The organism is Pandoraea sputorum, from assembly GCF_000814845.2.
In the GTDB taxonomy this organism is placed as follows: Bacteria; Pseudomonadota; Gammaproteobacteria; order Burkholderiales; family Burkholderiaceae; genus Pandoraea; species Pandoraea sputorum.
Window position 1 is genome coordinate 5576000 of record NZ_CP010431.2, and the last position, 115343, is coordinate 5691342.

The window sequence follows — 115343 nt, forward strand, 5'->3', positions numbered from 1 at the left end:
AGGCTTCGAACGCTACGCTCGCCATCGAAGTGAGCCCGACGGCCGCATCTCTGCTGAAGGTCTCGGGAAGCGCAACGTTGAACGGCGTGCTGGCAATCACTTACGATCCCGGCACGTATTCAGCCACGCGTTACACGGTGCTTAGCGCAGCGAACGGTCTGAGCGGGCGTTTCTCGTCGGTCACTGGCACGCTGGCGGCTGGCGCGAATCTCGGTAGCCTGCAATCGTCCGTGGCATACGGTGCGAACGATGTCACGCTCTCCCTGTCCGACCCGACCTCCGGCACGCCGGGCAACGTCGACCCGTCAGCGCCGTCCACGCCGGTGGTCATCGCACCGACGCACACGAGCATCTTTACGGCGTTGGGTACTGCCGCGCTGATGAATGCCCAGTCTGCCACGTCGGCGATTCTCGATCGCGCAACACGGCGCGAGCCCGGCACCGGCCTTGCCACGGGCGACTCCGGCAATTCGGCAGGCGCGCCACGCATCTCATCGGTGTGGGCGAGTGCCACGGGGCTGCATGGCCGGGTGTCCGGCAAGGACACACAACCCGGTTTCCAGGAAAATCAATATGGCTTTCTCGCCGGTGCGGAGAAACGCGTGGCGCAAAACACCTTCGGGCTGGCGGGCGGCTATTCTCATGCCGACCTCTCCGAAGCGGGCACGGCAAGCACCGGCACTCGCGACACATTGCGACTTGCCGCCTATGCGAGCCGTGAGACGGGGCCGGTCGATGTGGCCGCCACGATCGGCTACGGTCTGCATTTTCTGTCGCAGAAGCGGCCGTTCGTGAATGTCGGCACGGCCGAGGGCGATCACATCGGGCAGGAATTCACGGCTGCGGCTCAGGCGAGCATGCCGTTTTCTCTGGGTGGAATCGTCATGACGCCAAGGATTGGCCTGCGTTACGCCTACTTCCATGCCAACGGCTTCGACGAAAGCGGCGCTGGCGGCCAAAACCTTCGCGTGGGGACCGACAACACCCGAAGCCTGCAACCGTTTGTCGGCATGACCTTTGACAAGTCGTTCGGCGACGCACAGCGGCCGATGAGTGTTCAATTCCGTGTGGCGTATGCGCATGAACTGCTCGATGGCGCACGCGCGATCTCGGTGGCGTCGCAGGACGGCACCCTGTTCGTCGCGCCGGGCACGGATCTACCTCGCGGATTCCTCACGCTCGGCGCAAGTTTCAGCGTCACGCTCGCCAGACACCTTGACGTATCCCTCGCGTATGACGCGCTCGTCAACACGGCGCGCGCATCTTCGCAAGCCGGCAGCCTCAGGATGAGCTATCGATTCTGACGCGCGCGTCGATGCGTTTTGTCCGGCGGCGAGCAACGTGCAGGTGGCCGGACCGACGGGCGACGCGCATCGCTCAGAAAACGACGAGCCGATCGACGAGTTGCGCCATCCGTGCATTCGACGCCGACCACGATTCCACCGTCGACGACCGTCCGTCGAAATACACCGTATTGATGACTGAGCCGTCCTGACTCAGCGTCAGCGTCGCGTAGGCGAGGTACTCGCTCGGGGAACTGCCCCACAAGGAATTTCGCCACGCGCGGCGCACCGTGTAGTTCAGCACGACGCAGCCCGTCGGCCAGGTGCCCGGGCTGTAGATCGTGCTGATGATCCCGTAGGCCCGCAAACGCCCCTGAATCGCGGGCAGCAAATCGGAAATGCCGTCCGGCGCCAGTTCGATGCACATGTTGCGCGAGAGCAGCTCGGGGGCCGCCGGTTGCGTGGGCGGCGAGACGGACGGCAACTGATCCGAGAGCACCGCCCCCGTCGATACGACGCTCGCCGCGACCTGCGCCGCGAGAATCGGCGCAGGCGTGGTGAAAAGACAACCGTTAAGCGTCGCGCTGGCCGTCGCCGCCAGCGCCAGCACCATCGCGAGGCGCTTCATCAGAACGGTGAAACGCCAAGGAGAATCGTCTGCAGCCAGCCGCCGTTGCTGCCATCGGCGACCTGACCATCGTCAACGCGCGCCACCCTGGCCTGCCCGACCTTGCTCGACGCCACCACGTTGGCGGGCGAGATATCGAACTTGTTGACCACGCCGGTGAAGCGGAACGTTTCCATATTGCGTCCCTGCATGACCTGCTTTTCCCCGCCGACCACGTAAGCGCCATTGGGCAGCACTTCCACGATCGCCACGGCAATCGTCCCGGTCATCGCGGAACTCGACGTGTTCGTGCCGTTGCCCTTGAAACTGCTCGCCTGCTGGCCGATGTTGAACCAGCGCTCCAGCACCGAATCGGCCCCGTCCGCCTTGGCGCTCTTGGCCGTCATGCTCGCGTTGCGCGACGTATCGCTCTGCGATTTGCTGCTGCCCGTGGAGTTTTCCGAGACGGCAATCGTCAGCAAGTCCCCGATGCGGTGCGCCACCGGGGTTTCGAACCAGTTCGTCGCCGTGGTGGACTGGTAAATGGATCCGCCGGTCTGGACGTTGGCGACGCGCGGCATCGGCATGACCGCCATCGGCGTTGCCGTGACCTGCGGGCCGGAACAACCGCTGAGCGCGACACTTGCGCTCGCGATCACCGCCAGCCAGGTCAGCGTGCGGGTCAGAACGCGCGTTGCCGCGCTCGGTAGCATCGACAGTTTCGACATGGTGAGGCGCCCCCGCGCCGGTCCCGGATGCCGTATCCGGATGTCTTTCGAAAGGAGTGAACGGTTGGCAGACGGCACGGCCCCCGCCAGACGAAGACAGCACGGCGGCCAGCTTCGTGATGGATAGTAAGAACCGCGCGTGCAGCCACTGCGCACAAATAGAGGAAAATTTGTGGAGGCATGACGCGCGGTGCTCCGAAGCTGAGAGAATGGCGCGCCGACCAGGGCAGGGCCGAACTCGCTTTCCCGGTCGGCGACCCTTAGCCGTCTGGCAGTCGACTTCAGCCGCTAACTTCGTCAGAACACCCAAGCGCATGAATTCAGGCATCACCCGAAAGCTGTTCCTCGCGATTTTCGCGACGGGGCTGGTCACCATGGCGGCCACGACGGTCGTCGTGCGTGCAGCTATGGGCGGACACACCTGGTTGCGCGGCGACAACGTGATGTATCTGGCGATCCTCGGCATCGCCCTGCTCGGCGCCGTCGCGCTGCGGCTCGCCCAGCGTCTGCTCGTGCCCGTCACGCCGCTGCTCGAAGCCACGCACCGCATGGCGATGGGCGACTACAGCGTGCGCGCGCCGACCGCCGGGGCGGACGAACTCGCGCGGCTCGCCGTCGACCTGAACCGTCTGGCCGACACGCTGGCTCAGAACGACCGCCTGCGCCGCAATCTGCTCGCCGACATCTCCCACGAACTGCGCACGCCGCTGTCGATCTTGCGCGGCGAAATCGAAGCGATGGAAGACGGGGTGCGCCCGCTCACGCAGGACGCGCTCGCCTCGCTGCGTGTCGAGATCTCGCTGCTCTCCAAGCTGATCGACGACCTGTACGAACTGTCGCTCTCCGATGTGGGCGCGCTGACCTACGAGTTCGCGCCAGTCGACATGACCGAGCGCGTCGCGACATCGGTCGCCGCCTTTGGCGACTGGTTCGAGGCGAAGGGCATTGCGCTGAACGTGCACCTCCCGGACGACACGCTCACGGTCGACGGCGACCTGCACCGCCTGACGCAGCTCATCGGCAATCTGTTTGAGAATTCGTTGCGTTATACCGACGGCGGCGGCGCAGTCCGCGTCTATCTGTCGGCGACCGAGACACAATTGCGTCTGGAGATCGAAGACTCCGCGCCCGGCGTGCCGGACGACGCCCTGCCTCGCCTGTTCGAGCGTCTTTTCCGGGTGGAAGCGTCGCGCAGTCGGCGCAGCGGCGGTGCGGGCCTCGGACTCGCGCTTTGCAAACATATTGTCGAAGCGCACGGCGGTCAGATCGCCGCGCGACACTCGCCGCTGGGCGGCCTGGCGCTGGCGATCACCCTGCCGCGTCAGAACCCGGCCGCCCCCGGCGCTGGAGCATCGACATCGACGGCCTGCGCACTCAGCGCGGCCGCCAGCTGTTTTGGCACCCAAGCCCTGACGACCCTGAGTTGAGCCTGCCCTTTATGCACACGCACTCGTCGACACCCCTGCAAAGCGCTTCAAGCCTTTCCTCCCTCACGCCCACGCCGTCGGCGCATTCGGCCATCGTGTCGACGCCCGCCGCCATGGCGCTCTCCGACGCCGCGCCGATCCTGATCGTCGAAGACGAGCCGAAACTCGCCGCGCTACTCGCCGAGTATCTGCGCGTGGCGGGCATGCCGTGCCGCATCCTGACGGACGGACGCGACGTACTGCCCGCCGTACGCGTGACGCAGCCCCGTCTGGTGTTGCTCGACCTGATGCTGCCGGGCATGGATGGCCTCGAAGTCTGCCGCGCCGTGCGCGAGATTTCCGAAGTGCCTATCGTGATGCTGACCGCGCGTGCGGCGGAAACCGACCGCCTGCTCGGACTCGAACTCGGCGCCGACGACTACATCTGCAAGCCCTTCAGTCCGCGCGAAGTGGTCGCGCGCGTCAAGGCGATTCTGCGACGCGTGCGTGGCGGTGCGATGGCCAGCACCGGCGCCGCGATGCCGACACCCACCGCGCCGCCAACGCCGGCGCTCGTGATCGACGCAGTGCGCCATCACGCGAAGCTCGACGGGCACGAACTGCCGCTCACGCCGGTCGAGCTGCGACTGCTCGCCACGCTCGCCAGTCATCCCGACAAGACGTTCCCGCGCGCACATCTGCTCGACCGGATGTACGACGATCACCGCGTGGTCGCCGACCGTACGGTGGACAGCCATATCAAGAACCTGCGTCGCAAGTTGCAGGCGATCCGGCCAGACGAGGAAATCGTGCGCTCGATCTACGGCGTGGGTTACCGGCTGGAGTTACGCACGGACGTCCCGGCCGCGCCCACCATGCCGACAGTGCCGTCGGTGCGACCCGGCGTCGCGGCTATCGACAACCCGGCCGGGGCGGTGCCAGAATAGGCGCACCCGCTGCCCAAGCGGGATTCATTGAGGAGAATGTCGATGCCACGCTGCACCGCCACGCTGTCCCCGATGTTCCTGAGCGCCGCTTCCCCTGCCACACACCCTGCATCGACAATCGTTGGCACTGCCGAGTTTGGCGACGCACCGTCCTCCGTCCGATCGATCCACCCCCTGCTGAGGGTCGCTGCCGCGTCGCTGTTGCTCGGCGCGAGTGGCCTGGCCTTTGCGCAAACGCCGGTGTGCTTCGATAGCGTCGGCCGCGCGTTACCGCCGGAGCAGTGCTCGCAAGCCGCCCGCAATCAGGCCGCTGCACAGGAGGCATCTTCCGCCTCCGCCGCGCCGACCAAACGCGACTACTGCAAGTCGCTCGCCGACAAGATCGCCAATACGCCCGACAAGCCGGTGTACACCCGCGATCAACGCGTCGATTCGCCCGCAGGCAATCGCGTCGACATTCCTACACGCACAAACCCGCGCAAAGCGCTCAAAGAGCAATACATGCGCGAGTGCACGTAGGCGGACGCCTACAAGTTAGCGAAAGATAGCAACACGTTAGCGGAACTTATCGCGCGATTTTCTTGACAATACCGACAGAGACCGCATAATCGACGTCACGCCGATGCATTGATTTCCGCTCTCGCGACAGCGCGAAACGGACATCACGCTACGCTCTCTGGCCGATCAACCGTCACCATCGGCATCCGTCGGATGCCAAACGATCGTCCTCATCATCCGCTTCAATGCTGCGGGGATCCGTGCCGAAAGGCACGTCCCATCGGCCTGACGTTTAATCCGCATCCACGCCGCTACGCTTTGCGCACGGCACACGCTTTCCGGAGGGAGAAAAATGCAAAAACGCGAATTCCTGATGAAAACTTCCGTCGTCGTCGCCGCTGCCGCCTTTGCGCTTGCGGGCTGCACGACAACCACCCCGTCGCAATCCGACAAGAGCGATAGTTCGCCCGCCGCGAACGCCAGCAAGCGTCAGGAGATCGACGCCTCGGTGAACGGCGCGCTCGACAAGATGTACGCCTCGGTGAAGGGCTCGCGCGAACTGGTGAGCAAGGCGCGCGGCGTACTCGTCTTCCCGTCGGTGCTGCAAGCGGGCTTCGTGGTGGGCGGCGAGTACGGCGAAGGTGCGCTGCGCGTGGGCGGCAAGACGCAGGGTTACTACAACACGGTCACGGCGTCGTTCGGTCTTCAGATCGGCGCGCAATCGAAGGCCGTCATCTTCCTGTTCATGACGCAGGATGCCCTCGACAAATTCCAGCGCACGGACGGCTGGACGGCCGGCGCCGACGCCTCGGTCGCCGTCGTGAAGATCGGTGCGAACGGCGCAGTCGACCTCAACACCGCGACCTCGCCGGTGGAAGTCGTCGTGATGACCAACGCCGGTCTCATGGCCAACCTGAACATCGAAGGCACGAAGGTCACCAAGCTGAAGATCTGACGCCCGGCTGTCGTCAGCGTCTCCAAAGGAAAAGCGGCGTCACTTCTACAAGTGACGCCGCTTTGTTTTTTGCCCGACGCGAAGATTATTCGTTGGAGAACGCCGCCGGACGCCACTTCAGCAGCCGCTTCTCCAGCGACGTGAGCAACCAGTCTGCGCCCAGCGCGACCACGGCCAGCACGATCATCGCGGCGAACACACCGCTGGCGTTGAATGCGCCCTGTGCAGTCGAGATCAGCAGTCCGATGCCCTGCTTCGACCCGAGGAATTCGCCCACGACCGCCCCCACGAGGGCGAAGCCGAAGCTCACGTGCAAGCTCGCGAGAATCCAGGACAGCGCCGACGGAATCACCACCGACATCGTCACCTGACGGCGCGACGCACCGAGAATCTGCGCATTCGCGATCATGTAGCGATCGGCCTCACGCACGCCCTGGAAGGCGTTCGCGAACACGACGAAGAACACCATCACCACCGCGAGCGCCACCTTCGACGCCATCCCCAGGCCGAACGCGATCACGAAGATCGAGCCGAGCACCACTCGCGGAATCGAGTTGGCGATCTGGATGTAGAGACTGAAGACGTCCGAGAGCAGTTTGTTGCGACCGAGCACGATGCCGCAGATCACACCTGCCACACCACCGATCAGAAAGCCCAGCACGGTCTCTTCGAGCGTGACGAGGACCTGCGTCCACAGCGGCCCCTGCGACGTACCTTCCACGCACCAGTCGTAAATCTGCTGAACGATCAGCGTCGGCTGCGAGAAGAAGAACGGATCGATCCAGCCGATGCGCGCCGCCACTTCCCAGCCGCCCAGCCCGACCACCAGAATCGCCACGCGCAGAAACACCACCAGCGCGCGACGTTGTTTGATACGGCGTTGCGCGATGGCTTCTTCGCGCGCCAGATCGGCGTCGCCGAGTCCGGCGGGCATCGCCGCCTGCATAACTTGTTCACTCATGTTCATATTCTCCGTGCGCTCCGTGCCACTTATCCGATCTTCACTTCTTCACGCAGATCCGCCCAGATCTCGCGGGAGATGTCGATGAAGCGCTGTTCGTAGCGAATCTCGGACATCACGCGCGGACGCGGCAGATCGATCGTGTACGTGTTCTTCAACGTCGCCGGGCGCGCCGTGAGCACGAACACCCGGTCGGCCAGCGCAATCGCTTCTTCGAGATCGTGCGTAACGAACACCACCGAGCCTGACGTCGACGACCACAGTTGCAGCAACTCGTCCTGCATGAGCGTGCGCGTTTGCATGTCGAGCGCGGAGAACGGTTCGTCCATCAACAGAATTTCGGGGTTGTTGATGAACGTCTGCGCGAGCGCCACACGCTTGCGCATCCCGCCCGAGAGCTGGTGCGGATAGTGGCCACCGAACTTGTCGAGCCCGACGCGCTTGATCCATTCGTCGGCCTGCGCATAAGCGGCATCCTTCGACTGACCGCGAAACAGCGGCCCGGCGGCCACGTTCTCGCGCACGCTGCGCCATGGGAAAACCGCGTCGTTCTGGAAGACGAAGCCGATGCGCGGGTCGATGCCGTTGACGGGCTGGCCCATCACGCGCACGCTGCCGGCGGTCGGACGCAGCAGGCCGGTAATCATCGACAGCGTTGTCGACTTGCCGCAGCCGGTCGGGCCAACGATGGCGACGAATTCACCGCGCGCCACCGACATGCTGAAGTTGCGCAGCGCAATGGTGGCTTTGCCGTCCGGCGAGATAAAGCGGCACGACACATTGTCGAACTCGATGGCAGGCGTGTCGCGTGATACGGCGCTTGCCGCGCGCGCCGGTGCCGTGGGGGTAATGGTCTGGGTCATGCCCGGCTCCTGAATGACGTCGGAACGGTGTTAAGCACTGTTATTGCGTTTGCTAGGGCTGAGCCGGTCCGCACACCGGACATGAGTCGGGTGCGGGCGGCCTCGCATTTTTACGGGTAAGGGCTGCGCGTCGTGGGGACCGCGCGCCGGTACTACAGGGTCAACCGATGCAAGTCGGCGCAAACAGGCTTACTTAGCCTGATCGACGAACTCGTTGGTGTACGTCTTCGACAGATCGATGTGCTTGCCCTTGACGTTCGGGTTGAACGCGGAGAGCACCTTCAGCACGGTCTCCGGACCGTCCTTCGGCATGCGGCCGTCGGGCGAGTACATCGGCAGCGAATTCTGCAAGGCCTGCACGTACAACGCCTTGTTGTTGCCGTAGTAATCCTTCGGCATCTTCTCGGTGATCTCGGCCGCCGAGTGCGTGTTGATGAACTTGAGCGTCTTCACGAAGGCGCGGGCGAGCTTCTGAGCTTCCGGCTTGTGCTTGTCGAGCCACGCGCGCTGCACATACAGGCTCGATGCGGGGTAAGCGCCGCCCAGCGCAGCGACGGTGCCTTCCATCGTGCGCATGTCGACGAGCACGGCCGCGTCGCCGGTCTTGAGCAATTGCGAGGCGGTCGGCTCGGTGGTCATGCCAGCGTCGATACGGTTTTGCTTGATGGCTGCGATGAACGTGTTGTCCGCGCCCACCGGCAGCACCGAGTACTGCGCCGACGTCAGACCGTGCTTGGCGGCCAGATACTGCGTGAGGAAGTTCGTCGACGAGCCCAGACCGGTCACGCCGAGGGTCTTGCCCTTCACGTCGGCCATGCTCTTGATCGTGTCTTTGCTCTTGGCGTTGACCAGCTCCACTTCGCCCGGCACCTGACCGAACACGACGATGGCCTGGATTTCCTTGCCCTTGCTCTGCAAATCGATCGAGTGATCGTAGAAGCCGACGACGGCCTGCACGGCCCCGGCGAGCAATTCGTTTTCGGCGTCCACACCGGCCGGCTGCGACAGCAGTTCGACGTTCAGGCCTTCTTCCTTGAAGTAGCCGAGCTGCTCGGCAAGCTTGGCAGGCAGGTAGACCATCTTGGTGATGCCACCGACCATGATCGTGATCTTGCCGCTATCGGCAGCGAAACCCGGTGCGGCGGCCAGCGCCAGCGACACGCCGAAAACGGCGGCCAGAACGGGTTTCACGAAGGCTTTCGGCGCACGCACGCCAAGGCTTGCTCGCATTGTGGTGTCTCCATCGTTTTTAGGGATAATGGCCCGAACCGATTGCGGTGCCGGCCGGCCCGTCGTGATATCTCTGTCACCGGGCCCGGGCAGCGGTCCTCTGATACGTAGCCTCTGCCTTGGAGCAAATTGTAGAAAACCGAAGCTTTCATCAAGCTTTCGCCCCCTGCAGGTTTTCGCCCATTGCTCATGGGTGTTTACCCGCTGTTGGCGCGCCCACGTTCCGCGGGCACACTCGCCGTCGCATTGTGCATTCGCCGTTATGAAACTGCTGCTGATCGAAGACAACGAGACTCTGGCCCACTGGCTCGCCCGCATGCTGCGCGACGACAACTTCACTGTCGACGCCGCGCGCGATGGCGACGCCGCCGACCGTCTGCTGCAAACGGAAACATACGACGTGGTGCTGCTCGATCTGATGCTGCCCAAGCTCGGCGGCAAACATGTCTTGCGGCGGCTGCGGGAGCGGCGCAACAACGTGCCCGTCATCATCCTGACGGCCAGCGGCTCGGTCGACGAAAAGGTCGATTGTCTCGGGGCAGGGGCCGACGACTATCTCGTCAAGCCGTTCGAAGTGCGCGAACTGATCGCCCGCGTGAAGGCGCTGGCGCGTCGCCACGCGCCGGAGCAAAGTGCCGATCTCGTGTGCGCCGATCTGAGCTATCACGCAGGCACACGGCAATTCACGATTGCCGGCGCACCGCTTGCGTTGCCATCGCGCGAGCACGCCGTGCTTGAAATCCTCATGCGCAAGCAGGGCAAGACCGTGGCGAAGAGCGCGCTAGTCGATGGCGTGTTCGGACTGGACGACGAGCCCAGCGCCGACGCCATCGAGATCTACATCCACCGACTTCGCAAGAAACTCGAAACGAGCCGGGCGTCCATCATGACCCTGCGCGGTCTCGGCTATCTGCTTCGCGAGAAAGATGCTTAGTCTGCGCGTCCGGCTGCTGATGTGGCTGATGCTGCCGCTCTCGCTCTACATCGTGGCGACCGGCTGGCAGGCTTATCGCAGCGCACACGCCACCGCCGAACTCGTGCAGGACCGTGCGTTGCTCACCTCGGCGCAGGTCATTGCGGGCGAGCTGACCTGGGTGGACGGAGCACTGCGTGCAACGGTTCCGCCTTCGGCACTGGAGTTATTCGCGTCGCCTGCGCGCGACCGGGTGTTCTATCAGGTCATCACCGAAGACGGACAGCTGCTCGCCGGACCGCCCGACTTTCCGCATCCACCGCTGTTTCCGCAGACGGTGCCCACTTATTCGAACGTCTCAGTGAACGGCGAGCCGCTGCGTGCGATCAGCTTCGTGCGTACGATGTACGACTCCGGCCAGCCGCATCGCGTGGCGGTCGTTGTCGCCGAGACGATGCACGCCTATGACCAGATGCTGGCGCAGTTGTGGGAGCCGTCGCTCCACCGGCAGATCGCCATGGCCGCATTGGCTGCGGTGTTGGTTCTCATCGGATTGACGGTCGAGTTGCATCCGCTCATCCGGCTCAAGGACGAAGTGGCCGGACGCGCGCCGCAAGAACTGGTGCCGATTCGCGCCGGACAATTGCAAACGGAACTGCGCCCCATCGTCGATGCGATCAACCTGTGTATTCAGCGGCTCTCTGCACAGGCGCAACAGCAGCGGCGCTTCGTCGCCGACGCCGCCCACCAGTTGCGCACGCCGCTCACGCTGCTTGACACGCAGTTGCAGTTCGCCGCACAACTCGACGACCGCGCCGCGCTGGCCGATGTGCTGGCCGCCATGCAGACGAGCAGCCGCGGCCTGGCCGATCTGACGAACAAGTTGTTGCTGCTCTCGCAGGCCGAGGCGGCGGATACGCCGGCGTTCTCCCGCTCGCGAGTGGATCTGGTGACGGTGGTCGCCGGGGTGCTGGAAGAACTGGTCGGGCTGGCGCAGCGACGCAACATCGATCTCGGGCTGGAGACGGCCGAGGCGCATGTGTGGGTATCGGGTAATGGCGAGCTGTTTCATGCGATGGTCATGAATCTTGTCGACAATGCGATCCGCTATATCCACGAGGGTGGACGCGTGACCGTTGCGATCGACTGTCCGGACAGTACCGCCCGCCTGCGCGTCATCGACGATGGACCCGGCATTCAGGCCGAGGCACGTCAGCGCGTATTCGAACGTTTCTACCGTAACGCACCGCCGGGTCAGCCCGGTACGGGTCTGGGGCTGGCCATCGTGAAGGAAATCGTGGCGGCCAGCCATGGCACGGTGACGTTGTCGCCGGGCGCGGATGGCATCGGACTGATCGTCAGCGTGACGCTTCCCTTAGATTCGGAGACCGAAAGCAACGTCTCATAGGGAACGTCACACGAGGCGGTTCACCGATGGTGCGCGTGGTATACCCGCGCCCTCGTCTGAAAGAAAATAACAATCGTATGAAATAACGTCGTTAATTCAGGCGTTACGACCGTTTTGGACCGAGAATGTCGTTTGAAACATACGCTCGACTGGATACGCTAGGACAAACCCTGATATATTCGGGGTCTTCGCAGAAATCCCTTCAAGCAAGCGAAAACTTCTTGATCCAAATCAAATAGTTACGCATCGCTGTCAACCATGCGGGTGCCCGCCGCGTGTAATTGTGACGAAATGTAAAGTTTGTTAAATTGAATGTGGGTCTCGCCGCGTGGGTTGCGGCACGGGACTTTTTCTCTCAGGGATTTGCCTCCATGCCGTTTCTCGTCGATCCTGCCGCACAGGCTGCGAGACGTCGCGTGTCGATTGACGACGCGTTGCACACGCGCGCCTCGACGCCGCAGGCGGTGACGGATCAATCGGCACAACCCGCACAACCCACATGCGATAGCGCACCGCCGGTGGAGCCCGCCTCGCGTGCAGCGCGCGCCGCCTCGAAGGCATCGCCCCGCCCGCTCGCGCAATCCGTCGCACGCAAGATCGACGCAGCGCGCGAAGCCGAGCGCACACGACTCGCGCAGGAGATGCACGACGGGCTCGGCGCTCACCTCACGGCATTGCAGTTGGTCGTCGCACGTCTGGCGACGCGCGCGCCCGCAGACGCCGCCGAGTGGCAATCCTTCTGCACCCAGATTCAGAACGTAGCGAACGCTGCACAAGACGCGGCCGACGAACTCGTCGGACGCAACCGCCCGCCCGTGCTCGACGCGGGCCTCGTCACTTCGCTGCGCGCCTGGCTGCGCGGCGTCAGTGAGCAAAGCGGTCTCACGTGCATCTGGCGCTGCGACGACGTAACGCGCGAGCGCGTTGCGAACCTCACTCCCGACGCGGTGCTGGCGTTGTATCGCATCGCCCAGGAAGCGCTGACCAACGTTGCCCGTCATGCCCGCGCCACGCGCGTGGTCGTGGCGCTCGATGGCAGCCACCGTTCACTCAAACTCACGATTTCCGACGACGGTTGCGGGCTGGCCCGCGGCTCGCGTCGCAAGCAGGGACATTTCGGATTGGTTGGCATGCGCGAGCGCTGCACGGCGCTCGGCGGCACGCTACGTATCGGCAGTGTTCAAGGATCGGGGACGCTCGTCAGCGCACGGCTTCCCTGGCATCAGATCCTGCCTGCCCCGACCGGCCAGCACGGCCCGGAATCGCTTGCTCTTCACGGATACGCATCATGACGCTTAGAGTGCTCATCGTCGACGACCACGCCATCGTGCGCCAGGGCGTCCGGCAATTGCTCTCCGATAGCGGGAGCATCGCCGTCATTGGCGAAGCCGACTGCGGCGCAGAAGCGCTGGAGATGACCGACGCAGCCCAGTGGGACATCGTCCTACTAGATATCTCGCTGCCCGACACAAACGGTCTCGAGATTCTCAAGACCCTGCGACGCAAACACCCGCGTCTGCCGATCATGATCTTTAGCATGTACGGCGAAGGTCAGTTTGCGCTGCGCGCGCTCAAGGCGGGCGCCGCCGGTTACCTGAGCAAGCGCTCGAACGCCCAGCAACTGGTCTCGGCCGTGCGACAAGTGGCCGCGGGTCGCAAGTACGTGAGCCCGATGGTCGCCGAAACGCTCGCCGACTACCTCGGACCAGACGCCGACCAGCCCCCGCACGAACGCCTGTCGGACCGCGAATACCAGACGCTGTGCATGATCGGCTCGGGCAAACGCCTCACCGACATCGCCAACGCGTTGTCGCTCTCGGTCAAAACCGTGAGCGTGTACCGCACCCGTCTGCTAGAGAAGATGCGTCTGAATAACAACGCCGAGCTGACCTATTACGTCATGCAGCACGGTCTGGTCAGTGCCGAGATGGGTCCGGTCTGCGCCTGATCACGGCGAGGGACGCGACAGCGTCACCACATTTCCTGCCAGATTCCGCCGGGAATCCCAAGAACTAAGTACTCACTTCGTGGCCCGCGATTGCGGGCCACGTGCATTTCCGACGGCGCATTCGAGGGTCGCGTCACGCGCTTTAGAGGAATTTTCACGGCGACGAGAAAATTTTTTTCGTCCACCGGCCGGGGTTGCCGCCGGTTGAGAATGACCGACCACGCCATCGGGAATCGCCGACGGCCGTCAGCGTCGCATCACCTCTCCGAGCCTTACAGGGCATGAATAGGCGGCACATTGCCCCTTTCCTTGACGGATCAATCGTGGAGGAATTTTGTAGACTGGCTTACTAGCGTTTTTCCGACATCGACATGGCAAGTCGATGGGGGCGGGCAAAGCATTTTGCAAAACCACCCTAAATTTTCCCAATGGCCGTCCGATATCCCCTACAACGGCGGCTTTCGGCGATTGGCTGGTGAGCCAAAGTTACGGCGCTTAAGCCGGAGCCAAAAAATTTTGGGAAAGGAGTGGCTAAATGTCATCTGTCATCAATACCAACATCTTCTCGACGATCGCCCAGCGTAACCTGAGCACGTCGCAATCCAGCCTGCAAACGTCGATCACGCGTCTGTCGTCGGGTCTGCGCATCAACAGCGCCGCTGACGATGCCGCCGGTCTGGCCATTACCGACCGTATGACGTCGCAGATCAACGGTCTGACGCAAGCTCAGCGCAATGCCAACGACGGCATCTCGCTGGTGCAGACCGCTGCTGGCGGCCTGTCGTCGATCTCGGACAACCTGCAACGTATCCGTACGCTGGCAGTGCAAGCAACGAACGCCACGAACTCGGCTTCGGACCGCGCCGCTATCGACCAGGAAGTTCAGCAACGTCTGTCGGAAATCACCCGCACGGCACAACAAACGCAGTTCAACGGTCTGTCGGTGCTCAACGGCACGATGGGCACGGCGAACTTCCAGGTTGGCGCCAACGCCGGCCAGTCGATCTCGGTCTCGCTGAGCCAGAACATGGGCGCTGGCTCGATCGGTGGCGTTGCTCTGGCAACGGCAACGACGGCTGCCAAGTTCGGTTCGATCACGCTCGACGCTGCCAACACGATCTCGGTCGGTGGCACGGCAGTGGCAAGCGGCACGTACAACACGGCAGCCGACCTGGCCGCCGCGATCAACACCGCTGCTGGTACGAACATCGCCGCCGCCAACGCGACGACCGGTGAAATCGACTTCACGAACACGACCGCCGCCGCCATCAACATGACGACGACGGGCCTGACCGGCATCACCGTGCCGGCTACCCTGGCTGCAACGACGGGTACGGGCGCGTCGACGGGTGTGAAGACGGCTCTGTCGCCGCTGACCCTGACGGGCACGGACCTGACGCTGCAAGCTGCTGGCTCCGCCACGGCAACGTCGATCACCGGCACGTTCAAGACTGTGGGCGAACTGGCTGACGCCATCAGCGCCAGCGGCAGCGGCGTGACGGCATTCGTCGACTCGACCGGCAAGCTGAACCTGGTCTCGAGCCAGAACTTCACGGTCGGTGGCACCGCCGCCAAGCTGACGCAAATCGGCGTGGCAGCAGGCAGCTCGGCAGTCAGCGGCAGCCTCTCGACGGCTAACGCACTGACGGTTGACTCGGCAACGAAGCTGGTTGCTCAGATCGACGCCGCCATCGGCACGGCTGACTCGTTCAACGCAACGCTGGGCGCAATTCAAAACCGCTTCCAGTCGGCTGTGAGCAACCTGTCGGCAACGACGCAAAACCTGACCTCGGCACGTTCGGGCGTTCAGGACACGGACTACGCAGCGGAAACGGCTAACATGACCCGCTCGCAGATCCTGCAACAAGCTGGTATCTCGATGCTGTCGCAAGCGAACCAGCTGCCGCAGCAAGTGCTCAAGCTCCTCCAGTAATACCGGAGTAGTGCTTGACACACCCGGTGAGCGCAAGCTCGCCGGGTCGACGGCGGCGTCACTGCGAAACGGTGCCGCCGCCGCGTGTTTTACGGACCATCGCGTTTTCGGGCGGTCCGGGTAGCAACGATCAATTCAACGGAGTGAGAGCACATCATGGCAACTTCTAACGGACCGGGCACAATTTCCTCCCCAGGGATCGGGTCAGGCCTGGACGTCAATGCACTCGTCAAGAGTCTGATGACACCTGCCACGAACAAGCTCACTCTGCTGCAAAACCAGGAAGCGGCGTACAACACGAAGCTTTCCGCCATCGGCCAGCTGCAATCGGCGTTGTCTGCGTTCCAGACCTCGCTCAGCACACTCTCCAGTGCTTCGCAGTTTCTGCAAGTCGCAGCGGCTGTCGGCGACAACACAATCCTGTCGGCCACCGCCGACTCGACGGCCAACGTTAGCCAGTGGGCCGTCAACGTCTCGCAGCTCGCTCAGGCGCAAAGTCTGACCACATCGGGCTTTTCGAGCCAGACGAGCACGATCGGCACGGGCACGTCGACCAAGGTGACGATCACCCTGGGCACGATCACGGGCGGCACACTGACGGACGGCAAATATTCGGGCGCGAGCTTCGCCGCCAACGCCAGTTCCTCGCCGATCAATCTCACGATCAACAGCTCCAACAACTCGCTGACCGGTATTCGCGATGCGATCAACGCCCAGAACGGCGACGCCGTGGCGACGATCGTCAACGACGGCAGCGGCACGCCTTATCGTCTCGTACTCACGTCGAAGACGACCGGCCAGAACATGAGCATGAAGGTCGACGTGGCCGCTGGCGGCGACCCCACGGTCACCAACCTGCTCGCCAACGATCCGACCGGCACGCAGAACCTGACGCAAACGAGCGCCGCGCAGAACGCCAACCTGACCATCAACGGTCTGGCGGTCACCAGCGCCACGAATACCGTGACCAAATCGGTCACCGGCGTCACGCTCAATCTGACGAAGGTCGGCTCGACCACGGTGACGACCAGCCGCAACTCCGCGGCTGTGACGCAAGCCGTGCAGTCGTTTGCCTCGGCCTACAACACCTTGCAGTCGACGATCGGCAAACTCACCGCGTTCGACTCGGCGGGCAACGGCGCGAACAACGGTCCGCTGATCGGCGACTCGACGGTCCAACTCGTGCAGAACCGCCTGACCCAGATTCTTAACGGCAAGCTGCCGGGCGTCGGTTCGACGGGTCTCGCATCGCTCGCTCAGGTCGGCGTCGGTTTCAATAAGGACGGCACGCTGTCCGTCGACACCACCGCCCTGAACAAGGCGATGAACTCGACGAACGGCTTCAACGCGCTGGCCTCGTTGTTCGCCACCAACGGTCAGACGACCGACAGCCTGGTGAGCTTCACCAGTTCGACGAACGCGACGCAGCCAGGCCAGTACGGCATCAACATTTCGCAGGCAGCCACGCAAGGCACCACCACCGGCGCCATCACGCTGGGTGCGACGACCACGATTACCGCTGGCAGCAACGAACTTCAGATCTCGCTCGACGGCAACATCGCCAGCGTGCTGATTCCGCCGGGTACCTACACGCAGGACAAGCTGGCATCGGCCATTCAGGCCGCAATCAACGGCAACAACAAGTTCACCACCGCGCAATCGGGCGTGTCGGTGGCGTCGAACAACGGCATTCTGACGATTACGTCGAACCGTTACGGCTCGGCGTCGAAAGTGATCGTCACGGGCGGCTCGGCGTACAACCAGTTGTTCAACGGCAACAACACAACGACCGGGCTGGACGTCGTCGGTACCATCGGCGGTTTCACCGCAGTGGGCAGCGGCCAGACACTCACCGGCGCTGCGGGCACCCCGATCGACGGCCTCAAGATCACGGTGTCGGGCACGGCCACGGGCAATCGCGGCAACATCGGCTTCTCGCAGGGCTTCGCATCGCTGCTGAATACGCAGGTCGGCGACTTCCTGAGCGCGAAGGGCGCGGTGACGAGCGCGACGAACAACCTGAATACGTCGATCAAGCAGATCAAGCAGCAGGAAACCGACTGGCAAGGGCAGATGACGCAGATGCAGAACCGTTATCTGGCCCAGTTCACGGCGCTCGACGCGACGATGGCCAAGCTCCAGAACACCAGCGACTACCTCAAGCAGGTGCTCGGCGGTTCTTCTTCTTCGTCTTCGAAGTAAGCGGGGCAAAGGGTCATGTACGGTCAGAACGCCGCCAATGCGTATCGTAAAGTCGGGCTCGAAACCGGCGTCGTCGCCGCGAGCCCGCACCAGCTCATCGTGATGCTGTTCGACGGTGCCAAGGCTGCGCTCACCAAAGCACGCATTCACTTCGAAGCCGGCCATATTGTCGAGCGCGGGCAAGCCATCTCGAAAGCCATCGAGATCATCGGCGGGCTGCGCGATGGTTTGAATATGGAAGTCGGCGGGGAACTGTCGCGCAATTTGCGTGATCTCTACGACTACATGGGGCGACGTCTTCTCGAAGCCAACCTCGAGAACGACGTGGCCAAGATTCAAGAAGTCGACACCCTGCTCGAGACGATTGCATCGGCCTGGCGAGCGATCGCCCCGGCTGCCGGCACGGGTGCCCCCGCCGCTCAGGCGGGCACCGGAGTGCGCTATGAATGAAGCCACGACTTTGCTGAACTGCTACGAAAGTATTGCCGGTCTCACGGAGCGCATGCTCGGTGTGGCGCGCGATGGCGACTGGGATGCCCTCATCGATCTCGAGACGCAGTATCGTGCACAGGTCGACTCGATCAAGCAGCTCGACGCCAATCTGCCGTTGTCCGAAGACGAGCGCACGCGCAAGCACGCCATCATCCGCCGCATTCTGGCCGACGATGCCGCCATTCGCGATCTCGCGGTGCCCCATCTGGCGCACCTGGACGCTATGATCAACAGCACGCGCCGTCAACGTGCCCTGCACGAAGTCTACGGCCTGAACCTGGGCGCCTGACGCGCGCCGCGCGTCACATCGCCCACATTTCGGAGTAAGGCATGGCCGGTCTCGACTCGGTTCTGGCCACGACACTCGCACGGCGGCTCGACTCGTTGCTCGGCGTTGGGCAAGGGGCATCTTCGACGACCGCGCCCAACGCTATCGCCGGCTCACAGCCGACGGGCGACGCCACTTCTGCACTCGGCGACCTCGCAACCCGGACCTCACCCACGGCCGTTGCGCTGGGCAATGCGACATCGCAGACGGCAGCGCGTGTCCCCACGCCGGTTCAGCAGGCGACCCTGTCCGCCGCCGCGCGCACCATCGACACCATTCTGCGTCTTGCCCCCGACTCGCCCGGCCCCGTGCAGGCGAGCGCGCCTGTATGGCCTGCGGCGCCCGGCACGGGCGCTCCCGCGCTCGCACCGCTCGTTGCCGCCGCACTGAAGGAAGCCTTGTCGGCGAGTGGGCTTTTCTACGAATCGCATCTGTCGCAATGGGCCTCGGGTAGCCGCTCGTTCGAGCAGTTACAGGCCGAGCCGCAGTTGCGTTGGCCAGCGTCCGCCAATCTTGCCGCGCAGTTGCGCGCCGCCGGTGCGGACGCCACGCTGCCCGGACCCGGGCCGCTGACGCGCCTGCTCGGCCCGGCAGGCGGCGAGGCTGCGCTGGCGACCGGCTGGCCGACGTTGAGTCCGTCCGCCCTGACATCGACGCTACCGTCGGCCACGCCGAATTCCACGCCTGCGCAACCCGGCACCGGTACACCGCAGGCGCAGAGCGACGGTGCGGACGGCGGACTTCGCGCCAGTGCGAATCTTCCGAACACTGCGACCGCGCTCGCACATGCCGCGAGCGTGGCGCATACAACGAGCAGCGTGCTGCCGACGGGACATGATGGCGGCGATGCCGCGCTGGCGGCGGGCGGCACGTCGCCGAATGCACAACAGCACGGTGCGGCGGGCGCGATTGCGGCCGTCGCGAATACACCGGCCGAAAGCGTGACGCTGGTCCGTCAGCAGCTCGACATGCTGGTCAATCCGCAGTTTCAGTGGAACGGCATGGCATGGCCCGGCGCGCCGATGGAGTGGCGCGTCGAAGAGCGCCCGGGGCAGCAAGCGCCGGGCGAAGCCGCCGCGCCGTCGACGTGGCACACGCATTTGCGTCTGACGCTGCCGTCGCTCGGGACCATCGACGTCACGCTGGGCCTGTCAGGTCAGCAGTTGCAGGCACGCTTGCTCACCGACTCGACAGCCTCGACAGACGTGCTGTCGAACGAAGGCGAAGACCTGCGCCACCGGCTGGCGGCCGTCGGCCTGATCGCGAGTCAGTTGTCGTTCGGTGCGCTGGACGATGCCGCTGAGGTAACGGCGCAGGGGGACGCCACTGTGTCCGGTCTGTCCGGCGTACCGTCCACCGATGTCGAAGTCGCAGCGTTGCCCGTTCCCGTAACGGATACCGCGCCGAAAACCGGAGGTGAAGCATGACGTTGCCACCGGAACGCCGCACTGCGGTCGCCCTCGCCTACGGCGCGAAGGATTCGGCCCCGCGCGTCGTCGCAAAGGGTTACGGCCTGCTGGCCGAGACCATCGTGCGCACGGCACGCGAGCATGGCCTGTACGTGCACGAGTCGCCGGAGCTGGTGAGTCTGCTGATGCAGGTCGACCTCGACCAGCGAATTCCCGCACAGTTGTATCAGGCGGTCGCCGAACTGCTGGCATGGCTCTACAAGCTGGAAGCCGGACGCGGCGGCAAGCCGCCCCCGCTCCCGCCGGGCATCTTGCCCCCGGAAGTCCCGGCCGACGCATCCGCCGAAAACCCGCCACCATTCCCCGCGTCCCCCCCTTCCGCCTGACACCGCAAGCGCTAGGTCGCGCCATGCACGTTTGATGCGTGTGTGGCGTGAAGTGTCCGAATTGCACTTCATCCGAGCCCACGCTAATCGCTTGATTTTCTGAGGAATTTGGCGCTGCCGAAGCGTCGAGATTCGACACGTCCATCACGTCGTATGCACAGGTCAATAGCATGAGTCTTCGGACGTTCACGCGGAACGCCCGTCTCTATAGATCGCTTTTTTGACCGAAGACTATGCAAATCACCGCTTTTCCCGACGCACGTCGGTCCGGCGCAAAACCTTGCGCTTCACATTTCATGTTCCCGCCTATGCCGACGCTTACGCACGACGCATTTCTCGATTGGATAGCCGCAGGGAAGTCCGGCGTGTTTGCGGTGTCGGAGGCGGAATTCTGGCGAATCGAAGTCATCGCCGACGATGAGATTCGATTGCTGGCGGACACGACATCGACTGCTGCAAGAGCCTTTGCAACATTGAGCGACGTCTCCGATTTCCTACTCGCATTGGGTATCACCGAATTCTCCGTGATCCCGAATCCTTCGGCGTTACGCGCGGCGGACTATGACAACTGGGTCTTGCAGGCGATTCAGGAAGCCGTTCGCGAGGCGGATGCCCCCGACACGGAGTGGATTTCTAACGAAGAAGTCGAGGCGGCAACTGGCAAGCCGGTCGGGGGCGATGACGAGTGATTCCTATCGTCTGGACACGTCGTGCGGCAAACGAGCGCTATGACGCCTACCGGTATTTGCTGCCAAAAACTGCCGCGGCGCCCGGTCGACAGTCTCGCGAGATCTCCGCTCAAGTGCTTTGGCTTCAGCGTTATCCAAACCTAGGCCGTCGGGGCCGTGTCATGGGAACTCGTGAATTCCTCATACGACGCACGCCATATCTCGCGATCTATCGCCACCGAGCGGATCTGTCGCGCAACGAAATCATGCGATTTCTGCACGGCGCTCAACTTTGGCATTGACCGGAATTCACTACATCTCTCGTCTCAAAACAAAAAAGCCCCGTCAAAGACGGGGCTCTTTCAGCAGCCGTTCAGCCAGCCATCACACCTGCATATTCATCACGGTTGTGTAGGCCGAAACGAGCTTGTTGCGCACTTGAAGGCTCATCTGGAAGCCGATGTTGGCTTTTTGCAGGTCGACCATCACGTCGTTCAGTGCCACGCCCGGCTCGCCCATTTCGAAGGCCTTGGCCTGAGCTTCGGCACCGTTCTGCGATGCCGACACGCGCTTGAGCGATGCCTCGAGTTCGGACGCAAAACCCCCCGTCTTCGATGCGGCACCCGCACCGGCGTTGGACGTGCCCATGATCGAGCCCGCCGCCTGCGACGCTACGCCGCCCAGCTTCTGCAGTACCGATTCGATCCCCGGAATGGCCATTTCGCTTGTCCTTGCTTATGTCGATGCGTCGATACAACAACCCCGGCACCCCGCGAAACACGCGCAGATCACACCGGATTGCCTTTTATCAGTCACGTCGGAGCTTACCACCCCTTGGCAAGCCCTCAATAGCTTAATTAACGGGAAAAGACCCGCCTAATCCTCAGAACGATTCCACATTCGCCAACGAATAATCAGGACCATCGGCATCGTGCGCACCTGTACCAGGTTTCTTTCCAATCCTTAGCCACTTGAGGATGTGCGCCCGACGCCACGCGTACCCGGAGAATTCTGTCGCATGTTAGTGAGCACTTCCACCGCGATGACCGTCATCACAACGCCCCTGGCGTGGAGCCGCGCATGAACGCCGCCACCCAGACGGCCGACGTCGCCGCCAAGCCGCCCCTGCTCGCGCAGTTGCGCTCGCGTGAGCGCCTGCCGTTGCTCATCGGCGGCGCGGCCATCGTCGCATTGCTGATTGCCGTCTTCCTGTGGAGCCGCGCCCCCGATTACAAGGTGCTGTACAGCAACCTGAGCGATCGTGACGGCGGCGCCATCATCACGTCGCTCCAGCAGATGAACGTGCCGTACAAGTTCGCCGAGGGCGGCGGGGCCATTCTGGTGCCGTCCGAACAGGTGCACGACGTCCGTCTGCGTCTGGCCTCCCAAGGCCTGCCCAAGGGCGGTCTGGTCGGCTTCGAACTGATGGACAACCAGAAGTTCGGTATCAGCCAGTTCGCCGAACAGGTCAATTACCAGCGCGCCCTCGAAGGCGAACTCGCGCGCTCGGTCGAATCGCTCTCCGCCGTGTCGGCGGCTCGCGTGCACCTCGCAATCCCGAAACCGTCGGTGTTCGTCCGCGAACAGCAAAAGCCGAGCGCCTCGGTGCTGGTCACGCTCTATCCGGGCCGCGTGCTCGACGACGCGCAAGTAAGCGCCATCGTGCACATGGTGGCCTCGAGCGTGCCGGAACTGCCTGTCAAGAACGTGACGGTGCTCGACCAGAACGGCAATCTGCTCTCCGCGCAAAGCGGTAACGCGCTGGGTCTGGACGCCAGCCAGCTCAAATACGTCCGCGAACTCGAACAGTCCTACGCACGCCGCATCGAAGCGATCCTGAATCCGATCGTCGGGCCGGGCAACGTCCACGCACAAGTGACGGCAGACGTCGACTTCAATCAGGTCGAGCAGACGTCCGAGAACTACAAGCCGAACTCGGGCGAGCAAGCCGTTCGTAGCCAGCAAAGCAGCGAAGCCTCGCAGATCGGTGCGAACGCGGCCGGCGGCGTGCCGGGCGCACTCTCGAATCAGCCGCCGGGTCAGGCCACCGCGCCGATCACGCAGCAGCAGCAACAACAGCAGTTCGCCCAGCAAGGTGCGAACCCGGCAAGCGCCGCCAGCGCCCCGCAAGGCCCGCGCAGCGACCGCAAGGACGCCACGACCAATTACGAAGTCGACCGCACGATTCGTCACGTGCAGCAGGCGACCGGCGGCCTCAAGCGCCTGTCGGCGGCGATTGTCGTGAACTACCGTCCGGGCACCGACGCCAAGGGCAAGCCCGCGATGGTGGCGCTCACGCAAGCGCAGCTCGACCAGATTCAGAATCTGTCGAAGGAAGCCATCGGCTTCTCCGGCCAGCGCGGCGACACGATCAATATCGTCAACAGCGCGTTCACGGTCGAAGAAGATCCGGAAGCGAATCTGCCGTGGTGGCGCCAGCGTCAGAACATCGAACTGGCCAAGCAGGTCGGCAAGTGGGTGCTGATCGGTCTGATCGGTCTCTATCTGTGGTTCGGCGTGATTCGTCCGGCCATCCGTAAGCACCTGACCCCGCCGCCGCCGGCCGAGCCGACGATGGCAGGCGCAGCCGGTGCGGGCGGTGCAGCAGGCGCCGAGGGCGGTGAAGGCGAAGGCGCAGACGGCGAACCCGGCAAGCGCGGCGAACTCAGCGCATACGAACGTAACTTGCAGTACGCGCGTCAAGTGGCGCGACAGGATCCGAAGATCGTGGCAACGGTAGTCAAAGCATGGGTGGGTGGTGGCGATGAGCGCGGCTGAGGGACTCCAACGCAGCGCCATCCTCCTGATGTCGCTGGGCGAAGATGAAGCGGCGGAGGTCTTCAAGTACCTCGCGCCGCGTGAAGTGCAGAAGCTCGGCGCAGCGATGGCTCAGCTTCGACAAGTCACGCGCGATCAGATCGCCGACGTGCTGCAGGACTTCGTGCTCGAAGCGGAACAGCACTCGGCGCTGTCGCTCGATTCGTCCGAATACATTCGCTCGGTGCTCAACAAGGCGCTGGGTAACGACAAGGCCGCCGGCCTGATCGAACGCATTCTGCAGGGCGGCGACACGAGCGGCATCGAAGGGCTGAAGTGGATGGACTCGACGGCTGTGGCCGAACTGATCCGCCACGAGCACCCGCAGATCATTGCGACGATTCTGGTGCACCTCGACCGCGATCAGGCGTCGGAAGTCCTCGCGCTCTTCACGGAACGTCTGCGTAACGACGTGGTGCTGCGTATCGCCACCCTCGACGGCATTCAGCCCGCCGCACTGCGCGAACTGAACGACGTGCTGACCAAGCTGCTCTCGGGCAGCGAAAACATCAAGCGCAGCCCGATGGGCGGCGTGCGTACCGCTGCGGAAATCCTCAACTATCTGGGCGGCGTGCACGAAGAGTCGGTCATCGAAGCCGTGCGCAACTACGACTCGGACCTCGCGGCGAAGATCGTCGAAGAGATGTTCGTGTTCGAAAACCTGCTCGATGTGGAAGACCGCAGCATTCAGGTACTGCTCAAGGAAATCGAGTCCGAGTCGCTCATCATCGCGCTCAAGGGTGCACCGTCCGAGCTACGCGAGAAGTTCTTCAAGAACATGTCGGCCCGTGCGGCCGAACTGTTGCGCGAAGACCTGGAATCGCGCGGACCGGTCCGTGTCTCGGAAGTCGAAGCCGAACAGAAGAAGGTGCTGCAAGTCGTGCGGCGCCTGGCCGATCAGGGCGCCATCATGATCGGCGGCCGCGGCGACGACGCGTACGTGTAACGAAACGGGGCCCGCGCGAATGTCGACCATCATCCCGAAGGAACGCCTCTCTGCCTGGCAACGCTGGGAGATGGCGTCGTTCGACCCGCCGCCGCCCCCGGCCCCGCCACCGCCGCAACCGCCCAGCCCGCTGGACGATCCCGCGCTCGTCGAACAGATCGCCGCGTGGCGCGAAGAAGCGCGCGCCGCGGGACACGCCGAAGGCTATGCCGCAGGTCATGCGCAAGGCTATGCCGCAGGTCAGGCAGACGGAAAGCACGAAGTCGACACGCGCGCCGCACAACTCGCGGATATCGCGCATGGCTTCGGCAACGCCGTGAACGCCATCGACCGCGAAGTCGCCGAGCCGTTGCTTGGACTGGCGCTCGACATCGCGCGTCAGGCATTGCACCAGACGCTGGCCATTCGCCCGGAAACGCTGCTGCCGATTGTGCGCGATCTGCTGGCCAACGATCCGCTGACGGGCTCACCGCGTCTGCTGCTCAATCCGGAAGACGTCGAACTCGTCGAGTCGCATGTTGGTGCAGAACTCCGTGCCGCTGGCTGGACCGTGCGTCCCGACCCCGCCATCGAACGCGGTGGCTGCAAGGCCGAAGCCGCGAGCGGCGAAGTCGACGCCACCATTGCGACTCGCTGGCAGCGCGTCATGGCCGCACTGGGCAAGGATCTGCCGTGGTAAACGCCGAACTCACCCCACTCTCCGCGCATGCGCCGGTGCTGCCCAGCACCGAGAATCTGCATGACGAGGCGACGCCGTCCACGCCCGCCCCGGCGAACGACGGCACCACGCCGACCGTGCGGTTGTGGGATGAGATCGACACGCATACGGTGCAGGCCGGTGCGCTACAGCCCGACGATCACGATCATGATGGCGACGCAGACGCCGCCGACGCCGATGTTGAAGCTGCCGCGCAAACGAACGACGACGCTTCGACCGACGCCGACAAGTCGGCCGCCGCAACCCAACCGCCGCACAACGCCCTGAACGCCCGCGAACTCGCGCGCGACGCACACCTGCGCCGCTGGCAGAACACGTTGCGCGAGCGCATCGCGCACGTACACGCCGTCGAGCCGACGCGCCGCTGCGGCCGCCTCACGCGCGCCGCCGGTCTGGTGCTCGAAGCCGTCGGCCTGCGGTTGCCGGTCGGCGCGGGCTGCCTGATCGAATTGCCCGTGCACGACGCCTCGCGCGAACCGGCTACGGCCGAAGCCGAAGTCGTCGGGTTCGGTGGCGATCGCCTGTTCCTCATGCCGCAGACGGAAGTCGCCGGACTGTTGCCCGGTGCACGCGTGTTCCCGATGGAACCTGCCGCCGACGGCCCGCTCCCTTCGCAACGTCACAACGGCAAGCGCCTGCCCGTGGGCGAAGCCCTGCTCGGGCGCGTGGTCGACGCCGCCGGCCGTCCGCTGGACGACTTCGGCCCGCTCGGCATGACCGACAGCGCGTCGCTCGCGTCGGTGCCGATCAACCCGCTGGGTCGCGCGCCCATCGAGTCGGTGCTGGATGTCGGTGTACGCGCCATCAATTCGCTGCTCACCGTGGGACGCGGCCAGCGCATGGGTCTCTTCGCAGGTTCGGGCGTCGGCAAGAGCGTGCTGCTCGGCATGATGGCCCGCTTCACGCAAGCCGAAGTGATCGTCGTCGGCCTGATCGGCGAGCGCGGACGCGAAGTGAAGGACTTCATCGAGAACATTCTCGGGCCGGACGGTCTGGCGCGCTCGGTCGTCGTGGCCGCACCCGCCGATGTCTCACCGCTGTTGCGCCTGCAAGGCGCGGCCTATGCCACGACGCTGGCCGAGTATTTCCGCGATCAGGGCAAAGACGTGCTGCTGATCATGGATTCGCTGACCCGTTACGCGATGGCGCAGCGGGAGATCGCACTGGCCATCGGCGAGCCGCCTGCGACGAAGGGCTACCCGCCTTCGGTGTTCGCCAAGCTGCCCGCGTTGGTCGAGCGTGCCGGTAACGGCCCGGACGGCGGCGGGTCCATCACGGCGTTCTACACCGTGCTGACCGAAGGCGACGATCAGCAGGACCCCATCGCCGACTCGGCCCGCGCCATTCTCGACGGGCACATCGTGCTCTCGCGTCAGCTCGCGGAATCGGGTCACTACCCCGCTATCGACATCGAACAGTCGATCAGCCGGGCGATGGCCGCACTCATCGACGACGCGCAGTTCGATACGGTGCGTCGCTTCAAGCAGATGCTTTCTCGCTACCAGCGCAACCGCGACCTCATCAACGTGGGCGCGTACGCGCCGGGCAGCGACCCGATGCTCGATCAGGCGATCGAGCTGTATCCCCGTCTCGAAAGCTTCCTGCAACAGGGAATGCGCGAGCGGGCCAGTTATCCGGACGCCGTGCAGCAGTTGCGCGGACTGTTCCACTAATTGGAGGCGGCCATGAATTCCACCCTGCCCCTCAAGTTGCTCATCGAACTCGCCCAGAAGGACGTGGACGAAGCTGCGCGCCTGCTTGGCGAGCGTCAGACGCAACGCGCCGAAGTCGAGCGTCAACTCGAAGCGCTGCGTCAGTATCGTCACGAGTACCGCACGCGCATGCAGACGGCAACGATTCAGGGCATGGCCGGATGCGACTGGCGCAACTTCCAGCAATTCATCGATACGCTCGACACCGCCATCGGACAGCAGGCCATGCTGCTTCAGCAAGCGGAAGAGCGCCTCACCGTCGCGCGCCGGGAATGGCAGGCACAGCAACGCCGCCTGAACTCCTTCGGCACGCTCGCCTCGCGCGAGGAAGCCCGCACCGCTGTGCGCGTGGCGCGTCGCGAGCAGAAAGAAAACGACGAGTACGCCGCGCGCAGCCTGCGCCGTCGTGCCGAATCACCGATTTGAAGGAATTGAGGGGCCCACTATGTCGATTCTGAGCTTCCTGACCGATGCCGCCGGTGCTGCCCGGCAAGCCGTGAACCGCGCCGGTTCGTCGAACAACGACGACGCCGGCGTGCTGCCGTTCTCCACGGTGCTCTCGCAGCAAACGCGTCAGACCGTCCAGCCCTCGGCCAGCAGCACGAACAATAACGTCGCGCAGGCCGGGCAGACCAAGCAGACGAATGCGTCGTCCAACGATTCGTCGAACAGCACCCGGTCGACCGACAACGCGTCGTCCGGTCAAACCGGTCAGACGGCGCAGTCGGGCCAGACCGGGCAGACCGGACAAACGAACGCTTCGAACAAGCCTTCGAAATCGTCGAATGCCGATGATGGCAAGGACGAGGAAGACGACACGCAAACGGCCACCGCTGCCCCGGGCGATCCGGCCGCAGCACTGGCTGTCGCACTCGCCGCGATGAATAACGCGCCGCTGCAAACTGCAGCCCCCGCCCCGGCAACGCCGACGGGCGACGCGGTCGCCACGGCCACCGACGGCAAGTCGGGCACGGGTGCAGCCATCACCGCGGCTGTCGCCGGTGCGATGCAAGCCGCCGGTGCCGCACAACTGACCGGCCAGCCGCCCGCAGGCACCGATGCCGACGCCAAACCGGTGACAACGGCTGCCAACACCGGCGCACCGGTCAAGGGCACCGTCACCCCGGCGGCATCGACGACCAGCCCGACGGGCGGCATCTCGCTCGACACGCTGGCGAAGAACGCCACCACTGCACACGCGGCAACGACCGCCCAGCCTGCCGCGACGGACGCGAAGGCCGCGATGCCGGTCGCCGGTACCGATGCGCAGGCACAACAACGCGTGGCCGACGCACTGGCACAGGCTCAGGGCAACCGCGACACTGCATCGCAGGCCGCCACCGCCGCGACGCAAGCGGCCGTGCAAGCCGCACAAAGCGCCACCCCGGCCGTCGACGCCCAGCCGCAGTTGCAAGCGCAGGCCAACCTGCCCGCCGCCCTCGCGCTGAACGCACGTGTCGGCACGCAGGACTGGAACAACCAGCTCTCGCAGCAAGTCGTGTGGCTCTCGAGCGCTCATGCACAAACGGCCCAACTGAGCCTGAACCCGCCCGATCTCGGTCCGCTGCACGTGGTGCTGAACGTGGCGAACGACTCGGCGCAGGCCATGTTCGTCTCGCAACACGCCGCCGTGCGCGACGCCGTTCAGGCTGCGCTCCCGCAGTTGCGCGACAGCCTTGCCAACAATGGCATCGCCCTCGGCAATGCGACCGTGAGCAGCGACAGCTCGCAACAGCAGGCCTTCGCGCAGCAAGGTGCGAACGGCAATGGCGGCGGGAACGGTAGCGGCAATGGCAACGGACGCGGCACGCCGGGCTTCGGCCAGTCGGCGGACGACGCGCCGATCGCCACGACCGTGAACGTCCCGGTGCGCGCCAGCAACGGCTTCGTGGACACCTTCGCGTAAGTTTTCCTGAGACTGGCGCCGATCATGTAACCGGCGCAGAAGTCGGCGCAAATCGCCATGCCATGCGGGCTGCCAGCCGTCGCCACCGGTGCGACCGAGTGAAGCAGCGCCGCGGTGTGGCGGGAAAGCACCCTAAAGCAAGCGGGTTTTTCTGCCGTTAAGACAAAGACGCGAGTTAGACGCGATTGTCCCTTCTTTTCGGCCGATCACCCCTGGGCGGGTTGGCCGACAATCACTACCCAATAGCAGGCGAATACATGGCAAATCCCGCACCGACGCAAGCCGCGGCTCCCTCCGGAGGGGGCATGCGCAAATGGATTCTGTTGATCGTGGCGGTAGCGCTCATGGCAGCGGCCGGCGCGGCAACGGCCGTGTATTTGCTGACCGGACGTAGCGAAGCGGCCAAAGCACCGCCGCCCCCGCCGCCGCCCGTGTTTGTCGGCATGGATCCGTTCACGGTGAACCTCTCGGGCGAAGACGGCGAGCGTTACTTGCACATCGGCCTCTCGCTCAAGGTGGCAGATGCCGAAACGCAGGCCCGCATAACGCAACATATGCCCGAAGTACGTAGCCGAGTGTTGTTGTTGCTGTCGTCGAAGCAGCCGCAGGATCTCGCAACGATTGACGGCAAACGCCGTCTGGCAAGCGAGATCCGTGCGTTGGTCGCACAGCCGTTCGCAGCCAACATGCCGCAGCAAGCCGTGGGCGACGTCCTGTTCACCGCGTTTGTAATTCAGTGAGTGATTCATGGCGCATGAGGAGTTCCTGTCGCAGGAAGAAGTCGATGCCCTTCTGAAGGGTGTCACCGGCGAACAGGATGAACGGTCGGAGTCGGAAGATCATTCCGGCATTCGGCCATACAACATCGCGACGCAAGAGCGCATCGTGCGCGGGCGCATGCCCACGCTCGAAATCATCAACGACCGCTTCTCGCGACTGTTCCGCATTGCGCTGTTCAACTTCATGCGCCGTAGCGCCGAAATTTCGGTCAGCCCGGTGCGCGTGCAGAAGTACAGCGAGTTCATTCGCAACCTGCCTGTCCCGACCAACCTCAACCTGGTCCACATCAAGCCGCTGCGCGGCACGGCGCTGTTCGTGTTCGATCCGAACCTCGTGTTCCTCGTGGTGGACAACCTGTTCGGCGGCGACGGCCGGTTCCATACCCGCGTCGAAGGTCGCGATTTCACGCAGACCGAGCAACGCATCATCGCGCGCCTGCTCGACCTCGTGTTCGAGAACTACGGGGCATCATGGAAGCCGGTGTACCCGGTCGAGTTCGAATACGTGCGCGCCGAAATGCACACGCAGTTCGCCAACGTCGCCACGCCTAACGAAGTCGTCGTCACGACTACGTTCGACATCGAGTTCGGTTCGGTGGGCGGCGAATTCCACATCTGCATGCCGTACTCGATGATCGAGCCGATGCGCGACCAGCTCTCGAGCCCGCTGCAAGGCGAAACGCTCGAAGTCGACAAGCGCTGGGTGCGTCTGCTCTCGCAGCAGGTGCAGGCCGCCGATGTGGAAATTGTGACGAATCTCGCCCAGTTCGACATGACGCTCTCGCAGCTGCTCAACATGCGCGTGGGCGACGTGATCCCGCTCGACGTGCCTGAGGTGCTCGAAGCCAAGGTCGACGGCGTGCCCGTGATGCACTGCAATTACGGCGTCTTCAATGGTCAATACGCGCTGCGCGTGAACCAGATGATCAACCATTCGCACAGCGATTACAGCAAGGACAACGAGTGATGAGCGATACCCCTCAAACGCCCGGTGAAGACGCCCAGGCCATGGCGGACGAGTGGGCCAGTGCCATGGCCGAGCAGACCGCTTCGGAGCCGGCGCCTGCCGCTGCACCCCAACCTGCGGCAGCCCCCGTGTTCCAGCCGCTCGCCGCGACCGCCGGTAATCCGGCCGGTGCCGCGCACAACGACATCGATCTGATCCTCGACATCCCGGTCCAGATGACCGTGGAGCTGGGCCGCACCAAAATCGCCATCAAGAACCTGCTGCAACTCGCACAGGGTTCCGTGGTGGAACTCGACGGCATGGCCGGCGAACCGATGGACGTGCTGGTCAACGGTTGCCTCATCGCCCAGGGCGAAGTGGTGGTCGTGAACGACAAGTTCGGCATCCGCCTGACTGATATCATCACGCCATCCGAACGCATCCGTAAGCTCAACCGATGATTGCTTTGAAAGTCCGCGGCACGCCCGTGGGGCGCGCTGCGGCAAGCGCCGCAAGTGCCATGCAGAAGCTGACACGCCCGCTCTGCCTTCTGACCGGTCCGGCCGCAATGGCTGCCATGGCCCTCCTCCCCGTCTCGATAGCTCACGCTCAAGGCACCGCCTCGCAAGCGGCGGCCGTGCCGAGCCTCGGCGGCGCAGGCATCGTACAAACGGGCTTCGGCCTCGTGCTCGTGCTGGCGCTGCTCTTCGGGCTGGCGTGGCTCGCAAAGCGCTTCGGTCTGCAACGCCCGCTCGGCGGGGGTAACGTGCGCATCGTGGGCAGCGCGGCCGTCGGACAACGCGAGCGTGTGGTCGTCGTGGAAGTGGCTGGCGACTGGGTCGTACTTGGCGTGGCACCGGGTCAGGTCCGCAGTCTTCACGTGATCGACGCCGAGCGCGTTGCCGACCATGTCGCCGAATCACCGGCCCCTGCCGTCACCCATCCGGGTGCGCAAGCCAATCGCGCCGCGCAAGCTTTTGCGCAAAAGCTGCGCGAAACGATGAAAAAGGACACCTGATGTCACGCGGCGTGTTGCTGGCCGGACAAGCACCGGACCCGGCGCATATTTTTCGTCCGACGGCCCGTCTGAAGTCGGGCCTCGCGCTCGCCCTGTTCGCGTGCCTGCTTTGCCTGATCGGCCTGACGGTGCCCGTCAGTGCCTTCGCACAGGCCACCCTGCCCGCCTTCACCACGACGCCCGCACCGGGCGGCGGACAGACATACTCGCTGTCCGTGCAGACGATGCTGCTGCTCACGTCGCTGGGCTTTCTGCCCGCGATGTTGCTGATGATGACCGCCTTCACGCGCATCATCATCGTGCTCTCGCTGCTGCGTCATGCCATCGGGGTGACGACGTCGCCGCCGAACCAGATCCTGATCGGCCTCGCACTGTTCCTGACCTTCTTCGTCATGTCGCCCGTGTTCGATCAGGTCTACACGAACGCCTACCAGCCATTCGCCGCGAACAAGATCAGCTTCGAGCAGGCCATCGACACCGGCGCGAAGCCGTTTCACTCGTTCATGCTCAAGCAGACGCGCGAAGCGGACCTCGCCCTGTTCGCCAAGCTCGCCAAGACACCGCCGATGAATGGGCCGGAAGATGTGCCGATGCGCATTCTCGTGCCCGCCTTCGCCACCAGCGAACTGAAGACCGCTTTCCAGATCGGCTTCACGATCTTCATTCCGTTCCTGATCATCGACCTGGTCGTGGCCAGCGTGCTGATGGCCATGGGGATGATGATGGTCTCGCCGTCCACCGTCTCACTGCCGTTCAAGCTGATGCTGTTCGTGGTGGTCGACGGCTGGCAACTGCTGCTGGGCTCGCTGGCCCAGAGCTTCACGACGTAGCGGGGAGGCCACCGAGATGACTCCGGAAACCGTGATGGCGCTGGCCCATCAGGCCATGCAGGTCTGCCTGCTGCTCGCCGCACCGCTGCTGATCGTCGCCCTCGTCTCCGGTCTGCTCGTGAGCCTGTTTCAGGCGGCCACGCAGATCAACGAAATGACGCTGTCGTTCATCCCCAAGCTGCTCGCCGTGTTCATCACGCTCGTGGTCGCAGGACCGTGGATGCTCAACCTGATGGTCGACTACATGCGCCAGTTGCTCACCGGCATTCCCGGCCTCGTCGGGTAAGCCGGGGCATCGGGCATCGGCCAGCCTTGATCAGCTTCACTTACGACCAGCTCTCGGGCGTCATTGCGACGTTCCTGTTCCCGTTCGTCCGCCTGCTCTCGCTGTCCATGACTGCGCCGATCTTCGGCGACTCGCGCGTGCCCGCCACCGTGAAGATCGGGCTGGCGGGCATCGTCGCACTCACGCTCGCACCGGTCATTGGTCCGGCGCCGTCGGTCTCGCCGTTCTCGTGGGAAGGTCTCTGGATTCTCGCGCAGCAAATGATGATCGGCGCGGCGCTCGGCTGGTGCATGCAACTCGTGTTCTCCGCCGTGAGCATGGCGGGCGACTTCGTCGGCCTGCAAATGGGCCTGTCCTTCGCCACGTTGCTCAACCCCAACGCCGACGGCAGCACCGCCGTGCTCGGCATGCTGCTCAACGTCGTGATCATGCTGGTCTTTCTCGCGACGAACGGGCATCTGGTGATGTACGCCACGTTGGTGCAGAGCTTCACGGTGCTGCCGATCTCGGGCACGCCGATCTCGGTCATGGGCTGGCATTACCTCGCCATGCTCGGCGGGCAGTTGTTCACACTGGCGCTGATGTTGTCGCTGCCGCTTGTCGCCGCTTTGCTGATCTGTAACCTCGCGCTCGGTATTCTGAACCGCGCCGCGCCGCAACTGAACATCTTCGCCGTGGGCTTTCCGCTCACGCTCGGCGTCGGTCTCGTGGTGCTCGAACTGATGATGCCGCGCCTCGCGCCGGTGATGGACCACTTCGTGTCCATCGGCATCGACATGATGATGCGCGCCACGGCCGCGTTCGTGCCGAAGGCATAGCGTCTCAGCTACGTCGGCACCCGACGTCTGCGCCGCCCAAAGCGAAACAGGCCACCCGAAGGTGGCCTGTTTCGTTTCAGCGATCTGCGATCAGAGCAGGTTGAACAGCGAGAGCTTTTGCGTCTGGATGAAGGTCTGCTGCGAGGCTTGCAGCGCGGCCTGCTGCTGCGCGAACTGGCTCGTCGCCGAGATGATGTCCACGTCCAGCAGGTCCTGCATTTGCGACGTGTAAGCGAGATCGTTGGCGCTACCGATGTCGTTGAGCGTCGAGATCTCGTTCAAGCGCGAGCCCACGGTCGTGCGAACGGTCGTCACGTTGTCGTAGGTGTTGCTGAACATCTGGTTGAACGTGGTCAGCGCATTGCTCAGATTGGCCGAACCGGCCTGACCTTGCGCCGAGATCGGCGTCTTGAGCGTGTTGATCAGCGCTTGCAGGTTGTCGAACACGTTCGTGCTCGACTTGCCTGCCGGATTGACGTTGTAGGTGTCGCCCGCGGCCGGAGCGCCCGTGAACGTCACCGACTTGCCTGCGAACGTGATCGGCTGGCCCGAGGTGTACGCGCCCGTCACATCCGCTGCGGTCGTGTCCGTCAGATCCTTGACCGTGTAATTCGTCGTCGGCGGCGTGGTCGTGTTGTCGATGGCGAAGCTGATCGAGAACTGGTGATTGGCCGCCGCGTTGCTGGCATCGGTCGTCGAGACCGGTGTGAACGTGGCCGTGCCGGTGTTCGACAGGCTGCCGCTGATCACCGTGCTGGCGGTGGCCGGCTGAATCGCCTGGAAGATGTTCGAGCCGATGTCGTTGATCGGAATCTGACGTCCGCTGCTCACTTGCACGTAACGAAGACCGGTGTCGCCCGCGTAAGTGGCACCCGTCGGCGTGGCGACGTAGGCGGCGGAGCTGCCCATGAAGCCGGAGAACAAGTACTGGCCGTTCGCGTCGGTCGTGTTGGCCAGCGAGAGCAGTTGCTGGTAGCTCGATTGCAGATCGGTGGCGATGGCCGTGCGATCGTTGTCGTTGAGCGACGGGCTGCCTGCGGCGATCACTTGCGACATCACGTGCTGCAGCGTGTTGACGATGCTGCCGAACGTCTGGTCTTCGAGCTGAAGCGCCGTCGTCGCCGAACCGCGGTTCGTCGCGTACTGCTTGTTCATGTCCTGAGCTTGCGACACGGCCACGGCCTGTGCCGACGCGAGCGGATCGTCGCTCGGCGTGGTCACGCGCTTGCCCGACGAGAGCTGTGCCTGTGTGTTGAGCAGATCGGAGACGTTGCGGCTCATGGCCGACGACCCCTGATCGAAAATCATGCTGGTGCTGATACGCATTTTTCCGTCTCCTCAGCCTTAGTTGACCATCTGCAGAATCGTGTCGAACAGCTGCGACGCGGTCTGGATGACCTTCGAGTTGGCCTGATAGAGCTGCTGGAACTTGATCAGGTTGGCGGCCTCTTCGTCGAGGCTGACGCCGGAATTGGACTGCTGGGCGCTTTTCGCCTGCGTGAGCAGCGTTTGCTGCGCGGCGCTCGTCGCCTTGTAGGTGTTCGTGGTCGAGCCGACGTACGAAACCAGATTGGCGTAGGCGGACGCATAGCTGTCCTTGCCGCCGACCTTGGTCTTGTCGTTCTGCAGCGCCGAGAGTGCGAGGCCGTTACGGTTGTCCGTCGTCGCGCCCGCAGCGTTCGGGGAGATCGTCAGCTTGTCGCCGTCGGCCGGCGTGCCGCTCACGTTCACGGTCATGCCGTTCATCGTGATCTTCGCGCCGTTGGTGGCGTCGTACGGGACGGTGTCACCTGCCGCGTACGTGGTCGTCGTGCCGTTGACCGTCACGGTCATTGGCGAGGGTGCAACCAGTGTGATTGCGCCGGTCGTGGCGTTCTTGCTGAACGTGAACGAGACCGGCGCGGTCAGCACGTTCGACAGGTAATTGACGTCGACGGAACCCTGATCGGTCTTGAGCGAGCCGGTGTTGGTCGTCGGCGTGGACGCGAGGATCGGCGCGGCCAGGGCGATCTTGCCCGGGTCGGTGATCGCCACACCGATGTTGCCAGCGGCATTGCGCGTCGGCTCAATGGTGAAGCTGTCACCCGCAACGTTGTTGCCCACGGTGACGTTGAAACCGTCGTCGAACGCCTTGCCGCTGCTGTCCGTGAACGCCAGCGGAGCGCCGGGGGTGCCGGGCACCGGGGCGGTCCACTTCGCGCCGTCCGACGAACGGGTCATCGTGTAGGTCGTCCCGTCGAACGTGACGTTGTAGTCGCTGGCCGTGACCTTCGAGGCGTCCGTGATCGTCGAATTGAGCACTGCGCCGTTCGAGTTCTTCGTATTGGCGACGATGGTCGGGTTCGGCACCGTGAACAGATTGCCGCCAAGCTGGCCGTACAGGTCCAGACCGAGCTTGTTCTGCGCGTTCATCGTGCCCGCGAGCGACAGGGCGATCTGACCGAGCGAATTCTGGGCTTGCGTCAGCGCCCCGCTGCGGAACGACAGCAGACCGGCGAGCGAGCCGCCCGTGATGGACGATTCCGGCACCGGCACCTTGGTGCCGTTGGGCGTCACGTACGCGATCGTCAGTTCCGACGGGTCGTTGGTCGACGCCATGGTCGTCAGCTGGTACGCCGAGTTGCCCGTCACGAGCGACTGGCCGTTACCGACGTAGACGTTGTACGAGCCGTCCTGCGCCTTGACCACGTTGGTCTGGATGATGGCGTTCAGGCTGGCAACCGCCTGATCGCGCTGGTCGAGCAGGTCGTTCGGCGTCGCGCCGCCGCCATTGGCCTGCGCCTGCACGATGGCGTCGTTCAGTTGCGCGATCTGCTTGGCGTAGACGTTGATCTGGTCGGTCGACTGGGCAATGCTGGCGTTAGTGCTCGAGCGCAGCGTGGACAGCGTGCCGGAGAGCGACTGGAACATGCTCGCGAGCGTTTGCGCCGACGACACGACGGTCGCGCGCGTGGCCGAGTTGGCCGGGGCCGACACGATGTTCTGCAGGTTCGTGAAGAACTGCGACATGGTGGCCGACAGGCCCGTCGTCGAACTGCCCAGCGCGTTGTTGATCTGCGAGATCTGCTGGTAGTACGTGTTGAGCTGGCTGTACTGGGTCTGTGCCTGATTCGTCTGGTTCGACAGGAACTGGCTGTACACGCGCGAGACGTCGTTCACCAGCACCCCCGAACCCAGATAGCCGACACCGGCGTATTGGCTCGCGGCCTGCGAATAGTCGACGATCTGACGGTTGTAACCGGCCGTGCCCGCATTGGCGACGTTGTTGCCGGTGGTGCTGAGGGCGAACTGGGCGGCGTTCAGCCCGCTCATGCCAATATTGATTAGGCTCATGATCTCGCGGCTTGAGTTAGAGGCACGCCCCGCGGTGAAGAACCCGCTCGCGCACCGTTACCGATGTGTTTACGGCAGCCCGGCGACAAAATTGAGGCCGAAACTCATGTGTATCGCTTCAATCCGCTCAGGTCAGGTGAAGTGCTTCATGACCTTCATGAGCTTGCTGGCGTACTGCGGGTCGGTTGCGTAACCGGCGCGTTGCAGATTGTTGGCAAAGCTCGCGGCGTCGTTGGCGCTCGCCACCACCGACGAATAGCGTGGATTGTTCGAAATCAGCTTGGCGTAATCGGCGAAAGCCTCGTCGTACGACCCGTAAGCACGGAATTTGGCCATCACCTTACGCGGCTGGCCGTTCACGTACTCGGTCGTCGCCACTTCCACGGTCGGGCCATTCCAGTTCTTGCCCGCCTTGATGCCGAACACGTTGTGGCTGGTGCTGCCGTCCGCCCGGCGGATCTCGCGCTTGCCCCAGCCCGACTCGAGCGCCGCCTGACTCAGCATGAAGCGTGCCGGAATACCGCTATTGGCGCTGGCGTTCTGGGCGGCCGTGGCCATCCGGTCGACGAATTCGCCGGCGGCGGCCGGGGCGTTGTCGGCCACACCGATGGCGTCTGCCGCGTTATACGCGCGCCCGGCCAGCGGCTGGGCACGGCCCATGGCCGCCGGCGGCAGCGTGGTGCCGGTCTTGGCCAGTTGCTTGAGCATGAGATCGGCCAGCCCGATGCCCTTGTTCGACGCCAGTTGCTGGGCAAGCTGGTCGTCCAGCATGCCGTTGAACATCTTTTCCTGATCGCTGCCGAGCAGTCCGCCGGACATGGTGGCGTCGCGCATGCTCTTGACCATCATCTGCGTGAAGACGGCTTCGAACTGCTTGGCTGCCTGCTGCGTGGCCTGCGGCGTTTGCTGATGGGCGGCGGCGCGCAGCGCCGTGAGGCCCTGCATTTCGTAGGACGCGCGCTGCGTCAGGTCGGGTAGGTTGGTGCCTGCGGCCCCCGTGAGACGATTGCTGTCGGCCATATCAGATGATCTCCAGGTCGGCGCGCAGGGCGCCCGAGGCCTTCATGGCCTGCAGAATCGACATCAGGTCTGCCGGACTCGCACCCAGCGAGTTCAGCGCCTTGACGACGTCGGCGAGGTTGGCGCCCGCTTTCACCATCTTGAGCGCGTTGTTCTCCTGTTGAACGGAGATTTGCGAATTCGGGGCCACGACCGTCTGACCGCCCGAGAACGGCGCCGGCTGGCTCACATTGTTTTGCGTGTCGATGACGACCGACAGGTTGCCGTGCGCGACCGCACATTGCTGGATCGTCACGTTCTGGTTCATCACCACCGACCCCGTACGGGCGTTGATGATGACGCGTGCGGCCGTGTTGTCCGGGCGCACTTCCAAGCTTTCAAGCTGCGCGAGGAATTGCACGCGCGAGGACGGGTCGGTCGGCGTGCGCAGCAAAATCACGCGGCCGTCGAGCGCCTGTGCCGTCCCGTAGCCGAAGCGGCGGTTCACGGCGTCGACCACGCGCTGCGCGGTCGAAAAGTCGGTAGCGTTCAGCTCCATCTGCACGGTGCCCGGCTGACCGCCCATGGCGGTCGGCACGGCGCGCTCGACGATGGCGCCGCTCGGAATCCGGCCCGAGGCCAGTTGGTTGATGGTCACGCTCGATCCGTTGGCGGCCGCACCCGCGCCGCCGATCAGCAGGTTACCCTGCGCCAGCGCGTAGACCTGACCGTCCGGCCCCTTGAGCGGGGTCATCAGCAGCGTGCCGCCGCGCAGACTCTTGGCGTTACCCATCGACGAGACCACCACGTCGATGGCCTGACCGGGACGCGTGAACGCGGGCAGCGTGGCCGTCACCATCACGGCGGCCACGTTCTTCAACTGCATGTTGGTGCCCGGTGCGACCGTGATGCCCAGTTGCGAGAGCATGTTGGTCATACTCTGCACAGTGAATGGCGTCTGGGTCGTCTGGTCGCCGGAGTTGTCGAGACCGGCCACGAGGCCGTAGCCGATCAGCTGGTTGTCGCGCACCCCCTGAATCGACGCCAGCTCCTTGAGACGCTCGGCGTGCGCCACGCCCGGTGCAAGCAGCACAGCGCCGCCCGCGACGCTCATCGCCACGGCCAGCGTGGAGGCGGTGCGGCGAAGGTGACGCAGGTGGCGGCTGGAGCCGGAGGAGCCGGAATTAGGCGCACGGCGCGACAGGAACGACATGATCGACATCAGAAGGGCGAAACGTTAAGGAAGAAGCGCTGCAGCCAGCCCATGGTTTCGGCTTCATTGATGTAGCCCTTGCCACGGTATTCGATGCGCGCATCGGCCACCTGCGTCGAAGGCACGGTGTTCGCACCCGAAATGGTCTGCGGGCTGACGATGCCCGAAAACTTGATGTACTCCGTACCCTGGTTGATTGCGATCTGCTTTTCGCCAGCGACCGCGAGGTTGCCGTTGGAGAGCACGTCCATCACGGTGACGGTGATCTGCCCCGAGAACACGTTGTTGGCGTTGGCCGCGCCCTTGGCGTCGAACTTGTTTGCGCCGCTTGCGTCCAGTGCCTGATTGTTCAGCACACCGCCGATCACGCCCGGGGTCTGGGTCAGTGTTAGATTGCCGCTGCCCGAGCGCGTGGTGTTCGCGCCGGAGTTCTTGCTCGCCGCCGTGTTTTCGTTGATGACGATCGTGAGAATGTCACCAACGTTGCGCGGACGGCGGTCTTCGAACAACGGACGGTTCGAGTACAGCGGACGGTAGATCGAACCTTCCGGGTCGGCAGACACGGGCGGGGGCGGCGGGCGCGTCGTCGTCGGTCCGCTGACGACCGGCTCCTGCGGCACGTAGGCGCAGCCCGCCAGACCGGTCAACGCCACGGCAGCCGCGAGCGCGAGGAACCGAGCGAGGCCCGCGCTGCGTGGCTTGCGTTGAGATGCGGTCGTGCTTGCGGACATATCGACGTTCATTTCCTAAGTGCTGAGTACGTGCGGCGTTCGTTCAGTGCGGGGTCGGTGGCGATGCCCCGATTACATCTGTGTCAGACGTTGCAGCATCTGATCCGACGCCGTCACGGCCTTCGAGTTGATTTCATAGGCGCGCTGCGCCGAAATCATGTTCACGAGCTCTTCCACCACGTTCACGTTCGACGTTTCGACGTAGTTCTGGTTAAGCACGCCAGCGCCGTTGGTGCCCGGCTGTGCGACGTTTGGTGCGCCCGAGGCGGCCGTCTCGGCGTACAGGTTCTCGCCCATGCTTTGCAGGCCGGCGTTGTTGATGAACGTGGCGAGCTGGAACGTACCGATCTGCACGTTAGCCGTGTTGCCCGGCTGCGTGACCGAGACCGTACCGTCGCGCGCGATGGTCAGCGACAGCGCGTTCGCCGGGATCGTGATCGCCGGTTGGATCGGGTAGCCCGAAGCCGTCACGAGCTGGCCGTTGTTGTCGACCTGGAACGAGCCATCGCGCGTGTAGGCGGTCGTGCCGTCCGGCATGAGCACCTGGAAGAAGCCGTCGCCGTTGATCGCCACGTCCTTTGCGTTCGCCGTCGACGTCAGGTTGCCCTGCGTGAAGATGCGCTCGGTCGCGGCCGGACGCACACCCGTGCCCAGTTGCAGGCCCGAGGGCAGCAGCGTTTGCTGCGACGACTGAGCACCCGGCTGGCGGATCGTCTGATACAGCAGATCCTCGAACACCGCGCGGCCTTTCTTGAAGCCGTTCGTGCTGGTGTTGGCAAGGTTGTTCGAAATCACGTCCATGTTCGTCTGCTGGGCGTTCATGCCGGTGGCAGCGATGTAGAGCGAACGGATCATTTGATGTTTCTCCCCGTGTACGGTGGCTGGCGTCGTCTGGCGACTTGCCGTCCGTTAGCTGAAGTTCAGCAACTGGTTGGCGGATTGTTCGTTGGTGTCGGCCGTCTGCAGCATCTTCATCTGCATCTCGAAGGCCCGCGACTGCGAAATCATGTTCACCAGACCGCTGACCGGATTGACGTTGCTGGTCTCGATCGAGCCCGCGACCACCACGACATTCGGATCGACCTGCGCCGGTGCGTTATTGCCCATGCGGAACAGTCCGTCGTCGCCCCGCACGAGGTTGCCCTCGGGCGGGTTGACCAGCTTCAACTGGCCCATCACGGCGATGGAGTTAGGCGGATCGCCCTGACCCAGCGCCGAGATCGTGCCGTCGGTGCCCACGGTCACGGCAGCGCCCGGCGGCACGGCGGCGGGACCGGCGTCGGTCATGACCGGCAGGCCATGCAACGTGATCTGGCCGTCGGCCGTCATTTCGAGGTTGCCGCCACGGGTGTAAGCTTCGCGGCCCTGCGCGTCGCGCACCGCCAGCCAGCCCTGCCCCTGAATGGCCACGTCGAGCGCACGGCCCGTCTGCTGCATGGCGCCAGGCGTGAAGTCGGTGCCCGGCGTGGACGTCGTCACGAACGTGCGCGTGCCGGCCGAGCCGTCGGCCCCACGCACCGGTGCCTGACGGAACGCCGAGAGCTGGGCGCGAAAGCCCGGCGTCGAGACGTTCGCCAGATTGTTGGCGGTGGTCGATTGCTGCTCCATCGCCTGCTTTGCGCCGGTCATGGCGATATAGATCAAACGATCCATCGACGCCCCTCCTGCAAGTTACGCATACGCGCCGCTCCGTGTCTTACAGGTTGACCATCGTTTGCATCAACTGGTCTTCCGTCTTGATCGTCTGCGCGTTCGCCTGATAGTTGCGTTGCGCGGTGATCATGTGGACCAGTTCGGCCGTCAGGTCGACGTTCGACGCTTCGACAGCACCGGCCTGCAGCTTGCCGAGGTTCGTGCCGCCCGGCACGCCGACGATCGGAATGCCCGATGCGGCCGATTCCGACCAGAGGTTGTTACCCAGCGGGATCAGGCCGTTCACGTTATTGAAGTTCGCGAGCGCGACCTGGCCGAGCACCATCGATTGCGTGTTCGAGTACGTGCCGACGATGGTGCCGTCGGCGTTGAACGTGAAGCCCGTCAGACGACCCGACGAGTAACCGTCCTGCGTCAGCGTGTTCGGCGTGTAGCTGTTACCGAACTGCGTGGTGCCGGTCAGGTTCAGCGTGAGGTTGCCCTGCGCTGCGCCGTTGCCGTAGGTAATCGTCGGCAGCGTGATCGGGCCGGTCACGGCTGCGCCCGTCGAGTCCGTTTGCGAGACGAGGCTGCCCGACGAGTTGAACGTCAGCGTGCCGATCGGGCCGGCGCCGACTTGCGTCGTACCGTCGACCGAGGCGTACACGGTCCACGTGGCGTTGTTGGTCGTGGCGTCGACGCTCGTCTTCTTGAAGTACAGGTTGACGTCGTGCGAATTGCCCAGCGAATCGTAGACCTTGAGCGACGTGGCGTTGGTGTACGAGTTCGGGTCGGTGATCGAGAACGGCGTGGTGTTCACCGCGCTGCGCGAGTCGAGGTTGAACTGACCCGTGATCTTCTTGGTAGCCGTCGGGGCCAGGTCACCCGTCGGGATCTGCAGATCGACCGGCGAGACGCTGTTGATGATGCCGTTCGGGCCGGCCAGATAGCCGGTCAGGTGATCGCCGTTCGAATCGACGATGTAACCGTTCTTGTCGAGCGAGAACTGGCCGTTACGCGTGTAGGCGATGGTGCCGTTGTTCGACACGCGGAAGAAGCCGTTACCGGAGATCGCCAGATCGAGCTGACGGTTCGTGACCGTGATGTCGCCCTGCGTGAACTGCTGCGCGATGGCGGCCACACGCGTACCGATACCGACGGTGTTGTTGCCTGCGCCGAACAGCGAGTTGGCGTAGATGTCGGCGAACTGCGCCTGACCCTGTTTGAAGCCGACGGTGGCCGCGTTGGCAACGTTGTTGCCGATGACGTCCAGGTCCTTGGAGGCGGCGTTCAGGCCGCTCAATCCGGTCGAAAAGGCCATGGTGTTACTCCTGAAATTCGGTTGTCGACGACGGGTATCGCGACGAATACGGTTCGAAAAGAGTTAAGCGCTTACGAATCAGAGCTACGGATCAGAGAATTTCGCGAACGTCGGAGAGCTTGATGTTCGAGCCCGTGCCCACGTTGAGCAGCGGCGAACCGGTCGTACTGGCGACAACGCTTTGCACCTGCGCGTACGAGAGCAGCGTCGGCGTCACGGCCTTGCCGTTGGCCGTGGCCGTCACGCTCAGCGTGTACTTGCCGTCTGCCACCGCGTTACCGGCGTCGTCCTTGGCGTCCCACGTCAGGGCCTGCACGCCGGCATCGAGCGCACCCGCGTTGACGGTGCGGATCGTCTTGCCGGTGCTGTCCTTGATCTCGATCTTGACGGTGTCGGCATCGCTCGGCAGTTCGAAGCCGAACGGCGTGGCCGTCTTCGTGACGGTGCCGTCGTCTGCCTTGGTGCTGCCCACGCCGATGTTGGTGCCGGGAATCAGCACGCCCTTGCCGACCAGCGCTGCGGCCTGCAGGCTCTGCGTCGAGTTCAGTTGCGAGGTGACCGACGAGAGCGTGGTGTTCAGCTGCGTGATGCCCGAGACCGTGCTGATCTGCGCGAGCTGCGACGTGACCTGCGAGTTGTCCATCGGGTTGAGCGGATCCTGGTTGTTCATCTGAGCGACGAGCAACTTCAGGAAGCTGTTTTGCAGATCGTCCGCGCTACCGGCCGACGACTTCGAGCTGGAACTGTTGTTGGCAGTGCCGTTGATCGAGTCGAGGAAGTTCTGCGAAAAATTCGCGGCGTTCGACGTATTGATGCTGGCCATTTCTTCTGGTCTCCGCGCGGCCCCTTACTGGCCGACCGTGAGGGTTTTGAGCATGAGTGTCTTGGCGGTGTTGAGCGCTTCGACGTTGGCTTGATACGAGCGGGAAGCGGAGATCATGTTGACCATCTCTTCCACCGGATTCACGTTGGGCATGGTGACGTAGCCCTGTGCATTCGCGGCCGGGTTCTTCGGGTCGTACACGGTCTTGAGCGGCGACGGGTCTTCCACCACACCCGCGACCTTCACGCCGCCGACATCGGTGCCCGTGACCGGATTGACCTGAAACACGACCTGCTTGGCGCGGTACGGCTGGCCGTCGGGGCCAGTCACCGATTCGGCGTTGGCCAGGTTGCTGGCCGTCACGTTCATGCGCTGCGATTGCGCAGTCATGGCCGAGCCGGCAACGTCGAAGATGCTCATGAGTGGCATGGCGCTTACCCTTGACTGGTGATGGCGGCCAGCATCGTCTTGATCTGGCTGCTCAGGACTGTGAGGCCCGTCTGATAGTGCACGGCGTTGTCGGCGAAGTTCACACGCTCGGCATCGAGTTCGACGGTGTTGCCGTCGACGCTTTGCTGATACGGCACGCGGTAGAGCAGTTCCGGGCCGCCCATCGGCGGTGCCGTCGTCACACCGCGCCCGGCGATGTGGCGCGAGGACGTGCGCGAGAGCGACACGCTCGACTCGGTGGCGAGCTGCTGCTGCGCGCCGCGCTCGACGGCCTGACTCAACGCGTTATTGAAGTCGACGTCGCGCGACTTGTACCCCGGCGTGTCCGCGTTGGCGATATTCGACGAGATCACCTCCTGACGGTAGGCGCGCATAGCCAGCGCCTGCTGGGAGAATCGCAATGCCGCGTCCAGTTTGTCCATGATCTCGTCTCGCCCGATGCTTGCCTTGATGCCAGGTACTTGGGTAATGCTCAAGAAACTTGCCCGTGCTGCGTCCGGGGCCTGCTCAGTCGTTTGCTGCGCCGACTGGCGACCATCGCGCAGTGCGCAGACGGGGTGTCCTGCCCGGTCCGGAAAAAATAGCGACCTTTTGGCATGCTTCGCATCGTATGCGTACCCCCTGGGATTCAATCGGAGGAATAGGAAGGAGATTGACCGCCATTTCGAGCCATGCCCCGTGACGCGACATCTCTAGAATGGCTTCCTGACGGCATCGGGCGGGGTTCGCCCCCCAGGCACAGGGACACTGCCCGGTGTCGTCGGCTTCGCAACGCGCGAGCCGCCTGAGTCGTTGTTCAGGCAGGTCGAAAGGGTTTCAGCGTCGTACGCCAACGGAATCGTGATGCATCGTCGTGATGTATCGGTGCGCCGGGCGACGACCGCAAGGAGAGTGAGCATGGCAGGCAAATTCGGCGACCCACTCGCCAATGCCCCGCGCACGCATGACGTGCAGCGGCCCGGCCAGCGCTCGTCCGCAAAAATGTCCCCGAACTTTCAGATACTTACGAGTGCACGACGTGGCCTGATGGCCGCGATGTTCGCGACGCTCGGCCTGGCCGGACTCGCGACGTCCGTGCAGGCTGCGACGATTGCGAACCCCGGCGTCGCCACCGACCCTGCCGCCCAGAACCTCGGCAATACGCTCGGACCCAGCGCGATCGTCATCCCCGGCAACAATGCCGCCGCAGGCGGTGTCGCGTCGAACGTGCCCAATATGGTGCGTCCCGCGACCGCCACGGCGAATGCGTCCGCTTATACCCAGCAGCCCCCGGTTGCGACGGCTGCGCCTGTGCAAACTCAGCCGCAACCTCAGGCATCCCAATTCCAGAACACGCAGGTGATCCGGCAGACGGCCGAGCGCTTCCTGCGTGAGCAGACCACCGGCTTGCCGGGCCAGGTCAACATCACCGTGGGCGAGTCGGTCTCGGACCGCATGCCTGCATGCGCGGCGCTTGAGCCGTTCCTGCCGCCGGGTGCGCGCCTTTGGGGCACGACCAGTGTGGGCGTGCGGTGTGCGGGGGAGCGTCCGTGGACGCTGTATCTGCAAGCGCGCGTGAGCATCAACGCGACGTATTTCGTCGCCGCACGTCAGATCAATCCCGGCGAGACCATCGGGCCGACGGATCTGTCGCCGCGTCAGGGCGATCTCACGTTGCTGCCGCGCACGGTCGCGACGGATGCCGGTCAGATCGTTGGCACGGTGGCCGTGAACCGCATTACCTCGGGGCTACCGATCCGCTCCGACCTGCTGCGCAGCGCGATTGCCGTCCAGCAGGGACAAACCGTGCGCGTGGTCTCGCGGGGTTCGGGTTTTGAAGTGAGCACGGAAGGTCAGGTGCTCTCACGAGCCAGCGCGGGCGATCCCGTGCAGGTCCGCACGCGTGCCGGACAAGTCGTCAGTGGCACCGTGAAGTCGGGAAAAAATGGCAACGTCGAAGTGGAAGTTGCGCTGTAAGAAGTGAGAAGAAAGCACTAGAAGTAATCGCTCACTTACGTTAAGTATTCGCTGAAATCACCCGGGCACTTGAACTGGTAACAGGATGTTACTTGCCTAAAGTTATGGCGGATAATGCCGTTACACAGGCAGGTTTCTGGGGAAAGCACATGAAAATCGAACCACCCGCCAATCCGCTGACTGGTGTCGGCGCGAGCAAGGCGACGACGGATCGGACGACGGCCGGCGCTGTGACTACCGACGCTGGCGCGGCACCTGCTGCGAGCGCTGGTGGCGCGAGCGTGAGCACGAGCGCCTTGTCGTCGGAGATGCGTGCCTTGCAGGAAGCGCTGGCAGCGACCGGCACCGCTGACATCGACGTTGCGAAGGTTGCGGCGATCAAGACGGCGATCGCTAACGGCCAGCTGGCTATTGATACCTCCAAGATTGCGGACGGTCTGATCTCGACCGCACGCGATTTGCTCTCTGCGCAATCGAAGTCATGACCACCGACGCCCTGCTGAACGCCCTGACTGCTGAGACTGCCGCGATCGGCACGTTTTCGACATTGCTCGGGGAAGAACAGCAGGCATTGGTCAACGGCACGCTCGACGCGTTGCCGGATCTGACTGAACGTAAGACACGCGCTGTCGCGGAGCTGTCCGCGCTCGGTCGTGAGCGCGATGCGCAGTTGAAAGCGTTGGGCTACTCGCCTGACGAAGCGGGCGCCACGGCAGCCGCAGCCGCCGACCCCAAGGTCGACGCAGCGTGGAAGGCCCTGCTTGCCGCCGCCGCCGAGGCCAAGCGCGCCAACGACACGAACGGCCTGCTCATCAACACCCGCCTGACTTACACCCAGCAAGCCCTGAACGTCCTCTACGGCCCGGGCAACAACACCCCGCTCTACGGCCCCGACGGCCGCACCACCCCGCGCTCAAGCGGGGGGAGTGTTACGGCTTAACGCCGACTTATCGCCCTCAGGTCAGCGGCGGCATAGGCACGGCTTCGCCGCTCGCCTGCATATCCGAAACGACATTTCTTACAGCCGCTTGGATTCGCCCGAGCGCGCGTTCGGGCGACACGTCCAGCCACGACATCGACGGAAACTCGGCGCAAAGTCCGACGTGCTCACCATCGTCTGCCGACTACTTAATTTGGTACTGGTATCCATAACAGCAGTCCATCATTTCGATGTGTCTGAGACTGGGGCGAAGTCGTTCAACATTTCACGGCAATAAGCGGGCGTTCTTTTTTCACAAATGGGTCGATACCGGCAGCTTGGCTGGGTATGCGAACGCAATAGGTCCCGTGAGGTGACCGGATTCTCTCAACTCTTGATCCATCTGGCCGCATCTCGCTAGAGACAGTCCCCGACACCCAACCTTTCCCGAGCGCCGACTCAAACGCCTGAGCGACGGAGTTTGTGATCACGTGACTTTTCCCCATCACTCTTTCGTCAGCGACGCTCGATTGATCTCTCACGGCACGTGTTGTCATATCCACTTCATTTTTGTTCTGCTGCGAGCGGACAGCGCTTTGGACTGACTGCCGCCAATCGCCTAACGGCGTTTCCTCTCGCTCCGGCACAACTGTCCGCTCAATCGCTGAAAGATTTGTTCGCGGACGCCTAACCACCGTCGGTGCCTTCGAGGGCACATTCGCTGACTTCCTCCTCGCAAGGCGCGACTGTTCTGGTGATTGCAACGGCTTCGTATCGGATTCAATCGAAAGATGAGGCACTTCGACGAAGGTGACGATAAGCGCCTGGGGCGGTACGCGCTTCGCTAAAGTACCTCCCCAGGATAAGAACCAGAGAAAAAGTGCGATATGCAATGCGGCAGATGTCGCCACACCGAACATCAGAAGACGTTGATCATGTCCGCGCTTAGACATCAGGTGAGAATCGCCGCCCCGGCGTCTATCGTCCGTCGAAAGGAATCGCGTTTATCTGGCGTCCTTGAAGTAATGATATGTGTGGACATTGCCGTTCCAGTGATACGAACACGCGGTTTCCCTATCGGCCTGATTTCGATAGCGATCCGGCATTGCCTGCCCGGGCTTGAATGAAGCTCGCGCGTCACCACCAAATGAATCCAATAACGCCTGATTCCATACGGGAGTCTCAGAATCCGAAGCTCTTGAATGCATACTTAGCCCTCTCTAATCGAGTGAATGGGAATAACTTTGGGGGGTTCTTTGGTTGCGGTCTGTTTGAAGGGAACCAGAGCAGGATCCAATCCGTCGGTCATGTGCCAAGGGTTCCGAGTTCCGGGAGCGATGGAGTGCTTCGCCAGCCGACCAGCAACATGTTCGTAAATCTCAAACAGGCCGGGACAATAGAAGTCACGCGAATTTATGTTTCCCGTGAATTTGTAGGCTCTCGACATACATCCGCCGTGACATACGTGCTGCCATTTGCATTCGGCACATTGAGGGTCCACGGCTCTATTTCGGAATGTCGTCGAACGCTCATCGTTCACGATGTCAACAAGCGGCGCATCACCAATGTTCCCGAGCTTCGCAGCAGGGTTGCCGGACAATGACGCGCAGGGATAGACGTCCCCAATTGGGTCGACCGACAGGTTGAAGTCGGCACAATTCGACATCCCTATACAGTCCGCGGCCTTCCCATAGAGAATCGCCCGCGTCTTAACGACGAAATCATGCCCGTATACATAGCCGTCCTTGGCATCTATCCACTCGTCGTACATGGAAATTCAAGCGCGCGCGTATTCCTGAGGGGTGATGCTGAGTTCGTCGTAGTGGTCGCGCGCCGACCCTGACAAGGTCAATGGAATGACGTTAAACCCGAGATGGTTGTCCGATAGAAAACGCAAAATTTCTTGCGTCCGATCAATCGTGGCCCGACTGAGGACAATGCATACGCCGGGATTGAGGCCAACGGCCCTAAGGACCTGAATGGCTTTCCACGTTTTGGCAAACGATCCTGCACCTGAACGATAGACACGGAATCGGTCGTTGATCTCCTCGGGGCCGTCGAGAGAAAGGCTCACGTTGAACCCCTCTTTCGCGAAGAACTCTGCCCACCGGGAGTCGATAAGGGTGCCGTTCGTTTGAACGCTATTCGTAAAGCGGACACCGCTCGCGAATTCCGATTGGAATGAAACGATGCTCTCGAAGAATTCCCTTCCTGCGACTAACGGCTCGCCGCCGTGCCAAATGAAATCGACTTCGTCGACGCTCTCATATTGCTTCGCCAACTCGAGCGTCTCTCGAATCGTGACTCCAAGAGTCTCCGCGGCCATGACAGGCTTGCGAACGTCGTCGTTATAGCAATACGTACACGCCAAGTTACAAATGTGTGTGGGCTTTACTACGTTAACCAGTCGCATATCCCCCCCGGTGAAATACGTTGTACGCGGCCGCCTCGACATCGGGGGGATTTGCTAAGCCGTTAGCAGCAGAATAGCGCGGCTATGCTCGTAGCGAGCTTGGGAATTTTCCGTTGAACTTTACTGGCCGCGTGCACAATAGCGTCGCCCTGCGGGAAACAAAAAACCCCGGGGCGCTTGCGCGTCACCGGGGGCTTTGTTCAGGAGGTTTTCTTACGCAGATCTATTGGTCGTTCAATTCGCCGAAGTCCAGGCCTTCTCACGCAGCGTCGCGCGCAAGCGCGAGATCGCCTGGCTGTGCAACTGACACACGCGGGACTCGCTGACTTCGAGCACGGCGCCGATTTCGCGCAGGTTCAATCCCTGCTCGTAGTACAGGCTCATCAGCAACTTCTCGCGCTCGGGCAAACGGTCGATGGCGTCCACGACGCCGCCGCGCAAACCTTCGTCGAGCAGCATCGTCAGCGGATCCGCACCCGGGTCCGCGCAAATGCGGTCGATGAACGGCTCTTCGTCTGCCGCTTCGAAGTCTTCGTAATAGATCAGTTGGCAGCCGTGCACATCCTGCAGCATCTGCTGATACTCGGTCAGCCCGATCGACATCTCGCCCGCAATCTCGCTCTCGGACGGACCCCGGCCCAGCCGCTGCTCCAGACGCTGCACCGCCTTCTCGATCTCGCGCGCCGTCTTGCGAATGCCGCGCGATGCCCAGTCCAGCTCGCGCAACTCGTCAAGCATCGCCCCGCGAATGCGCTGGCTCGCGTACGTTTCGAACTGCGCGCCCTGCGTCTCCTGATACCGGTTCGCCGCATCGAGCAGCCCCAGCATGCCAGCCTGAATCAGATCTTCCAATTCCACGCTTGCCGGCAGCTTCGCCATCAATTGCAGCGCCAGGCGGCGCACCAACGGCGCGTATTGGGTCAGCGTGTCGTTCGTGTCGACCTTCCCGCGCGCGGTATACATGTTTCCCTCCGCTTCCTCTCGACGCGTGCCGTGACGCTCAGGCCGTGTGCGCGCTCACCGCGCCCACGCCATGCGTCATCTCGGCACCGCGATCGCCGCCGCAATCGCCCACCTGACCGATCCCGGCACCCAACGCCGCCGGTCCCGTATCCCGAATGGCCAACGGCCAATGCATCACCTGCGCCGCCAACTGACGATAAGCCACCGCCGCCGGCGCCATCGGAAACGCATCGACCACGGTGCGCGTTAATTGCCGCGCCCGCATGACCTGACGGTCCGACGGCACATGTCCGGCCAACTCCAGCGACACCGCCAGATAACGACTCGCCGTCGTGGCCAGATTGCGGCACACGACGCGTGCCTCCATATCCTCCGCCCGGTTCACCAACACCCGGAACTGCGCCAGCGCATATTCGTAATGCGCCTGTTTGATCCACGAGTACGCGCCCGTAATCGACGCCGGTTCACAGCCGAGCACCACCAGCACGTCATGCGCATGCGCCGCCAACGGGCTCAGCACACCACCGGCATGCGTGCAGTCGACGATCACGACGTCCGGCTCGCCAACGGTCAGCACCGGCAGTGCACGCTGCGGATCGATCCGCTCGGGATGACGATGCGCCACAGGCACCAGCACCACGTTGTCGCGCGTGTGCACACGCACCGCGTCGGGCGAAATGCGCCCTGCCAGCACATCGTGGATGTCACCGCGCAATGGCAGACCGAGCGCCGGTGCTGCATGGCCGCTCTCGTCGGCCAGCACGACATCCTGACCGTGATGAGCCAGCGCACTGGCCAGATTCAACGCAACACTCGTCTGACCGGCTTCAGGCGCACTTCCTACCACCGCGACGATGCGCGTGGTATGGCGCGCCACCAGTCGGCGCAGCCCTTCAGCTTGATCGAGTACGAGTTTAACCAAAGCAGGCCTCGCCTGAAGGTTGTGCGGGTGCGAACAGCCCGCTGTAATTGGGATCGACCCCGCGCACCACTGCCGGCAAATCTTCCTCGGACGGCACGAACGGCGACCCCGTCACCGGCGCAGACAACGCCGTGTCGATCAAAAATTGCCGGTCCGCGACGTGCAGGTTTTCCGGTACGCGCTGCCCCGTCGAGACGTAATGCACCGGCAGACGGTGACGAATCACCGTGTCGAGCACCGAACCCAGGTTGGTCGTCTCGTCGAGTTTCGTCAGAATACACCCCGCCAGATCGCCACCGCCCTCGGCGCTCGCACTGCGATAGGCGTGCACCACTTCGTTGAGCGTGTCGCCGTGGCTCGTGGCGTTGAGCAACAGCAGACGCTGCACCGGCGTCTCCGCCCCGCACAGCATCGCCACCTGCTCCGGTACAGTGCGATCGCGCTGGCTCATGCCAACCGTGTCGATCAGCACCATGTGCTTGTTGCGCAGTTCGGTCAGCGCCAGACGCAGATCCGTTGCGTCCTTCACCGCATGCACCGTCACGCCCAGAATCTTGCCGTAGATGCGCAACTGCTCATGGCCGCCGATACGATAACTGTCGGTCGTGAGCAGTGCGAGCTTCTCCGCGCCATGACGCATCACGCAACGCGCCGCGAGCTTGGCCGTGGTCGTGGTCTTGCCCACGCCGGTCGGCCCCATGAGCGCATACACGCCGCCGCGATCCATCAATTCGTCTTCGTTCGGCATGATGGGCAGATTGCGCTTGAGCGCATTCTTCACCCAGTCCAGACCGTTCTCGCGGTCGCTGCCTTCCGGCAGATGCTCCAGCAGCGCACGGCCGAGCTGCGCCGAGAAGCCCGCCGCGAGCAATGTGCGCAGAATCTCGCCCTGCGCCGGTGAACGACGTTGCTTGTCGTTCCACACAAGACCCGCGACCTGCTCTTCGAGCAATCCGCGCATGCTTTGCAACTCGCCCATCATCGACTGCGCGAAAGCGCTCGTCGCGGCGATGTCGTTCGCGGCGACGGCAGGACTCGCCACGGGCGCCGGGGCCGGTGCAGCAGGACGGGGACGCGGACGATGCGTCGGCATGTCGCCGCCGGCGAGCGCGTCCAGATCCTCTTCCGCCAACGCCACGATCTCGACGCCGTTGGCGACCGAGCGATTGGACAATACGACCGCGTCGGGTCCGATTTCCTCGCGAATCTGGCGCAGTGCGTCGCGGCACGTGCCCGCAAAGAATTTCCGAATCTTCACGCTTGACCTCCGATGAGTGCCGTCATTTTCACGTTACGGGTGTCTGGCACTTCCGCATACGACAAAACCTTGAGCTGCGGCAGGCTGCGGCGCAGGAAGCGCGAGAGCAGCGAACGCAGCGGATGTTGAACCAACAATACCGACGGCAGACCCTGACGCTCCTGACGCGTCACGGCGGCCTGGGTTTCACGCAGCAGCGTATCGGCGAGGCCCGGCTCCAGGCCAGTGCCACCGCCGGCCGACAACGCCTGCGTGAGAATTCGTTCGAGATTGGCGTCGAGCCCCACCACTTCCAGATCGCCACTGCCCGGGAACACGCTCTGCGTGATCGCGCGGCCCAGCGACAGTCGCACCAGCGCCGTGAGGTCGTACGGATCCTGCACACGTGCACCATGCTCGGCGATGGTATCGATGATGGTGCGCATGTCGCGAATCGGCACCTGCTCTTCGAGCAGGTTCTGCAACACCTTCTGCAGCGTGGTGAGGGCGATGGTCTTGGGCACCAGATCTTCGATGAGCTTCGGCGCGTCCTTGCCGATGCGCTCGATAAGCTGTTGCACTTCCTGACGTCCCAGCAATTCGTGGGCGTGGGCGTTGATCAGGTGATTCAGGTGGGTCGCCACGACCGTACCGGCATCGACCACGGTGTAGCCGTACGCCTGCGCCTGATCGCGTTGGCCGACGTCGATCCACGTGGCGGGCAGACCGAAGGCGGGGTCTCGCGTCGGCGTGCCTTGCAGCGGTGCGCTGACCTGTCCCGGGTCGATGGCCAGCAATTGGCCCGGGTACGCTTCGCCTTCGCCGATGATCACGCCCTTGAGCGTGATGCGGTACTGGTTCGGACGCAGCTCCAGATTGTCGCGGATGTGCACCACCGGTGCGAGGAAACCGATCTCCTGCGCGAACTTCTTGCGGATGCCCTTGATACGCTTGAGCAGTTCGCCATCCTGATTGCGGTCGACGAGCGGGATCAGGCGATAGCCGACTTCAAGCCCCAGCGGGTCGACCAGCGCCACGTCGTCCCACGACGCTTCGGCCACTTCGGGCGCTGCGGTCGCGGCGACCGGCGTCGGACGCGTCGCCTGCACCTTGGCAGCGGCCGCCTTGCGGAACTGCCAGCGGGCCAGCGCGCCCAGACCCAGCGCGAGCAGCAGGAAGGCAAAGTGCGGCATGCCTGGAATCAGGCCCATCAAGCCCAGAATCGCGGCCGTAATGCCCAGCACCTGCGGGTTGTTGAAGAGTTGCGAGACGACCTGCTGGCCAACGTCTTCATCCGTCGCCACTCGCGAGACCACCACACCGGCGGCCGTCGAGATCACCAGTGCCGGGATCTGCGCGACGAGACCGTCACCGATGGTCAGCAGCGTGTAGTTCTTGGCGGCGGTCGCGAGATCCAGATTGTGCTGAACCACACCGACGATCAGCCCGCCGATGATGTTGATCAGCATGATCAACAGGCCAGCGACCGCGTCACCGCGCACGAACTTGGACGCGCCGTCCATCGAACCGTAGAAGTCGGCTTCCTGCGCAATCACTTTACGACGGTTGCGCGCTTCCTCTTCCCCGATCAGCCCGGCGTTCAGGTCGGCGTCGATGGCCATCTGCTTACCGGGCATGGCGTCGAGGGTAAAACGCGCGCCCACTTCCGCGATACGCCCCGCGCCCTTCGTGATCACCATGAAGTTGATGACCACGAGGATGATGAACACCACGATACCGACGGCGTAGTTGCCGCCCACCAGGAAGTGGCCGAACGCCTCGATCACCTTACCGGCAGCGTCCGGGCCGGTGTGGCCTTCGAGCAACACCACGCGCGTGGACGCCACGTTCAGCGACAGACGCAGCAACGTGGAGAACAGCAACACGCTCGGGAACGCCGCGAAGTCGAGCGGCTTCTGCGTGTACATGGACACCAGCAACACCATCACCGCGAGGGCGATGTTGAACGTGAACAACAGATCCAGGATGAACGGCGGCAGCGGGAGGATCATCATGCCCAGAATCATGATGATCAGCACCGGCGCGGCGAGCGACTTCAAGTTGCCGCCGAGGAGCAGTTGCGACGCACGCAATAGCTGGTTCGCGCGAGGGTTGAGGTTCATTCGTTACACTCGTTTCGACCCGAGGCGCCGGGGCGCGTCGAGCTCAGTCGGCACGGGCAGATCCGACGGGGTCAGCGGCTCGATGCCCCCCTCGGTACGCCAGCGGCGAAGCTGGAAGACCCACGCCAGCACTTCGGCCACGGCCGTGTACAGCGTGGCCGGGATTTCGTGACCGATTTCCACGTGGCGATGCAGCGCACGGGCCAGTGGCGGGGCTTCGAGGATCGGGATGCGGTGCTCGGCCCCCATCTCACGGATTCGTTGCGCGACCAGATCGGTGCCCTTGGCGAGCACACGCGGCGCGCGCATGTTGTCCTTGTATTCGAGGGCGACGGCAAAGTGCGTCGGGTTCGTCACGATCACGTCGGCCTTGGGCACGTCCTGCATCATGCGCCGGCGCGCAGCCTGACGCTGCAACTGACGGATCTGCGCCTTAACGTGCGGATCGCCCTCGGTTTCCTTGTTTTCCTGACGCACTTCCTCTTTGGTCATGCGCAGTTTCTTGTAGTGCTGCCACAGCTGGAACGGGATATCGATGGCGGCCACCAGCAGCAGCGACGCCACAATAAACGCGCAGCACACCACGATCATCTCGCCCACATACGGCAGCGCCACGCGCGGCGACTGCGTCATCAGGCCCATCACGGCGTCTTTGTCGCGGGCGATGGCCCAGTACGCCACGCCACCTACGAGCACAGTCTTGGCCACGGCCTTGACCAGCTCGACCAGCCCTTGCGTGGAGAACATGCGGCCCAGTCCCTTGAGCGGGTTCAGGCGACCAAAGTTGGGGGCGAGCGATTTGGTGGTGAACAGCCAGCCGCCCAGCGCCATCGGTGCAACGATGGCCGCGATCACGAGGGCGGCGAAGAGCGGCGCGATGACCATGAGCGCGTCCGCGCCCGAGTGCGCGGCGTACGACAGCATGCGGCGCGTGTCCATCGCCGTGCCCGGCTCGAACTGCATGCCGTGGCGCATCAACTGGGCGAATCCCTGCGAGATACGGTCGGCCGTCATCCACATCCCGGCGACACCGGCGGCCAGCAGGGCGAACGTCGAAAGCTCGCGCGAACGCGCGACCTGCCCTTCCTCGCGCGCCTTCTCCAGACGCCGGGGAGTGGGTGATTCCGACTTTTCGAGATCGCTTTCCTCAGCCATGCCCTATCCACAGCGGGCGGACGAACCCACCCTATCGCGACCGATTATGGCCGTAACCGTCAAGTCACAAAGGGGGGAATAGAGGCGGGATTGGGCGGTATTTCGCGCAAGCGCGATTCCGCCAGCCGGGGCACGGCTGGCGGCGGGGTCAGAAACCGAGGCTGGCGAGCAGGTCGTCGACCTGTCCCTGATCGGCCACGATGTCGGTGCGGCCTTCCTTTTTGACCTGCGGCCCGTTGAGCAGCGAGTCTTCGGCTTCCTTGCGCTTCTCGGGCGGCATGTTCTCGAGCAGCGTCTGGACCAGGTGCTTCTCGATCTCCTGCACCACCTCCATGATCTTCTTGATCACCTGCCCGGTCAGATCCTGGAAGTCCTGCGCCATCATGATTTCCATCAGATGGTTGTTGGTCGCGCGGGTGTCGTCCGGCACGCGACGCAGGTAGGTGCGGGTCTCGGTGACGAGCTGGCGCGCGTCCTCGAGTTCCAGCGGCTGATCGAACCACTTGGCCCAGCGCGCGTCGAGCGCATTGGCGTCCGCTTCGAGGCGGTCCTGAATGGGCTTGGCCAGCTCGATGGCCGTCAGCGCCCGCACGGCCGCCTGTTCCGTCATGGTCGCGACGTAGTTCAGACGGTCGCGGGCATCGGGAATCGCCTCGGCGGCCTGCTCCAGTTGCTTGTCCAGACCGAGTTCACGCAGATTGTCGCGCAGCATGCGCGTCAACTGCCCGACGCGCATCAGCATGCGCTCCGCCGGATCTGCCTCGCCGGTCACGTAAGCGCCGCCCGGCTCACCCGGCCATTCAGTGCTCGACTCGTGGGTCACGTTCAGGCCCCCGTTTTTTCCATTTTTTCGAAGATCTTGCCCAGCTTCTCATCGAGGGTCGCGGCCGTGAACGGCTTGACCACATACCCGCTCGCCCCCGCCTGAGCGGCGGCGATGATGTTTTCCTTCTTGGCTTCGGCCGTGACCATCAGCACCGGCAGCTTGGCCAGGTTCGGGTCGGCACGGATCGTCTGGAGCATCGTCAGACCGTCCATGTTCGGCATGTTCCAGTCGGACACCACGAATTCGAAGCTACCGCCGCGCAGCTTGGCCAGCGCCGCCACACCGTCTTCCGCTTCGTCGACATTGGAGAAACCCAGCTCCTTGAGCAGGTTTCGCACAATGCGGCGCATCGTCGGAAAATCGTCGACGACCAGGAATTTCATGTTCTTGTCTACCATCATCACTCCAATTCTGCCGGTCCCCCTTTGGGGGCCCGACAATATTCAGGGGCAAGTTCCGCCATCACTCAGTGCCCTGAGTGTGAACGCAAATCGTTGCGGACCATACGGCGAAAACAAGCCAAAAACAACGCCAAAAGCCGAACTATACCCGTTGCGTGCGTTCGCCGAATTTCGCGACCTGATGAAGCACTTTTCGGGCCATCTCGTGCAGCGGCACCACTTCCTCTGCGCCGCCCATGGCAATGGCTTCGCGCGGCATGCCGAATACGATGCAGCTCGCTTCGTCCTGCGCGAACGTGTGCGCACCGGCACGGCGCATCTCGACCAGACCGGCCGCACCGTCGCGGCCCATGCCCGTGAGAATCACGCCGATGGCGTTACGTCCGGCATGCACGGCCGCGGAGCGAAACAATACATCGACCGACGGACGATGTCGATTCACCGGCGGCGCCGGGTCTAGCAGTGCCACGTAGTTCGCGCCGCTGCGCGAGAGTTGCAGGTGGGTGTCGCCGCCCGGTGCAATGTAGGCGTGGCCCGGCAACACACGCTCGCCGTGCTCGGCTTCCTTCACCGTAATGCGGCACAACCCGTTCAGGCGTTGCGCAAACGACTTGGTGAAGCCCGCCGGCATGTGCTGCGTGATGAGAATCGCCGGTGCGTCCGGCGGCATCGGCACGAGCACTTCGCGAATCGCTTCCGTGCCGCCCGTCGACGCGCCGATGATGATCAGCTTTTCCGTCGAAACGAGCGGATTGCGCAGCATCGGCGCGGCTTCCACCGCCACCGGGGCTGCGCTCTTGGGCGGCGCGCTTCGCACACGGGCGCGCGCGGCAGCACGAATCTTGTCGGCGATCATCTCGCCGTATTCGAGCATGCCGTCACGAATGCCCAGACGCGGCTTCGTCACGAAATCGACCGCGCCGAGTTCGAGCGCACGCATCGTGACTTCCGAGCCGCGCTCGGTCAGCGACGACACCATGAGCACCGGCATCGGACGCAGGCGCATGAGCTTCTCAAGGAAGTCCAGCCCGTCCATGCGCGGCATTTCGACGTCGAGCGTGAGCACGTCCGGGTTGTGCTGCTTGATCAGATCGCGCGCCACGAGCGGGTCGGGTGCGGTCGCCACTACGGTCATGTCCGGATGCGCATTGATGATCTCCGTCATCAGGCTGCGCACGAGTGCGGAATCGTCCACGCACAGGACTTTGATTGGTTCGCTCAAGCCTCCTCCATTTTTCGGTTGTCAGGCCCCGGCCGAGGCTTGGCATTTCTGGCCGGTGGCGCAAAGAGTTCTACGGAGCCCCGTACTTCGCGTGCGCGCAGACGCTGCGCGTACGCCTGTTCCCGCTGGGCGATGGCCGGGTCACCCCGGTCGCCCAGCTTCTTGACCATCACCCGCCCGGTGCGCGGCAAAAAGCACACCTTGCGCGGATGCGGCCCGAGCAGATCCTGCGCGGTCACGCGAATCTGCTCCATCTCGAGATAGCGCAACACGAAGTTCGCATTGCGATCGCCGATATTCAGGGTGGTCATGCCCGCGAGCACCGCGCCGCCGCCGAAGACCTTCGCCTCCAGACGCTCGCGCCGTGCACCGAGCTTGATCAGCTCGTTGATGAGCATTTCCATCGCGTATGCGCCGTAGCGCATGGACGCAGAGAGTAGCCGATCGCGCTCGCTCTCGCCATCGTCCGGCAGCATGAAGTGGTTCATGCCGCCGATACCGGTAACGTTGTCGCGTACGCAGGCGGCCACACACGAACCGAGCACCGTCACGAGCATGATGTCTTCGGTCGTGACGAAATACTCCGACGGCAGCAGCTTCACTGCCTGCGTATTGAACGCATTGTCGAAGTAGTGGTTGGTCGCGAGTGCTTCGGCCAATGGCTGTGCTGCCATGTCAGGCTCCCCGTGCTCCGGCGCCGGCCAGTTCGTACACCGTCTGCCCGCGCAGACGGAACGCCCGGCTTACATAAGTGAAGTTCTCCGAATGCCCGGCGAATAGCAGGCCGTCCGGTTTGAGCAAGGGGACGAAGCGCTCGAGAATGCGCGCCTGCGTGGCCTTGTCGAAATAGATCATCACGTTACGGCAGAAGATCACGTCGAACGGCCCGCCGATCTGCCACGACGGCGCGAGCAGGTTGAGCGGCTCGAACGTCACCAGTTGCTGCAATTCGGGACGCACCTTGATCTTCCCCGAGTTCGCGCCCGTGCCTCGCAGGAAATGCTTGCGCAGCTGTTCCTGCGAGATCTTGCCGGTCTGCTCGCCGTTGTAGACGGCGGCCGACGCGCGGGCCAGGACCTGCGTGTCGACGTCGGTGGCCAGCACCGTGGCGTTGGGACGTGAGCCGAGCGTGTCGACCAGCGTCATCGCAATCGAATACGGCTCTTCGCCGGTCGACGCCGCACAGCACCACACCGAGATCGGCTTGGGGCGGTTGCGCACGAAGTCGGCGAGCAACGGGAAATGGTGAGACTCGCGGAAGAACGACGTGAGGTTCGTCGTCAGCGCGTTGGTGAACGACTCCCACTCGCTGTCACCAGTGTCGGCTTCGAGCATGTCGAGATAATCGGTGAAGCTCGTCATGCCCAGCGCACGCAGACGTCGCGCGATGCGGCTGTAGACCATCTCGCGCTTGTGCTCGGCCAGCGCAATCCCGGCGCGCTGGTAGATCAGATTGCGAATGCGGCTGAAGTCGGCCAGCGAGAACGCAAAGTCGCGCTCGCCCGACAGGGCGGCGCCACTGGCGCGCGCGAAATCCGCGCTGCGCGAGCCCGCGTCGCCATCGGGGCCGGAGCCGCCGCGACGCGTCAGATGCGATGTGTTGCGCGAATCGGTCATGATGTCTCGGTTGCGTCGAATTACGTCAGACAGCGGTTATGTCTTATGCCGCACGGGCCAGCGGCTGCGCCGCCGGCTCGCGCCGGGACGCGCCGATCGCATGCACGCTCCCCGCACCTGCCCCGCCGCCTGTCTGGAAGACGGACACGGCCGCGCGCAGCTCTTGCGCCTGCGACTCCATCGCGCCGGCGGCGGCCGCCGCCTCTTCCACGAGCGCCGCGTTCTGCTGCGTCACCTCATCCATCTGCGTCACTGCGCGATTGACCTGTTCGATGCCGCTCGACTGCTCGGCAGACGCCGCCGAGATCTCACCCATGATGTCCGTCACGCGTTTGACCGCCTGCACGATCTCTTCCATGGTCTGACGCTGACGCGTCACGAGCGCCGTGCCGTCCTGCACGCGGCGCGACGAGTCTTCGATCAGTGCCTTGATTTCCTTGGCGGCCGCCGCACTGCGCTGGGCCAGCGTGCGCACTTCGCCCGCGACCACGGCAAAACCGCGCCCCTGCTCGCCCGCCCGTGCGGCTTCCACCGCTGCGTTCAACGCGAGGATGTTCGTCTGGAAAGCGATGCCATCAATTACGGCGATGATGTCGACGATCTTGTTCGAGCTAGTGGAGATGCCGTCCATCGTCGCCCCGACCTGCCCCGAGACTTCGCCGCCACGCATGGCGATTTCCGACGCATTCACCGCCAGTTGGCTCGCCTGACGCGCGTTATCGGCGTTCTGGCGCACGGTTGCCGTGAGCTGCTCCATCGACGAGGCGGTTTCTTCCAGCGACGCCGCCTGCTGTTCGGTACGGGCCGACAGGTCGGTGTTACCCGCCGCGATCTCATGCGCGGCGGTGGTGATCGACTCGGTGCCCTGACGGATCTGCGAGATGGTCTCGGCCAGCGTGTGCTGCATGCGTTGCATGGCGTAGAGCAGGCTGTGCGTGTCGCCCGGGGCCACGTCCACGTGGCTGTGCAGATCGCCGCTTGCGATGCGGTGTGCGATGCCTGCCGCGTACTCCGGCTCGCCGCCGAGGCTACGCTGTACGTTGCGGATGATCACGAGCATCGCCGCCGTCACGATACCGCCGATCACCAAAAGCGCGATGCCGAAGCGAATGAGCGTGGCGTAGAACGCCTCGTTGACGTCCTGCACGTAGACGCCACTCATCATGCCCCAGTCCCAGGGCGCGAAGTACTTCACGAACGAGACCTTGGCCATGCGCTGGTCGCTGCCCGCGACGCGGCCGTAATAGTCGACGAAGCCTGAGCCCTTGTCCTTGGCCACGCGAGCCATTTCGACGAAGAGCAGCTTGCCGTTCGAATCCTTGTAGGTGGAGACGTCCTTGTTCACCAGATCGGCGAGCGTCGGATGCATGAGAACGGTCGGTTTGGTGTCGAAGATCACCATGTAGCCGTTACCGCCTTCGCCGTAGCGCATGACTTTCAGTCGCGCCATGGCTTGTTGTTTCGCCTCTTCAACGGTGATCTTGCCGGCTGCCGCCTGGGCCGCGTAGTCACGCAGAATGCCGTCGGCGCTCGTGACGATGTTTTCCACTGCCGCGCGCCGCTCCGACATCATCGTGCTGCGCTCGTGAAAGGCAGCCCAGCCACCGAGAATCAAAAGCCCCAGCCACATAAGCGCAAGCGCCGACCAGAGTTTTGCTTTGAGACTCAACTGCATCATGATGTGACCTCCACTACCCGCCTGCCGTGGCGCTGCATGAGATGCAGTGCACACGGCGGCTTTTGTCTTACCGATTGTTGCCACTTGCCGACACGTCCCTCGGGGTGCCCGGCGGTACTGAGTCGCCGGGCGAGGTGCGTGCACCGTTCCTATAAGTGCTGCTCTATTGCCTCGTGCATTGCTGCACGAAGGCAACCATCACGTCATGCGATCAGAAGGTTTCCCAGTCGCCGTTTGCGTCGTCCGTGCCCGTGCGGGAAGCGGCCGGTGCGGCGGCTGCCGGTGCAGGCTTGCGCAGCGGTGCCGGTGCGGGCGTCGCCTTCGGTGCAGCGGCCGATGCCGGTGCCGCCGATGCGACGGAGGTGGCGGCGGAGGCGGCAGCCTTCTTCTTCACCGGCGTCGGGCGCGCGGCAGGTGCTGCCGACGGGAGCGCCGCCAGCGCCGGGGCTGCGTAGCCGGTCGCGACCTGGCTGGCATCGACACGGAAAACCGAAACCGTCGTCTTCAGACGATTGGCCTGCTCTTCCAGCGAACCGGCGGCCGCGGCCGCTTCTTCCACCAACGCGGCGTTCTGCTGCGTCACCTCATCCATCTGCGTGATCGCGCGGTTGACCTGCTCGATACCGCTGGACTGCTCGGCCGATGCCGCCGAGATCTCGCCCATGATGTCCGTCACGCGCTTCACCGCCTGCACGATCTCGTTCATCGTGTGGCCTTGCTGGGCGACGAGCGCCGTGCCGTCCTGCACGCGACGCGACGAATCTTCGATCAGCGCCTTGATTTCCTTGGCGGCGGCCGCACTGCGCTGCGCCAGCGTGCGCACTTCGCCTGCCACCACGGCGAAGCCGCGACCTTGTTCGCCCGCACGCGCCGCTTCCACGGCAGCGTTCAGGGCGAGGATGTTCGTCTGGAACGCGATGCCGTCGATCACGCTGATGATGTCGACGATCTTGTTCGAGCTGCTCGAAATGCCGTCCATCGTCTCGCCGACCTGGCCGGAGACCTGACCGCCGCGCGTGGCGATTTCCGAGGCGTTCACCGCCAGTTGGCTGGCCTGACGCGCGTTGTCCGCGTTCTGGCGCACGGTTGCCGTGAGCTGCTCCATCGACGACGCGGTTTCTTCCAGCGATGCGGCCTGCTGTTCCGTGCGCGCCGACAGGTCGGTGTTGCCTGCAGCGATCTGCTGTGCAGCGGACGTAATCGACTCGGTGCCCGAGCGGACTTCCGCCACGGTGCGCACGAGACTGTCCTGCATATGCTTCACGCCCTTGAACAGACGTCCCGTCTCGGTTTCGTTCCACACTTCGATGCGTTGCGTGAGGTCGCCGCCGGCGATCTTCTCGAAGTGGCGGATCGCATCGTCGATCGGGCCGACGATGGCGCGCGTGAGCGTGATCTGCGTGATGATGCCGACAATCAGGCCAAGGCTCAGACCGATGCCGACCATCCACATCACCATCGTGTACCGGGCCTGTGCGGCCAGATAGCGCTCTTCGGCGTTCTTGACCTGCAAGTCGGCCAGCGCGGTCATCGCCTTCGTGTAGTCGGCGAACAGACGCGGCACATCCATCACGGTCTTGGCGTGGAAGTCGGGGATGTCGCCCGATTCGATGGCCTTGAGCGCGGGGAGGATACCGTCGTTGTTGACCTTGCCGCGTGCCGCGATGACGGCGTCGGCGAGTGCCTTCTCACCGTCGTTCATCGGCAGAGCGGCGTAATTCGCCCACGAGTCATCGGCCTTCTTGAGGTTGTTGCGCACGCTGTCGATCGCCGACTTGATCTCGGTCGGATCGGCGATGAACTCGATGCGCGAGAGCGTCACGCGTGCGCCCAACGTCGAAATCGTGGTCTGTGCCAGCGATCGCGCCGATGCCATGTCGTTCGTGTAGATCTCTTGCAGCGACGTATTGCTCTGTCGCAGCGAGACGAGACCCACCGCAGCGCCCACGACCAGCAGCACCATGAAGAGTCCCAGCGCCAGCGTGAGCCGCGCCCGGATGGTGACATTCTTAAACATAACGACCTCTACCCCGTGAAGACCGGCCCATAGCCGGTTGATCCATCACAACAATCTCGTCTCTTTGCACCAACAACCGTCAAAACTCTTCCCAATCGCCCGGGTCGCTCGCCTTCGTATTCGAAGACGACCCCGTCGCGCCGTCGGGCTGTGCCTTGCCCCGACGCGCCGCCAGTTGCAGCACCTGCGCATCTTCTTGTGCGTTGGCTGCCGGTGCGCTGGCCTGCGGACGGCGCGTGGCCGTTCGCGTGGCAGCGCCGCCAGCGCTTGCGCGAGCAGGCGCGGCGGAGGCTGTGTTCTGTGCGGCTGCCGGTGCTGTCACCGCCGCTGTCATCGCTGCTGTCATCGACTTCGCGGCCCCCTGACGCACAGCGGCCGTAGCTTGCGCTTGCTGCACCTGCTGCCCTGCACCGCTCGCCACACGGTGCACCGTCGGTGAGCCAGCGGCCTGGAGCGCGTCGCCCACACGGAAGACGGACACGGCGTCGCGCAGACGATGGGCCTGATCTTCCAGCGAGCCCGCCGCAGCCGCAGCCTCCTCCACGAGGGCCGCGTTCTGCTGCGTGACTTCATCCATCTGCGTAACAGCGCGGTTGACCTGTTCGATGCCGCTCGACTGTTCGGCCGATGCGGCCGAGATCTCGCCCATGATGTCCGTCACACGCTGCACGGCCTGCACGATCTCGTCCATCGTCTTACCGGCTTGGGCCACCAGGGACGAGCCGTTTTCCACGCGTCCCACCGAATCCTCGATGAGCACCTTGATTTCCTTCGCGGCGGCCGCGCTACGCTGTGCCAGCGTGCGCACTTCGCCCGCCACGACGGCGAAGCCACGCCCCTGCTCGCCCGCGCGCGCCGCTTCCACGGCCGCGTTCAGCGCAAGGATGTTGGTCTGGAACGCAATACCTTCGATCACGCTGATGATGTCGACGATCTTGTGCGAACTCGTCGAGATGCCCTGCATCGTGTCGACGACGTTGCCCACGACCTGACCACCACGCGCTGCGATTTCCGAGGCGTTCACGGCCATCGCGCTCGCCTGACGGGCGTTGTCCGCGTTCTGTTTGACGGTGGCCGTCAGTTGCTCCATCGACGATGCCGTTTGCTCCAGCGACGCCGCCTGTTGTTCGGTACGTGCCGACAAATCCGTGTTGCCTGCGGCGATTTCACGCGAGGCGATGTTGATCGACTCGATGCCTTCGCGCACATCGGAGACGATGGACAGCAGACTGTTCTTCATGACCGACAGGCCGAACAGCAACTGGCCGATTTCGTCGCGACCCACGCCTTCGGCCTTTCCGGTCAGGTCGCCTGCCGCGATCTGCTTCGACATGCCGAGTGCGACGCGCAGCGGATGGTTGATCGCGCGACGCAGGATGCTGCCCAGCAGGAACAGCACGACGATGCCGCCCAGCACTGCGACGACCGTCGCCCCACGCACAATCGTGTGTTCTTTCTGCGACTGCTGATACAGATCGGTCGCCTGCGTGAGTTCGAGACGCGTGAGCGCGTTCAGCTCGTCGCGCATCGGCCCGTAGGCCGGCTTCACTTTTTCGAGGTACGTCTGTTGTGCGCCTTCGGCCGAACCGACACGCAGCATCTCGACCGTCTGCAACAAGCCATCGGACGTAAAGCGCTGACGGATCACATCGAAGCGCTCGGCTTGCGCCCGCGTGCTGTCGTCGACCGTCTTCATGTACTCCGCCCACTGGCGGTTGATTTCGTCGAGGCTGCCCGCGATTTCGTCACCGGCGCGCTTCATCGCGTCGAGATTCGGGCTGCCGACGGCTTCGGCCACCAGCAGCACGTCGCGGTCGAGCTTCTGACCGATGACGCCGAGCGTGCTCACCGGCACCATGCCGTTGCGGTACACCTTCAACAGCTTGTCGTTGCTGCTCGACACGCCCCACAGACCCAGACCACCGACGATGGCGAGCAGGAGCGCACCGAGCACGATGATGCCCGTCAGGCGTGCGCGCAACGTGTCGAGACGCACACGGCGCGCGAGCGCTGCAATACCGCCGCGCTCGACCTGACCGCCGCGAATGCGCAGATTGCCTGCCTGTCCGCTACGGAAGCGGGCGTAGAGCGCTTCGGCCTGCGCTGTCGCGCCTGCAGCGGGACGCACTCGCACCGACGTGTAGCCGACGACGGCGTTGTTTTCGAGCGTCGGCGTGACGGTGGCCAGCACCCAGTAGAAGTCGCCGTTCTTGCGGCGGTTCTTGACCAGCCCGGTCCACGTGTCGCCGCGCTTGATCGTCTCCCACAGATCGCCGAATGCCTCGGAGGGCATGTCGGGATGGCGAACGATGTTGTGCGGCGCCCCCAGCAGTTCGTCACGCGAATAGCCGCTCACCTCCACGAAGGCGGGATTGGCATACGTGATCCGCCCCTTGAGATCCGTCCGAGAGATCAGATACTGATGCTCGCCGATGACGAATTCGTTCTGGGTAACGGGCTGGTTATCGCGCACGTGCTCGGTCTCCGTGGACTGGGTGAGTGGGTTATGTCTGTAAGGGTGACGCGGCGGGTGTCTCGGCCCCGCCTGCGGTTAGTACATGGATTAAGTTGCCGACATGGACGACGTCGGCAATGCCGCCGCCGGACTTAGCTTCCCAGACGCTCGATGAGCGCCATGTCGTCGCTGGTCATCAGCTTTTCGATGTCCATCAGGATCAGCATGCGGCCTTCGACCGTGCCCAGACCCGTGATGTACTCGGTCGCCAGTTGTGCGCCGAACTCCGGTGCAGGCTTGATCTCACCGCGTGCGAGCGTGAGCACGTCGGACACGCCGTCGACCACCATGCCGACCACACGGCCCGCCACGTTCAGAATGATCACGACCGTCTGCGTGTCGTACTCGACGCGGCCCAGACGGAACTTGATACGCATGTCCACGATCGGCACGATGATGCCGCGCAGGTTGATCACGCCCTTGATGAACTCGGGCGCGTTCGCGATGCGGGTCACGGCGTCGTAGCCGCGAATTTCCTGCACCTTCAGGATGTCGATACCGTATTCCTCTTCACCCAACGTGAAGACGAGAAATTCCTGGCCGTCGCCATCGGTCTGCATGGCGCCTGCGTGGCGCGACACGGCCTGCTCTTGCGAAAGGTTGTCCATCTAACGCGTCTCCGACTTCAGTTGAAGATGGTGGCAGCGGCCGAGCGCTGGCCGCGCTGGAGCGCCGCCACATCGACGATCAATGCCACACTGCCGTCACCCATGATGGTGGCGGCGGAAATACCGTGAATACGGCGGTAATTGGTTTCGAGGTTCTTCACCACGACTTGCTGCTGACCGACCAGCTCGTCGACGAGCAGCGCGAAACGGCGGCCTTCGGCCTGAAGGATCACGATGATGCCCTGCGTCGGATCGAGGCGCGCTTCGGGCACTTCGAACGTGCGGTACAGCTCGACGAGCGGCAGATACTCGCCGCGCACCAGCACGACCTGGCCTTCGCCGGTCACCGCGCGAATGTCGTCGCGACGCGGCTGCAGCGACTCCATGACGAAGTTCAGCGGCAGAATGAAGATCTCAGGGCCGACCTTGACGGACATACCGTCGAGAATCGCGAGCGTGAGCGGCAGCACGATGCGGATCGTGGTGCCCTTGCCGCGCGTGGACAGAATCTCCACGTGGCCACCCATCTGCTGGATGTTTCGCTTCACGACGTCCATGCCCACGCCACGGCCCGACACATCGGTCACGGCTTCGGCGGTAGAGAAGCCCGGCGCAAAGATCAGTTGCCATACTTCCTCGTCCGCCATCGACTCGGACACGTTCATGCCTTGCTGCTGCGCCTTGGCGAGAATCTTCTCGCGGCGCAGGCCCGCGCCGTCGTCGCTCACTTCGATGACGATGTTGCCGCCCTGATGCGCGGCAGACAGCACCAGTTGACCGACAGGGTCTTTACCCGAGGCCAGACGCTGCTCCGTCGTTTCGATGCCGTGATCGAGACTGTTACGCACCAGGTGCGTGAGCGGATCGATGATGCGCTCGATCAGGCTCTTGTCGAGTTCGGTCGCCTGACCGAACGTCACGAGTTCGATCTGCTTGCCGAGCTTGGTCGCGAGATCGCGCACCAGACGCGGGAAGCGCGAGAACACGTAGTCCATCGGCATCATGCGGATGGACATCACCGCTTCTTGCAGATCGCGCGCGTTGCGCTCCAGCTGACCCATGCCGTTGAACAGGCGGTCGTGGAGCATCGGGTCGAGGCTGCTTGCGGTCTGCGCGAGCATGGCCTGCGTAATCACCAGTTCACCCACGAGATTGATGAGCTGATCGACCTTCTCCACCCCCACGCGAATCGAGCTGTTCTCGTGACCGGCAGCGCCGCCTGCGGCGGGTGCGGCGGCACGCTTCTCCGGCGGATGCTGCGCGCCACCACCGCCCGAGGCGGCTTGCGGGGCGGCAGGCGGAACGACGATCGGCTCGGCGGCAGCCGGCGGCACGACGGCTTGCGGCGTTGCCGGTGCGGCTGCGGCCGGAATTTCGATCGGTGCCGAAGCGGCCGAAGCCACCGGAGCGGGAGCGGGAGCCGGTTCGAAGATTTCGACGGTTTGAACCGGAGCGGCCGGAGCAGCCGGTGCAGCCGCTGGTGCGGCGGGCGCGGCAGGGGCTGCAGCAACGGCGGACGCGTCCTGCACATCGATCTGCGACGGTTCGATCACGAAGCAACACACGGCGAGGATGTCGTCGGCGTCGCAGGTGGTGTCGAGCCACAGGTGCAGCGCGTCGCCCACGGTATTGCGACCGGCGACTGCGCCGAGGTTGCCCAGTTCTTCGGCGAGCAACGCCTGATCTTTTTCGCCCACGCCAGAGAGCGTGACTTTCAGACGCTTCTGACCCGGCGGGATGTCGCTGGTCGGCGCACCGCTGGCGTCGACGGCCGGCGTCGCTTGCGCTGCCGGCGCCGCAGGTGCGGGCGCCGGTGCGGGCGCCGGGGGCGGTGCGAAGGGCGACGTCGGCGCGGCGGATACCGGCGCACCGTCGCCTTCGGCGGCGAGTTGCTGGAGCACAGCGCAGATGCGCTTCATGGCCTCGGCATCGGGTTCACTGGAGGCGCGGTAGGCATTCAACTGTTGATGCAACACGTCTTTGGTTTCCAGGAAGGTGTCGACCATCTCGGTGCGCAACTGCAATTCGCCGCGACGGGCGCGGTCGAGCAGGTTTTCCAGCAGGTGCGTGGTCTCGGTGAGTGCGGTGAAGCCGAACGTCGCGGCGCCGCCCTTGATCGAATGTGCGGCCCGGAAGATCGCGTTGAGCTGCTCGTTATCGGGCGCGCTTACGTCGAGCGCAAGCAAGAGGTGCTCCATCTCTGCGAGCAACTCTTCCGCTTCATCGAAAAAGGTCTGGTAGAACTGGGTGATATCCACCGGTTTCCTCGTCCTAACTTGGTTGTGCCATCGACGCGATCGACTTCATCGTCATGCGCCTTCGCCGACGAGCGATGCGACCACGTCGACCAGTGCTTCGGGGTCGACCGGCTTGATCAGCCAGCCGCTGGCGCCCGCTTCACGGGCCGCCGTCTTGTATGCGCCGTCGACTTCGGTCGTCAGCACCAGAATGGGGGTCTCGGCAAACGCGTCGAGCTCGCGCAGCGCGCGAATGAGCGACAGGCCGTCCATGCCGGGCATGTGCTGATCGGTCAGCACCAGATCGAAGACAGCGTTCGTGGCCAGCGTGAGCGCTTCCTGCCCGTCTCGGGCGGTCGTCACGGCGTAGCCCGCTTCATCGAGCGTAGCGGCCAGGATCTGACGCATCGACGCGGAATCGTCGACGGCGAGAATCGTGTTGCGAAGGGCCTGCATGCGTCTCCTCTTGTCGGTTATCGCGACGCGCCGGGCGCCGTCGGGGCCGCCGGAGGTGCTGGCAGCGGGGGCAATCCCGGCATGGCCGGCCCGCCAGACATCTCTCCGCTGATGGCGGCACTCACCGCGTTGCTGCCTGCACCGCGCGCGTTTGCGGCGTCGATCGTCGGCTGATCCACCTCGTGCTTGACCGACTGCTCTGCGCGGCGGTTGAGCACGATGATGCTGATGCGACGGTTGATCGGGTTGTAGGCGTCGTCTCGATCGAGCGGCACCGTCGACGCCAGACCGACCACGCGTAGCACCTTCTCACTGTCGAGACCGCCCGCGATCAATTCGCGACGCGATGCGTTGGCGCGGTCCGCCGACAGTTCCCAGTTGCTGTAGCTCTTGTCACCTTGCGCGTACGCTGTGGCGTCAGTGTGGCCAGACAGGCTGATGGCGTTCGGTACGCCGTTGAGCGATTTGCCGATTTCACGCAGGATGTCGCGCATGTACGGCTGCACCTGCGCGCTCGCATTGGCGAACATCGGCCGGTTCTGATCGTCCACGATCTGAATGCGCAGCCCCTCGGTCGTCACGTCGATCAGCAGTTGCTTGCGGAACTGTTTGAGCGTGGGGTTACTTTCGATCGCTTTCTCGATGCGCGCTTTGAGATCGCGCAAACGTTGTGCATCTGCACGCTCGGCCATCTCGGCGGTGGTCGCCTGACGCGAGCGCGTCTGGTCGCCGCGCGACTTCTGACCGTCGGTACGTGTGGTGTCGGTGCCGCCGCCAGGAATCACGCCGCTGTTGTCGGCGGCGTTACGTCCACCGGTGAGCGCCACCTTGAGCGGCGTGCGGAAGTATTCCGCAATCCCCGTCAGTTCCTTGCTGCTCACCGAACTCAGCAACCACATCAGCAGGAAGAACGCCATCATGGCCGTCATGAAGTCGGCGTAGGCAATCTTCCAGGCACCGCCGTGGTGGCCGTGCCCGCCGGCTTTGCGGCGCTTGACGATGATGGGCCGCTCGTCTTTCTCGCTCATTTCTCGCGTCCGTCAACGTGCCTTGACCTGTCGCACGTGCTCTTCGAGCTCGGCGAACGACGGACGTACGGTGGAATAAAGCACCTTGCGGCCGAACTCGACCGACAGGGCCGGCGCGTAACCGTTCAGGCTGGCGAGCAGCGTGACCTTGATGCACTCGTAGAGCTTCACCGACTCGTTGATGCGGTGTTCGATGAGCTGCGCCAGCGGCGAGATAAAGCCGTAGGCGAGCAGAATACCGAGGAAGGTTCCCACGAGAGCCTGTGCAATGAGGGCGCCGAGCACGGCCGGCGGCTGGTCGGCCGAGGCCATCGTGTGCACCACGCCCATCACGGCCGCCACGATACCGAAGGCCGGCATGGCGTCACCCGTCTTTTGCAGACAGTGCGCGGGCACTTCGCCCTCATGGCGGTACGTTTCGATTTCGTGATCCATCAGGTTCTCGATCTCGAACGCATTCATGTTGCCGCTGACCATCAGTCGCAGATAGTCGGTCAGGAATTCCATGATGCGCGGCTCGCCGAGAATGCGCGGGTACTGCGAGAACACCGGGCTCGATGCCGGATCTTCGACGTCTCCCTCGATGGCAAGCATGCCGTCCTTACGCGCTTTGGCGAGCAGCACGTACAGGAGCGCCATCAGCTCCATGTACAGCTCTTTGGTGTATTTCGAGCCCTTGAACAGCATCGGCAGCGCTTTCATCGTCGCCTTGATCGCCTTGCTGTTGTTGCCCACCACGAACGAGCCGACGCCCGCGCCACCGATGATCAGCAGCTCGGTCGGCTGAAACAGCGCGCCCAAGTGGCCCCCGCCAATGACGAAGCCGCCAAAGACCGATGCCAGAACGATGATGTAACCAATGACGACAAGCACTGCCGGATACCTCTCGCAAAAATACGTCTACGGAAAATTGTCCTTCCTGTTCAGAGGGCTTAACGGCAGACACGCAGGGAAACTGTAGGGGCGGGATTACCTCGATACGCTCGGTGAGGGGGGCCCCGATCAGGCCGCTAACGGCGAAATGGCGGCATCCGGGTCACCCGACGCCACGGCGGGCGCGAGATCGGCGGCATGCGCGTGCTTCGCTTTTCGAGTCTTTCCGGCGCGCGACGGCGGTGCGCACAGCCCGCAAACGTACTGACCATGGGGCTCGTGCGCATGCGTGACGAAGTGGCCGCCACAGCGGGTGCACGGCGTCATCTGCAGCATCTTGCTGTCGAAAAAGCGAACGAGCGTCCACGCGCGCGTAAATCCGAGCACCGCTTCCCAACCGTGCAACTCCACATGCTCCAGGTACAGGCGGTAAGCCTTGACGATGGCTTCGATGCCCTGGCATCCGCCGTACTGCACGAGGTGGCGGTAGATGTTGTGGAAAAGCGACGAGTGGATGTTCGGCAGCCACGTTACGAACCAGTCGGTCGAGAACGGCAGCATGCCCTTGGGCGGCGAAGCGCCTTTGAGCTCTTTGTAGAGTTTGATGAGTCGGTCGCGACTCAGGCTCGTCTCCGCTTCCAGCAACTGGAGGCGGGCGCCGAGTTCGATCAGTTCGATGGCCAGCTGAATTTCACGGGCCTCGAGGACGACGCTTTTGGTACGCATATACAGGCTTCCTGGCAGATCACGCCCAGCGCGGCCCCGAAGACATCAGGCCGCGCGTGGCGCGCGTCGCGTATGTCGTACGCTCAGCCGATCTGCTCGACGGGCTGACCCGCGAGCAGAATCGAAGCGTGCGACTGCTGCATACCCACGTCTTTCGCCCCATGCGTGAGGCTCGAAAGAATCACGTGGTCGTCGAATCGAAATCGGCACAGAAGCTGGTTCGACCCCGCGAACTTAACGAGTTGAGCCAGTGTGAGACTGCCGAGCACGTCGGCAAGCTGATCGCTGATGCCCAGGCGGAACATTGCCGCTGCGCGATCCTCACGGATCAGGCGCTGAGCCAGGACTAGGTAGGAGAGATTCAACTCACGAATCTCGTTCAGTGTTTCGCTGTTTCGCATGCGGCCCCCCGGCGCAATGGATGAATCTGGCGGTACTACTGTCTATTCCCTCGCATTGTGGGCAAGGGCGAAAGATAAAGAAATCGGAGAAAAACTACAGAAAGGGGCGAGAAAAGCGGAAGTTTATTGTAGGAATTTTTCCTACATGAGCGGCGCGCAGGGACCCTACGACGCGCTCGGGGGAACGTTCGGTGACAGAGTGTGACAGCTTCATGAAAGTGTCACGAAGCTGCGCTCTACTACTTGACTGTATTTCGGCGGACTTTTGCCGAACTTTAGCCATCCTTGCAAAAAATTTCAGGGGGCTTTCGCAAGGGATGTCTGGATCGTACTTTGCCTATCGAGCGGGCACTGGAACAGAGCAATTACAAAGTGTTACAGATGTAGTGCCGCTCACCGAATCCCGGGTTTGGAAGCAATACTCCGGTTCGGGTTCCCGTCGTTTTGCCGGAATCCGGAAGCGTCATCTTACAAATCCTTTTTGCCGACGCTGTCTCGTTATCCTGGCTATCCCGGTTTCGACAGACGATCTTAAACAGACGTCAGAAACCATGCGGCGTTCCTCACGCCTCGGCTTGACGTTACGTTGAGTAAAACTGCGGGTTGGGTTTGGCGGGCTTATGCCGCCCCTGCCGTCGGCGGTGACGCTGGCCTCGCGCGACGGATCAGCACCGTATGAAAGCCCCACGACAGCACGCCGCATATCGCCATGACGGCCGCCATCGGCACGGCCGAGCGGGCGTGCAGCAAGCCGACCGCTGCACCGGCGCTCGCGGCCGCGAGGAATTGCAGCGCGCCCAGTAAGGCAGACGCCGCCCCGGCACGCTGGTGCTGCCGGTTGAGTGCCTCGGCAATGGCGTTCGGCTGCGAGAAGCCGAGGCTCGTGACGAAGGCGAACAAGGGCACCATCAACCCGATGAGCCCGCCAAGCCCGAGCGCCGCCACGGCGAGCATCAGCAAACCGAGAATCGCGACCAGATTGTTGGTACGGCGCAATACGTCGGCCGGACGCCGCGTGCGCAGCAAATACGCGTTGATCTGCGAGCCGCCGATGATCCCGCAGGCGTTCAGCCCGAACAGCCAGCCGTAATGGGCCGGATCGACCCCGTACAGATTGATGAAGACGAAAGGCGAGCCCGTGATGTACGCGAACATGCCTGCCTGCGAAACACCGCCCGCCAGCGCGTTGCCCATAAACTCTCGGTCGCGCAGCAAAGCGCCGTAGTTGTGCCACGCCGTCGCCAGCCAGTTGCGCGCTTGCTTCGCCGCCTGACGTGTCTCCGGCAGCCAGTAGACGGCCATGCCGAAGCACATCGCGCCGAAGACCGTCAGCCCCCAGAAGATCCAGCGCCAGCCCACGAACATCAGCACCTGTCCGCCGATCAGCGGGGCGAGGATGGGCGCTGCGCCCATGATGAGCGTCATGCGCGAGAGCACACGCGCCACCGTCGCCGTATCGAACAGGTCACGCGCCATGGCGCGAGCGATCACGAAGCAAGCACATCCGCCAACCGCCTGAATGAAGCGGCTGACAATCAGCGTTTCGATGTTAGGGGCGAGCGCGCATCCGGCGGACGCGAGCGTGTAGAGCGCCAGTCCGGCATAAAGCGGACGCTTGCGTCCGTACCGGTCGGCGAGCGGGCCATGCAGCAACTGGCCGAGGCCAAGCCCGATGAAGAACGACGCGAGGGAGAATTGCGCCGCTGCATCCGTTGTGTTCAGTTCGCGCGCGATGCTCGGCAGCGCGGGCAGGTACATGTCGATCGACAACGAGCCGATGGCCGACAGAATGCCGAGGATGAAAACGGTACGGAACGTGTGGGAGGGCGCGGACGCCGTGGCAGCGGACATTGGGCGAAGCCTAGGGTAATCCCGAATGATACGGCATTCGCTCCGAGTTCGCTTAAAAATTGGGCAGAGGTACCAGAAGTATCGACCGCTCGATCCCCTGCCCTGACACCTTGATCCGGCGACGATGCCGTCAGGCGGTCTTTTCTTCGTGCAACCCCAGCGATTCGACCATCTTCTCGCGCATGATGAACTTCTGCACCTTGCCCGTTACCGTCATCGGCATTTCGTCCACAAAACGGATGTAGCGCGGGATCTTGTAGTGCGCGATCTGATCTTTGCAGAAGGCGCGGATGTCGTCCTCCGTTGCGCTCTGCCCCGGTTTGAGGACAATCCAGGCGCAGACTTCCTCACCGTACTTCGCATCGGGGACACCGAACACCTGCACGGCCTGCACCTTCGGGTGACGGAACAGGAACTCCTCGATTTCGCGCGGGTAGATGTTTTCGCCGCCACGAATGAGCATGTCCTTCACACGGCCGACGATGTTGCAATAGCCGTCCTCGTCGAGCGTCGCGAGGTCGCCCGTGTGCATCCAGCCGTCGCGAATCGCTTCGCGCGTGCGCGGTTCGTCGTCCCAGTAGCCCTGCATTACCGAGTAACCCTTCGTGCACAGCTCGCCCTTCTCGCCGACCGGCACGATCTCGCCAGCGGCATCGACCAGCTTGACTTCGAGGTGCGGCTGCACGCGTCCGACGGTCGTCACGCGCTTATCCAGCGGGTCGGTCGTGGTGGTCTGGAACGACACCGGACTCGTTTCCGTCATGCCGTAAGCGATCGTCACTTCGCTCATGTGCATCTGGTCGATCACGCGCTTCATCGTCTCGATAGGGCATGGCGAGCCAGCCATGATGCCAGTGCGCAGCGTGTCGAAGTGATAGTTGCCGAAGTCCGGATGATCGAGCTGCGCGATGAACATCGTCGGCACACCGTGCAACGCGGTGCAGCTTTCTTCCGAGACGGCCGCCATCGTCGCTTTCGGATCGAATGCTTCGCCAGGGAAGACCATGGTCGCGCCCGTCGACACGCAGGCGAGCACTGCCAGCACCATGCCGAAGCAGTGGTAGAACGGCACTGGAATGCACAGGCTGTCGTGCTCTGAGAAGCGCATCGCCATGGCGATGTAACGACCGTTGTTGACGATGTTGTGGTGCGTGAGCGTGGCGCCCTTCGGGTTGCCGGTCGTGCCGCTCGTGAACTGGATGTTGATGGGGTCGAAGCAGTCAAGCGCGTCGGAGATCTTGCGCAGTGAGGCGAGGTCTGCGTCTGCGCCGAGCGTCACCACGTCGCTGAAGTTCATCATGCCGGGCGTGTGCTCCATGCCCATGCGAATGATGGTGCGCAGCGTCGGAAGTTTCTCCGACTGCAACTGGCCGGGGGCACAGGTGGCCAGCTCCGGCGCCAGCACGTTGAGCATGTCGAGATAGCGCGACGACTTGAACGACTCGGCCGCGACCAGCACCTTGCAGCCGACCTTGTTGAGCGCGTATTCCAGCTCGGCCAGCCGATAGGCCGGATTGATGTTTACTAGAATCAGGCCCGCGCGCGCGGTGGCGAACTGCGTGACCAGCCATTCAACGCGATTCGGCGACCAGATGCCCACCCGGTCACCCTTCTTCAATCCGAGCGCGATGAGTCCGGCGGCAAAGGTGTCGACATGCGCGATGAACTCACGCCAGGTCCAGTCCACGCCCTGCTCGCGGAACACGACCGCCTGCCGTTCGGGAAATTTCGCCGCCGTCTCGGCAAGCAATCCGAATACCGTCAACGTCGAAAGCGGTACGGTGGTCTCACCCTTCACATACGACAGTCCATTACGAGGTACAACGCCCGCACCTTCCCGGCTTTCCATGCTTTTTGTCTCCTGAAGCAATGCTGAAGTGGTGAATGCTGTCGCGCGACGATAGGCGGCTTCATATAACAATAGCGCGTCACGCCAAATTGACGTTTACGTTAACGTAATTTGAGTGACGGATCGAGTGGGGATGGCCCTGAGAAGGAGACGGCAAAACAAAAGCCCCACACATTCGCATGCGTGGGGCTCTCGCAGACATTGCGTGGCGCGAGGCCAGCGCAACGCCGGTGTTACTTCGTGCGACGCAGCTTCTGGATCGCAGCGAGTTGCGCAATGGCTTCAGCCAGTTCGGCCTGAGCGGTTGCGTACTCGATGTTCGAATCCTTGTTCGACATTGCTTCTTCCGCACGACGCTTGGCTTCGTTAGCCTTCGCTTCGTCCAGATCCTTGCCGCGAATCGCGGTGTCGGCGAGCACAGTCACCGTGCCCGGCTGCACTTCGAGAATGCCGCCTGCGACGAAGACGAAGTCCTCGTTGCCTGCTTCGTCCTCGATGCGAACCGCACCCGGCTTGATGCGCGTGATCAGCGGCGTGTGGCCCGGCAGAATGCCGAGCTCGCCGGCTTCGCCGGGCAGCGCGACAAACTTCGCCTTACCCGAGAAGATCTGCTCTTCCGCGCTGACGACGTCTACGTGAATGGTTGCCATAATCGCTCCCGTTGAGTGTGATGAAGCGGCAGGCGCGCCAGTCCGGACGTTGCCGCCCTCACTTCGCTACCCCGCCCCGCAACAGTCACCTGCCGAGCTGCGGTGGCGCCTCTTGCGAGACCCCGCCGTCGCCCGGCACTCAACCGTTTACTGCATCTTCTTGGCTTTTTCGAACGCTTCGTCGATCGTGCCAACCATGTAGAACGCTTGTTCCGGCAGGTGGTCACATTCGCCGTCGACGATCATCTTGAAGCCGCGGATCGTTTCCTTGAGCGGAACGTACTTGCCCGGCGAGCCCGTGAACACTTCTGCCACGTGGAACGGCTGCGACAGGAAACGCTGGATCTTACGCGCGCGGGCCACGGCCAGCTTGTCGTCCGGCGACAGTTCGTCCATGCCCAGAATCGCGATAATGTCGCGCAGTTCCTTGTAACGCTGCAGCGTCGATTGCACACGACGGGTGACCGTGTAGTGCTCTTCGCCAATCACGTTCGGGTCGATCTGACGCGAGGTCGAGTCGAGCGGATCGACTGCCGGGTAGATACCCAGCGAGGCGATGTCACGCGACAGAACGACGGTGGCGTCCAAGTGACCGAAGGTGGTTGCCGGCGACGGGTCGGTCAAGTCATCGGCAGGCACGTACACGGCTTGCACCGACGTGATCGAGCCGGTCTTGGTCGACGTAATACGCTCTTGCAGCTTACCCATTTCTTCAGCCAGCGTCGGCTGATAGCCCACGGCCGACGGCATACGGCCGAGCAGTGCCGACACTTCGGTACCGGCCAGCGTGAAACGGTAGATGTTGTCCACGAAGAACAGCACGTCGCGACCTTCGTCACGGAAGTGCTCGGCCATCGTCAGACCGGTCAGTGCGACGCGCAGACGGTTGCCCGGCGGCTCGTTCATCTGGCCGTAGACCAGTGCGACCTTGTCCAGAACGTTCGAGTCCTTCATTTCGTGGTAGAAGTCGTTCCCTTCACGGGTACGCTCGCCCACACCGGCAAACACCGAATAACCGCCGTGTTCCTTGGCGATGTTATTGATGAGTTCCATCATGTTCACGGTCTTGCCCACACCGGCGCCACCGAACAGACCCACCTTACCGCCCTTGGCGAACGGGCAGATCAAATCGATAACCTTGATACCGGTTTCGAGCAGTTCCGTCGACGGCGACAGCTCGTCGAATGCCGGAGCCTTCTGGTGAATCGAACGGGTGTGTTCCTTGGCGATCGGACCGGCTTCGTCGATCGGACGGCCCAGCACGTCCATAATGCGGCCCAGCGTCGGCTTACCGACCGGCACCGTGATCGGCAGACCCGAGTTTTGCACCGTCATACCGCGGCGCAGGCCTTCGGAGGAACCCAGACAGATGGTGCGAACCACACCGTCGCCCAGCTGTTGCTGGACTTCGAGCGTCAGTTCCGAACCTTCCATGGTGAGCGCGTCGTAGATCTTCGGCATGCTTTCGCGCGGGAATTCCACGTCGATAACGGCGCCGATGCACTGTACGATTTTGCCTTCAATCAAAGCAGTACTCATCGCTTTTCCTTTAGATACTCAAATTCATTTCGCCTTGCGGCGCATCGGCCCGTGCCACCGCTTAAACTGCGGCGGCGCCACCCACGATTTCGGACAGTTCCTTCGTAATCGCTGCTTGACGGCCCTTGTTGTAGACCATCTGCAATTCACCGATCACGGTCTTTGCATTGTCCGATGCGGCCTTCATGGCCACCATGCGGGCGGACTGTTCCGACGCCATGTTCTCTGCGACTGCCTGATACACGACAGCTTCGACGTAACGCACCAACAGGGCGTCGACGACCGTCTTCGCATCCGGTTCGTAGATGTAGTCCCACGAGTGCTGCGCCGGCACGGCGCTCGCGTCATCCGACTCGCCTTCGAGCTTCTCCGGCAGCGGCAGCAGTTGTTCGACCACGGCTTCCTGCTTCATCGTGTTGACGAAGCGGTTGTAAGCCAGATAAACGGCGTCGAGCTTGCCTTCGGCATACGCGTCGAGCTGCAGCTTCACAGCACCGATCAGCTTGTCCAGATGCGGCGTGTCGCCCAGTTGCACAACGTGCGATACCACCTTCGCGCCGATACGGTTCATGAAACCGAAGCCCTTACCGCCGATAGCGGTGGCCTCGATCTTCAGGCCCTGTGCTTCGATTTCCTTCATCTTGGACACCACGGCACGCAGCACGTTGGTGTTCAAGCCGCCGCACAGGCCCTTGTCCGTCGTCACCACGATGATGCCGGCCGCTTTCGCGTCCGCATGCTTCACCATGAACGGGTGGTGGTATTCCGGATTCGCCTGGCCCATATGCGCGGCGATCTGGCGCACCTTGTCAGCGTACGGCCGGGCATGACGCATGCGTTCCTGCGCCTTGCGCATCTTCGACGCGGCCACCATTTCCATGGCCTTGGTGATCTTGCGCGTGTTTTGCACGCTCTTGATCTTGCCGCGAATTTCCTTCATTCCAGCCATTGCTTACTCCTTGTCTCGGCGCGACGTTCGTTGCTGCCTGAACATCGCGCCTTCCCGGGTCCGTTGAATAGTTGCCGATTCAACCGGATTAGTAAGCGCCGGTCTTCTTGAAGTCCTTGATCGCAGCGTGCAGAGCAGCGTCGTCGTCCTTCGAGAGATCTTTGGTCTCTTCGATGCGGCCGATGAGCGCGCCATGGCTCGTCTTCAGGACTTCGCGCAGACCCTTTTCGAACGGCAGAACCTGAGCGATGTCGAGATCGTCCAGATAGCCGTTGTTGGCGGCGAACAGCGACACAGCCAATTCCCACACTTGCAGCGGCGCGTATTGCGGCTGCTTGAGCAGTTCCGTCACGCGGCGGCCGCGCTCGAGCTGCTTGCGGGTGGCTTCGTCCAGATCCGAAGCGAACTGCGCGAACGCAGCCAGCTCACGGTACTGTGCGAGGTCGGTACGGATACCGCCCGACAGCTTCTTGATGACCTTCGTCTGCGCTGCACCACCCACACGCGACACCGAGATACCGGCGTTGATTGCGGGGCGGATACCGGCGTTGAACAGGTCCGTTTCCAGGAAGATCTGGCCGTCGGTAATCGAGATCACGTTCGTCGGAACGAATGCGGTCACGTCACCGGCTTGCGTTTCAATGATCGGCAGGGCCGTCAGCGAGCCGCTCTGGCCCTTGACTGCGCCGTTCGTGAACTTCTCGACGTACTCTTCCGAGACGCGGGCAGCACGCTCAAGCAGACGCGAGTGGAGATAGAACACGTCACCCGGGTAAGCTTCACGGCCCGGCGGGCGGCGCAGCAGCAGCGAGATCTGACGATAGGCCCAGGCTTGCTTGGTCAAGTCGTCATAAATGATCAGCGCGTCTTCGCCGCGGTCGCGGAAGTATTCGCCCATCGTGCAACCGGCGTACGGTGCGATGAACTGCATGGCGGCCGAGTCCGAAGCGGTGGCGGTCACGATGATCGTGTATTCCATCGCGCCGTGCTCTTCGAGCTTGCGCACCACGTTCATGATCGACGAAGCCTTCTGGCCGATCGCGACGTAGACGCAGGTCACGCCCTTGCCCTTCTGCGAAATGATCGTGTCGATGGCGACAGCGGTCTTACCCGTCTGACGGTCACCAATGATCAGCTCACGTTGGCCACGGCCGATCGGCACCATGGCGTCGATAGCCTTCGTACCGGTTTGCAGCGGCTGCGAGACCGACTTACGCCAGATCACGCCCGGGGCAATCTTTTCGATTGCGTCGGTTTCCTTCGCGTTGATCGGACCCTTGCCGTCGATCGGCAGGCCCAGTGCGTCAACGACGCGGCCCTTCAGTTCCGGGCCGACCGGCACTTCCAGAATGCGGCCCGTGCACTTGACGGTGTCGCCTTCCGAGATGTGCTCGTATTCGCCCAAAATCACGGCGCCGACGGAGTCGCGCTCGAGGTTCAGTGCCAGACCGAACGTATTGCCCGGGAATTCCAGCATTTCGCCCTGCATCACGTCCGACAGGCCATGGATGCGGCAGATGCCGTCAGTCACCGAGATCACGGTGCCTTCGTTACGGACTTCGGCGCCGCTATCGAGACCTTGAATCCGGCTCTTGATCAGTTCGCTGATTTCAGAGGGATTGAGTTGCATATGTGCTCCTGATATTCAATTCTTCGCAGGCGTTTCGCGCCGGCCTCAGGCCGTCAGCGACGTCCGCATAGCCGCCAGGCGGGCGCGCACCGAAGTGTCCAGCACCTCGTCGCCAACCACCACACGCACGCCGCCGATGAGCGACGGGTCTACCGTCACGCTCGGGTTGAGCTTGCAGCCGAACTTGTGCTCGAGGCCCTTGACCAGCGAGGTCAATTGCTCACCTTCGAGCGGGAAGGCGCTTTCGATCGTGGCGTCTGCCGAACCGGCAGCAGCGTTCTTCAACGCTTCGAACTGTTCGGCGATTTCCGGCATGGCAACCAGACGACCGTTTTCGACCACAGCGGCGACGAAGTTGCGCACTTCGGCGTCGGTCGATTTCACGGCAGCGGTCAGCACGTCGACAACTTGCGACGGCGTCACTTTCGGATCGTCGGCCAGGTTGGCCACTTCGGGCAGCGCTGCCACTTGCGACAGTTCACGCACGAGCTGCGCCCAGCGATTCAGATCGCCGGACTTGGCCACGCGGAACAACGCTTCGGCATACGGACGAGCGATGGTTGCGAGTTCGGCCATGATCAGAGCTCTGCCTTGAGTTGGTTCAGCAGGTCGGCGTGTGCCTTGGCGTCGACTTCACGCTTCAGGATCTGCTCGGCGCCCTTCACTGCCAGACCAGCCACGTCTTCGCGCAGCGATTCACGGACCTTGACGGCCTGATTCTCGGCTTCTGCTTTGGCATTGGCGATGATACGAGCCGCTTCGGCTTGCGCCTGCGTCTTGATCTCTTCGGCCACAGCCTGAGCGCGCTTCTCGGCGTCGGCAATACGCTTCGCGCCTTCGTCGCGGGCTTCCGCGAGGGCTTGCGTGGAGCGCTTGTTGGCGGCTTCCAGTTCAGCCTTGCCCTTATCGGCAGCGGCCAGACCGTCAGCGATTTTCTTCGCGCGTTCGTCGATAGCCTTGATCAGCGGCGGCCACACGAACTTCATCGTGAACCACGCCAGGATCAGAAACACGACGGTTTGCGCGAACAGAGTTGCGTTAATGTTCACGGTGTTTCCTTTCGGTGATGCGAGTCGATTGGCAAAACAGCGCGCCCCATTGTGCCTGCTGGCTTGGGCGCGCCGTTCATGTCCAGTTGGCCGCGCGGGTCATGGCGCGACCGGCCGAAAGTAACTTAAGCGAGCTTCGACAGCAGCGGGTTCGCGAAGGCGAACAGCATGGCAACGCCCACGCCGATCAGGAATGCAGCGTCGATCAGGCCGGCCAGCAGGAACATCTTCGTTTGCAGCGGGTTCATCAGTTCAGGCTGACGTGCGCATGCTTCGATGTACTTGCCGCCCATCAGTGCGATACCCAGGCAGGCACCGATAGCACCCAGACCGATGATGATACCGATACCGATAGCGGTCAGACCCTGGATGTTGGCGATGAAAGCTTGCATGATTACTCCTTATGGATAGAGACTTAAAACTTGAAAATTTGAAAAACTAAACTTGGAAAACTCGTAACTACCGCATCGACCGATCAGTGATGGTCGTGCGCCTGGCCGATATACACCAACGTCAGCATCATCATGATGAACGCCTGGAGCAACACGATCAGGATGTGGAAAATCGCCCATGCGGTGCCGGCAATGATGTGACCGACAAAACCCAGCACCGACGCATCTGCGCCAAAGCTCCAGATACCGCCCAGCAGAGCGATCAGCAGGAACACCAGTTCGCCGGCGTACATATTGCCGAACAGTCGCATACCGAGCGACACGGTCTTGGCACAGAATTCGATGATGTTGAGCAGCAGGTTCGGGATCCACAGGAGGAAGTGGTTACCGAACGGTGCGGTGAACAGCTCATGCATGAAGCCGCCGGCGCCCTTGATCTTGAAGCTGTAGAACAGCATCAGAATGAGCACGCCGACCGAGATACCGAGCGTGCCGTTAAGGTCGGCCGTCGGAACGATACGGTGATGCGTGATGATGGAACCCAGACCGACCCAGCCGATCACCTTCGACGGCAGATCGACCGGCAGCAGGTCCAGCGAGTTCATGAGCGCGACCCAGACGAACACGGTCAGCGCGAGCGGGGCGATGAAGGCACGATTGCCGTGCACGATGCTCTTCGACTGGTCTTCGACCATTTCGACGAGCATTTCGACCGCAGCCTGGAAACGGCCGGGCACACCCGAGGTTGCCTTGCGGGCGGCCATCCACAGAATGAAGCAGCCCAGAACACCCATCGCGATCGACCAGAACATGGTGTCCCAGTTGATGATCGAGAAATCGACGATGCTAGTCTGAGTCGAGCTCGCAAGATTCTGCAGGTGGTGCGAAATGTACTCCGACGGGTTCGGAGCGTGGCCGGCTTCTACTGACATAGCGATCAAACACCCAATTATGAAAATCCGCACACGGTAGCGTGTCGACGCGTGAGCGGTTTCTCACCGCTACTTCAGTGCCATCGCCAGCCAATAGGCCTTGAGCGTGAGCACGAAGGTGACCAGGAACGCTACCCAATGCACATCGGGGTAACCGAACGCTACTGCCACCAACAACGCGATCGTCGTTGCTACCTTGACCGCTTCTCCCATCACTAACGAACCGACGGAGAGGCGATCACCTGACATTCTTAACCGCAGCGCGAACAATGCGCCCGGTATCCATCCAATCATTCCGCCCAGCCATGCAGACACCGCCGCGTCTCGTGGCGATGCCGAGAGTAACCACCAGGCCAGTGTCGCTATCAGCGACAACAGCACCTGGGCTCCCACCACCCTGAATGGAGTCACACGGGATGCGCGCCCCACATCGGGACCGAACAGGCGCTCGGCCTGCGCACGCGTGAGCGGAACGATAGTTTCTTGCTCCTGCTCGTCGTCCCAAGCCTCTGTTGCATGCGCCGGCGCTTGCGGTTTCGGTTCCAAGTTCGACCGGTTTTGATCGGTCATCTCGTAGCCTCCCCGCCCGACTCGTGCAAACGAATGGGCTCTTCAAGCAGTTAAACCCGCGAGATTTTACGGGAAATTACGAAGGCCAGTCAATCTAAACGCGCAACAAATTCGCCGAAACTGCACAGTGCATGCTTCGATTTGGCGGCAACTCTCACGGAGCGCGATTTTCCTCATGGTGCAGCGCGGCATTACGCGCAAACGCCGCACATTCCCCGCAACTGGGCTACGTTCCGTGCGCGTTCAAACCCATTTCAGAGCAACAAAGCCGATTAGCAGTGCCACCAGATAAAACGGTATCGAAAGGTAATGAAAATGCCACCAGATCTTCTGCGATTTCGCCATGCGCAATGCAATCAGGTTCGCGAGCGATCCCACAGCGAGCCCAAAACCGCCCACCGCCACACCATGAGCCAGCGCGGGCCAGTTCTGCGTGTATTCGGCGAGCAGAATCGCTGCAGGCACGTTACTGATGATTTGTGACAACACAGCAGCCCCGCCGTAGGCCATCGCATTGCCAGTGAAATCGAAATGACCGAGTGCCGTACGCACGTCCGGTAATCCGGCGACGCCGCGCAGCACCACGAACATCAGCACGAAAATCGCCAGCAGCAGCCAATCGATACCCAGCACGGCGTTGCGACGCGCGATCAGCAGCACCACCGCAACGCCCGCGCATGCCCAGGCCGCAAATCCATGATCGGCCATCGCAACGAAAGCGACGAACAACGCAAGGGCGATCCAGAGTAGCGGCCAGCGCACATCGTGTGCGGGACCACGTCGCTGAAAATGCAGCGCGCGCGAATCGAAAGCGAAAGCGCAAACGATGAGCAACACGGCCATGAGCCCTAACGTAACGGGCGTCATCATGACGACGTAGGCGCCGAAGCCCATACCGCTGTGTTGCCAGAGGAAGAGGTTCTGCGGGTTGCCGAGCGGCGTGAGACTTGAACCGGCGTTCACCGCCAACGCGAGGAAAATGATCAGTCGCTCGATACGCACGGGGGCGATCCGTGCAAGCGACTGCGCGAGCGGCACCACGGCGAAGAGCGCGACGTCGTTGGTCAGCAGCGTCGACAATGCCGCAGCGAACGTGACCATCAACAGCGCGAGACGACGTTCGGTACGAAACGCGCGCAGCAATCGTTGCGCGAGCCAATCGAGAAACCCACTCTGATCGATGGCCCGCGTGAGCATCAGCAAACCGGCGAGCGTCAGAATCGTGTGCTGGTCGATACGCGCGAACAGCTCACCAACGCTTACAGGCTTCGCGATCTGAAGCACGACGAAGGCGATCAGCAGGATGAGCAGCACGCGATCGCTGCGCACACGCTCAAGCGTCGCGCGCAAAACATGCCTGAACCGCACAGCACCCGATGCGATACGCGGGTGCTGTGCCGCATTCGACGTCCCCTCCGACGCCCCTAGCGGATCATCGGATGGATCGCTCACGGGAGTATAGTCAGGATACCGAAATTACTCGGCGCGAATGCGCGCGAGGATACCGTCGAGTGCATCGAGGCTGCCGAACTCGATCGTCAGCTGACCGGCACCTTTGCGGCCGACCTTGATCTTGACGTTCGACGCGAGCAGATCCGAGAGCTCCTCTTCGAGGCGCGTCACATCGCGACCGCCCTCTTCTGCCGAGCGACGACGAATACCGTCACCCTGCGGCTTGAGCGAGGCGTTCACGATGCGTTCCGTGTCGCGTACCGACAGACGCTTGTTCACCACCTGGTTGGCGAGCGTGATCTGCGTGGCCGCGTCGACGGCGAGCAGCGCGCGCGCGTGGCCCATGTCGAGATCGCCGGCGAGCAGCATCGTCTGCACGGGATTCGCGAGATTCAGCAGACGCAGCAGGTTCGACACTGCGCTGCGCGAACGTCCCAGCGATTCGGCGGCTTGCTCGTGCGTGTAATTGAATTCACCGAGCAGACGTTGAATGCCCTGCGCTTCTTCGAGCGGATTCAGATCTTCGCGTTGAATGTTCTCGATGAGCGCCATCGCAGCAGCGGCTTCATCGGGGACATCGCGCACCAGCACCGGCACTTCGGAGAGGCCAGCGAGGCGTGCAGCGCGAAACCGTCGCTCGCCCGCAATAATTTCGTACTTCTCACCATCGACACGACGCACCAGAATCGGCTGCATCAGACCTTGCGCGCGAATGCTCGCGGCGAGTTCCTGTAGCGCGCCTTCGTCCATGCGTGTACGCGGTTGATACTTGCCCGCCTGAAGGCGATCGAGCGCCATCACCGACGGCGCGCCTTCGGCAGTCGCCTCGGTCGCGCCGTTGTGGTTATCGGCGTGAGCGCCCAGCAGCGCTTCGAGGCCGCGGCCCAGGCCCTTTTTTTTCAGTGCGTTGGTCTTGGTCGCCATGACAATGCGTTCCTGCGCGAATGCGCCTTACATAGTTTGAATGCGCGCGATCATTTCCGCGCCGAATTGCAGATACGCCTTCGCGCCGCGCGAAGCGGGATCGAAGACGACGCCCGGCATGCCGTAACTCGGCGCTTCGGCGAGTCGCACATTGCGCGGGATGATCGCGTTGAAAACCTTGTCGCCGAAGTGCTCCTTGAGCTGCTCCGAGACTTGTTGCTGAAGCGTGATACGCGGATCGAACATTACGCGCAAAAGGCCGATCACCTTCAGGTCGCGGTTCAGATTCGCGTGCACCTGCTTGATCGTGTTGACGAGATCGGACAACCCTTCGAGCGCGAAATACTCGCACTGCATCGGAATGATCACGCCGTGCGCGGCGCACAGGCCGTTCAACGTAAGCAGCGAGAGCGTCGGCGGGCAATCGATGAGGACAAAATCGTAGGCGTCGTCGACCTTCTCAAGCGCCTGCTTCAGACGCGTATCGCGATTTTCGAGCGACACGAGCTCCACGTCGGCACCGGCCAGTTCGCGGTTCGCAGGCACCACATCGTAATTGCCGGACTCCGAACGCTGGCAGCTCGTGCTCACGTCGATGCCGTCGACCAGCACTTCATAGATGCTCGTTTCGAGCGCAGCTTTATCGATACCGCTGCCCATCGTCGCGTTGCCCTGAGGGTCCAGATCGACCAACAAGACACGCTGCCCGTGCGACGCCAGTCCGGCAGCGAGGTTCACCGTGGTGGTCGTCTTGCCGACGCCGCCCTTCTGATTGGCCACGCAGAAAATTTTCGCCATGCCGATGTAGTCCTCCGATTGCTGCCGTGTTGATGCGATTGATGCAGATGGTGCCGGGATGCGGGGCCGGGCGCGAACGCTTCATGCTGCCCGTCGCGGATGCATCCCGCTAATTCGATTATCTGAGCAAAGCTCAGTTATTGCCTGATGCAGCGGATTTGCTGCATGTCGGCCGACGCCCGAGAGGGGTCGGCACCTCGTGCCCCGGGTGCTCAGGGTGCGCTGGCCTTCTGCGGCGTCAACACCAGTTTGTCGGTGTCGTAGCCCTGCTTGCGCAACTGGGCACGCATTTGATTCAGCGTGTCGTCGTCGATCTTCGGCGAGCGCGAGAGTATCCAGAGATACTCACGGCCAGGCTCTCCAACAGCGGCATACTGATAGTCACCGTCGAGCACGATAACCCAGTAGTTGGCCCAAAGCCAGGGAATCCAGCGCAACCAGTCCGGCGCGAACGTCACTTTGAAGCGTGCGGTGCCAGTGCCCTGCCCGTCGGTACGTGCCAGACCGGTATCGCTCGCCCAGGTGCCATCTTCCTTACGACACTTGTTGGTGACTTCGATCTTTCCGTCCGGACGCGCCACGTACTCTGCGGTCACGTCCGACACACATTTTCGCTCGAAGAAATTCGGGTAGCGTGCTATTTCGTACCAGGTACCGACATAACGCGCCTTATCGATCTTTTGCACGGGACGCACGCGCGTCGTGAGCGATTCCTGCCCGGATTGCGCCCAGGCCACGGCAGCCACCACCGACAATCCGACCATCACGGCGCCGGCCCAACGTGTTACACGGGTCATGCCGTCACCTTCACGCGGAGCAAATGACGCTCGGCGTCGAGAAAAGGCACGTTCAGCGCCAGCCGTTCGACAAGCTCGTAGCCGTCAGGCAACGCCAGTTCGCTTTCGGCCGCCACGCCCTTCATCGCCCAGAAACTACCGCCAGGGGCCAGCAAGTTACGGCCAAGCGTAACGAAGTCGTTCAATTCCGCGAAGGCGCGCGAAACGATGGCGTCGAACGGTGCGGGCACTTCTTTGCCGACGACGAGCGACTCCACGCGGCCGGTCACGACCGTCAGATTGGTCAGTTTGAATGTGGCGCGGGCTTGCGTCAGAAAGGCAGTCTTCTTATGGACGATGTCGTTCACCGTCACCTCCCAGTCCGGACGCACGATCGCCAGCACCACACCGGGCAGGCCACCGCCCGAACCGACGTCGAGCACGCGTGAAATCGGCTCACGATCCAGTCGCGGCAGAATCGAGAGCGAATCGAGCAAATGCTTGACGACCATCTGTCGCGGATCGCGGATCGACGTCATTTGTAGCGAAGCATTCCACTTTGCCAGCAGCATCTGATAGTCGAGCAGGCGTGCCTGTTGCTCGGCACCGATCGTCAGACCGAGTTGTTCAATACCGTCAGCCAACAAAGCAGCGAGTTCGTTGCCGCCTGGTGCGGCAATACGCGGAGCAGTCATGAGGTCTCCGCGTCAGGCAGCGTGCTGACCGCCGGAGTCGCCATCGGCGGCGACATTGGCGTCGGCAGTCGCTTCCCCCACCTCCCCTGAAGCACGACGGCGCCCGAGCCCTTTCTTCAGGTGGATCATCAACAGCGAGATCGCAGCGGGCGTCACACCGGAGATACGAGAGGCTTGCCCCAGCGTTTCGGGCCGTTGAGCGTTCAGCTTCTGGCGCACCTCGATCGACAGCCCACGAACGTCGTTGTAATCGATGCTGGCGGGCAGCACCGTGTTCTCGTTCGCTTCCTTGCGCACGATCTCATCGGCCTGACGGTCGATGTAGCCCTGATACTTGACCGCAATCTCAATCTGCTCGCGGATCTGATTCGCTTGCAGCGCATCATCGGACAGTGCAGTCTCAGGCGCGAGACGACCGCCCTGCACTGCCATCAGCGCGTCGTACCCGACTTCCGGGCGACGGAGCAGGTCGGCCAGCGAATACTCGTGGTCGATGGCTTTACCGAGCAACGGCACCGCGTCTTCCGCCGGGAACGTCTTCGGATTCACCCACGTCGTCTTAAGACGTTCTGTTTCACGTGAAACAGCATCGCGCTTGCGGCAGAACGCTTCCCAACGAATATCGTCGACAACGCCCAATTCACGGCCTACTTCCGTCATGCGCATATCCGCGTTGTCTTCACGCAGCGACAGGCGATATTCCGCGCGGCTGGTGAACATACGATACGGCTCGGACACCCCGCGGGTGATCAGGTCGTCGACCAACACCCCGAGGTAAGCCTGATCGCGACGCGGGCACCAGGCTTCGCGGCCCTGCACTTGCAGTGCGGCGTTGATACCGGCGAGCAGCCCCTGTGCTGCGGCTTCTTCGTAGCCGGTCGTACCGTTGATCTGTCCTGCGAAGAACAGTCCCGAAATCACGCGGGTTTCCAGCGAACTGCGCAGTCCGCGCGGATCGAAGTAGTCGTACTCGATGGCGTAGCCGGGACGCAGAATATAGGCGTTCTCCATCCCCTTCATCGAGCGGACGAGTTCCAGCTGCACATCGAAAGGCAGGCTGGTGGAGATACCGTTCGGGTAATACTCGTTGGTCGTCAGACCTTCCGGTTCGAGATAGATCTGATGGGACGTCTTATCGGCGAAGCGATGGATCTTATCTTCGATGGACGGGCAATAGCGCGGCCCGACGCCTTCGATGACGCCCGTGTACATCGGCGAACGGTCGAGGCCGCCTCGGATGATGTCGTGCGTCCGTTCGTTGGTATGCGTGACCCAGCACGGCACTTGGCGCGGGTGCTGGTCGGGGCGTCCGAGGAACGAGAAAACCGGCACCGGATCCAGATCACCCGGCTGTTCTTCGAGGACGGAGAAATCGATAGAACGCCCGTCGATACGCGGGGGCGTACCCGTCTTCAACCGACCTTGCGGCAACTTCAACTCTTTCAGACGTGCGGAAAGGCTGATGGCAGCGGGATCACCGGCACGGCCACCGACATAGTTGTTCAGCCCCACGTGAATCTTGCCGTCGAGGAAAGTCCCGGCGGTGAGCACTACAGCGCGAGCGCGGAAGCGCAATCCGACCTGCGTGATCGCCCCGACAACGCGGTCGCCTTCGACAATAAGATCTTCCACGGCTTGTTGGAAGAGCCATAAATTAGGCTGATTCTCGAGGCGATGGCGGATGGCTTGCTTATAAAGAAGCCGGTCGGCTTGAGCGCGGGTCGCACGGACAGCGGGTCCCTTGGACGAATTCAGAATACGAAACTGAATCCCGCCCTCGTCGGTGGCAGCGGCCATGGCGCCGCCGAGTGCATCCACTTCCTTGACGAGGTGGCCTTTGCCGATCCCGCCGATGGAGGGATTGCAGCTCATCTGGCCGAGCGTCTCGATATTGTGGGTGAGCAGAAGTGTCTTACAGCCCATGCGGGCCGAGGCGAGCGCAGCCTCGGTACCGGCATGGCCGCCACCCACCACGATCACGTCAAACTCGGTCGGATAAAGCATCGCAATATTGCCGCTGACGGCAAACTCTCTGGATTCGGTAATTGCGGAATTATAGCGGTATTGCGATGCATCATTTGTAACTGCACTCGTGTTTCACGTGAAACGTTAGGGCAAAGTGGTGGTTTTGCTGGATGTTTCACGTGGAACCCTGAGGTCTTTTGATGTTTGGACGGGGGTATTGATCCTGTTTCAGAAGGCGTCTTGAACTGCGCTTGCATCCATTTTTGCCGTAAACATCGGAAAGTCTCCCCACGTTCAGACGAGAACCCTTCGATACGAGCACTTCGTCGCACCCGCAGACGTCCGGGCAGTAGAGATTGGGGGCGCTCGACTGTGCCCCACCTGAAAGTCGCTTCGCCTGAGTTCCCTCGAATCCCCACCACTCAATTGCCCACGGCCAGTCGCCCGGGCGATGCTTGCGATACTGTTTCACGTGAAACATCGAAGTCGGCCCGTGGACTTGCGAAGACGGTTCACCGCTCCGATGGACGTCCCACCTTTGCCCCACCCTCTCTCGAATGCCACGTCGCGGCCTATTAAAACCACCCGGTGTCACCATCGTGCCGTTCTCTCAACCATCCGGGCAGTGGGGATCGGAAGCACTCGGCTGTGCTCCACTTGAAAGTCGCTTCGCCTGAGTGCCCCCGATCCCCACCATTCAATTGCCCGGGGCCAGCCACCCGAGCGATGCTCGCGACACTGTTTCACGTGAAACATCAAGGCCGGTACGTGGACTGGCTCACGGTTCCGATCGACTTCCCATCTCCGGCCTGCCCTCTCTCGAATGCCACGTCGCGGCCTATTAAAACCACCCGATGCCACCATCGTGCCGTTCTCTCAACCATCCGGGCAGTGGGGATCGGAAGCACTCGGCTGTGCTCCACTTGAAAGTCGCTTCGCCTGAGCGCCCCCGATCCCCACCATTCAATTGCCCGGGGCCAGCCACCCGAGCGATGCTCGCGACACTGTTTCACGTGAAACATCGAGGTCGGTACGTGGACTGGCTCACGGTTCCGATGGACTTCCCATCTCCGGCCCACCCTCTCTCGAATGCCACGTCACGGCCTATTAAAACCACCCGATGCCACCATCGTGCCGTTCTCTCAACCATCCGGGCAGTGGGGATCGGAGGCTCTCGGCTGTGCTCCACTTGAAAGTCGCTTCGCCTGAGTGCCCCCGATCCCCACCATTCAATTGCCCGGGGCCAGCCACCCGAGCGATGCTCGCGACACTGTTTCACGTGAAACATCGAAACCGGTTCGTGGACTTGCGAAGACGATTCACCGCTCCGATAGACTTCCCATTCCGGCCCACCGTCTCTCGAATGTCACGTCGCGCCCTGTTAAAACCACCCGATGCCACCATCGTGCCGTTCTCTCAACCATCCGGGCAGTGGAGTTCGGAGGCACTCGGCTGTGCTCCACTTGAAAGTCGCTTCGCCAGAGTGCCCCCGATCCCCACCACTCGATTGCCCGGGGCAGCCCGAACGTGAAATTGGCGATGTTGGTTTCACGTGAAACGTTAAGGTATTGGTCACCCGCATATCGAAGCCCCCCGGTTCCCTTAATTACCGAATCTCCAACCCTTGGGCGACTCCACCCTCCGTTTGAGGTGCAGCAGCACTTCGACCCCAACGCTTCTAGGTGCAGCCCATCAGGAAATGCGCGACCGCCAAGGGGACGGACACGGGGACCGACAGCGGACAAGATTGCGGGAATGTTTCACGTGAAACGTCGGGAGACGTCATCGCACGGATCGCGGGGGGCACACGTTTTTCCCCGGAGGTCGACGGTCCTTGCGCAACCCCACCCGGCTCCACCCCACGAACAGCGAAGCCGACTACGAGAATCTTCCAACGTTATGCCGAACGCGCACCTCTTCCCTTTCCTGCTTCCAAGCCGGGAGGGTTAGCTGGCACATGACATCCTCCCAGTGGCGTTCAAACCAGACAACGGGCGTCCCCCATCCAAAGCAACGCTGTTTCACGTGAAACTAATTTCGCACGAACACTTGGGGTGAAATCGGGCAATTGAGGGGTGGGGATTGGGGGCGCTCTGGCGAAGCGACTTTCAGGTGGAGCACAGCCGAGTGCCTCCAATCCCCACTGCCCGGAAGTTAGGAAGAACAGTGCCGCGGTAGCACCCGATGGTTTTCAAAAAGGCATGCATCCCACGTGTAGCGAACCAACTCCACGAGTCACCCCACTTCGCCACATTTAGCCGAACAGTCACGAACCGCGACGAAAGCTTCGGAGATTTGAGAGGTGGGGATCGACGGTGCTCTGGCGAAGCGACTTTCAAGTGGAGCACAGCCGAGTACCGTCGATCCCCACTGCCCGGAAGTGAGGGAGAACGGCACCGTGATAGCGGGATGTGGTGTTAAGAAAAGCCTCCCCTCGCTCCACGTGAAACAAAGAAACGCAGCAACGAAAACAGCCAACCAAACCCGAAAGCCAACACCGCCACCATCTTCGCAGCGACCATCCACCTGCGTTATCCACATCCGAGCCAAGAACACAAAAATCCGCCGCAGGAATTTGCTTTTCTGTGGATAACCTCGACAACGAATTCCACAAGAATTTCGAGAAAATCTCGCAACCCCTTATTGCGGCAGTGCGCCATAGATTTGAGTTACTCACACATATCCACAAGCAACTGTGAATAAGTGACTTACCATACTTTGCCGCGAAGCCCCGGCGTCGCCCCAAATAATTGGGGACGGATAGCTCTATCGAACGACCGTTCAGATTGCATGTCCGGTTAAAGCGACCACCCCATCGCCCGCACCCAGAAACGAAAAAGGCCCGCCAAACCGGCGGGCCTTCTCAACCTGTGTCGAACTACGTACCGACAGTCAACGACCGTCAGGCAGCCTTCTTAGCCAGCCCCAGATACGTCTCAATCACCTTGGGATTGGTAGCCAGCTCCTGCGCCGGCCCTTCGAGGGCAAGCTCGCCCGTCTCGATCACGTAGGCATAGTCGGCAACCTGCAACGCCGCGCGTGCGTTCTGCTCGATCAGCAGCGTGGCAACGCCCGTCTTACGCAAGTCATTGATGATGTGGAAGATTTCCTTCACGATCAGCGGTGCCAGACCCAGGCTAGGCTCGTCCAGCATCAGCAACTGCGGCTTAGCCATCAACGCACGGCCCACCGCAAGCATCTGACGCTCCCCGCCCGACAGCGTCCCCGCCTGCTGCACACGACGCTCCTTCAGACGCGGGAACAGCTCATAGACCACATCCATCTGATCGAGGAAGTTCTTCTCCCCCGCCTTCTTGCGACGGTAAGCGCCGAGCAGCAGATTGTCCTCAACGGTCATCGTCGAGAACAGCTCACGCTTCTCCGGCACCAGACACATGCCGCGCGACACACGGGCTTCGATCGTCAGCGCCGACATCTCCTGACCAAGATAAGCCACGCTGCCCTTGCTCGACCCGTTGTGCGGCAGCGCGCCCATGATCGCGTTGAGCATCGACGACTTGCCCGCGCCGTTCGGACCGATCACGGTGACGATCTGCCCCGCCCCGACGCGCAGATGCGCACCATGCACCGCCTCGACTTTGCCGTATGCGACGGCGAGGTCCTTGACCTCCAGAATTGCGTCGGCCATCACTCCACTCCTCCCAGGTACGCTTCGAGCACCGCCGGGTTCTTCTGCACGTCTTCCGGCAGCCCCTCGGCGATCTTGGTGCCGAACTCCATCACCACCAGGTGATCGGTCAGATTCATCACGAAGTCCATGTCGTGCTCGACCAGCAACACGCTCATGCCCTCGTCCTTGAGCTTCTTGAGCAGATCGCCCAGCGCCTGCTTTTCCTTGTAGCGCAAGCCTGCGGCCGGTTCGTCGAGCAACAGCAGCGTCGGATCGCACGCCAGTGCACGCGCGATTTCCAGAATACGTTGCTGACCCAGCGCCAGACTGCCCGCCTCGTCATACATGTGCGCCCCAAGGCCCACACGCTCAATCTGCAGCTTCGCTTCATGCAGCAGCATCGCTTCTTCGTGACGATCCAGACGCAGCACACTCGACCACACACCACCCTGCGGACGACGACGCAGACCGTTCTTGTCGCGCAGATACGCGCCGATAGCGACGTTCTCAAGCACGCTCATATGCGGCATCAGACGCACGTGCTGGAAGGTCCGGCCGATACCGCGCTTGACGATCTCACGCGAGGGCAACCGGTCGATGCGCTCGCCCAGGAACGAAATCTCACCGCGCGTTGCCTGCAACACACCGGTCACCAGGTTGAACGTCGTCGACTTGCCCGCACCGTTCGGACCGATCAGGCCGACGATCTCGCCCGCCTTCACTTCGAACGACACGTCGTTCACCGCAACCAGTCCGCCGAACTCCTTGCGTGCCTTCTCAAGCTTGAGCACCACCTCGCCCACCGCTGGCTTGGGACGATGTCCCAACGGCTCAGCCTGCTCAGGCGCTTTCGCGACACGTCGCGCCGGGAAGATCTTCCCGAAGAACGGCCACACGCCATCGCGCGCATATTGCAGCAACAACACGAGCAAGATGCCGAAAACGATGGTTTCGAAGTTGCCGTTCGCGCCCAGCAGCACCGGCAGAATGTTCTGCAAGTAGTCCTTGAGTACCGTCAGAATCGCAGCCCCCAGCACCGCACCCCACACGTGGGATACGCCACCGACCACCGCCATGAACAGATACTCGATGCCGTGGTTCAGGTTGAACGGCGTCGGGTTCACGGCACGCTGCAAGTGCGCGTACAGCCAGCCCGAGATCGCAGCGAGCACCGCCGCATAGACGAACACGACAACCTTCATCCATGCCGTGTTCACGCCCATCGCCTCGGCCATCACGCCGCCACCCTTGAGCGCGCGAATCGCACGGCCCGGGCGCGAATCCAGCAGGTTCTTGATCGACACCACCGCCAGCACCACCACGATCCAGATCAGGTAGTACATCTGACGCCCGCTCGCCAGCTCCAGGCCAAACAGGTTGATCGTCGGAATGTCGTTCAGGCCGTCGTACTTGCCCAGGAACTCCAGGTTGCCGAACAGGTAATACAGCGCCAGACCCCACGCGATCGTGCCCAGCGGCAGGAAGTGGCCCGACAGGCGCATCGTGATCGCACCGATGATCAGCGCCGCACCCGCCGTAATCGCCACGCCAACGATCAGACCGAGCCACGGCGATGCGCCGTAAGCCGTGGTCAGATACGCCGTCGCATAAGCGCCCAGACCGACGAACGCCGCCTGTCCGAACGAGGTCATGCCCGCCACGCCCGTAAGCAACACGAGACCGATGGCGACAATGCTGTACAAGCCGATGTAGTTAAGCAGCGTCACCCAGTATTCAGGCAAACGCACCGGCGCTGGCAGTACCGGCAACACCGCCAGCAGCACCAGGAAAATCAGGAAGTATTTGTTTTTCATTCTGTGGTCCGCCCCGGCTTATTCCTCGTCTTCTTCAACGTGCTTGCTCGTGAGCGACAGCCACAGCAGCACCGGAAGAATCAGCGTGAAGACGATGACCTCCTTGTACGCACTCGCCCAGAACGACGAGTACGATTCCAGCAGGCCCACGAGAATGGCGCCGAGCGCCGCGACCGGGTAACTCACCAGACCGCCGATAATCGCGCCCACAAAGCCCTTCAGGCCGATCAGGAAGCCCGACTCGTAATAGATGGTCGTGATCGGTGCGATCAGAATGCCGCACAGCACACCGAGCACCGCCGCCAGCGTGAACGCCAGTCGGCCAGCCTGCACCGTGCCGATGCCCACCAGACGCGCACCCAGACGGTTCACGGCCGTCGCGCGCAACGCCTTGCCCGACAGCGAACGGTCGAAGTAGAAGTACAGCGCCAGAATCATCACGACCGACACACCCACGACCCACAGACTCTGCCCAGACACCATCACCGAGCCAATGTTGAAGCTCGCGTCCGAGAACGGCTGCGTACGCGAACCCTCAGCGCCGAACATCACCAGTCCCAGGCCCGTGAGCGCGAAGTGCACGCCGACCGAAACAATCAGCAGCAACAGCGTGCTCGCCTCAGCCAGCGGCTGATAAGCCAGGCGATAGAGCATCGGCCCCATCGGCACGACCAGCAACAGCGTGACCGCAATCTGGACGAGCATCGGCAAGGTCATCGGCGAGATCGCCTTGACCACGAAAAACACGGCAATCGGAAACACGAGATATTTACCCGCGAATACCGGTACCAGGCGGCCCGCCAGCTTGCGCCGCTCACTGTGACGCAAGACGCTTGCCGTCTCCACAATGAACGTGCAAATGCCCATCGCCACGAGCAGCCAGCTCGTCAACGGAAACTTCTGGGTCTGGAGAGCCGCGAGCGTGAGCGCGCCATACGACACGAACTCGCCCTGCGGAATGAAGATGACGCGGGTGACGGAGAACACCAACACGAGCGCCAATGCCAGCAAGGCATAAATCGCACCCGTGGTGATGCCGTCCTGCGCCAGGATGGCTGCAATCGAAAGATCCATGCTCCTCTCACTTCGTTTGAGTACTTCTTGAACCGGCTGGCGAGACAGCCGGTGTGATGCACGGTGCAGCGCGCTGCCACCCCGTTCCCCTTCAACTTCGGCGCACCCCGCACGATCCCCGTGTCGCAGCGCAGCGAATTATGAATTGTATAAACCGTTATGCATTGGTAAAACCCGGGTGACTACTGAGATGACGACATCTCAACCCGTTTTTCGACGACGGCGGGGCTTGGTCGGCAACGACGGCGCGTCGGCCAGCACCTCCGGCGGCAGGGCTTCGCGCACGACGTCCATCAGCCGGTAGATCTCGGCGAGCGTGTCGCGTCCCACTTTGTCTTCCAGATAGCGATAGCGCTCCTCGACCAGCGGACCGAGCTTCTTGCACAGCGCCCGGCTCGACGGCGTCAGCGACACCATCACGCGACGCTGATCCGCCGCCACGCGACGGCGCATGATCAGACCCGACGCCTCCATGCGTTCGAGCATGCCCGACAGGCTCGGACTGAGAATGCAGCACTCGCGCGCAACCTGCCCGATCTCCATTTCCCCGGATTCGCTATCGTTGACGGCGCGTATGACACGCCATTGTTGTTCCGTGATGTCGTAGCAATTGAGTAACGGCCGGAACAGGCCCATCACCGCTTCACGCGATTGCAGCAACAACAGGGATAGGTTGCGGTGTTCGAATTCACCCGTCATGGATTTACGCTCGAAAGGATCGGCCGTTCAGCCCCCCGGCTGCGGCGATCAGGTTGGGACAATGCGGCCTCTCATGTGCCGCTCGCAAATGCATGTCCTGCCGTCTCTTTGCGATGCGCGAAACTACCACGCTCAAAAAAAACGGGCGCGAACGCCCGTTCTTCAGGCCCGGCTGGTCGAACCGGGCGCTTTTACCGCAGATGTTTCCGATGAAACAGCGGGGCATGCCTGCATGCTATAGGCAGCCCCGGCGCGCATCAGTTCGCCAATTTCCACTTGCCGTCGACGATTTGCACCATCACACGCGAGCGTTGATCAAGACCGTTGTGGTCGTTCTTGCTCATGTTGAAGATGCCTGCCGTGCCCGGCATGTCCTTCACGTTCTCCAGCGCTTCGCGCAGGGCTGCGCGGAACTCCGGCGTGCCCGGCTTGGCCTTCTTCAGTGCCACCGGAATCGTGGTTTGCAGCAGCAGGCCGCCGTCCCAAGCGTGGCCGCCGAAGGTCGAGATCGAACCGGCGCCGTAGGCCTTTTCATAAGCAGCCTTGTACGCGGCCGCCGACTTCTTCACCGGGTTGTCGTTCGGCAGTTGCTCGACGACGAGCAGCGGGCCGGCCGGCAGATACGTGCCTTCGCAGTCCTTGCCGCAAACGCGCAGGAAGTCGTTGTTCGCCACGCCGTGCGTCTGATACAGCTTGCCCTTGTAGCCGCGCTCCTTGAGCGTGCGCTGCGGCAGTGCTGCCGGCGTGCCCGAACCGGCGATCAGCACGGCATCCGGGTTCGCGCCCATCACCTTGAGGGCCTGACCGGTCACCGACGTGTCGGCACGGTTAAAGCGCTCGTTCGCCACGACCTTGATCTTGTTCAGATCGGCAGCCTTCTGGAATTCCTTGTACCAGCCTTCGCCGTACGCATCCGCGAAGCCGATGAACGCCGCGGTCTTCACACCGTTGTCGGCCATGTGCTTGGCGATAGCGGTGGCCATCAGAATGTCGTTCTGCGGGGTCTTGAAGGCCCACGTGCGCTTCGCGTCGACCGGCTCGACGATGGCAGCGCCTGCGGCCATCGAAATCACGGGGGTCTGCGTTTCGGCTGCGACGTCGACCATGGCCAGCGAGTTCGGCGTGACAGTCGAGCCGAGCACGGCGTCGACGTGATCTTCGCTGATCAGCTTGCGCATGTTCTTGACGGCGGTCGTGGTGTCGGTCGCATCGTCGAGCACGATGTACTGCACCGTCTGGCCAGCAATCGTCTTGGGCATCAGAGCAATCGTGTTCTTCTCGGGAATGCCCAGCGAAGCGGCCGGACCGGTCGCCGACAGCGACACGCCAATCTTCACTTGAGCGTTCGCCACGCCCGCGACGAGCATCATGGCCGATGCCATGCACAGCAACTTCAGTTTCATTTGGGTCTCCTCACAAAAATTTCGAATTCGATTTTTGACGCATTTTTTTGACATTAACCGACCGCGCAGTCGGGAAATTGTCGCCCATCTTACGGGCACGGATGCCGTTTCGTAAAGTGCGGTTTCCCCACCTGTGGCATCTGCCACAGCGGTTTTTCCACTAGCCGCGCAAAAACGCGTCGTAGCCCGTTTTCACGATCAGCACCGCAAGCACGCCCAGAAACATACGCCGCACGAAGCCAACACCGTGCTTGAGCGCGAGACGGCTGCCCACCAGACTGCCCACCACGTTCATGATCGCCATGCCCGCGCCGACCAGCCACAGTACATGCCCGCTCATGCCGAACAGCAGCAGCGCGGCCAGATTCGTCGCGACGTTCACGATCTTCGAGGACGCCGACGCATTCACGAAGTCCTGCCCGAACAGCCGCACAAACAGAAACACCAGAAAGCTGCCCGCACCGGGGCCGAAGAAACCGTCGTAAAAGCCGATGACACCGCCCACGGCGATCGCCATGAGCGTCACCCCCGCCCCGCCCTTCACAGGGGCGTGGACTGTCCCGAAATCTTTCTTGCGCAGGGTGTAGATCGCCACCGCGACCAGCACGAACGGCAGCACCTTGCGCAGGACGTCGGCCGGGACATGGGTGACGGCGTAGGCACCGCAGAATGAGAAGACGAACGCTGCGACAGTGGCGGGCAACACAAGGGCCCAGCGCAGCTCGACGCCGCGCGAGTAACGCACTGCCGCCGAGGCCGTGCCCCAGATGCCAGCCATCTTGTTGGTACCGAACAACAGCGGCGGCGCAGCATTGGGGAAGACAGCGAAGAGCGTCGGCACGGAGATCAGGCCGCCGCCACCGACCACGGCATCGACCAACCCGGCGAGAAACGCCCCGCCAGCGAGCATCAGCAAATCGGTCAGCGACCAACCCATCAACATACATTCCCCATACACAACACCTCAGTCGCCGAACAACTGAAAGGCAGCCAGACGAAAACGCCGAGCATAGCGTCTTTATTCCGCATTGCGCGTACTTATTGCGGTAGAAACCAATGCAATTCTCGCAATGTGGCGTAAAGACGGCCGAAATTGCGGAAGTAATGCGGAATAACTGGCCAATGATGGAATGCAGTGCGCACGAGCCGCACAAGGAGGCGTCATGACCGCTGAATATGGCATGCCTGACGAAGGCCTGGCACAGCGCGATGCGACGCCATGCGGAAGGTGAAGCACAATATAAAAAGCGCTGTCGGAGTCTTCTCCGACAGCGCTTTCTTTTTTGGCGGTGCGCGTTATCGCGCTTGTTGTCTCCTCGTTCCTCGCCCCTATATCCTGCTGTGACGCGAACTGAGAGAGAGAATAAAGGAGCACCCAATGCACCACAAGTCAGCATTTACCCCTACGAATTAGGTTTTTTCTGACATTCGTGCGCCAGAGTGACGAGCGGACGCGCCACACAGGTGCATACGTCGACATTCCGGCTTCCACGAATCGCCCAATTCACACCCTTACGACGCCTGCGACATCGACCGGAAGAACCGGCTGCGCGCAATGAACTCACCCACGAGACCACGTCGGAACGCCAGCACGCAGATGATGAAGATCGCACCGATCACGATGGTCACGGATTCGCCGAGCGTCTGGAACCACGTCACGCCGGTTGCCGTCGCGAGCCAGTTGCCGATATCGCCCAGCTTGTTCTCGAGCACGATGATCACCACCGCACCCACTACCGGCCCGAGCATCGTGCCGAGACCGCCCACGAGCGTCATCAGAATGACCATGCCCGACATCGTCCAGTGAACGTCGGTGAGGGTCTCGAAGCCCAGCACCACCGTCTTGGTCGAACCGGCGAGCGCAGCGAGTGTGGCCGACAGCACAAACGCCAGCAGCTTGAAGCGGTCGACGTCGTACCCCAGCGAGATCGCACGCGGCTCGTTCTCTTTGATCGCCTTGAGCACCTGACCGAACGGCGAGTGCACGATACGCATGATCAGCAGGAAACCCAGCGCGCAGATCGCTAGCACCACGTAGTACAGCGTGAGATCCGAGTCGAGGGGCAGCAGACCGAAGAGCGAACCGCGCGGCACGCCTTGCAGACCGTCTTCCCCACCGGTGAACGGCGCCTGAAGGCAGAAGAAGTAGAGCATCTGCGCGAGCGCCAGCGTGATCATGGCGAAGTAGATGCCCTGACGCCGGATCGCGAGCAAGCCGATCACCAGTCCCAGCACCGCCCCCGCAATCACGCCCGCGAGAATGCCGACCTCCGGCGTAAAGCCGAGATTACGGATCGCATAGCCCGTCACATAACCGGCGCTACCGAAAAACGCCGCGTGACCGAACGACAGCAGGCCCGTGAAGCCGAGCAGCAGGTTGAAGGCAGCGGCGAACAGTGCGAAGCACAGCACCTTCATGACGAAGACCGGATACGCGCCGACAAACGGCGCGACGATCAGCGCCAACAGCAGCAGGGAATACAGCACGCGTTGTTGCATCTGTTGTTGCATGGTTTCGTCCCTTACTTTTGTTTGCCGAACAGCCCGGCAGGGCGCAGCAGCAACACGATCACCATGATGAAGAACACCACGGTCGCCGACGCTTCCGGGTAGAACACCTTGGTGAAGCCTTCGATCACACCGAGCATCAGCCCGGTGACGATCGAGCCCATGATGGAGCCCATGCCGCCGATCACGACCACCGCGAACACGGTGATGATCATCGACTGCCCCATGAGCGGCGAGATCTGAATCACGGGCGCGGCGAGCACACCTGCGAACGCCGCCAGCGCCACGCCGAAGCCGTACGTCAGCGTGATCATGAGCGGCACGTTCACGCCGAACGCCTCCACGAGCTTCGGGTTCTCCGTACCGGCGCGCAGATACGCGCCGATCTTCGTCTTCTCGATGATGAACCACGTCGCGAAGCAGACGATGAGCGATGCCACGACCACCCACGCGCGATAGTTCGGCATGAACATGAAGCCGAGGTTGGTCGCACCGGACAGCGCGTCGGGCGCGTCGAACGGCTGACCGGACACCCCGTAGATCGAGCGGAACACGCCTTCGAGCACGAGCGTGATGCCGAACGTCAGCAGCAGCCCGTAAAGATGATCGAGCTTGTAGATCCAGCGCAGCATGGTGCGCTCGATCACGATGCCGATGATGCCCACCACGACGGGGGCGAGAATCAGCATGACCCAGTAATTGAGGCCGAGATAATTGCCGCCCATCCAGGCGAGCATGGCGCCCAACATGAACAACGCGCCGTGCGCGAAGTTGATCACATTGAGCAGACCGAAAATCACCGCCAGGCCGAGACTCAGCATGGCGTAGAACGAGCCGTTCACCAGTCCCAGCAGCAGTTGGCTCAACAGCGCCGGCAGGGGGATGCCTAGAAAGTCCATCGAAATCGATTCTCTGGGAGAAACCTTGGAGAAAGGTCGCGACGGGACACGCGTCCCGTCGCTATCCGTGCATCGCTTGTTTGCGGCGCCCTGCTGCGGCGCCGCCGACTCACGCAAAAACCGCTAACGAAGTGCTGCGCTTACTTAAGCTTGCAGGTCGATTCGGCTTCGGTGGTGAAGGCCTTCTCGCCCGGGATCGTGGCGACGACCTTGTAGTAGTCCCACGGCTCCTTCGATTCCTTCTTCGACTTCACTTGCATCAGATACATGTCGTGGACCATCGTGCCGTCCTTACGGATGTAGCCCTTGCTGAACATGTCGTCGATCTTGATCTTGTGCAACTGCTCCATGACCTTGTCGGCATCCGTCGTACCGGCGGCCTGCACAGCCTTGAGGTACGTCATCGTGGCCGAGTAGTCGCCGGCTTGCAGGCTCGACGGCATCTTCTTCATCTTGCCGAAGTAGCGCTTGGCGAATTCACGCGACTTGTCGTCCTTGTCCCAGTACCAGCTATCGGTCAGGTACATGCCCTCGGTGTTATCCAGACCGAGCGAGTGAATATCGTTGATGAACACGAGCAGACCGGCGATCTGCATCTTGCCCTTGATACCGAATTCCTTCGCCGCCTTGATCGCGTTGATCGTGTCGCCGCCAGCGTTCGCCAGACCCAGCACCTGCGCCTTGGACGACTGCGCTTGCAGCAGGTACGACGAGAAGTCCGAAGCGGACAGCGGGTGACGCACCTGCCCCACCACCGTGCCGCCGTTGGCCTTGACCACGTCGGACGTGGATTTCTCCAGCGCATGGCCGAACGCATAGTCGGCGGTCAGGAAGAACCACGACTTGCCGCCTGCTTTCACCACAGCCGAGCCCGTGCCGCGTGCGAGCGCAACGGTGTCGTACGCGTAGTGCACGCCGTACGGCTGGCACTGGTCGTTGGTCAGTGCATCGGAGCCTGCGCCCACGTTGATGTAGACCTTCTTCTTCTCGGCGGAAACCTTGTTCATCGCCAGGCCGGTGCCGGAATTGGTACCGCCGATGAGCATGTCGACACCGCCACGGTCGAACCATTCGCGCGCCTTCGACGCTGCGACGTCCGCCTTGTTCTGGTGATCGGCCGTGACCAGTTCGACCGGCTTGCCGAGGACCTTGCCGCCGAAGTCGGCGATGGCCATCTTGATGGCTTCTGCGCCGCCCTGTCCGTCGATGTCGGTGTAAAGACCCGACATATCGGTAATGAAACCGATCTTCACCGTGTTGCCATCGGCGTGGGCCTGCGAGGCCATTGCCGCAAAACCAAACGCAGCCGCAACGGCCAACGCCTTCATCCGCATCGTCATCTTCGTCTCCTTCGTGGATTTGATCGCCTGGGTCCATCGCCCGGCACGCGTGCACGCCGGGTAGCTCACCTCATACGCCCAACAACTCGTGCAGCACCGGCATCTTCGTCTCCAGCTCCGGAGCGCCGAAGCGCTCCACGATCTTGCCGTGCTCCATGACATAGAAGCGATCGGCCAGAGGAGCCGCAAAACGGAAATTCTGTTCCACCATCACGATGGTGTAGCCACGCGCTTTGAGCGTGGTGATCATGCGCGCAAGCGTCTGCACGATCACCGGCGCGAGGCCTTCGGAAATCTCGTCGAGCAACAACAGATTCGCGCCCGTGCGCAGAATGCGCGCCACCGCGAGCATCTGTTGCTCGCCACCCGACAGGCGCGTGCCCTGACTGTGACGGCGCTCTTTCAGGTTCGGGAACATGTCGTAGATCTCGTCGAGCGACATACCACGCCCGCCGTCTTCGCGACGATTGCCGCTCATGCCGATATAGGGCGGCAGCAGCAGGTTTTCCTCGCACGACAAGCTCGCGAAAATGCCGCGCTCTTCGGGGCAATACCCCACGCCGTGATGCGCAACCTTATACGTCGGCAGATGAATCGTCTCTTCACCCGCAATGCGAATCGACCCCTGACGCTGACCGGTCAGGCCCATGATCGCGCGCAGCGTCGTCGTGCGCCCGGCACCGTTGCGGCCAAGCAGCGTGACGACTTCGCCACGCCCGACCGTGAGGTCCACGCCGTGCAGGATGTGCGACTCGCCGTACCACGCCTGAAGCCCTTCGACTTCCAGTGCGGGCACGTTGCCGCCGTTCTTGCCACCCTGGTTGTTGCCGCCGTTACCGTACATAGCCGTCCTCACCCGTGGGCTCCCTGCATTTCGCCGTCCGCCGTGCCCATGTAGGCTTCCATCACCTGCGGATTCTTCGAGACTTCGTGATACGGCCCTTCGGCAAGCACCTCGCCGCGCTGAAGCACGGTGATGGTGTCGGAGATGCCCGCAATCACGTTCATGTTGTGCTCGACCATCAGAATCGTGCGTCCCGCCGACACCTTCTTGATGAGTGCCGTGACACGATCGACGTCCTCGTGACCCATACCTTGCGTGGGTTCGTCGAGTAACATTAGTTCGGGTTCCATAGCAAGTGTGGTGGCGATTTCGAGCGCGCGTTTGCGGCCGTACGGCAACTCCACGGTGAGCGTATGGGCGAATTCGGTGAGGCCGACTTCCGCAAGCAACTCCATGGCGCGCTCGTCGAGCTGGCGCAGCGTGCGACTGCTGCTCCAGAAGTGAAACGCCGTGCCGAGATTGCGTTGCAGACCGATGCGCACGTTCTCGAGCACGGTGAGGTGCGGGAACACAGCGGAGATCTGGAACGAGCGGATGATGCCGCGTCGCGCGATTTGCGCAGGCGCTTCACGGGTGATGTCTTCGCCGTTGAAGGTGATGGAGCCTGCACTGGGCACGAGGAATTTCGTGAGCAGGTTAAAGCAGGTGGTCTTGCCCGCACCGTTCGGCCCGATCAGCGCATGAATGGTGCCGCGCGCAACGCGCAGGTCGACCCCGTTCACGGCGGTGAAGCCACGGAACTCTTTGGTGAGCCCGCGGGTTTCGAGAATGTAATCGTTGTTCGCCATGTCTCCTGCCACATTCCTGGTTGGCGGTGCGAAGCGTCGTGTGCGCTTCAGACACCATCGTCTGTGACAACCGCAAGGCAGGCGGGTGACGCTATGGTTGGCGTCGCCGGCAAAGTGCCCCGCGTCCCAAAGGAAGCGCCGAATTCTTGGTTCGATCACTCATAGGGAATCGTTATTGTGTGTGGTTTGCTGCAACGCGATCATTGGGATTTGCACTTAGCTTCGCACCCCTCGAAACGCGCATGCTCACACGCGTTGCAGAACGTTCGGTCACATAGCGCGCGACGATGCACCGCCCTTATGCGACAAGGCTTTTGCGGCACATGCAAATGTGCAGGCGATAGCGAATATCGATGAGATACCGCGCCGGGCACTCATCGATATTGCGCGACATTAGGTATTACTACGTAAGTTTTAGAAAACCGGGAAAGAGGTCGTTACCTGACGCCAACCTTACGCGCAGCGCGAATCATGTCGCTGGCGCGCTCCGCGATCATGATCGTCGGCGAGTTGGTGTTGCCCGACGTGATGGTCGGCATGACGGACGCATCGACCACACGCAACCCCTGTACGCCGCGCACGCGCAACTGCGGATCGACGACTGCATCGGGGTCATCCTCGCGCCCCATACGACACGTGCCGACCGGATGAAAGATCGTCGTGCCGATGTCGCCTGCGGCGCGCTTCAGGTCGTCGTCGCTCTGATACGACGGTCCCGGCAGATACTCGCGCGGCTCGTAACGGGCGAACGCCGGTGCGCCCACGATGCGGCGCGTGAGCTTGATGGCGTCGGCCGCCACGCGCAGGTCGGCTTCCGTCGAGAGATAGTGTGGCGCGATATTCGGTGCGACGCGAGCATCGGGCGACGTGAGATGCACATGACCGCGCGACGTCGGTCGCAGATTGCACACAGACGCCGTGAACGCGTTGAACTTGTGCAGCGGCTCGCCGAACTTCTCCAGCGACAGCGGCTGTACGTGATACTCCAGATCGGGACGCGTCACGTCTTCGCGACTGCGCGCAAACGCCCCCAGTTGCGACGGCGCCATGCTCATCGGCCCACGCTGCGTGAACGCGTATTGCATGCCGATCGAGAGTTTGCCGAGCAGACTGTTCGCGGTGAGATTGAGCGTCTTCGCACCGCGCAGTTTGTACACCGTGCGCAATTGCAGATGGTCCTGCAAATTTTCGCCGACGGCGGGCACATGGGACACGACATCGATGCCGAGATTGCGCAACCGTTCGCCGTCGCCAATGCCGGACACTTCGAGCAGATGCGGCGAATTCACTGCGCCCGCTGCGAGAATCGTCTCGACGTTCGCCAGCGCCACGAAGTCCTCGTTGCCGCCGCGATACGCGACCCCCGTGCAACGCGTGCCGTCGAAGGTCAGGCGACTCACACTCGCACCGGTGATCACCGTCAGATTCGGGCGTTGCGACGCCGGTCGTAAAAATCCCTTCGCCGCACTCCAGCGCACACCGCGCCGCTGATTCACTTCGAAGTAACCGATGCCGAAGTTGTCGCCGCGATTGAAGTCGTCGGTCTTGGGGATGCCGATCTGCTCCGCAGCGTCGGCGAACGAGTCGAGCACGCGCCACGACAACCGCTGCTTCTCGACGCGCCATTCGCCGCCGCTGCCGTGAAACTCGGAGCTTCCGTTGTAGTGATCTTCGCTGCGCTTGAACAGCGGCAGTACGTTATCCCAGCGCCAGCCGTCGTCGCCGGTCGCGTCAGCCCACACGTCGTAATCCTCGCGCTGACCGCGCATGTAGATCATGCCGTTGATCGACGAACTGCCGCCCAGCACCCGCCCGCGCGGATACGCGAGCGAACGACCGTTAAGCCCGGCTTCCTCTTGCGTGCGGTACAGCCAGTCCGTTCGCGGGTTGCCGATGCAATAGAGATAACCGACGGGGATGTGAATCCAGTGATAGTCGTCCTTGCCGCCAGCTTCGAGCAGCAGCACGGAGACGTCCGGGTCTTGCGTGAGACGGTTCGCCAGCACACAGCCCGCCGACCCGGCCCCGACGATGATGTAATCGAAGCGCTCCTGCTTGTCGCTCTGCTTGTCCGTCTGCTTGCTCATTCCCGCATGTCTCCGTCGTTGGCGCGGCACTCGCCATAGTGCGATGCCGACGCTGGTGCGGCACCCGAGTGGGGTGGACTGTCGCCACCCTCACCGGGTTCATTTTTGTCATTGAGTTGCTTGCCGCGTCGCGATTTACTTCGCCACTGGCATCGTGAATTCCGCCCCCTTGCCGATGCTGTCCGGCCAGCGCTGCATCACGCTCTTGAAGCGCGTGTAGAAGCGAATGCCCTCTTCGCCATAAGCGTGATGATCGCCGAACAGCGAACGCTTCCATCCGCCGAACGACTGCCAGGCCATCGGCACCGGAATCGGCACGTTGATGCCGACCATGCCGATCTTCACCTGACGCGAGAACGCGCGCGCCACGCCGCCGTCGCTCGTGAAACACGATACGCCGTTGCCGAACTCGTGGGCGTTGATCAGCTCGATGGCCGACGCCAGATCGGGCACGCGCACGACGGCCAGCACCGGCCCGAAGATTTCGTCGCGATAGATCGTCATCTCGGTCGTCACGTGATCGAACAACGTGCCGCCGAGGAAGAACCCCTGCTCATGCCCCGGGACTTGCAGGCCGCGACCGTCGACGAGCAGCGTCGCCCCGGCACTCACCCCTTGCGCAATATAGCCCTCGATCTTCGCCTTGTGGGCGGCGGTCACGACCGGCCCCATCTCCGACGTGTCGTCCACGCCCGGCCCGACACGCAGCGCCTTCACGCGCGGGACCAGCGCGTCGACCAGACGATCCGCCACCTGCCCCACCGCGACCGCCACCGAGATCGCCATGCAGCGCTCGCCCGCCGAGCCGTAGGCCGCGCCGATCAGCGCGTCGACGGCCTGATCGAGATCCGCGTCGGGCATCACCACCAGATGATTCTTCGCACCGCCCAGCGCCTGCACGCGCTTGCCGCGTCGCGTGCCTTCCGTATAGATGTACTCGGCAATCGGCGTCGAGCCGACGAACGACAGCGCTTCGACGTCCGGGTGATCGAGCAGCGCATCCACGGCGACCTTGTCGCCCTGCACCACGTTGAACACGCCATCCGGCAGCCCGGCTTCGCGCAGCAGGTCGGCGATCAGCAGACTGGCCGACGGATCGCGCTCGGATGGCTTGAGCACGAAAGTATTGCCGCAGGCGAGTGCGATCGGGAACATCCACATCGGCACCATCACCGGGAAGTTGAACGGCGTGATCCCCGCGCAGACGCCGACCGGCTGACGCAGATGCCAGTTGTCGATGCCACCACCGATGTTGTCACTGTGCTTGCCCATCAGCAGATTCGGCGCGCCGCAGGCGTACTCGACGATCTCGATGCCGCGCGTGACTTCGCCGCGTGCGTCGGAAAACACCTTGCCGTGTTCGCGGGTGATGATGCGGGCGAGCTCGTCCTGATGCTCGTCGAGCAGCGCCTTGAACTTGAACAGCACACGGGCGCGCTTGAGCGGGGCCGTTTCCGACCACGACGGCAGTGCCGCCTTCGCCGCCGCCACCGCCGCATTCACGTCCTTCACGCTGGCCAGCGCCACACGGGCGCTCACCGCCCCCTCGGCCGGATTGAAGACGTCGGCGAAGCGCTCGCCCTCACCGGCCACACGTTGGCCACCGATGAAGTGCTGGACGGTCGGAATATCAGCGTTGCTCATGTTCGTTTCCTGTAGATTTCAAGGCATCGGCGCTGGCGTCTCCCCGCTCAGCGCCGCGAGTAGCCCCAAGCGTACTGCCGCGACGGGCGGCAATCCAATGAGAAAAAATCAAAAGCAATATAAGATTCACTTATATTGCTCCGGCAATCCGCCTGCTTTCGTCCGCCCGCTATGGAACTCGCTCATCTTCGCGCCTTCGTCGCCATCGCCCGTGAGGGCAATCTCACGCGTGCCGCCCAACGCCTGCATCTGACGCAGCCGGCCGTGAGCCTTCAGGTGAAGGCCCTGCAGGAGACGTTGCGGCTCACCCTCTTCACGCGCACGGCGCAGGGGCTGGCGCTCACGCGGGACGGTCAGGCGCTGCTGCCGCTCGCCGAGCGCATGCTCGCGGCGCTGACCGACCTTCAGCAGGCCGCCGGTGCGCTGCGCGACACCGTGCGCGGACGCCTGCGCATCGGCACCATCCTCGATCCCGAATTCACGCGTCTGGGGGCGTTTCTCAAACGTCTCGTGGAGTCGTATCCGCAGATCGAGACGGCCCTGCGTCACAGCATGTCGGGCGACGTGTTGCAACGGCTCGCGCGCAGCGAGCTGGACGTCGGCTTCTATATCGGTAGTCCCGACCCGACGCGCTTTCACGCGATCACCCTCACGCCCTTCTCTTATCAGGTGCTGGCACCCGCTGGCTGGCGCGAGCGTGTGTCCCGGCGCGGCTGGCGCGAACTCGCCGCCCTGCCGTGGATCTGGACACCGCCGGAATCGGCGCACCACCGTCTGCTGTCGGCGGTCTTCGGTGAAGCCGGGGCGTCGCCCGTCAAAGTGGCGGAAGTGGATCAGGAGCCATCGATGCTCGATCTCGTGAAGTCGGGCATCGGTCTGTCGCTGGTGCGCGACTCGATTGCGCTGCGTGAGGCGCGTGCGCACGGTCTGCTGATCGCCGACAGCGTGTCGGTGCCCACGGAACTCACGTTCGTCACCCTTGCCTCGCGTCGCGAGGAGCCCGCCATTGCCGCTGCGCTGCAACTGGTCTCGGCTGTGTGGGCCTGAGCCGACTTTGGGGGAAAAACAGGCGCATTTCACCGCGTCTCGCGACACCCTCGCATCGCAATTCCGGCGCATAATCCATGCCTGCCCAGGCCTTCACGCTCAAGACATTCGAAAAGGCCGACCTCCCCGCAATTCATTCCCACGACATGGCGCGTCCCCCGATGGCCTGCCATGCCGGATCCTTTCTAAAGCTCTAGAATTTAATTCTCTCTTCGAGGAGTCGATCATGTCTGATGTGCGAATGGAACGCGATACCTTCGGCGAAATTGCCGTGCCTGCCGACCGTCTGTGGGGTGCGCAAACCCAACGCTCGTTGCAAAACTTCAAGATTTCCACCGAGAAAATGCCGCGTGAACTCGTGCGCGCGCTCGCTCGTGTGAAGCGCGCGGCGGCCGAGGTCAACAAAGATCTGGGCGTGCTGGACGCAAAGAAGGCCGACGCGATCATCAAGGCCGCCGACGAAGTCGTCGACGGCAAGCACGACGACGAATTCCCGCTCGCCGTGTGGCAGACCGGGTCGGGCACGCAGTCGAACATGAACATGAACGAAGTGCTCGCGAACCGCGCCAGCGAACTGCTCGGTGGCGTGCGTGGCGAAGAGCGCCTCGTGCATCCGAACGACGACGTGAACAAAGGCCAGTCGTCGAACGACGTCTTCCCGACCGCCATGAGCGTGGCCGCCCTCGACGCCCTCGTGAACCACCTCAAGCCCAGCGTCGGCCAACTGCGCGACACTCTGCATGCGAAGGCGCGCGCCTACGACGACATCGTCAAGATCGGCCGCACGCACTTGCAGGACGCCACGCCGCTCACGCTCGGTCAGGAAATCTCCGGCTGGGTGGCACAGATCGACCACGGTCTGAAGCACGTCGACAACGCCCTGCCCCACGTCGCCGAACTCGCGCTCGGCGGCACGGCCGTCGGCACGGGCCTGAATGCACACCCCGAATTCGCGAAGAAAGTGGCCGACACGCTCGCCCGCGACACCGGCCTGCCGTTCGTCACCGCACCGAACAAGTTCGAAGCGCTCGCCGCCAACGACGCCATCGTCAACGCTCACGGCACGCTCAAGACGCTGGCCGCCAGCTTCATGAAGATCGCCAACGACGTGCGCTGGCTCGCCAGTGGCCCGCGTTGCGGCATCGGCGAGTTGCAGATTCCGGAAAATGAACCGGGCAGTTCGATCATGCCGGGCAAGGTCAACCCGACCCAATGCGAAGCCATGACGATGCTGTGCTGCCAGGTGCTGGGCAACGACGTCGCCATCAACATCGGCGGTTCGATGGGTAACTTCGAGCTGAACGTGTTCAAGCCGATGCTTATCCACAACTTCCTGCAAAGCGTGCGCGTGCTCGCCGATGGCGCGGTCAGCTTCAACGACAACTGCGCGATCGGGATCGAGCCGAATCGCGAACGCATCGGCACGCTGCTCGAAGAGTCGCTCATGCTCGTGACCGCGCTCAACCCGCACATCGGTTATGACAAGGCCGCGCAGATCGCGAAGAAGGCACACAAGGAAGGCACGACGCTCAAGGCAGCTGCCCTCGCGCTGGGCCACGTCACGGCCGAGCAGTTCGACGCGTGGGTTCGCCCGGAGCAGATGGTCGGCAAGCGTTAAGCTTCCTTCCCCGTTCCTGACTCGCACCCTGCATTAACCGTCACCGCGCATGCCGATTTCGCCCCTGCCGCCGCTGCACTGCCTGATAGCGTTCGATGCCGCCGTGCGGCATGCGAATTTCACCCGGGCCGCCGCAGAACTCAACCTCACGCAAAGCGCTGTGAGTCGGCAGATTGCGCAGCTCGAAGAGTTTCTCGGGCGCGCGCTGTTCACACGCGAACATCGCACGCTGCGGCTGACGGTGGCCGGACAACGCTACGCCGAGCAGATTCAGCGTCTGCTCGGTGAGTGCGCCGAAGCGACGGCCGACCTCATGAAACGACGCGGCGATCTGGAACTCACGGTTGCGTGTTCGTCCGGCGTGGCCGTGCTCTGGATGACACCGCAGCTCATGCGCTTTCGCGCAGCACACCCCGACGTCAAGATTCGCGTGATCGTGAAGGACGGCATCACGTCGCTCTCCGCGTCCGAATTCGATCTCGGCGTGTACTACGTGCGTAACGATCTGCCGCCCGATTTCGCCGGACGCCGCCTCTTCGACGAGGAAGTCTTCCCCGTCTGCTCCCCCAGCTATCTCGACGGACGTCAGCTCACACCCGCCGATCTCGTGAGCGAAACGCTGCTCTTCATCGAAGACGGTCAGCGCAAATGGATGTCGTGGCCCGACTGGTTCGAGCTACAAGGCGTGAACGCGCCGAAATTCCCGCGCATGGTAAGCGCCAATTACTACCCGCTGCTCGTGCAGATGGCCATCGAAGGCGGCGGACTGGTGATGGGCTGGCGTCACATGATCGACCCGTGCCTGGATGCCGGTCTGCTCGTGCCTGCGTGCGACGCATCGGCGAGTCTGGGTGGCGGCTACTACCTCGTATGGCCTGCCGAGCGCCATGAGCATGCCGCAGCACGAATTTTCCGCAACTGGATTTACTCGGAAACTCGTTTCCCATCATAGGGGTTACGTGCGTTTCCAGAAATTGCCATGCGCTGCACGCATGGCAACATGCGGAATTATCGTTTTGCCTGTCATTTTGTCTGAACTACTTTCTGTCTTATCCGCGCACGTCCGGTAGCGGCATGGGATTCCCATTGCCTGCGAACGAACGTGATCCGACAAAAAAGCAGGCGTATTACCGGCATGACGTGACAGCAAGACACGCAACGGACGCCACCCATCCTCCGGGAGACCCAGATGCAGGCGACCTACGCAGTGCCTCAAGACAACCTGGCCCGCCAGCGCCGTCACGCGATCGTGGCGACGGTGATCGGCAACGGGCTTGAATGGTTCGACTTCACCGTCTATAGCTTCTTCGCGGCGATCATCGCGAAGCAGTTCTTCCCCACGGGCGACGACCTCTCGTCGTTCCTGCTGGCCGTGGCCACCTTCGGCGTGGGCTTCTTCATGCGCCCGGTCGGCGGCATCGTGCTCGGCATCTACTCCGATCGTGTGGGCCGCAAAGCAGCACTCTCGCTCACCATTCTGTTGATGGCGGCAGGCACGGCCATGATTGGTCTGGCCCCGACGTACGACCAGATCGGACTCGCCGCACCGCTCATCATCGTGCTGGCCCGTTTGCTGCAAGGCTTCTCTGCTGGCGGTGAAATGGGGGGCGCAACGGCGTTCCTGACGGAATACGCACCGGCCAATCAACGCGCTTACTACTCCGCGTGGATTCAATCGAGCATCGGCTTTGCGGTGTTGCTCGGCGCGGCCGTGGGCACGTTCGTGACGACCGAGCTCGACAAGGCGTCGCTCGAATCCTGGGGCTGGCGTGTGCCGTTCATCGTCGGCATGCTGATCGGCCCGGTCGGTTTCTACATCCGTAACAAGATCGACGAAACGCCGACGTTCCAGAACGCCGAGAAGTCCGACACGCCGCTGCGCGACGTCTTCTCGCAATACCCCAAGGAAACGCTCGCGAGCTTCTCCATGGTCGTGCTGTGGACGATCTGCACCTACGTGCTGCTGTTCTACATGCCGACGTATGCCCAGCGCGTGCTGCATCTGCCCGCGTCGAACGGCTTCACCGCCGGCATGGTCGGCGGCGCGATGATCCTCGTGTTCGCCCCGGTCGTGGGACGTCTGGCGGACCGTCTCGGCCGTCGCCCTTTCCTGACGGGTTCGGCACTGCTGATTCTGGTGCTCGCCTGGCCGATGTTCACGTACCTGAACGTGTCGCCGGGTCTGCACTCGCTGCTCACGTTCCAGATCGTGTTCGGCCTGCTGATCGCCTGCTACACCGGCCCGATTCTCGCCGCGTTCGCCGAGCTGTTCCCGGCGAAGGTGCTCTCGACCGGCCTGTCGGTGGCGTACAACTTCGCGGTGACGATCTTCGGCGGCTTCGCTGCGCTGATCATCACGTGGCTGATCGCCCGCACGGGCAGCAACATGGCCCCGGCGATCTACGTGATCGTTGCGGCGGCCATCAGTCTGGTCGGTACTTGCTTCGTCAAGCCGCTGCCAAAGACCGCCAAGGTCTGAGTTTCCCCTAAACAAGGCGCGCCCTGACCCGGCGCGCCTTGTGCTTTTTTCCAAGGAATTCCCCCATGTCCTCCACGACCGTTACTTTGCTTCGCGGCGGCAACGTGCTCGACGCAGCCGCCGGCCGCCTGCTAGAACGTCACGATGTGGCCATTGTCGGCAATCGCATTACGGCAGTGAGCGCCACGCCGCTCGACATCGCCGACGCCGCGGTGATCGACGTCACCGGCAAGACCGTCATGCCCGGCATGATCGACTGCCACGTACACGTGCTCGCCTCGCATCCGAACCTCGGCACCAACGCCAGCCAGCCAAACGTGCTGACCGTGCTCAAGTCGCTGCCGATCATGCAGGGCATGCTCAACCGTGGCTTCACCACCGTGCGCGATGCAGGTGGTGCAGACTGGGCGCTGCAACAGGCCATCGAGCAAGGCGTGATCCCGGGCCCGCGCATTTTCCCGTCGGGCAAGGCGCTGTCGCAAACCGGCGGTCACGGCGACTTCCGCCCGCGTAGCGACGTGCTTGAGCCGTGCTCGTGTGCGTTCCGTGCAGGCGCCATCGGCCGCGTGGTCGACGGCGTCGACCCGATTCGTCTCGCCGTGCGTGAAGAGATCCAGAAGGGCGCGACGCAGATCAAACTGATGGCATCGGGTGGCGTGGCATCGCCCGTCGATCCCATCGCCAACACGCAGTACTCAGAAGACGAAATCC

Annotated in this window: 108 protein-coding genes (2 of these 108 running past the window's edge); 38 read left to right on the forward strand and 70 right to left on the reverse strand. The window is 62.8% G+C overall.

All coding sequences use genetic code 11. The features are described 5' to 3' along the window. Positions 1–1304, forward strand: partial view of an autotransporter outer membrane beta-barrel domain-containing protein gene (locus tag NA29_RS24695; protein ID WP_052252374.1) — the 3' portion only. It extends 2452 nt beyond the left edge of the window; the window shows 1304 of its 3756 coding nt (coding positions 2453–3756); the start codon falls outside the window, past its left edge; its stop codon occupies positions 1302–1304. A 73-nt stretch (positions 1305–1377) separates the two neighbouring features. On the opposite strand, the gene NA29_RS24700 is transcribed toward NA29_RS24695, so the two are convergent. Further along, positions 1378–1911 (reverse strand): hypothetical protein, encoded by a 534-nt coding sequence (locus NA29_RS24700; RefSeq protein ID WP_039393955.1) that lies wholly within the window; start codon positions 1909–1911, stop codon positions 1378–1380. Next, positions 1911–2618: a flagellar basal body L-ring protein FlgH gene (locus tag NA29_RS24705; protein WP_052252375.1), complete on the reverse strand. Its 708-nt coding sequence runs from the start codon at positions 2616–2618 to the stop codon at positions 1911–1913. Before NA29_RS24705 ends, NA29_RS24700 begins: the two co-directional genes overlap by 1 nt. A gap of 314 nt (positions 2619–2932) precedes the next feature. On the opposite strand from NA29_RS24705, the gene NA29_RS24710 reads away from it, so the two are divergent. The 4 genes from NA29_RS24710 to NA29_RS24725 all read left to right on the forward strand — a co-directional run bounded on the left by NA29_RS24710 (position 2933) and on the right by NA29_RS24725 (position 6424). Then, entirely contained in the window at positions 2933–4045 is a 1113-nt protein-coding gene (locus NA29_RS24710; protein WP_052252376.1) for an ATP-binding protein, read from the forward strand. A 113-nt stretch (positions 4046–4158) separates the two neighbouring features. Beyond that, positions 4159–4971: a response regulator gene (locus NA29_RS24715; protein ID WP_197701901.1), complete on the forward strand. Its 813-nt coding sequence runs from the start codon at positions 4159–4161 to the stop codon at positions 4969–4971. A 42-nt stretch (positions 4972–5013) separates the two neighbouring features. Continuing rightward, positions 5014–5490 carry a hypothetical protein gene (locus tag NA29_RS24720; RefSeq protein ID WP_150777599.1) on the forward strand — a complete coding sequence of 159 codons (477 nt, stop codon included), beginning with the start codon at positions 5014–5016 and terminating at the stop codon, positions 5488–5490. 331 nt (positions 5491–5821) lie between these two features. Further along, positions 5822–6424, forward strand: coding sequence for a BPSL1445 family SYLF domain-containing lipoprotein (locus tag NA29_RS24725; protein ID WP_039393959.1), 603 nt, complete (start codon positions 5822–5824; stop codon positions 6422–6424). An 85-nt stretch (positions 6425–6509) separates the two neighbouring features. Here the strand turns inward: NA29_RS24725 and NA29_RS24730 are convergent, their stop codons facing one another. The 3 genes from NA29_RS24730 to NA29_RS24740 all read right to left on the reverse strand — a co-directional run bounded on the left by NA29_RS24730 (position 6510) and on the right by NA29_RS24740 (position 9478). Continuing rightward, positions 6510–7391, reverse strand: a complete 882-nt coding sequence (locus tag NA29_RS24730; RefSeq protein WP_052252378.1) for an ABC transporter permease — start codon at positions 7389–7391, stop codon at positions 6510–6512. Positions 7392–7414: 23 nt separating this feature from the next. Continuing rightward, positions 7415–8248, reverse strand: a complete 834-nt coding sequence (locus tag NA29_RS24735; protein WP_052252379.1) for an ABC transporter ATP-binding protein — start codon at positions 8246–8248, stop codon at positions 7415–7417. Positions 8249–8437: 189 nt separating this feature from the next. Next, positions 8438–9478: an ABC transporter substrate-binding protein gene (locus NA29_RS24740; RefSeq protein ID WP_371328950.1), complete on the reverse strand. Its 1041-nt coding sequence runs from the start codon at positions 9476–9478 to the stop codon at positions 8438–8440. Positions 9479–9740: 262 nt separating this feature from the next. Here NA29_RS24740 and NA29_RS24745 point away from each other — a divergent pair, with 262 nt between their 5' ends. The 12 genes from NA29_RS24745 (at position 9741) to NA29_RS26620 (ending at position 21467) form a co-directional block, all read left to right on the forward strand. Next, on the forward strand, positions 9741–10412 hold the full coding sequence (locus tag NA29_RS24745; protein WP_039393962.1) for a response regulator transcription factor: 672 nt from the start codon (positions 9741–9743) through the stop codon (positions 10410–10412). Further along, positions 10405–11799, forward strand: a complete 1395-nt coding sequence (locus NA29_RS24750; protein WP_039393964.1) for a sensor histidine kinase — start codon at positions 10405–10407, stop codon at positions 11797–11799. Before NA29_RS24745 ends, NA29_RS24750 begins: the two co-directional genes overlap by 8 nt. Before the next feature lie 371 nt (positions 11800–12170). After that, positions 12171–13091: a sensor histidine kinase gene (locus tag NA29_RS24755; protein ID WP_052252380.1), complete on the forward strand. Its 921-nt coding sequence runs from the start codon at positions 12171–12173 to the stop codon at positions 13089–13091. Continuing rightward, positions 13088–13747, forward strand: coding sequence for a response regulator (locus NA29_RS24760; RefSeq protein ID WP_010807699.1), 660 nt, complete (start codon positions 13088–13090; stop codon positions 13745–13747). Before NA29_RS24755 ends, NA29_RS24760 begins: the two co-directional genes overlap by 4 nt. Before the next feature lie 535 nt (positions 13748–14282). Beyond that, complete coding sequence (locus NA29_RS24765; protein WP_039393967.1) at positions 14283–15680, forward strand: flagellin N-terminal helical domain-containing protein; 1398 nt, start codon at positions 14283–14285, stop codon at positions 15678–15680. Positions 15681–15836: 156 nt separating this feature from the next. After that, the gene (gene fliD, locus NA29_RS24770; RefSeq protein ID WP_039393970.1) at positions 15837–17882 is read left to right on the forward strand and encodes a flagellar filament capping protein FliD; all 2046 of its coding nucleotides are present in this window, start codon (positions 15837–15839) and stop codon (positions 17880–17882) included. A 15-nt stretch (positions 17883–17897) separates the two neighbouring features. Further along, a complete protein-coding gene (gene fliS, locus NA29_RS24775; RefSeq protein ID WP_039393971.1) occupies positions 17898–18332 on the forward strand; it encodes a flagellar export chaperone FliS in 435 nt (144 codons plus the stop codon). Beyond that, the gene (locus tag NA29_RS24780) at positions 18325–18663 is read left to right on the forward strand and encodes a flagellar protein FliT (protein WP_039393982.1); all 339 of its coding nucleotides are present in this window, start codon (positions 18325–18327) and stop codon (positions 18661–18663) included. The genes fliS and NA29_RS24780 overlap by 8 nt, the downstream gene beginning before the upstream one ends. Positions 18664–18704: 41 nt before the next feature. Then, a complete protein-coding gene (gene fliK, locus NA29_RS24785; protein WP_039393985.1) occupies positions 18705–20129 on the forward strand; it encodes a flagellar hook-length control protein FliK in 1425 nt (474 codons plus the stop codon). Further along, complete coding sequence (locus tag NA29_RS24790) at positions 20126–20497, forward strand: EscU/YscU/HrcU family type III secretion system export apparatus switch protein (protein ID WP_052252382.1); 372 nt, start codon at positions 20126–20128, stop codon at positions 20495–20497. Before fliK ends, NA29_RS24790 begins: the two co-directional genes overlap by 4 nt. Before the next feature lie 308 nt (positions 20498–20805). After that, on the forward strand, positions 20806–21186 hold the full coding sequence (locus tag NA29_RS24795; protein WP_039393987.1) for a hypothetical protein: 381 nt from the start codon (positions 20806–20808) through the stop codon (positions 21184–21186). Further along, positions 21183–21467 (forward strand): type II toxin-antitoxin system RelE/ParE family toxin, encoded by a 285-nt coding sequence (locus NA29_RS26620; RefSeq protein WP_084104114.1) that lies wholly within the window; start codon positions 21183–21185, stop codon positions 21465–21467. The genes NA29_RS24795 and NA29_RS26620 overlap by 4 nt, the downstream gene beginning before the upstream one ends. A gap of 82 nt (positions 21468–21549) precedes the next feature. Here NA29_RS26620 and fliE read toward each other — a convergent pair whose 3' ends face one another. Continuing rightward, complete coding sequence (gene fliE / locus NA29_RS24805) at positions 21550–21885, reverse strand: flagellar hook-basal body complex protein FliE (RefSeq protein ID WP_039393989.1); 336 nt, start codon at positions 21883–21885, stop codon at positions 21550–21552. 360 nt (positions 21886–22245) lie between these two features. Here fliE and fliF point away from each other — a divergent pair, with 360 nt between their 5' ends. From fliF to fliR, 13 genes are all read left to right on the forward strand, one after another. Then, a complete protein-coding gene (gene fliF, locus NA29_RS24810) occupies positions 22246–23943 on the forward strand; it encodes a flagellar basal-body MS-ring/collar protein FliF (RefSeq protein WP_039393992.1) in 1698 nt (565 codons plus the stop codon). Further along, on the forward strand, positions 23930–24928 hold the full coding sequence (gene fliG, locus NA29_RS24815) for a flagellar motor switch protein FliG (RefSeq protein ID WP_039393995.1): 999 nt from the start codon (positions 23930–23932) through the stop codon (positions 24926–24928). Before fliF ends, fliG begins: the two co-directional genes overlap by 14 nt. A gap of 19 nt (positions 24929–24947) precedes the next feature. After that, complete coding sequence (fliH, locus tag NA29_RS24820; RefSeq protein ID WP_039393997.1) at positions 24948–25607, forward strand: flagellar assembly protein FliH; 660 nt, start codon at positions 24948–24950, stop codon at positions 25605–25607. Between the two features lie 134 nt (positions 25608–25741). Then, the gene (gene fliI, locus NA29_RS24825; RefSeq protein ID WP_408636069.1) at positions 25742–27319 is read left to right on the forward strand and encodes a flagellar protein export ATPase FliI; all 1578 of its coding nucleotides are present in this window, start codon (positions 25742–25744) and stop codon (positions 27317–27319) included. A 12-nt stretch (positions 27320–27331) separates the two neighbouring features. After that, on the forward strand, positions 27332–27784 hold the full coding sequence (fliJ, locus tag NA29_RS24830) for a flagellar export protein FliJ (protein ID WP_039401735.1): 453 nt from the start codon (positions 27332–27334) through the stop codon (positions 27782–27784). 19 nt (positions 27785–27803) lie between these two features. Then, positions 27804–29264 (forward strand): flagellar hook-length control protein FliK, encoded by a 1461-nt coding sequence (locus tag NA29_RS24835; protein WP_052252383.1) that lies wholly within the window; start codon positions 27804–27806, stop codon positions 29262–29264. A 305-nt stretch (positions 29265–29569) separates the two neighbouring features. Further along, positions 29570–30004, forward strand: coding sequence for a flagellar basal body-associated protein FliL (gene fliL, locus NA29_RS24840; protein WP_231965115.1), 435 nt, complete (start codon positions 29570–29572; stop codon positions 30002–30004). Positions 30005–30011: 7 nt separating this feature from the next. Then, on the forward strand, positions 30012–31010 hold the full coding sequence (gene fliM / locus NA29_RS24845) for a flagellar motor switch protein FliM (RefSeq protein WP_039394002.1): 999 nt from the start codon (positions 30012–30014) through the stop codon (positions 31008–31010). Continuing rightward, on the forward strand, positions 31010–31450 hold the full coding sequence (fliN, locus tag NA29_RS24850; RefSeq protein ID WP_039394006.1) for a flagellar motor switch protein FliN: 441 nt from the start codon (positions 31010–31012) through the stop codon (positions 31448–31450). Before fliM ends, fliN begins: the two co-directional genes overlap by 1 nt. 116 nt (positions 31451–31566) lie before the next feature. Further along, on the forward strand, positions 31567–32007 hold the full coding sequence (gene fliO / locus NA29_RS24855; RefSeq protein WP_095178584.1) for a flagellar biosynthetic protein FliO: 441 nt from the start codon (positions 31567–31569) through the stop codon (positions 32005–32007). After that, positions 32007–32837, forward strand: coding sequence for a flagellar type III secretion system pore protein FliP (fliP, locus tag NA29_RS24860; RefSeq protein ID WP_039394010.1), 831 nt, complete (start codon positions 32007–32009; stop codon positions 32835–32837). The genes fliO and fliP overlap by 1 nt, the downstream gene beginning before the upstream one ends. Before the next feature lie 16 nt (positions 32838–32853). Further along, on the forward strand, positions 32854–33123 hold the full coding sequence (fliQ, locus tag NA29_RS24865; RefSeq protein ID WP_039394013.1) for a flagellar biosynthesis protein FliQ: 270 nt from the start codon (positions 32854–32856) through the stop codon (positions 33121–33123). A gap of 26 nt (positions 33124–33149) precedes the next feature. Further along, a complete protein-coding gene (gene fliR / locus NA29_RS24870; RefSeq protein WP_039394016.1) occupies positions 33150–33941 on the forward strand; it encodes a flagellar biosynthetic protein FliR in 792 nt (263 codons plus the stop codon). 90 nt (positions 33942–34031) lie between these two features. Here the strand turns inward: fliR and flgL are convergent, their stop codons facing one another. From flgL to flgB, 11 genes are all read right to left on the reverse strand, one after another. Further along, on the reverse strand, positions 34032–35267 hold the full coding sequence (gene flgL, locus NA29_RS24875) for a flagellar hook-associated protein FlgL (RefSeq protein WP_039394019.1): 1236 nt from the start codon (positions 35265–35267) through the stop codon (positions 34032–34034). An 18-nt stretch (positions 35268–35285) separates the two neighbouring features. Next, positions 35286–37274, reverse strand: coding sequence for a flagellar hook-associated protein FlgK (flgK, locus tag NA29_RS24880; RefSeq protein WP_039394022.1), 1989 nt, complete (start codon positions 37272–37274; stop codon positions 35286–35288). 132 nt (positions 37275–37406) lie between these two features. Further along, a complete protein-coding gene (gene flgJ, locus NA29_RS24885; protein WP_052252385.1) occupies positions 37407–38294 on the reverse strand; it encodes a flagellar assembly peptidoglycan hydrolase FlgJ in 888 nt (295 codons plus the stop codon). Between the two features lies 1 nt (position 38295). Continuing rightward, positions 38296–39387, reverse strand: a complete 1092-nt coding sequence (locus NA29_RS24890) for a flagellar basal body P-ring protein FlgI (protein ID WP_052253141.1) — start codon at positions 39385–39387, stop codon at positions 38296–38298. Positions 39388–39494: 107 nt separating this feature from the next. After that, positions 39495–40217: a flagellar basal body L-ring protein FlgH gene (locus NA29_RS24895; protein ID WP_039394025.1), complete on the reverse strand. Its 723-nt coding sequence runs from the start codon at positions 40215–40217 to the stop codon at positions 39495–39497. Between the two features lie 72 nt (positions 40218–40289). Then, positions 40290–41072, reverse strand: coding sequence for a flagellar basal-body rod protein FlgG (flgG, locus tag NA29_RS24900; protein ID WP_039394029.1), 783 nt, complete (start codon positions 41070–41072; stop codon positions 40290–40292). 54 nt (positions 41073–41126) lie between these two features. Beyond that, positions 41127–41870: a flagellar basal body rod protein FlgF gene (locus NA29_RS24905; RefSeq protein ID WP_039394032.1), complete on the reverse strand. Its 744-nt coding sequence runs from the start codon at positions 41868–41870 to the stop codon at positions 41127–41129. 43 nt (positions 41871–41913) lie between these two features. Further along, complete coding sequence (flgE, locus tag NA29_RS24910) at positions 41914–43170, reverse strand: flagellar hook protein FlgE (RefSeq protein ID WP_039394035.1); 1257 nt, start codon at positions 43168–43170, stop codon at positions 41914–41916. A gap of 91 nt (positions 43171–43261) precedes the next feature. Further along, positions 43262–43993 (reverse strand): flagellar hook assembly protein FlgD, encoded by a 732-nt coding sequence (gene flgD / locus NA29_RS24915; protein WP_052252386.1) that lies wholly within the window; start codon positions 43991–43993, stop codon positions 43262–43264. A gap of 24 nt (positions 43994–44017) precedes the next feature. Then, positions 44018–44422 (reverse strand): flagellar basal body rod protein FlgC, encoded by a 405-nt coding sequence (gene flgC / locus NA29_RS24920; protein WP_039394038.1) that lies wholly within the window; start codon positions 44420–44422, stop codon positions 44018–44020. A gap of 5 nt (positions 44423–44427) precedes the next feature. Beyond that, positions 44428–44868 (reverse strand): flagellar basal body rod protein FlgB, encoded by a 441-nt coding sequence (gene flgB / locus NA29_RS24925; RefSeq protein WP_039401753.1) that lies wholly within the window; start codon positions 44866–44868, stop codon positions 44428–44430. Between the two features lie 472 nt (positions 44869–45340). On the opposite strand from flgB, the gene flgA reads away from it, so the two are divergent. The 3 genes from flgA (at position 45341) to NA29_RS24940 (ending at position 47339) form a co-directional block, all read left to right on the forward strand. Next, positions 45341–46399, forward strand: a complete 1059-nt coding sequence (gene flgA / locus NA29_RS24930; RefSeq protein ID WP_052252387.1) for a flagellar basal body P-ring formation chaperone FlgA — start codon at positions 45341–45343, stop codon at positions 46397–46399. A gap of 149 nt (positions 46400–46548) precedes the next feature. Continuing rightward, entirely contained in the window at positions 46549–46884 is a 336-nt protein-coding gene (gene flgM, locus NA29_RS24935; protein WP_039394043.1) for a flagellar biosynthesis anti-sigma factor FlgM, read from the forward strand. Next, on the forward strand, positions 46881–47339 hold the full coding sequence (locus NA29_RS24940; RefSeq protein ID WP_039394044.1) for a flagella synthesis protein FlgN: 459 nt from the start codon (positions 46881–46883) through the stop codon (positions 47337–47339). The genes flgM and NA29_RS24940 overlap by 4 nt, the downstream gene beginning before the upstream one ends. A 983-nt stretch (positions 47340–48322) precedes the next feature. On the opposite strand, the gene dynB is transcribed toward NA29_RS24940, so the two are convergent. The 53 genes from dynB to NA29_RS25200 form a co-directional block, all read right to left on the reverse strand. Continuing rightward, on the reverse strand, positions 48323–48526 hold the full coding sequence (dynB, locus tag NA29_RS26625; protein WP_371328951.1) for a dynobactin A family peptide antibiotic: 204 nt from the start codon (positions 48524–48526) through the stop codon (positions 48323–48325). A gap of 2 nt (positions 48527–48528) precedes the next feature. Then, complete coding sequence (locus NA29_RS24945) at positions 48529–49089, reverse strand: SPASM domain-containing protein (protein WP_039394047.1); 561 nt, start codon at positions 49087–49089, stop codon at positions 48529–48531. Positions 49090–49095: 6 nt separating this feature from the next. Beyond that, on the reverse strand, positions 49096–49773 hold the full coding sequence (locus NA29_RS24950) for a radical SAM protein (RefSeq protein ID WP_072633383.1): 678 nt from the start codon (positions 49771–49773) through the stop codon (positions 49096–49098). Between the two features lie 192 nt (positions 49774–49965). Further along, complete coding sequence (locus NA29_RS24955; protein WP_039394054.1) at positions 49966–50694, reverse strand: RNA polymerase sigma factor FliA; 729 nt, start codon at positions 50692–50694, stop codon at positions 49966–49968. A 37-nt stretch (positions 50695–50731) separates the two neighbouring features. Further along, the gene (locus NA29_RS24960; RefSeq protein ID WP_052252388.1) at positions 50732–51616 is read right to left on the reverse strand and encodes a MinD/ParA family ATP-binding protein; all 885 of its coding nucleotides are present in this window, start codon (positions 51614–51616) and stop codon (positions 50732–50734) included. Further along, complete coding sequence (gene flhF, locus NA29_RS24965; protein ID WP_039394057.1) at positions 51609–52874, reverse strand: flagellar biosynthesis GTPase FlhF; 1266 nt, start codon at positions 52872–52874, stop codon at positions 51609–51611. Before flhF ends, NA29_RS24960 begins: the two co-directional genes overlap by 8 nt. Continuing rightward, positions 52871–54976, reverse strand: a complete 2106-nt coding sequence (gene flhA, locus NA29_RS24970; RefSeq protein ID WP_052252389.1) for a flagellar biosynthesis protein FlhA — start codon at positions 54974–54976, stop codon at positions 52871–52873. Before flhA ends, flhF begins: the two co-directional genes overlap by 4 nt. Positions 54977–54979: 3 nt before the next feature. After that, positions 54980–56131: a flagellar biosynthesis protein FlhB gene (gene flhB, locus NA29_RS24975; RefSeq protein ID WP_039394061.1), complete on the reverse strand. Its 1152-nt coding sequence runs from the start codon at positions 56129–56131 to the stop codon at positions 54980–54982. Positions 56132–56279: 148 nt separating this feature from the next. After that, a complete protein-coding gene (gene cheZ, locus NA29_RS24980) occupies positions 56280–56873 on the reverse strand; it encodes a protein phosphatase CheZ (protein ID WP_052253142.1) in 594 nt (197 codons plus the stop codon). 83 nt (positions 56874–56956) lie between these two features. Continuing rightward, positions 56957–57355 carry a chemotaxis response regulator CheY gene (cheY, locus tag NA29_RS24985; RefSeq protein WP_039401766.1) on the reverse strand — a complete coding sequence of 133 codons (399 nt, stop codon included), beginning with the start codon at positions 57353–57355 and terminating at the stop codon, positions 56957–56959. A gap of 145 nt (positions 57356–57500) precedes the next feature. Further along, positions 57501–58523, reverse strand: a complete 1023-nt coding sequence (locus NA29_RS24990) for a protein-glutamate methylesterase/protein-glutamine glutaminase (protein ID WP_052253143.1) — start codon at positions 58521–58523, stop codon at positions 57501–57503. Between the two features lie 53 nt (positions 58524–58576). Continuing rightward, complete coding sequence (cheD, locus tag NA29_RS24995; protein ID WP_039394068.1) at positions 58577–59254, reverse strand: chemoreceptor glutamine deamidase CheD; 678 nt, start codon at positions 59252–59254, stop codon at positions 58577–58579. A gap of 1 nt (position 59255) precedes the next feature. Then, positions 59256–60197: a CheR family methyltransferase gene (locus tag NA29_RS25000; RefSeq protein ID WP_084104119.1), complete on the reverse strand. Its 942-nt coding sequence runs from the start codon at positions 60195–60197 to the stop codon at positions 59256–59258. Positions 60198–60240: 43 nt separating this feature from the next. Then, positions 60241–61875: a methyl-accepting chemotaxis protein gene (locus tag NA29_RS25005; RefSeq protein ID WP_039394071.1), complete on the reverse strand. Its 1635-nt coding sequence runs from the start codon at positions 61873–61875 to the stop codon at positions 60241–60243. Between the two features lie 211 nt (positions 61876–62086). Beyond that, positions 62087–63892, reverse strand: coding sequence for a methyl-accepting chemotaxis protein (locus tag NA29_RS25010; RefSeq protein ID WP_039394074.1), 1806 nt, complete (start codon positions 63890–63892; stop codon positions 62087–62089). A 79-nt stretch (positions 63893–63971) separates the two neighbouring features. Next, positions 63972–66365 (reverse strand): methyl-accepting chemotaxis protein, encoded by a 2394-nt coding sequence (locus NA29_RS26530; RefSeq protein WP_052252390.1) that lies wholly within the window; start codon positions 66363–66365, stop codon positions 63972–63974. Between the two features lie 134 nt (positions 66366–66499). Further along, positions 66500–67015: a chemotaxis protein CheW gene (locus NA29_RS25020; protein WP_039394078.1), complete on the reverse strand. Its 516-nt coding sequence runs from the start codon at positions 67013–67015 to the stop codon at positions 66500–66502. Positions 67016–67032: 17 nt separating this feature from the next. Next, complete coding sequence (cheA, locus tag NA29_RS25025) at positions 67033–69213, reverse strand: chemotaxis protein CheA (RefSeq protein WP_231965207.1); 2181 nt, start codon at positions 69211–69213, stop codon at positions 67033–67035. 111 nt (positions 69214–69324) lie between these two features. Continuing rightward, complete coding sequence (locus NA29_RS25030) at positions 69325–69708, reverse strand: response regulator (RefSeq protein WP_039394084.1); 384 nt, start codon at positions 69706–69708, stop codon at positions 69325–69327. Between the two features lie 17 nt (positions 69709–69725). Beyond that, positions 69726–70736 (reverse strand): flagellar motor protein MotB, encoded by a 1011-nt coding sequence (gene motB / locus NA29_RS25035; RefSeq protein WP_039394088.1) that lies wholly within the window; start codon positions 70734–70736, stop codon positions 69726–69728. Between the two features lie 12 nt (positions 70737–70748). Continuing rightward, positions 70749–71609, reverse strand: coding sequence for a flagellar motor stator protein MotA (motA, locus tag NA29_RS25040; protein ID WP_023598342.1), 861 nt, complete (start codon positions 71607–71609; stop codon positions 70749–70751). 129 nt (positions 71610–71738) lie between these two features. Further along, positions 71739–72335 (reverse strand): flagellar transcriptional regulator FlhC, encoded by a 597-nt coding sequence (flhC, locus tag NA29_RS25045; protein ID WP_052252391.1) that lies wholly within the window; start codon positions 72333–72335, stop codon positions 71739–71741. Between the two features lie 83 nt (positions 72336–72418). Next, positions 72419–72736 (reverse strand): flagellar transcriptional regulator FlhD, encoded by a 318-nt coding sequence (gene flhD, locus NA29_RS25050; RefSeq protein WP_023598340.1) that lies wholly within the window; start codon positions 72734–72736, stop codon positions 72419–72421. Positions 72737–73354: 618 nt separating this feature from the next. After that, positions 73355–74587 carry a Bcr/CflA family multidrug efflux MFS transporter gene (locus tag NA29_RS25055; protein WP_052252392.1) on the reverse strand — a complete coding sequence of 411 codons (1233 nt, stop codon included), beginning with the start codon at positions 74585–74587 and terminating at the stop codon, positions 73355–73357. Positions 74588–74717: 130 nt separating this feature from the next. Then, positions 74718–76436 (reverse strand): AMP-binding protein, encoded by a 1719-nt coding sequence (locus NA29_RS25060; protein ID WP_039394090.1) that lies wholly within the window; start codon positions 76434–76436, stop codon positions 74718–74720. A 233-nt stretch (positions 76437–76669) separates the two neighbouring features. Continuing rightward, positions 76670–77086 carry a F0F1 ATP synthase subunit epsilon gene (locus NA29_RS25065; RefSeq protein WP_039394093.1) on the reverse strand — a complete coding sequence of 139 codons (417 nt, stop codon included), beginning with the start codon at positions 77084–77086 and terminating at the stop codon, positions 76670–76672. 147 nt (positions 77087–77233) lie between these two features. Further along, complete coding sequence (gene atpD / locus NA29_RS25070; protein ID WP_039394096.1) at positions 77234–78625, reverse strand: F0F1 ATP synthase subunit beta; 1392 nt, start codon at positions 78623–78625, stop codon at positions 77234–77236. A 61-nt stretch (positions 78626–78686) separates the two neighbouring features. Then, the gene (atpG, locus tag NA29_RS25075; protein WP_039394100.1) at positions 78687–79574 is read right to left on the reverse strand and encodes a F0F1 ATP synthase subunit gamma; all 888 of its coding nucleotides are present in this window, start codon (positions 79572–79574) and stop codon (positions 78687–78689) included. Between the two features lie 88 nt (positions 79575–79662). Next, positions 79663–81204, reverse strand: coding sequence for a F0F1 ATP synthase subunit alpha (gene atpA / locus NA29_RS25080; protein ID WP_039394102.1), 1542 nt, complete (start codon positions 81202–81204; stop codon positions 79663–79665). 45 nt (positions 81205–81249) lie between these two features. After that, complete coding sequence (locus NA29_RS25085) at positions 81250–81780, reverse strand: F0F1 ATP synthase subunit delta (RefSeq protein ID WP_039394104.1); 531 nt, start codon at positions 81778–81780, stop codon at positions 81250–81252. A 2-nt stretch (positions 81781–81782) separates the two neighbouring features. Beyond that, the gene (locus tag NA29_RS25090) at positions 81783–82253 is read right to left on the reverse strand and encodes a F0F1 ATP synthase subunit B (protein WP_039394107.1); all 471 of its coding nucleotides are present in this window, start codon (positions 82251–82253) and stop codon (positions 81783–81785) included. Between the two features lie 125 nt (positions 82254–82378). Continuing rightward, positions 82379–82645 carry a F0F1 ATP synthase subunit C gene (gene atpE, locus NA29_RS25095; protein ID WP_010807762.1) on the reverse strand — a complete coding sequence of 89 codons (267 nt, stop codon included), beginning with the start codon at positions 82643–82645 and terminating at the stop codon, positions 82379–82381. A gap of 83 nt (positions 82646–82728) precedes the next feature. Further along, entirely contained in the window at positions 82729–83577 is an 849-nt protein-coding gene (gene atpB, locus NA29_RS25100) for a F0F1 ATP synthase subunit A (protein WP_039394110.1), read from the reverse strand. A gap of 69 nt (positions 83578–83646) precedes the next feature. Continuing rightward, positions 83647–84147, reverse strand: a complete 501-nt coding sequence (locus tag NA29_RS25105; protein ID WP_039394114.1) for an ATP synthase subunit I — start codon at positions 84145–84147, stop codon at positions 83647–83649. Positions 84148–84390: 243 nt separating this feature from the next. Then, positions 84391–85515, reverse strand: coding sequence for an SLC13 family permease (locus NA29_RS25110; protein ID WP_052252393.1), 1125 nt, complete (start codon positions 85513–85515; stop codon positions 84391–84393). Positions 85516–85623: 108 nt separating this feature from the next. Then, positions 85624–86523, reverse strand: coding sequence for a ParB/RepB/Spo0J family partition protein (locus NA29_RS25115; protein WP_039394117.1), 900 nt, complete (start codon positions 86521–86523; stop codon positions 85624–85626). A gap of 27 nt (positions 86524–86550) precedes the next feature. Next, positions 86551–87321, reverse strand: a complete 771-nt coding sequence (locus NA29_RS25120; protein ID WP_039394121.1) for a ParA family protein — start codon at positions 87319–87321, stop codon at positions 86551–86553. Between the two features lie 212 nt (positions 87322–87533). Further along, the gene (locus tag NA29_RS25125) at positions 87534–88118 is read right to left on the reverse strand and encodes a lipocalin family protein (RefSeq protein ID WP_039394123.1); all 585 of its coding nucleotides are present in this window, start codon (positions 88116–88118) and stop codon (positions 87534–87536) included. Beyond that, positions 88115–88792, reverse strand: a complete 678-nt coding sequence (rsmG, locus tag NA29_RS25130) for a 16S rRNA (guanine(527)-N(7))-methyltransferase RsmG (protein WP_039394126.1) — start codon at positions 88790–88792, stop codon at positions 88115–88117. The genes NA29_RS25125 and rsmG overlap by 4 nt, the downstream gene beginning before the upstream one ends. Positions 88793–88804: 12 nt before the next feature. After that, entirely contained in the window at positions 88805–90796 is a 1992-nt protein-coding gene (gene mnmG / locus NA29_RS25135) for a tRNA uridine-5-carboxymethylaminomethyl(34) synthesis enzyme MnmG (protein WP_039394129.1), read from the reverse strand. A gap of 2863 nt (positions 90797–93659) precedes the next feature. Then, entirely contained in the window at positions 93660–94406 is a 747-nt protein-coding gene (locus NA29_RS25140) for an ABC transporter ATP-binding protein (protein ID WP_039394132.1), read from the reverse strand. Next, positions 94406–96202 carry a branched-chain amino acid ABC transporter ATP-binding protein/permease gene (locus NA29_RS25145; RefSeq protein WP_052252394.1) on the reverse strand — a complete coding sequence of 599 codons (1797 nt, stop codon included), beginning with the start codon at positions 96200–96202 and terminating at the stop codon, positions 94406–94408. Before NA29_RS25145 ends, NA29_RS25140 begins: the two co-directional genes overlap by 1 nt. A gap of 18 nt (positions 96203–96220) precedes the next feature. Continuing rightward, positions 96221–97276: a branched-chain amino acid ABC transporter permease gene (locus NA29_RS25150; RefSeq protein WP_039394135.1), complete on the reverse strand. Its 1056-nt coding sequence runs from the start codon at positions 97274–97276 to the stop codon at positions 96221–96223. A 201-nt stretch (positions 97277–97477) separates the two neighbouring features. Further along, positions 97478–97975 (reverse strand): homoprotocatechuate degradation operon regulator HpaR, encoded by a 498-nt coding sequence (gene hpaR, locus NA29_RS25155; protein ID WP_039394138.1) that lies wholly within the window; start codon positions 97973–97975, stop codon positions 97478–97480. A gap of 257 nt (positions 97976–98232) precedes the next feature. Next, a complete protein-coding gene (locus NA29_RS25160; protein WP_039394141.1) occupies positions 98233–99378 on the reverse strand; it encodes an ABC transporter substrate-binding protein in 1146 nt (381 codons plus the stop codon). Positions 99379–99538: 160 nt separating this feature from the next. Further along, positions 99539–100321 carry a sulfite exporter TauE/SafE family protein gene (locus NA29_RS25165; protein ID WP_095178500.1) on the reverse strand — a complete coding sequence of 261 codons (783 nt, stop codon included), beginning with the start codon at positions 100319–100321 and terminating at the stop codon, positions 99539–99541. A gap of 569 nt (positions 100322–100890) precedes the next feature. Then, positions 100891–101877, reverse strand: a complete 987-nt coding sequence (locus NA29_RS25170; protein WP_052253144.1) for a branched-chain amino acid ABC transporter permease — start codon at positions 101875–101877, stop codon at positions 100891–100893. Positions 101878–101900: 23 nt separating this feature from the next. After that, the gene (locus NA29_RS25175) at positions 101901–102785 is read right to left on the reverse strand and encodes a branched-chain amino acid ABC transporter permease (RefSeq protein ID WP_039394146.1); all 885 of its coding nucleotides are present in this window, start codon (positions 102783–102785) and stop codon (positions 101901–101903) included. Between the two features lie 140 nt (positions 102786–102925). Further along, entirely contained in the window at positions 102926–104119 is a 1194-nt protein-coding gene (locus NA29_RS25180; protein WP_039401786.1) for an ABC transporter substrate-binding protein, read from the reverse strand. 76 nt (positions 104120–104195) lie between these two features. Next, positions 104196–104969, reverse strand: coding sequence for an ABC transporter ATP-binding protein (locus NA29_RS25185; protein ID WP_039394148.1), 774 nt, complete (start codon positions 104967–104969; stop codon positions 104196–104198). A gap of 8 nt (positions 104970–104977) precedes the next feature. Further along, positions 104978–105757 carry an ABC transporter ATP-binding protein gene (locus NA29_RS25190; protein ID WP_039394151.1) on the reverse strand — a complete coding sequence of 260 codons (780 nt, stop codon included), beginning with the start codon at positions 105755–105757 and terminating at the stop codon, positions 104978–104980. Between the two features lie 437 nt (positions 105758–106194). Next, positions 106195–107844 carry a GMC family oxidoreductase gene (locus NA29_RS25195; RefSeq protein ID WP_052252395.1) on the reverse strand — a complete coding sequence of 550 codons (1650 nt, stop codon included), beginning with the start codon at positions 107842–107844 and terminating at the stop codon, positions 106195–106197. A 135-nt stretch (positions 107845–107979) separates the two neighbouring features. Beyond that, entirely contained in the window at positions 107980–109488 is a 1509-nt protein-coding gene (locus NA29_RS25200; protein WP_039394153.1) for a CoA-acylating methylmalonate-semialdehyde dehydrogenase, read from the reverse strand. Positions 109489–109659: 171 nt separating this feature from the next. Between NA29_RS25200 and NA29_RS25205 the strand changes: the two genes are divergently transcribed. From NA29_RS25205 to NA29_RS25225, 5 genes are all read left to right on the forward strand, one after another. Beyond that, a complete protein-coding gene (locus NA29_RS25205; protein WP_039394156.1) occupies positions 109660–110535 on the forward strand; it encodes a LysR family transcriptional regulator in 876 nt (291 codons plus the stop codon). Positions 110536–110758: 223 nt separating this feature from the next. After that, positions 110759–112153 carry a class II fumarate hydratase gene (gene fumC, locus NA29_RS25210; RefSeq protein ID WP_095178585.1) on the forward strand — a complete coding sequence of 465 codons (1395 nt, stop codon included), beginning with the start codon at positions 110759–110761 and terminating at the stop codon, positions 112151–112153. Between the two features lie 49 nt (positions 112154–112202). Beyond that, on the forward strand, positions 112203–113105 hold the full coding sequence (locus NA29_RS25215; protein WP_039394163.1) for a LysR substrate-binding domain-containing protein: 903 nt from the start codon (positions 112203–112205) through the stop codon (positions 113103–113105). Positions 113106–113342: 237 nt separating this feature from the next. Further along, the gene (locus tag NA29_RS25220) at positions 113343–114632 is read left to right on the forward strand and encodes an MFS transporter (RefSeq protein ID WP_039394166.1); all 1290 of its coding nucleotides are present in this window, start codon (positions 113343–113345) and stop codon (positions 114630–114632) included. Positions 114633–114697: 65 nt separating this feature from the next. After that, positions 114698–115343, forward strand: partial view of a metal-dependent hydrolase family protein gene (locus tag NA29_RS25225; protein ID WP_039394169.1) — the 5' portion only. Its footprint extends 593 nt past the window's final position; only the first 646 of its 1239 coding nucleotides appear in the window; the start codon lies at positions 114698–114700; the stop codon falls past the right edge of the window.

What these genes read in the sequence shown, in the direction of transcription:
- NA29_RS24790 (WP_052252382.1), top strand. Translation starts at nt 20,126, where the DNA reads ATGACGTTGCCACCGGAACGCCGCACTGCGGTCGCCCTCGCCTACGGC.
- fliK (WP_039393985.1), top strand. Translation starts at nt 18,705, where the DNA reads ATGGCCGGTCTCGACTCGGTTCTGGCCACGACACTCGCACGGCGGCTC.
- NA29_RS24725 (WP_039393959.1), top strand. Translation starts at nt 5,822, where the DNA reads ATGCAAAAACGCGAATTCCTGATGAAAACTTCCGTCGTCGTCGCCGCT.
- cheD (WP_039394068.1), bottom strand. Translation starts at nt 59,254, where the DNA reads ATGGCAGCACAGCCATTGGCCGAAGCACTCGCGACCAACCACTACTTC.
- NA29_RS25115 (WP_039394117.1), bottom strand. Translation starts at nt 86,523, where the DNA reads ATGGCGACCAAGACCAACGCACTGAAAAAAAAGGGCCTGGGCCGCGGC.
- NA29_RS24710 (WP_052252376.1), top strand. Translation starts at nt 2,933, where the DNA reads ATGAATTCAGGCATCACCCGAAAGCTGTTCCTCGCGATTTTCGCGACG.
- NA29_RS24735 (WP_052252379.1), bottom strand. Translation starts at nt 8,248, where the DNA reads ATGACCCAGACCATTACCCCCACGGCACCGGCGCGCGCGGCAAGCGCC.
- fliG (WP_039393995.1), top strand. Translation starts at nt 23,930, where the DNA reads ATGAGCGCGGCTGAGGGACTCCAACGCAGCGCCATCCTCCTGATGTCG.
- motB (WP_039394088.1), bottom strand. Translation starts at nt 70,736, where the DNA reads ATGAGCGAGAAAGACGAGCGGCCCATCATCGTCAAGCGCCGCAAAGCC.
- NA29_RS24890 (WP_052253141.1), bottom strand. Translation starts at nt 39,387, where the DNA reads ATGAGCGTCGCGGGCGGCGCTGTGCTGCTTGCACCGGGCGTGGCGCAC.
- NA29_RS25140 (WP_039394132.1), bottom strand. Translation starts at nt 94,406, where the DNA reads ATGGCCGACGCAATTCTGGAGGTCAAGGACCTCGCCGTCGCATACGGC.
- NA29_RS24945 (WP_039394047.1), bottom strand. Translation starts at nt 49,089, where the DNA reads ATGTACGACGAGTGGATAGATGCCAAGGACGGCTATGTATACGGGCAT.
- NA29_RS25195 (WP_052252395.1), bottom strand. Translation starts at nt 107,844, where the DNA reads ATGAGCAAGCAGACGGACAAGCAGAGCGACAAGCAGGAGCGCTTCGAT.
- NA29_RS24905 (WP_039394032.1), bottom strand. Translation starts at nt 41,870, where the DNA reads ATGGATCGTTTGATCTATATCGCCATGACCGGCGCAAAGCAGGCGATG.
- cheA (WP_231965207.1), bottom strand. Translation starts at nt 69,213, where the DNA reads ATGGAGCACCTCTTGCTTGCGCTCGACGTAAGCGCGCCCGATAACGAG.
- NA29_RS25180 (WP_039401786.1), bottom strand. Translation starts at nt 104,119, where the DNA reads ATGCGGATGAAGGCGTTGGCCGTTGCGGCTGCGTTTGGTTTTGCGGCA.
- NA29_RS25170 (WP_052253144.1), bottom strand. Translation starts at nt 101,877, where the DNA reads ATGCAACAACGCGTGCTGTATTCCCTGCTGCTGTTGGCGCTGATCGTC.
- fliO (WP_095178584.1), top strand. Translation starts at nt 31,567, where the DNA reads ATGGCCCTCCTCCCCGTCTCGATAGCTCACGCTCAAGGCACCGCCTCG.
- NA29_RS25215 (WP_039394163.1), top strand. Translation starts at nt 112,203, where the DNA reads ATGCCGATTTCGCCCCTGCCGCCGCTGCACTGCCTGATAGCGTTCGAT.
- fliN (WP_039394006.1), top strand. Translation starts at nt 31,010, where the DNA reads ATGAGCGATACCCCTCAAACGCCCGGTGAAGACGCCCAGGCCATGGCG.
- NA29_RS25150 (WP_039394135.1), bottom strand. Translation starts at nt 97,276, where the DNA reads ATGGATCTTTCGATTGCAGCCATCCTGGCGCAGGACGGCATCACCACG.
- flhB (WP_039394061.1), bottom strand. Translation starts at nt 56,131, where the DNA reads ATGGCTGAGGAAAGCGATCTCGAAAAGTCGGAATCACCCACTCCCCGG.
- NA29_RS24780 (WP_039393982.1), top strand. Translation starts at nt 18,325, where the DNA reads ATGAATGAAGCCACGACTTTGCTGAACTGCTACGAAAGTATTGCCGGT.
- flgA (WP_052252387.1), top strand. Translation starts at nt 45,341, where the DNA reads ATGGCAGGCAAATTCGGCGACCCACTCGCCAATGCCCCGCGCACGCAT.
- hpaR (WP_039394138.1), bottom strand. Translation starts at nt 97,975, where the DNA reads ATGACGGGTGAATTCGAACACCGCAACCTATCCCTGTTGTTGCTGCAA.
- flgD (WP_052252386.1), bottom strand. Translation starts at nt 43,993, where the DNA reads ATGGCCAGCATCAATACGTCGAACGCCGCGAATTTTTCGCAGAACTTC.
- NA29_RS24760 (WP_010807699.1), top strand. Translation starts at nt 13,088, where the DNA reads ATGACGCTTAGAGTGCTCATCGTCGACGACCACGCCATCGTGCGCCAG.
- NA29_RS25200 (WP_039394153.1), bottom strand. Translation starts at nt 109,488, where the DNA reads ATGAGCAACGCTGATATTCCGACCGTCCAGCACTTCATCGGTGGCCAA.
- NA29_RS24950 (WP_072633383.1), bottom strand. Translation starts at nt 49,773, where the DNA reads ATGTCGAGGCGGCCGCGTACAACGTATTTCACCGGGGGGGATATGCGA.
- NA29_RS24720 (WP_150777599.1), top strand. Translation starts at nt 5,014, where the DNA reads ATGCCACGCTGCACCGCCACGCTGTCCCCGATGTTCCTGAGCGCCGCT.
- NA29_RS25065 (WP_039394093.1), bottom strand. Translation starts at nt 77,086, where the DNA reads ATGGCAACCATTCACGTAGACGTCGTCAGCGCGGAAGAGCAGATCTTC.
- rsmG (WP_039394126.1), bottom strand. Translation starts at nt 88,792, where the DNA reads ATGACTGCTCCGCGTATTGCCGCACCAGGCGGCAACGAACTCGCTGCT.
- fliP (WP_039394010.1), top strand. Translation starts at nt 32,007, where the DNA reads ATGTCACGCGGCGTGTTGCTGGCCGGACAAGCACCGGACCCGGCGCAT.
- flgG (WP_039394029.1), bottom strand. Translation starts at nt 41,072, where the DNA reads ATGATCCGTTCGCTCTACATCGCTGCCACCGGCATGAACGCCCAGCAG.
- NA29_RS25030 (WP_039394084.1), bottom strand. Translation starts at nt 69,708, where the DNA reads ATGCAGGCCCTTCGCAACACGATTCTCGCCGTCGACGATTCCGCGTCG.
- mnmG (WP_039394129.1), bottom strand. Translation starts at nt 90,796, where the DNA reads ATGCTTTATCCGACCGAGTTTGACGTGATCGTGGTGGGTGGCGGCCAT.
- NA29_RS25175 (WP_039394146.1), bottom strand. Translation starts at nt 102,785, where the DNA reads ATGGACTTTCTAGGCATCCCCCTGCCGGCGCTGTTGAGCCAACTGCTG.
- dynB (WP_371328951.1), bottom strand. Translation starts at nt 48,526, where the DNA reads ATGCATTCAAGAGCTTCGGATTCTGAGACTCCCGTATGGAATCAGGCG.
- NA29_RS25055 (WP_052252392.1), bottom strand. Translation starts at nt 74,587, where the DNA reads ATGTCCGCTGCCACGGCGTCCGCGCCCTCCCACACGTTCCGTACCGTT.
- NA29_RS25205 (WP_039394156.1), top strand. Translation starts at nt 109,660, where the DNA reads ATGGAACTCGCTCATCTTCGCGCCTTCGTCGCCATCGCCCGTGAGGGC.
- NA29_RS24795 (WP_039393987.1), top strand. Translation starts at nt 20,806, where the DNA reads ATGCCGACGCTTACGCACGACGCATTTCTCGATTGGATAGCCGCAGGG.
- NA29_RS24955 (WP_039394054.1), bottom strand. Translation starts at nt 50,694, where the DNA reads ATGTATACCGCGCGCGGGAAGGTCGACACGAACGACACGCTGACCCAA.
- fliH (WP_039393997.1), top strand. Translation starts at nt 24,948, where the DNA reads ATGTCGACCATCATCCCGAAGGAACGCCTCTCTGCCTGGCAACGCTGG.
- fliJ (WP_039401735.1), top strand. Translation starts at nt 27,332, where the DNA reads ATGAATTCCACCCTGCCCCTCAAGTTGCTCATCGAACTCGCCCAGAAG.
- NA29_RS24750 (WP_039393964.1), top strand. Translation starts at nt 10,405, where the DNA reads ATGCTTAGTCTGCGCGTCCGGCTGCTGATGTGGCTGATGCTGCCGCTC.
- NA29_RS24740 (WP_371328950.1), bottom strand. Translation starts at nt 9,478, where the DNA reads ATGCGAGCAAGCCTTGGCGTGCGTGCGCCGAAAGCCTTCGTGAAACCC.
- NA29_RS24745 (WP_039393962.1), top strand. Translation starts at nt 9,741, where the DNA reads ATGAAACTGCTGCTGATCGAAGACAACGAGACTCTGGCCCACTGGCTC.
- NA29_RS25145 (WP_052252394.1), bottom strand. Translation starts at nt 96,202, where the DNA reads ATGAAAAACAAATACTTCCTGATTTTCCTGGTGCTGCTGGCGGTGTTG.
- flgC (WP_039394038.1), bottom strand. Translation starts at nt 44,422, where the DNA reads ATGCCACTCATGAGCATCTTCGACGTTGCCGGCTCGGCCATGACTGCG.
- NA29_RS24895 (WP_039394025.1), bottom strand. Translation starts at nt 40,217, where the DNA reads ATGTCCGCAAGCACGACCGCATCTCAACGCAAGCCACGCAGCGCGGGC.
- NA29_RS24705 (WP_052252375.1), bottom strand. Translation starts at nt 2,618, where the DNA reads ATGTCGAAACTGTCGATGCTACCGAGCGCGGCAACGCGCGTTCTGACC.
- NA29_RS25005 (WP_039394071.1), bottom strand. Translation starts at nt 61,875, where the DNA reads ATGATGCAGTTGAGTCTCAAAGCAAAACTCTGGTCGGCGCTTGCGCTT.
- NA29_RS25160 (WP_039394141.1), bottom strand. Translation starts at nt 99,378, where the DNA reads ATGAAACTGAAGTTGCTGTGCATGGCATCGGCCATGATGCTCGTCGCG.
- NA29_RS24755 (WP_052252380.1), top strand. Translation starts at nt 12,171, where the DNA reads ATGCCGTTTCTCGTCGATCCTGCCGCACAGGCTGCGAGACGTCGCGTG.
- atpD (WP_039394096.1), bottom strand. Translation starts at nt 78,625, where the DNA reads ATGAGTACTGCTTTGATTGAAGGCAAAATCGTACAGTGCATCGGCGCC.
- NA29_RS25010 (WP_039394074.1), bottom strand. Translation starts at nt 63,892, where the DNA reads ATGTTTAAGAATGTCACCATCCGGGCGCGGCTCACGCTGGCGCTGGGA.
- NA29_RS24940 (WP_039394044.1), top strand. Translation starts at nt 46,881, where the DNA reads ATGACCACCGACGCCCTGCTGAACGCCCTGACTGCTGAGACTGCCGCG.
- NA29_RS24730 (WP_052252378.1), bottom strand. Translation starts at nt 7,391, where the DNA reads ATGAACATGAGTGAACAAGTTATGCAGGCGGCGATGCCCGCCGGACTC.
- flhD (WP_023598340.1), bottom strand. Translation starts at nt 72,736, where the DNA reads ATGCGAAACAGCGAAACACTGAACGAGATTCGTGAGTTGAATCTCTCC.
- NA29_RS24700 (WP_039393955.1), bottom strand. Translation starts at nt 1,911, where the DNA reads ATGAAGCGCCTCGCGATGGTGCTGGCGCTGGCGGCGACGGCCAGCGCG.
- NA29_RS25125 (WP_039394123.1), bottom strand. Translation starts at nt 88,118, where the DNA reads ATGACCCGTGTAACACGTTGGGCCGGCGCCGTGATGGTCGGATTGTCG.
- fliM (WP_039394002.1), top strand. Translation starts at nt 30,012, where the DNA reads ATGGCGCATGAGGAGTTCCTGTCGCAGGAAGAAGTCGATGCCCTTCTG.
- flhC (WP_052252391.1), bottom strand. Translation starts at nt 72,335, where the DNA reads ATGCGTACCAAAAGCGTCGTCCTCGAGGCCCGTGAAATTCAGCTGGCC.
- NA29_RS25020 (WP_039394078.1), bottom strand. Translation starts at nt 67,015, where the DNA reads ATGGACAACCTTTCGCAAGAGCAGGCCGTGTCGCGCCACGCAGGCGCC.
- atpE (WP_010807762.1), bottom strand. Translation starts at nt 82,645, where the DNA reads ATGCAAGCTTTCATCGCCAACATCCAGGGTCTGACCGCTATCGGTATC.
- flgM (WP_039394043.1), top strand. Translation starts at nt 46,549, where the DNA reads ATGAAAATCGAACCACCCGCCAATCCGCTGACTGGTGTCGGCGCGAGC.
- NA29_RS25120 (WP_039394121.1), bottom strand. Translation starts at nt 87,321, where the DNA reads ATGGCGAAAATTTTCTGCGTGGCCAATCAGAAGGGCGGCGTCGGCAAG.
- NA29_RS25185 (WP_039394148.1), bottom strand. Translation starts at nt 104,969, where the DNA reads ATGTACGGTAACGGCGGCAACAACCAGGGTGGCAAGAACGGCGGCAAC.
- fliS (WP_039393971.1), top strand. Translation starts at nt 17,898, where the DNA reads ATGTACGGTCAGAACGCCGCCAATGCGTATCGTAAAGTCGGGCTCGAA.
- fliF (WP_039393992.1), top strand. Translation starts at nt 22,246, where the DNA reads ATGAACGCCGCCACCCAGACGGCCGACGTCGCCGCCAAGCCGCCCCTG.
- NA29_RS24990 (WP_052253143.1), bottom strand. Translation starts at nt 58,523, where the DNA reads ATGACGGAGATCATCAATGCGCATCCGGACATGACCGTAGTGGCGACC.
- flgE (WP_039394035.1), bottom strand. Translation starts at nt 43,170, where the DNA reads ATGGCCTTTTCGACCGGATTGAGCGGCCTGAACGCCGCCTCCAAGGAC.
- fliL (WP_231965115.1), top strand. Translation starts at nt 29,570, where the DNA reads ATGCGCAAATGGATTCTGTTGATCGTGGCGGTAGCGCTCATGGCAGCG.
- atpG (WP_039394100.1), bottom strand. Translation starts at nt 79,574, where the DNA reads ATGGCTGGAATGAAGGAAATTCGCGGCAAGATCAAGAGCGTGCAAAAC.
- flgK (WP_039394022.1), bottom strand. Translation starts at nt 37,274, where the DNA reads ATGAGCCTAATCAATATTGGCATGAGCGGGCTGAACGCCGCCCAGTTC.
- NA29_RS24765 (WP_039393967.1), top strand. Translation starts at nt 14,283, where the DNA reads ATGTCATCTGTCATCAATACCAACATCTTCTCGACGATCGCCCAGCGT.
- fliE (WP_039393989.1), bottom strand. Translation starts at nt 21,885, where the DNA reads ATGGCCATTCCGGGGATCGAATCGGTACTGCAGAAGCTGGGCGGCGTA.
- flgJ (WP_052252385.1), bottom strand. Translation starts at nt 38,294, where the DNA reads ATGGCCGACAGCAATCGTCTCACGGGGGCCGCAGGCACCAACCTACCC.
- NA29_RS25105 (WP_039394114.1), bottom strand. Translation starts at nt 84,147, where the DNA reads ATGACCGATCAAAACCGGTCGAACTTGGAACCGAAACCGCAAGCGCCG.
- flhA (WP_052252389.1), bottom strand. Translation starts at nt 54,976, where the DNA reads ATGAACCTCAACCCTCGCGCGAACCAGCTATTGCGTGCGTCGCAACTG.
- NA29_RS24835 (WP_052252383.1), top strand. Translation starts at nt 27,804, where the DNA reads ATGTCGATTCTGAGCTTCCTGACCGATGCCGCCGGTGCTGCCCGGCAA.
- NA29_RS25000 (WP_084104119.1), bottom strand. Translation starts at nt 60,197, where the DNA reads ATGACCGATTCGCGCAACACATCGCATCTGACGCGTCGCGGCGGCTCC.
- NA29_RS25085 (WP_039394104.1), bottom strand. Translation starts at nt 81,780, where the DNA reads ATGGCCGAACTCGCAACCATCGCTCGTCCGTATGCCGAAGCGTTGTTC.
- NA29_RS25220 (WP_039394166.1), top strand. Translation starts at nt 113,343, where the DNA reads ATGCAGGCGACCTACGCAGTGCCTCAAGACAACCTGGCCCGCCAGCGC.
- NA29_RS25060 (WP_039394090.1), bottom strand. Translation starts at nt 76,436, where the DNA reads ATGGAAAGCCGGGAAGGTGCGGGCGTTGTACCTCGTAATGGACTGTCG.
- cheZ (WP_052253142.1), bottom strand. Translation starts at nt 56,873, where the DNA reads ATGCTGATGCGCGTCGGGCAGTTGACGCGCATGCTGCGCGACAATCTG.
- cheY (WP_039401766.1), bottom strand. Translation starts at nt 57,355, where the DNA reads ATGGTAGACAAGAACATGAAATTCCTGGTCGTCGACGATTTTCCGACG.
- fliD (WP_039393970.1), top strand. Translation starts at nt 15,837, where the DNA reads ATGGCAACTTCTAACGGACCGGGCACAATTTCCTCCCCAGGGATCGGG.
- fliQ (WP_039394013.1), top strand. Translation starts at nt 32,854, where the DNA reads ATGACTCCGGAAACCGTGATGGCGCTGGCCCATCAGGCCATGCAGGTC.
- flgL (WP_039394019.1), bottom strand. Translation starts at nt 35,267, where the DNA reads ATGCGTATCAGCACCAGCATGATTTTCGATCAGGGGTCGTCGGCCATG.
- atpA (WP_039394102.1), bottom strand. Translation starts at nt 81,204, where the DNA reads ATGCAACTCAATCCCTCTGAAATCAGCGAACTGATCAAGAGCCGGATT.
- atpB (WP_039394110.1), bottom strand. Translation starts at nt 83,577, where the DNA reads ATGTCAGTAGAAGCCGGCCACGCTCCGAACCCGTCGGAGTACATTTCG.
- NA29_RS25165 (WP_095178500.1), bottom strand. Translation starts at nt 100,321, where the DNA reads ATGTTGATGGGTTGGTCGCTGACCGATTTGCTGATGCTCGCTGGCGGG.
- NA29_RS24715 (WP_197701901.1), top strand. Translation starts at nt 4,159, where the DNA reads ATGGCGCTCTCCGACGCCGCGCCGATCCTGATCGTCGAAGACGAGCCG.
- NA29_RS25190 (WP_039394151.1), bottom strand. Translation starts at nt 105,757, where the DNA reads ATGGCGAACAACGATTACATTCTCGAAACCCGCGGGCTCACCAAAGAG.